108 protein-coding genes and 7 pseudogenes are annotated in these 115,343 nt (G+C 33.0%); 48 read left to right on the plus strand and 67 right to left on the minus strand.

Translation table 11 applies throughout. The features are described from left to right. The 16 genes from PTA89_RS08870 (at position 1) to PTA89_RS08945 (ending at position 18,567) form a co-directional block, all read left to right on the plus strand. Positions 1 to 420, plus strand: a complete 420-nt coding sequence (locus PTA89_RS08870; protein ID WP_003699121.1) for a hypothetical protein — start codon at positions 1 to 3, stop codon at positions 418 to 420. Positions 421 to 430: 10 nt separating this feature from the next. Next, positions 431 to 2,251: an AAA family ATPase gene (locus PTA89_RS08875; RefSeq protein WP_407659829.1), complete on the plus strand. Its 1,821-nt coding sequence runs from the start codon at positions 431 to 433 to the stop codon at positions 2,249 to 2,251. Between the two features lie 12 nt (positions 2,252 to 2,263). Continuing rightward, positions 2,264 to 2,551 (plus strand): hypothetical protein, encoded by a 288-nt coding sequence (locus PTA89_RS08880; RefSeq protein WP_095761689.1) that lies wholly within the window; start codon positions 2,264 to 2,266, stop codon positions 2,549 to 2,551. 74 nt (positions 2,552 to 2,625) lie between these two features. Then, a complete protein-coding gene (locus PTA89_RS08885; protein WP_034982209.1) occupies positions 2,626 to 2,964 on the plus strand; it encodes a hypothetical protein in 339 nt (112 codons plus the stop codon). A gap of 131 nt (positions 2,965 to 3,095) precedes the next feature. Further along, on the plus strand, positions 3,096 to 5,501 hold the full coding sequence (locus tag PTA89_RS08890) for a hypothetical protein (RefSeq protein ID WP_095761690.1): 2,406 nt from the start codon (positions 3,096 to 3,098) through the stop codon (positions 5,499 to 5,501). A gap of 74 nt (positions 5,502 to 5,575) precedes the next feature. Then, positions 5,576 to 8,440, plus strand: a complete 2,865-nt coding sequence (locus PTA89_RS08895) for a VirD4-like conjugal transfer protein, CD1115 family (protein WP_095761691.1) — start codon at positions 5,576 to 5,578, stop codon at positions 8,438 to 8,440. Position 8,441: 1 nt separating this feature from the next. Next, on the plus strand, positions 8,442 to 11,228 hold the full coding sequence (locus PTA89_RS08900; RefSeq protein WP_324177489.1) for a pLS20_p028 family conjugation system transmembrane protein: 2,787 nt from the start codon (positions 8,442 to 8,444) through the stop codon (positions 11,226 to 11,228). A 114-nt stretch (positions 11,229 to 11,342) separates the two neighbouring features. Then, on the plus strand, positions 11,343 to 11,654 hold the full coding sequence (locus PTA89_RS08905; protein ID WP_003699111.1) for a DUF5592 family protein: 312 nt from the start codon (positions 11,343 to 11,345) through the stop codon (positions 11,652 to 11,654). 5 nt (positions 11,655 to 11,659) lie between these two features. Next, entirely contained in the window at positions 11,660 to 12,325 is a 666-nt protein-coding gene (locus PTA89_RS08910) for a hypothetical protein (RefSeq protein ID WP_095761693.1), read from the plus strand. 18 nt (positions 12,326 to 12,343) lie between these two features. After that, complete coding sequence (locus PTA89_RS08915; protein WP_081531004.1) at positions 12,344 to 14,272, plus strand: conjugal transfer protein; 1,929 nt, start codon at positions 12,344 to 12,346, stop codon at positions 14,270 to 14,272. Position 14,273: 1 nt separating this feature from the next. Continuing rightward, positions 14,274 to 14,471, plus strand: a complete 198-nt coding sequence (locus PTA89_RS08920) for a hypothetical protein (RefSeq protein ID WP_095761695.1) — start codon at positions 14,274 to 14,276, stop codon at positions 14,469 to 14,471. Between the two features lie 10 nt (positions 14,472 to 14,481). Further along, positions 14,482 to 15,762 carry a phage tail tip lysozyme gene (locus PTA89_RS08925; protein ID WP_095761696.1) on the plus strand — a complete coding sequence of 427 codons (1,281 nt, stop codon included), beginning with the start codon at positions 14,482 to 14,484 and terminating at the stop codon, positions 15,760 to 15,762. Positions 15,763 to 15,773: 11 nt separating this feature from the next. Continuing rightward, positions 15,774 to 16,328 (plus strand): hypothetical protein, encoded by a 555-nt coding sequence (locus PTA89_RS08930; protein ID WP_094372044.1) that lies wholly within the window; start codon positions 15,774 to 15,776, stop codon positions 16,326 to 16,328. 12 nt (positions 16,329 to 16,340) lie between these two features. Next, a complete protein-coding gene (locus tag PTA89_RS08935; protein ID WP_095761698.1) occupies positions 16,341 to 16,994 on the plus strand; it encodes a hypothetical protein in 654 nt (217 codons plus the stop codon). A gap of 109 nt (positions 16,995 to 17,103) precedes the next feature. After that, positions 17,104 to 17,385, plus strand: a complete 282-nt coding sequence (locus PTA89_RS08940) for a hypothetical protein (protein ID WP_049163791.1) — start codon at positions 17,104 to 17,106, stop codon at positions 17,383 to 17,385. Positions 17,386 to 17,451: 66 nt separating this feature from the next. Further along, complete coding sequence (locus PTA89_RS08945; RefSeq protein ID WP_324177490.1) at positions 17,452 to 18,567, plus strand: site-specific integrase; 1,116 nt, start codon at positions 17,452 to 17,454, stop codon at positions 18,565 to 18,567. 344 nt (positions 18,568 to 18,911) lie between these two features. Here the strand turns inward: PTA89_RS08945 and PTA89_RS08950 are convergent, their stop codons facing one another. The 8 genes from PTA89_RS08950 to PTA89_RS08985 form a co-directional block, all read right to left on the minus strand. Further along, positions 18,912 to 19,436: a hypothetical protein gene (locus PTA89_RS08950; protein WP_268857246.1), complete on the minus strand. Its 525-nt coding sequence runs from the start codon at positions 19,434 to 19,436 to the stop codon at positions 18,912 to 18,914. Positions 19,437 to 19,505: 69 nt separating this feature from the next. Beyond that, a complete protein-coding gene (rpe, locus tag PTA89_RS08955; protein WP_081537244.1) occupies positions 19,506 to 20,153 on the minus strand; it encodes a ribulose-phosphate 3-epimerase in 648 nt (215 codons plus the stop codon). Between the two features lie 16 nt (positions 20,154 to 20,169). Beyond that, the gene (gene rpiA / locus PTA89_RS08960) at positions 20,170 to 20,853 is read right to left on the minus strand and encodes a ribose-5-phosphate isomerase RpiA (protein ID WP_324177491.1); all 684 of its coding nucleotides are present in this window, start codon (positions 20,851 to 20,853) and stop codon (positions 20,170 to 20,172) included. Between the two features lie 711 nt (positions 20,854 to 21,564). Then, complete coding sequence (locus PTA89_RS08965; protein ID WP_324177492.1) at positions 21,565 to 22,134, minus strand: DUF805 domain-containing protein; 570 nt, start codon at positions 22,132 to 22,134, stop codon at positions 21,565 to 21,567. Positions 22,135 to 22,205: 71 nt separating this feature from the next. Continuing rightward, entirely contained in the window at positions 22,206 to 22,928 is a 723-nt protein-coding gene (locus PTA89_RS08970) for a DUF805 domain-containing protein (RefSeq protein ID WP_324177493.1), read from the minus strand. 73 nt (positions 22,929 to 23,001) lie between these two features. Continuing rightward, entirely contained in the window at positions 23,002 to 23,580 is a 579-nt protein-coding gene (locus tag PTA89_RS08975) for a DUF805 domain-containing protein (protein ID WP_324177494.1), read from the minus strand. 71 nt (positions 23,581 to 23,651) lie between these two features. Continuing rightward, complete coding sequence (locus tag PTA89_RS08980; RefSeq protein ID WP_324177495.1) at positions 23,652 to 24,359, minus strand: zinc ribbon domain-containing protein; 708 nt, start codon at positions 24,357 to 24,359, stop codon at positions 23,652 to 23,654. Between the two features lie 209 nt (positions 24,360 to 24,568). Beyond that, positions 24,569 to 25,450, minus strand: coding sequence for a hypothetical protein (locus tag PTA89_RS08985; RefSeq protein ID WP_324177496.1), 882 nt, complete (start codon positions 25,448 to 25,450; stop codon positions 24,569 to 24,571). Between the two features lie 348 nt (positions 25,451 to 25,798). Between PTA89_RS08985 and PTA89_RS08990 the strand changes: the two genes are divergently transcribed. From PTA89_RS08990 to PTA89_RS09010, 5 genes are all read left to right on the plus strand, one after another. Then, positions 25,799 to 26,674, plus strand: coding sequence for an ABC transporter ATP-binding protein (locus PTA89_RS08990; RefSeq protein ID WP_324177497.1), 876 nt, complete (start codon positions 25,799 to 25,801; stop codon positions 26,672 to 26,674). A 2-nt stretch (positions 26,675 to 26,676) separates the two neighbouring features. Beyond that, positions 26,677 to 27,417: an ABC transporter permease gene (locus PTA89_RS08995; RefSeq protein ID WP_003710906.1), complete on the plus strand. Its 741-nt coding sequence runs from the start codon at positions 26,677 to 26,679 to the stop codon at positions 27,415 to 27,417. Between the two features lie 8 nt (positions 27,418 to 27,425). Next, positions 27,426 to 28,535 carry a sensor histidine kinase gene (locus PTA89_RS09000; RefSeq protein WP_324177498.1) on the plus strand — a complete coding sequence of 370 codons (1,110 nt, stop codon included), beginning with the start codon at positions 27,426 to 27,428 and terminating at the stop codon, positions 28,533 to 28,535. A gap of 2 nt (positions 28,536 to 28,537) precedes the next feature. Beyond that, positions 28,538 to 29,143, plus strand: a complete 606-nt coding sequence (locus tag PTA89_RS09005; RefSeq protein WP_324177499.1) for a response regulator transcription factor — start codon at positions 28,538 to 28,540, stop codon at positions 29,141 to 29,143. Positions 29,144 to 29,215: 72 nt separating this feature from the next. Further along, positions 29,216 to 30,013, plus strand: coding sequence for a tyrosine-protein phosphatase (locus PTA89_RS09010; protein ID WP_324177500.1), 798 nt, complete (start codon positions 29,216 to 29,218; stop codon positions 30,011 to 30,013). 121 nt (positions 30,014 to 30,134) lie between these two features. Here PTA89_RS09010 and bsh read toward each other — a convergent pair whose 3' ends face one another. The 7 genes from bsh to PTA89_RS09045 all read right to left on the minus strand — a co-directional run bounded on the left by bsh (position 30,135) and on the right by PTA89_RS09045 (position 33,395). Beyond that, positions 30,135 to 31,109 (minus strand): choloylglycine hydrolase, encoded by a 975-nt coding sequence (bsh, locus tag PTA89_RS09015; RefSeq protein WP_032494136.1) that lies wholly within the window; start codon positions 31,107 to 31,109, stop codon positions 30,135 to 30,137. A 91-nt stretch (positions 31,110 to 31,200) separates the two neighbouring features. Next, on the minus strand, positions 31,201 to 31,425 hold the full coding sequence (locus PTA89_RS09020; RefSeq protein ID WP_098034758.1) for a hypothetical protein: 225 nt from the start codon (positions 31,423 to 31,425) through the stop codon (positions 31,201 to 31,203). 45 nt (positions 31,426 to 31,470) lie between these two features. After that, positions 31,471 to 31,710 carry a hypothetical protein gene (locus tag PTA89_RS09025; RefSeq protein WP_003699090.1) on the minus strand — a complete coding sequence of 80 codons (240 nt, stop codon included), beginning with the start codon at positions 31,708 to 31,710 and terminating at the stop codon, positions 31,471 to 31,473. Positions 31,711 to 31,924: 214 nt separating this feature from the next. Further along, positions 31,925 to 32,110, minus strand: coding sequence for a YjcQ family protein (locus PTA89_RS09030; RefSeq protein ID WP_308738492.1), 186 nt, complete (start codon positions 32,108 to 32,110; stop codon positions 31,925 to 31,927). Continuing rightward, positions 32,094 to 32,240 carry a YjcQ family protein gene (locus tag PTA89_RS09035; protein WP_283604636.1) on the minus strand — a complete coding sequence of 49 codons (147 nt, stop codon included), beginning with the start codon at positions 32,238 to 32,240 and terminating at the stop codon, positions 32,094 to 32,096. Before PTA89_RS09035 ends, PTA89_RS09030 begins: the two co-directional genes overlap by 17 nt. Positions 32,241 to 32,272: 32 nt before the next feature. Beyond that, complete coding sequence (locus tag PTA89_RS09040) at positions 32,273 to 32,500, minus strand: hypothetical protein (protein WP_301207647.1); 228 nt, start codon at positions 32,498 to 32,500, stop codon at positions 32,273 to 32,275. After that, positions 32,493 to 33,395 (minus strand): hypothetical protein, encoded by a 903-nt coding sequence (locus PTA89_RS09045; protein WP_324177501.1) that lies wholly within the window; start codon positions 33,393 to 33,395, stop codon positions 32,493 to 32,495. The genes PTA89_RS09040 and PTA89_RS09045 overlap by 8 nt, the downstream gene beginning before the upstream one ends. Positions 33,396 to 33,887: 492 nt before the next feature. Here PTA89_RS09045 and xerS point away from each other — a divergent pair, with 492 nt between their 5' ends. Then, positions 33,888 to 34,985: a tyrosine recombinase XerS gene (gene xerS / locus PTA89_RS09050; RefSeq protein ID WP_003703247.1), complete on the plus strand. Its 1,098-nt coding sequence runs from the start codon at positions 33,888 to 33,890 to the stop codon at positions 34,983 to 34,985. 47 nt (positions 34,986 to 35,032) lie between these two features. On the opposite strand, the gene aroD is transcribed toward xerS, so the two are convergent. Genes aroD through PTA89_RS09075 form a run of 5 tightly spaced genes read right to left on the minus strand, consistent with a single transcriptional unit; the run spans position 35,033 to position 40,126 of the window. Further along, entirely contained in the window at positions 35,033 to 35,791 is a 759-nt protein-coding gene (gene aroD, locus PTA89_RS09055; protein ID WP_324177502.1) for a type I 3-dehydroquinate dehydratase, read from the minus strand. Positions 35,792 to 35,803: 12 nt separating this feature from the next. Further along, the gene (locus PTA89_RS09060) at positions 35,804 to 36,679 is read right to left on the minus strand and encodes a shikimate dehydrogenase (RefSeq protein WP_034982230.1); all 876 of its coding nucleotides are present in this window, start codon (positions 36,677 to 36,679) and stop codon (positions 35,804 to 35,806) included. Between the two features lie 20 nt (positions 36,680 to 36,699). Further along, complete coding sequence (locus PTA89_RS09065) at positions 36,700 to 38,415, minus strand: FAD-dependent oxidoreductase (RefSeq protein ID WP_034982231.1); 1,716 nt, start codon at positions 38,413 to 38,415, stop codon at positions 36,700 to 36,702. Positions 38,416 to 38,433: 18 nt separating this feature from the next. After that, a complete protein-coding gene (locus PTA89_RS09070; RefSeq protein WP_003699078.1) occupies positions 38,434 to 39,261 on the minus strand; it encodes an SDR family NAD(P)-dependent oxidoreductase in 828 nt (275 codons plus the stop codon). A gap of 28 nt (positions 39,262 to 39,289) precedes the next feature. Next, the gene (locus PTA89_RS09075) at positions 39,290 to 40,126 is read right to left on the minus strand and encodes a sugar phosphate isomerase/epimerase family protein (RefSeq protein ID WP_087367326.1); all 837 of its coding nucleotides are present in this window, start codon (positions 40,124 to 40,126) and stop codon (positions 39,290 to 39,292) included. A gap of 158 nt (positions 40,127 to 40,284) precedes the next feature. On the opposite strand from PTA89_RS09075, the gene PTA89_RS09080 reads away from it, so the two are divergent. Next, on the plus strand, positions 40,285 to 41,181 hold the full coding sequence (locus PTA89_RS09080) for a LysR family transcriptional regulator (RefSeq protein ID WP_069469604.1): 897 nt from the start codon (positions 40,285 to 40,287) through the stop codon (positions 41,179 to 41,181). A 49-nt stretch (positions 41,182 to 41,230) separates the two neighbouring features. Here PTA89_RS09080 and PTA89_RS09085 read toward each other — a convergent pair whose 3' ends face one another. Then, positions 41,231 to 42,451, minus strand: coding sequence for an MFS transporter (locus tag PTA89_RS09085; RefSeq protein ID WP_324177503.1), 1,221 nt, complete (start codon positions 42,449 to 42,451; stop codon positions 41,231 to 41,233). A gap of 313 nt (positions 42,452 to 42,764) precedes the next feature. Here PTA89_RS09085 and PTA89_RS09090 point away from each other — a divergent pair, with 313 nt between their 5' ends. Then, complete coding sequence (locus PTA89_RS09090; protein WP_044005709.1) at positions 42,765 to 43,964, plus strand: MFS transporter; 1,200 nt, start codon at positions 42,765 to 42,767, stop codon at positions 43,962 to 43,964. A gap of 438 nt (positions 43,965 to 44,402) precedes the next feature. Here PTA89_RS09090 and PTA89_RS09095 read toward each other — a convergent pair whose 3' ends face one another. The 5 genes and pseudogenes from PTA89_RS09095 to PTA89_RS09110 all read right to left on the minus strand — a co-directional run. Further along, positions 44,403 to 45,308 (minus strand): IS3 family transposase, encoded by a 906-nt coding sequence (locus PTA89_RS09095; RefSeq protein WP_456152079.1) that lies wholly within the window; start codon positions 45,306 to 45,308, stop codon positions 44,403 to 44,405. Beyond that, positions 45,305 to 45,436 (minus strand): hypothetical protein, encoded by a 132-nt coding sequence (locus PTA89_RS09100; RefSeq protein WP_264674037.1) that lies wholly within the window; start codon positions 45,434 to 45,436, stop codon positions 45,305 to 45,307. Before PTA89_RS09100 ends, PTA89_RS09095 begins: the two co-directional genes overlap by 4 nt. After that, positions 45,423 to 45,581, minus strand: a complete 159-nt coding sequence (locus PTA89_RS09105) for a transposase (RefSeq protein ID WP_204771110.1) — start codon at positions 45,579 to 45,581, stop codon at positions 45,423 to 45,425. The genes PTA89_RS09100 and PTA89_RS09105 overlap by 14 nt, the downstream gene beginning before the upstream one ends. Before the next feature lie 83 nt (positions 45,582 to 45,664). Next, positions 45,665 to 45,733: pseudogene (locus PTA89_RS10275) on the minus strand (DDE-type integrase/transposase/recombinase); the annotation flags it as partial. Next, positions 45,720 to 46,409 (minus strand): annotated as a pseudogene (locus tag PTA89_RS09110) (IS30 family transposase); the annotation flags it as partial. The pseudogenes PTA89_RS10275 and PTA89_RS09110, both read right to left, overlap by 14 nt. 68 nt (positions 46,410 to 46,477) lie before the next feature. Between PTA89_RS09110 and PTA89_RS09115 the strand changes: the two are divergent. The 5 genes and pseudogenes from PTA89_RS09115 to PTA89_RS09135 all read left to right on the plus strand — a co-directional run. Further along, positions 46,478 to 47,277, plus strand: a pseudogene (locus PTA89_RS09115) (IS5 family transposase). Between the two features lie 278 nt (positions 47,278 to 47,555). Further along, positions 47,556 to 48,473, plus strand: coding sequence for an ABC transporter ATP-binding protein (locus PTA89_RS09120; RefSeq protein ID WP_075140364.1), 918 nt, complete (start codon positions 47,556 to 47,558; stop codon positions 48,471 to 48,473). After that, positions 48,460 to 50,076, plus strand: coding sequence for an ABC transporter permease (locus tag PTA89_RS09125; RefSeq protein WP_013085964.1), 1,617 nt, complete (start codon positions 48,460 to 48,462; stop codon positions 50,074 to 50,076). The genes PTA89_RS09120 and PTA89_RS09125 overlap by 14 nt, the downstream gene beginning before the upstream one ends. After that, positions 50,073 to 50,711 carry a TetR/AcrR family transcriptional regulator gene (locus PTA89_RS09130; protein ID WP_003708736.1) on the plus strand — a complete coding sequence of 213 codons (639 nt, stop codon included), beginning with the start codon at positions 50,073 to 50,075 and terminating at the stop codon, positions 50,709 to 50,711. The genes PTA89_RS09125 and PTA89_RS09130 overlap by 4 nt, the downstream gene beginning before the upstream one ends. A 118-nt stretch (positions 50,712 to 50,829) precedes the next feature. Continuing rightward, positions 50,830 to 51,099 (plus strand): annotated as a pseudogene (locus PTA89_RS09135) (recombinase family protein); the annotation flags it as partial. 93 nt (positions 51,100 to 51,192) lie between these two features. Here the strand turns inward: PTA89_RS09135 and PTA89_RS09140 are convergent. The 9 genes and pseudogenes from PTA89_RS09140 to PTA89_RS09180 form a co-directional block, all read right to left on the minus strand. Continuing rightward, positions 51,193 to 53,097, minus strand: coding sequence for a heavy metal translocating P-type ATPase (locus tag PTA89_RS09140; RefSeq protein ID WP_324177505.1), 1,905 nt, complete (start codon positions 53,095 to 53,097; stop codon positions 51,193 to 51,195). A 318-nt stretch (positions 53,098 to 53,415) separates the two neighbouring features. Further along, the gene (locus tag PTA89_RS09145) at positions 53,416 to 53,649 is read right to left on the minus strand and encodes a heavy-metal-associated domain-containing protein (RefSeq protein WP_003710871.1); all 234 of its coding nucleotides are present in this window, start codon (positions 53,647 to 53,649) and stop codon (positions 53,416 to 53,418) included. A 215-nt stretch (positions 53,650 to 53,864) separates the two neighbouring features. Then, entirely contained in the window at positions 53,865 to 54,569 is a 705-nt protein-coding gene (locus tag PTA89_RS09150; protein WP_003706984.1) for a Crp/Fnr family transcriptional regulator, read from the minus strand. A 144-nt stretch (positions 54,570 to 54,713) separates the two neighbouring features. Beyond that, on the minus strand, positions 54,714 to 55,286 hold the full coding sequence (locus PTA89_RS09155; RefSeq protein WP_003706982.1) for a Dps family protein: 573 nt from the start codon (positions 55,284 to 55,286) through the stop codon (positions 54,714 to 54,716). Between the two features lie 99 nt (positions 55,287 to 55,385). Next, positions 55,386 to 55,594, minus strand: a pseudogene (locus PTA89_RS09160) (IS6 family transposase); the annotation flags it as partial. A gap of 202 nt (positions 55,595 to 55,796) precedes the next feature. Beyond that, positions 55,797 to 56,528: an FAD-dependent oxidoreductase gene (locus tag PTA89_RS09165; RefSeq protein ID WP_049165320.1), complete on the minus strand. Its 732-nt coding sequence runs from the start codon at positions 56,526 to 56,528 to the stop codon at positions 55,797 to 55,799. A gap of 298 nt (positions 56,529 to 56,826) precedes the next feature. Then, positions 56,827 to 57,639: an SPFH domain-containing protein gene (locus tag PTA89_RS09170; RefSeq protein WP_003706971.1), complete on the minus strand. Its 813-nt coding sequence runs from the start codon at positions 57,637 to 57,639 to the stop codon at positions 56,827 to 56,829. A gap of 15 nt (positions 57,640 to 57,654) precedes the next feature. Next, the gene (locus tag PTA89_RS09175) at positions 57,655 to 58,014 is read right to left on the minus strand and encodes a hypothetical protein (RefSeq protein ID WP_003703258.1); all 360 of its coding nucleotides are present in this window, start codon (positions 58,012 to 58,014) and stop codon (positions 57,655 to 57,657) included. A 128-nt stretch (positions 58,015 to 58,142) separates the two neighbouring features. Then, entirely contained in the window at positions 58,143 to 62,777 is a 4,635-nt protein-coding gene (locus PTA89_RS09180) for a S8 family serine peptidase (protein ID WP_324177506.1), read from the minus strand. A gap of 272 nt (positions 62,778 to 63,049) precedes the next feature. Here PTA89_RS09180 and PTA89_RS09185 point away from each other — a divergent pair, with 272 nt between their 5' ends. Then, the gene (locus PTA89_RS09185; RefSeq protein ID WP_003699254.1) at positions 63,050 to 63,325 is read left to right on the plus strand and encodes an HU family DNA-binding protein; all 276 of its coding nucleotides are present in this window, start codon (positions 63,050 to 63,052) and stop codon (positions 63,323 to 63,325) included. Positions 63,326 to 63,391: 66 nt separating this feature from the next. Here PTA89_RS09185 and PTA89_RS09190 read toward each other — a convergent pair whose 3' ends face one another. From PTA89_RS09190 to PTA89_RS09200, 3 genes are all read right to left on the minus strand, one after another. After that, positions 63,392 to 64,345 (minus strand): hypothetical protein, encoded by a 954-nt coding sequence (locus tag PTA89_RS09190; RefSeq protein ID WP_324177507.1) that lies wholly within the window; start codon positions 64,343 to 64,345, stop codon positions 63,392 to 63,394. Between the two features lie 72 nt (positions 64,346 to 64,417). Then, entirely contained in the window at positions 64,418 to 64,852 is a 435-nt protein-coding gene (locus tag PTA89_RS09195) for an N-acetyltransferase (protein ID WP_160994007.1), read from the minus strand. 187 nt (positions 64,853 to 65,039) lie between these two features. Continuing rightward, positions 65,040 to 65,882 (minus strand): DegV family protein, encoded by an 843-nt coding sequence (locus PTA89_RS09200; RefSeq protein ID WP_324177508.1) that lies wholly within the window; start codon positions 65,880 to 65,882, stop codon positions 65,040 to 65,042. Positions 65,883 to 66,030: 148 nt separating this feature from the next. Here PTA89_RS09200 and PTA89_RS09205 point away from each other — a divergent pair, with 148 nt between their 5' ends. The 4 genes from PTA89_RS09205 to PTA89_RS09220 all read left to right on the plus strand — a co-directional run bounded on the left by PTA89_RS09205 (position 66,031) and on the right by PTA89_RS09220 (position 70,313). Next, entirely contained in the window at positions 66,031 to 66,540 is a 510-nt protein-coding gene (locus PTA89_RS09205; protein WP_003699259.1) for a DUF1836 domain-containing protein, read from the plus strand. A gap of 63 nt (positions 66,541 to 66,603) precedes the next feature. Beyond that, positions 66,604 to 67,371: an epoxyqueuosine reductase QueH gene (locus PTA89_RS09210; RefSeq protein WP_250201207.1), complete on the plus strand. Its 768-nt coding sequence runs from the start codon at positions 66,604 to 66,606 to the stop codon at positions 67,369 to 67,371. A gap of 404 nt (positions 67,372 to 67,775) precedes the next feature. Further along, the gene (gene ald / locus PTA89_RS09215; protein ID WP_324177509.1) at positions 67,776 to 68,879 is read left to right on the plus strand and encodes an alanine dehydrogenase; all 1,104 of its coding nucleotides are present in this window, start codon (positions 67,776 to 67,778) and stop codon (positions 68,877 to 68,879) included. 39 nt (positions 68,880 to 68,918) lie between these two features. Next, positions 68,919 to 70,313 carry an APC family permease gene (locus tag PTA89_RS09220; protein ID WP_324177510.1) on the plus strand — a complete coding sequence of 465 codons (1,395 nt, stop codon included), beginning with the start codon at positions 68,919 to 68,921 and terminating at the stop codon, positions 70,311 to 70,313. A gap of 257 nt (positions 70,314 to 70,570) precedes the next feature. Here the strand turns inward: PTA89_RS09220 and PTA89_RS09225 are convergent, their stop codons facing one another. The 6 genes from PTA89_RS09225 to PTA89_RS09250 all read right to left on the minus strand — a co-directional run bounded on the left by PTA89_RS09225 (position 70,571) and on the right by PTA89_RS09250 (position 75,712). Beyond that, positions 70,571 to 70,969, minus strand: coding sequence for a hypothetical protein (locus PTA89_RS09225; RefSeq protein ID WP_242439820.1), 399 nt, complete (start codon positions 70,967 to 70,969; stop codon positions 70,571 to 70,573). Between the two features lie 205 nt (positions 70,970 to 71,174). Further along, on the minus strand, positions 71,175 to 71,483 hold the full coding sequence (locus tag PTA89_RS09230; RefSeq protein WP_081541166.1) for a nucleotide pyrophosphohydrolase: 309 nt from the start codon (positions 71,481 to 71,483) through the stop codon (positions 71,175 to 71,177). Between the two features lie 5 nt (positions 71,484 to 71,488). Continuing rightward, positions 71,489 to 73,228, minus strand: coding sequence for a DUF2075 domain-containing protein (locus PTA89_RS09235; RefSeq protein ID WP_324177511.1), 1,740 nt, complete (start codon positions 73,226 to 73,228; stop codon positions 71,489 to 71,491). Between the two features lie 257 nt (positions 73,229 to 73,485). Continuing rightward, positions 73,486 to 73,740, minus strand: a complete 255-nt coding sequence (locus tag PTA89_RS09240; protein WP_081541164.1) for a hypothetical protein — start codon at positions 73,738 to 73,740, stop codon at positions 73,486 to 73,488. 21 nt (positions 73,741 to 73,761) lie between these two features. After that, positions 73,762 to 75,153 carry an N-6 DNA methylase gene (locus tag PTA89_RS09245; protein WP_324177512.1) on the minus strand — a complete coding sequence of 464 codons (1,392 nt, stop codon included), beginning with the start codon at positions 75,151 to 75,153 and terminating at the stop codon, positions 73,762 to 73,764. A gap of 1 nt (position 75,154) precedes the next feature. After that, on the minus strand, positions 75,155 to 75,712 hold the full coding sequence (locus tag PTA89_RS09250; protein WP_193524629.1) for a restriction endonuclease subunit S: 558 nt from the start codon (positions 75,710 to 75,712) through the stop codon (positions 75,155 to 75,157). 213 nt (positions 75,713 to 75,925) lie between these two features. Between PTA89_RS09250 and PTA89_RS09255 the strand changes: the two are divergent. Continuing rightward, a pseudogene (locus PTA89_RS09255) lies at positions 75,926 to 76,852 on the plus strand (tyrosine-type recombinase/integrase); the annotation flags it as partial. Between the two features lie 164 nt (positions 76,853 to 77,016). On the opposite strand, the gene PTA89_RS09260 reads toward PTA89_RS09255, so the two are convergent. Beyond that, on the minus strand, positions 77,017 to 77,226 hold the full coding sequence (locus tag PTA89_RS09260) for a hypothetical protein (RefSeq protein ID WP_180858683.1): 210 nt from the start codon (positions 77,224 to 77,226) through the stop codon (positions 77,017 to 77,019). A gap of 154 nt (positions 77,227 to 77,380) precedes the next feature. Between PTA89_RS09260 and PTA89_RS09265 the strand changes: the two genes are divergently transcribed. After that, complete coding sequence (locus tag PTA89_RS09265) at positions 77,381 to 79,096, plus strand: hypothetical protein (RefSeq protein WP_324177513.1); 1,716 nt, start codon at positions 77,381 to 77,383, stop codon at positions 79,094 to 79,096. Between the two features lie 305 nt (positions 79,097 to 79,401). Here PTA89_RS09265 and rhaD read toward each other — a convergent pair whose 3' ends face one another. From rhaD to PTA89_RS09280, 3 genes are all read right to left on the minus strand, one after another. Beyond that, positions 79,402 to 80,217, minus strand: coding sequence for a rhamnulose-1-phosphate aldolase (rhaD, locus tag PTA89_RS09270; protein ID WP_003710833.1), 816 nt, complete (start codon positions 80,215 to 80,217; stop codon positions 79,402 to 79,404). 87 nt (positions 80,218 to 80,304) lie between these two features. After that, complete coding sequence (locus PTA89_RS09275; RefSeq protein ID WP_003708669.1) at positions 80,305 to 81,462, minus strand: L-rhamnose isomerase; 1,158 nt, start codon at positions 81,460 to 81,462, stop codon at positions 80,305 to 80,307. 19 nt (positions 81,463 to 81,481) lie between these two features. Beyond that, positions 81,482 to 82,759 carry an MFS transporter gene (locus PTA89_RS09280; protein WP_324177514.1) on the minus strand — a complete coding sequence of 426 codons (1,278 nt, stop codon included), beginning with the start codon at positions 82,757 to 82,759 and terminating at the stop codon, positions 81,482 to 81,484. A gap of 267 nt (positions 82,760 to 83,026) precedes the next feature. Between PTA89_RS09280 and PTA89_RS09285 the strand changes: the two genes are divergently transcribed. The 3 genes from PTA89_RS09285 (at position 83,027) to PTA89_RS09295 (ending at position 85,926) form a co-directional block, all read left to right on the plus strand. Next, positions 83,027 to 84,046, plus strand: coding sequence for an AraC family transcriptional regulator (locus PTA89_RS09285; RefSeq protein WP_003708666.1), 1,020 nt, complete (start codon positions 83,027 to 83,029; stop codon positions 84,044 to 84,046). Positions 84,047 to 84,048: 2 nt separating this feature from the next. Beyond that, positions 84,049 to 84,642 (plus strand): hypothetical protein, encoded by a 594-nt coding sequence (locus tag PTA89_RS09290; protein WP_324177515.1) that lies wholly within the window; start codon positions 84,049 to 84,051, stop codon positions 84,640 to 84,642. A gap of 66 nt (positions 84,643 to 84,708) precedes the next feature. Further along, positions 84,709 to 85,926 (plus strand): transposase, encoded by a 1,218-nt coding sequence (locus PTA89_RS09295; protein ID WP_324177516.1) that lies wholly within the window; start codon positions 84,709 to 84,711, stop codon positions 85,924 to 85,926. 354 nt (positions 85,927 to 86,280) lie between these two features. On the opposite strand, the gene PTA89_RS09300 is transcribed toward PTA89_RS09295, so the two are convergent. Continuing rightward, entirely contained in the window at positions 86,281 to 87,402 is a 1,122-nt protein-coding gene (locus PTA89_RS09300) for an NAD(P)-dependent alcohol dehydrogenase (RefSeq protein ID WP_095758342.1), read from the minus strand. A 361-nt stretch (positions 87,403 to 87,763) separates the two neighbouring features. On the opposite strand from PTA89_RS09300, the gene PTA89_RS09305 reads away from it, so the two are divergent. Both PTA89_RS09305 and PTA89_RS09310 read left to right on the plus strand, forming a co-directional pair. Beyond that, on the plus strand, positions 87,764 to 88,387 hold the full coding sequence (locus PTA89_RS09305; RefSeq protein ID WP_087310575.1) for a MarC family protein: 624 nt from the start codon (positions 87,764 to 87,766) through the stop codon (positions 88,385 to 88,387). A 211-nt stretch (positions 88,388 to 88,598) separates the two neighbouring features. Further along, positions 88,599 to 89,447 (plus strand): aldo/keto reductase, encoded by an 849-nt coding sequence (locus PTA89_RS09310; protein WP_324177517.1) that lies wholly within the window; start codon positions 88,599 to 88,601, stop codon positions 89,445 to 89,447. A 606-nt stretch (positions 89,448 to 90,053) separates the two neighbouring features. On the opposite strand, the gene PTA89_RS09315 is transcribed toward PTA89_RS09310, so the two are convergent. From PTA89_RS09315 to PTA89_RS09370, 12 genes are all read right to left on the minus strand, one after another. After that, positions 90,054 to 90,395, minus strand: a complete 342-nt coding sequence (locus tag PTA89_RS09315) for a PTS lactose/cellobiose transporter subunit IIA (RefSeq protein ID WP_407659830.1) — start codon at positions 90,393 to 90,395, stop codon at positions 90,054 to 90,056. An 80-nt stretch (positions 90,396 to 90,475) separates the two neighbouring features. Continuing rightward, positions 90,476 to 90,868 (minus strand): tautomerase family protein, encoded by a 393-nt coding sequence (locus tag PTA89_RS09320; RefSeq protein ID WP_087367506.1) that lies wholly within the window; start codon positions 90,866 to 90,868, stop codon positions 90,476 to 90,478. Between the two features lie 23 nt (positions 90,869 to 90,891). After that, the gene (locus PTA89_RS09325) at positions 90,892 to 92,064 is read right to left on the minus strand and encodes a cation:proton antiporter (RefSeq protein WP_324177518.1); all 1,173 of its coding nucleotides are present in this window, start codon (positions 92,062 to 92,064) and stop codon (positions 90,892 to 90,894) included. 20 nt (positions 92,065 to 92,084) lie between these two features. Further along, positions 92,085 to 92,393 (minus strand): PTS sugar transporter subunit IIB, encoded by a 309-nt coding sequence (locus PTA89_RS09330; RefSeq protein WP_087367501.1) that lies wholly within the window; start codon positions 92,391 to 92,393, stop codon positions 92,085 to 92,087. A 12-nt stretch (positions 92,394 to 92,405) separates the two neighbouring features. Beyond that, positions 92,406 to 94,004: a solute:sodium symporter family transporter gene (locus PTA89_RS09335; RefSeq protein WP_087367498.1), complete on the minus strand. Its 1,599-nt coding sequence runs from the start codon at positions 94,002 to 94,004 to the stop codon at positions 92,406 to 92,408. A gap of 18 nt (positions 94,005 to 94,022) precedes the next feature. Further along, the gene (gene iolE / locus PTA89_RS09340; RefSeq protein ID WP_324177519.1) at positions 94,023 to 94,913 is read right to left on the minus strand and encodes a myo-inosose-2 dehydratase; all 891 of its coding nucleotides are present in this window, start codon (positions 94,911 to 94,913) and stop codon (positions 94,023 to 94,025) included. A 9-nt stretch (positions 94,914 to 94,922) separates the two neighbouring features. Then, positions 94,923 to 95,960, minus strand: a complete 1,038-nt coding sequence (gene iolG / locus PTA89_RS09345; RefSeq protein WP_087367493.1) for an inositol 2-dehydrogenase — start codon at positions 95,958 to 95,960, stop codon at positions 94,923 to 94,925. A gap of 25 nt (positions 95,961 to 95,985) precedes the next feature. Further along, complete coding sequence (locus PTA89_RS09350) at positions 95,986 to 96,990, minus strand: Gfo/Idh/MocA family protein (RefSeq protein ID WP_324177520.1); 1,005 nt, start codon at positions 96,988 to 96,990, stop codon at positions 95,986 to 95,988. 25 nt (positions 96,991 to 97,015) lie between these two features. After that, positions 97,016 to 98,929: a 3D-(3,5/4)-trihydroxycyclohexane-1,2-dione acylhydrolase (decyclizing) gene (gene iolD, locus PTA89_RS09355; protein ID WP_087367487.1), complete on the minus strand. Its 1,914-nt coding sequence runs from the start codon at positions 98,927 to 98,929 to the stop codon at positions 97,016 to 97,018. Positions 98,930 to 98,943: 14 nt separating this feature from the next. Then, on the minus strand, positions 98,944 to 99,894 hold the full coding sequence (gene iolC / locus PTA89_RS09360; protein ID WP_087367483.1) for a 5-dehydro-2-deoxygluconokinase: 951 nt from the start codon (positions 99,892 to 99,894) through the stop codon (positions 98,944 to 98,946). Positions 99,895 to 99,898: 4 nt separating this feature from the next. Next, positions 99,899 to 100,720 carry a 5-deoxy-glucuronate isomerase gene (gene iolB, locus PTA89_RS09365; protein WP_087367481.1) on the minus strand — a complete coding sequence of 274 codons (822 nt, stop codon included), beginning with the start codon at positions 100,718 to 100,720 and terminating at the stop codon, positions 99,899 to 99,901. 15 nt (positions 100,721 to 100,735) lie between these two features. Beyond that, a complete protein-coding gene (locus PTA89_RS09370) occupies positions 100,736 to 102,187 on the minus strand; it encodes a CoA-acylating methylmalonate-semialdehyde dehydrogenase (protein ID WP_407659831.1) in 1,452 nt (483 codons plus the stop codon). Positions 102,188 to 102,395: 208 nt separating this feature from the next. Between PTA89_RS09370 and PTA89_RS09375 the strand changes: the two genes are divergently transcribed. Together PTA89_RS09375 and PTA89_RS09380 are read left to right on the plus strand one after the other, a co-directional pair. Further along, positions 102,396 to 103,148 (plus strand): DeoR/GlpR family DNA-binding transcription regulator, encoded by a 753-nt coding sequence (locus tag PTA89_RS09375; RefSeq protein ID WP_087367478.1) that lies wholly within the window; start codon positions 102,396 to 102,398, stop codon positions 103,146 to 103,148. Between the two features lie 460 nt (positions 103,149 to 103,608). After that, positions 103,609 to 104,459 (plus strand): annotated as a pseudogene (locus PTA89_RS09380) (aldo/keto reductase). Between the two features lie 212 nt (positions 104,460 to 104,671). On the opposite strand, the gene PTA89_RS09385 reads toward PTA89_RS09380, so the two are convergent. Next, positions 104,672 to 104,797: a hypothetical protein gene (locus PTA89_RS09385; RefSeq protein WP_003708652.1), complete on the minus strand. Its 126-nt coding sequence runs from the start codon at positions 104,795 to 104,797 to the stop codon at positions 104,672 to 104,674. A gap of 363 nt (positions 104,798 to 105,160) precedes the next feature. Between PTA89_RS09385 and PTA89_RS09390 the strand changes: the two genes are divergently transcribed. Beyond that, complete coding sequence (locus PTA89_RS09390) at positions 105,161 to 107,695, plus strand: M1 family metallopeptidase (protein ID WP_324177521.1); 2,535 nt, start codon at positions 105,161 to 105,163, stop codon at positions 107,693 to 107,695. A gap of 120 nt (positions 107,696 to 107,815) precedes the next feature. On the opposite strand, the gene PTA89_RS09395 is transcribed toward PTA89_RS09390, so the two are convergent. The 3 genes from PTA89_RS09395 to PTA89_RS09405 all read right to left on the minus strand — a co-directional run bounded on the left by PTA89_RS09395 (position 107,816) and on the right by PTA89_RS09405 (position 109,630). Next, positions 107,816 to 108,157 (minus strand): hypothetical protein, encoded by a 342-nt coding sequence (locus PTA89_RS09395; protein WP_164920260.1) that lies wholly within the window; start codon positions 108,155 to 108,157, stop codon positions 107,816 to 107,818. A gap of 325 nt (positions 108,158 to 108,482) precedes the next feature. Continuing rightward, entirely contained in the window at positions 108,483 to 108,818 is a 336-nt protein-coding gene (locus PTA89_RS09400) for a DUF5388 domain-containing protein (protein ID WP_003699335.1), read from the minus strand. Further along, positions 108,818 to 109,630 carry a ParA family protein gene (locus tag PTA89_RS09405; protein ID WP_003699336.1) on the minus strand — a complete coding sequence of 271 codons (813 nt, stop codon included), beginning with the start codon at positions 109,628 to 109,630 and terminating at the stop codon, positions 108,818 to 108,820. The genes PTA89_RS09400 and PTA89_RS09405 overlap by 1 nt, the downstream gene beginning before the upstream one ends. A 331-nt stretch (positions 109,631 to 109,961) precedes the next feature. On the opposite strand from PTA89_RS09405, the gene PTA89_RS09410 reads away from it, so the two are divergent. From PTA89_RS09410 to PTA89_RS09425, 4 genes are all read left to right on the plus strand, one after another. Continuing rightward, entirely contained in the window at positions 109,962 to 110,336 is a 375-nt protein-coding gene (locus tag PTA89_RS09410; RefSeq protein ID WP_003706880.1) for a CAT RNA binding domain-containing protein, read from the plus strand. 45 nt (positions 110,337 to 110,381) lie between these two features. Further along, on the plus strand, positions 110,382 to 110,987 hold the full coding sequence (locus tag PTA89_RS09415; protein ID WP_034990560.1) for an IS607 family transposase: 606 nt from the start codon (positions 110,382 to 110,384) through the stop codon (positions 110,985 to 110,987). Continuing rightward, positions 110,980 to 112,236, plus strand: coding sequence for an RNA-guided endonuclease InsQ/TnpB family protein (locus tag PTA89_RS09420; protein WP_324177522.1), 1,257 nt, complete (start codon positions 110,980 to 110,982; stop codon positions 112,234 to 112,236). Before PTA89_RS09415 ends, PTA89_RS09420 begins: the two co-directional genes overlap by 8 nt. A 198-nt stretch (positions 112,237 to 112,434) precedes the next feature. Continuing rightward, complete coding sequence (locus PTA89_RS09425; protein ID WP_301207678.1) at positions 112,435 to 112,587, plus strand: family 1 glycosylhydrolase; 153 nt, start codon at positions 112,435 to 112,437, stop codon at positions 112,585 to 112,587. 50 nt (positions 112,588 to 112,637) lie between these two features. Here the strand turns inward: PTA89_RS09425 and PTA89_RS09430 are convergent, their stop codons facing one another. Beyond that, positions 112,638 to 113,630: a replication initiator protein A gene (locus PTA89_RS09430; RefSeq protein WP_301207562.1), complete on the minus strand. Its 993-nt coding sequence runs from the start codon at positions 113,628 to 113,630 to the stop codon at positions 112,638 to 112,640. A 285-nt stretch (positions 113,631 to 113,915) separates the two neighbouring features. Beyond that, on the minus strand, positions 113,916 to 114,680 hold the full coding sequence (locus tag PTA89_RS09435; protein WP_087449101.1) for a replication initiation protein: 765 nt from the start codon (positions 114,678 to 114,680) through the stop codon (positions 113,916 to 113,918). Positions 114,681 to 115,343: the final 663 nt, after the last annotated feature.

Genomic DNA, 115,343 nt, shown 5'->3' on the forward strand with positions numbered 1-115,343 from the left:
ATGGAAGAAGTGTTAAAAAGGGATAATTACTATTATGGAATAAAGTTATCAGAGTTGTCCCTACAAAATGCTGCTAAATGGCGGAAACAGGAGTTACTAAATTTAACTAAATTATCAATGATTCAGATTGATAACTTTTCTATGTATGATCCAAACTCTGATTTAATTAAAATTCGACTTTTTTCATTAAAAAAAATTTTAGAGAATGAAGGTCTTGATACTAAGTTTTGGTTTGTATCAAAAGAATTGAAAAGAACCATCAATTATTCTGATGTTTGGGAAATATCAAATCCTTTTATTTCAAGGACATTTTTAGTGAACTTTAAAAATAACAAAATAACAAATTTTAGCTACCGTTTAGAAGGGAAACAAATTAAAACAGAAAGTCTATTTGAAGCAATTAAACTAGATCAAGGGTGAGGTGAGTTATTTGACAAGGAAGATACAAACTCCGTCATTATCTAAATATACAATAAATTTAACTGCAAATGCTCGCAATAATCCTGATGACTATAAAGTGATTGGTCGTGATAAAGAGATTGCTCAAGTTATTTTTAATTTGTCTAGAAAAACAAAGAATAACCCTATTTTGTTAGGTGAAGCTGGTGTTGGTAAAACAGCTATCGTTGATGGATTAGCTAGATTGATTGCCTTAAATCAAGTCGGAGATAAACTAAAGAATAAACAAATCAGAGTTCTACAAATTGCAGCATTGGGTCAACAAGATGTTGTTAGAAAAATGCTGAATATTATTAAAGAATGTAAACAAACTAAGGGTAGAAACATTTTATTTATTGATGAAATTCATACTATTATGGGTGCAGACACTAGTAATGGTGCTATGGATTTAGGTGATGTTTTAAAACCAGCAATGGCTAGAGGTGAAATTCAATTAATTGGTGCAACTACCTTTGATGAATATGACAAATTTATTGAGAAAGATCCAGCCTTAGAGCGACGCTTTCAACAAATTGTAGTGAATGAACCTTCTAGAGACGATGCAGTTAAAGTTTTATTTGGAATAAGAGACAATTATGAAAAGTTTCATCATTTAGTATATACAGATGAAGCAGTTGAAGCTTGTGTTGATCTATCACTTAGATATATAGGTGATAGGCAATTACCAGATAAAGCAATTGATTTATTGGATCAAGCAGGATCTATAGCAGCTACTAAAGGACAAGAGATCATAGATGTAAAAGATATAGCTTTGGTTCTTCAGGATATGAAAGGTATCCCAGTAACTAACATTTTAAAGAATGATAGTAGTCGATTAAAAAATTTGGATAAAAAACTTGCGAAAGTCGTTAAAGGCCAAGCTGAAGCAATAAAAACTGTAACTGATGCTGTAACAATCGCTAAAGCTGGCTTGCAAGATCCCACTAAACCAATTAGTTCATTTTTATTTTTAGGTACAACTGGTGTAGGGAAAACTGCTTTAACCTTAGCTATGACAGAAGTTATGTTTGATTCTACTGATAATCTTATAAGAATAGATATGTCAGAATTCTCTGAGAGAGAGTCTTTAGATAAATTTCAAGATTTATTAACAGTGCAAGTTAAACGAAAACCATATTGTATAATTTTGCTTGATGAAATTGAAAAAGCTTGTACAGCTGTTCATGACAGATTGTTGCAAGTATTAGATGCTGGTATCTTACGGGACAAAAGAGGTCGCTCGACTAGTTTTAAGAATACAATTATCATTATGACTACTAACCTAGGTGCAGAACTAATAGTAGATAACCAAATTTATGAAGCAAATACAGCCGAAAAATTTCTGAATTTAACACCTAATGAAATTGCCAGAAAGCAAGATGCTTTTAAAAAGGAAGTTAATATGGAACTAACCAATATTTTTAGGCCAGAATTCGTTAACAGAATTGAACATAAAGTTATCTTCAATATGCTAACTAGAGATATTATTAAGCAAATTGCATATAATAATTTAGCTACTTTGTCAGAAAGAATGGCAGTACATGGATTTAAGTTGGTTTATGAAGATGATCTAATTGACTACTTAGCAGATATAGGTACTGATGTTTTAAATGGTGCTAGACCTTTGGCTCGATGCATTGAAGAAGAAGTTTCAGCTCCTGTTGCTATGTATATTATGAGATTATCTGATGACCCTGCTAATAATATCCATACCTTAAAAGCTACTGTTGTAGGTGAGAAATTAGGTGGTCAGTTACAATCTCACTTAAAAGGATCTAGAAAAGTAAAATTTACAGGAATTATTGATGACTAGAAGGTGAAAATAGTGGTTAATAGTATAAAAACTAAAAAAATTCTAACAGCAGAAGAGAAAGTTGCTGCACTTAAAGCTAAATTGGCTGCAGAGGAGAAGAAATTACAGAAAATTCGTAAACAAGAAAAAGACAATTTTATCAAAAAAGTAGGTCAGAAGATAGTTGATGAATTTAATATAACTGATGAAGAGGAACTAGAGACGTTCGTTGAACTTGCCCAATCTTTAAATGTAGAAAAAACTATCATACCTATTGATAAAGATAACGAAGTTGAATCTGCAAATTATGGCGAAAGTTAATTTTATTTGAAATCTCCTTGATAATTCAAACAGTGTTAAAGCACTAATTGAATTTTCTAAGGAGGTTTTTTACTATGCTAAGTATGGTAAGTGCAGCTGCTAGTAATGCAAAATTTCTAGCATTGAAGGGAATTGCAGGTGCTAATTTGTATATGCTAGATGCTAATGTAGGTCAAAATACCGCAAACACAATCAAAAGTGTTGCTAACAACTTACAAATTGCAGCACTAGTAGGTTTCGGTGCCTCAATTATGTGGGGCGCAGGTCTATTTGGTCTCGGTGGTGAAGAAGGGGCAAGATCTGCTAAGAAAAGATGGACACGTGCAGCAATTGGTATTGTTGTCTGTGTAGCCGCTTGGTTCTTATTGTCATGGCTTAAGGGATATGCTACAACAAACTTCCCAGATCAATAATAGTTAAAAAAATATCTCACACAAAATGTGGGATATTTTTTTGCTTTTTATTACTTATTGGCGAAAGTTGTGTAAAAAACTATTAAGTTTAATCTTCTAGGTATAAAACGTAATCAAAGGAGTGCAGTGATATGAGAATTTTTGATCGCTTCAAGAAAAATAAAGCAGAAAGACTAGAAGATAATTTTCAAGTCAGATATATTTTTTCACCTGATTTTGCTTTAGAAAATAATAAAGAAATAGAAAAATTATATACCAAAGTAGTAACCGCTCAAGATCAGAGAGGAGAGCTGACTTTAGCGGATACTGCTCCATTTGCAACATTTGCTATGATTGAAGAACTTTTCAATGAACTTCGTACATATATTACTGAAACAGGAACATCTATTCAATTTGAAGATTTTGCAATATGGGCATATGACAAAAATAAGAAATATAAGTTAGGTAAATCAGGTGATGATGGTAATCCGTTTGAATTCCTAACTTTATCAGATTTTGAATTGGATTATGAATATCAAAATCTATCTAAAGTTATTTTTGAATCAATCTTCAACGATCCTGAAAATGAAGATTTTGATTATGACGAAAAACTTAAGATTTGTAATGAAATTAAAGAGACATATATGCTGTCTACCAAGAAAACAGAGCGGGAGATTGCAAGGCTCCCTAGCATGGATGAGGCTGAGAAAGGAACTGTTATCTTAAATGTTCCAATGTTCAGCATGCAACAATCTGTTAAAGAGCAAGTTCCACAATATGATCCACTAACACATACATTTTCGCAAACTCAAACTCCACAAGTTGAAAAGGCAGTAGAAACAGTATCAAAAAAAGATAATTTAGAACAACAAGACCAAAATGTAACGAAAAAAGAAACTACTAATGTAAACAAAAAGGAAAATATCACTCCACCTAGAAATATGAATAATGCTAGAAACAGTAACAATAAACTAGGGAAAAGAACACAGCATCAACAGGTACAACAAAGAGCAGATTCTGAAGAACTCTATGCTAGGAAACAAGGTAGTATCGCTATCCCACAATTTGAGATTCAAAATGTTGATACTGTAGAAGTTGGTCAGAAAGGCTATGTTGAATACAAAGAAAATGAGTTTAAGAAGAATCTGAATCAGAGACTCAAAACTATTGGCAACAGAATTAACAATGAGAATGCTAAGACTATTTTAGAGAGGAGAAATTCCTATCAAAATTTAACAAAAAAAGCTGCTAATAAATATATATCAGAACATAAATCAATTCTTGATACTTTGGAACAAAAAGTTAGAGAAGAAATGTTGGCCAAGAGTAATTCTGAGATTGAAACTATGAAAGCTAGACTTCTTGAAAAACAAGAGACAGATCTAGCTATTGCTGAACAAAATTATAATCAAAAAGTTGCAGCAATTAAAGCAGATTATCAAGACAAAATCAAGGCTCAAAGTGCAGAGATAAGATCAACCTATGAAGATAAAGCATATCAAAAATACAATATAGAATACAAGCAAAAGAAGAATGAATTAAATAGAGCTTCTCAGAGAATTTGGCAAGAAAATTCCAAAAAATTTGATATTAAATTAAGAGAAGACATTGCTCAGTTGAAGATGGATTCGGCAGATACTTTAAGCAAACTTTTTAAGTCTTATCAAGATGAATTAGAAGAATATCATAATCGAATTTTAACAGAAAATCTGAACGCAAAGAAAATCATGATTGCTGAACAACAAGCAGATAATGAGAGCAAGAAAGTTGCAGCTCCTTATGATGAAATTCAACAAAAAAATAAAGCTCTAGCTACTTTAAATGCTGATTATCAAGCTGTTTTGGCCGAAAGAGATTCTTTGTTAAAGAGCAATCAAGATTTAAAGACTGATAATGAAACTCTCAGACGCAGAAATGATCAACTCGCAGATGCACAAAGCAAGCAAGTAGATCTAGTATCTAAAAAAGTAGATAGCATGGATGCAAAACAGCCTGACTACTTCCAACAATGGATGCAGATACAGATGGCTCAACAAGTACAAGCTCAATCTTCTAAAAAAGATGAAAAGAAAGAAGTTGTTGAGAATAAAGACGAAAATATTAGTTTAAAGAATAGTGTAAAATCGGCTCGTAGATTAGCTGCAAGTGCTTTTGTTTTATTAATTTTACTCGGAAGTGGTGCAGGTTATTTTACCTACCATACTGTTCAAACGAATAATGCTAAGTTAGCCTCTCTTGACAGTCAATTAAGTGCAGCAAAAAAAGTATCTAATAAGAAGAGTAATGTTTTAACTCAAGATCAAGTCAATAAAAAAGCAATTCAAGCTCTACATGATAATGATTTGACTACATTAAATAAATATTCGTCCGAAACATTCTATAGCTTGGACAAAGCAATTATTGAAGGAAAGAAAGATGAAGTTGTAAAAGTTATCAAATCAATGGATGAAAATAATTTAAACCTTCAGGATAGATATCGTGCATCTTTAACAGAGAGTCTTCTAAGACAAGCTAATCAAACAAGCTTAGCAGATAAAGTACAAGAGCAGAATAGATAGTTAAAAAGTTAAACCTAGTACAAATTTGTACTACGTTTAACTTTTTACATAATTAATTAGAAGGAGTTGATTAGATGAGATTTGGAAAAAATTATGATAAAGAGCGAGCAAATAAAGTAGATAATCGGACTCATATCATTGGTAATCCTGTTACTTTATTCTTACTTTGGTTAATCTGGTCATATTTTGTCTCTTGGATTTCGGCCTACTTTACAATAGGTTTTTCCACATTATTAGCTTGGTTAAACTCACCAAATAGTCAGCAGGCACTACACGATGGACAACTGATAAACTTTGATCCAGTAACAGAGGTTTGGAAAAATACGACCAACTTTGGAAATTATCAATTGGCTATAGCTACCAATAAACTATTATTTTTTGGACTAACGATAATATTCTCACTAGTGATGATACCAATTTTTGGGAAACTCTACTATAAACATCGTAGCACCAACTTTAATCAGTATGGCAATGATAGATTTGCTACAGTTGCTGAAGTTTTACGACAATATCCTCAAATTCCTGATAAAGGTTATGAATTCTCAGGAACAGGTGGGATTCCAGTTATGCATATAAAACCAACTAATCCTACTTTTATCAGAATACATCCAATTTTATTTTTTAAATATTGGTTACTTCCTATAATCCCATGGACTATAGCCAAGATTCCTCTATTTTCAATCAATCAAAAAGATTGGTTACAAACATTTGAACCAGCGAAGGGATTTTATAGCATTGATTCAACCAAAACTTCATCTATGATTGTTGGTATCTCCCGTTCTGGTAAAGGTGAGACGTTAGTTATGCCGTTAATAGATATTCTAAGTCGTGCTAAGAATAAAGTTTCAATGGTAGTAAATGACTTAAAGGGTGAGCTTAATCGTATGTCTTACTATACATTAAAAGAACGGGGATATGATGTAAAGGTTATAAATCTTGATGAGTTAAACTTTTCTGATTCATATAATCCATTAGAGATAATTATTAAATATGCTAGAGAAGGGTATTACGACAAGGCACAAAAGGCAGCTAATGTATTTTCAAGTTCAATTTATACAGATCCTAATGCCAAGGACAAATTTTGGCAAAATAGTTCGATTAACCTTTTAAATGCTTTGATTTTAGCAGTCTTAGATTACGCTGATAGAAACAATAGATGGGATCAAGTAACAATGGATAATGTGCTGCATATGATGACCGATCTAGGTGGCAAGGAAGTTATAGTTGATCAAGATAATAATATCGTTTCTAATCCTCAGCGTGGACAGCAAGTATCAATGAAAAGTAAATTGACAGTTTATTTTTCAAAATTACGAGATTTAAATGACGTTGAGTATAGTGAGTTTAGGCAAATGGCACTAGATTCCTTTGCTCAATCTAAATTTGCTGGTGAAGAAACATCTGGTAACATTTACTCCTCTGCTATGGAAGGAATCAAATTGTATCAGCAATCAGATATTGCAAAAATGACATCGTTAAATTCAGTAAATCTGGAGAGTATAGGCTTTCCTAGAGTCTTTAAAGCCAAATTTTCTAATAAATTTAAATTCTCAACAGCAATTATCAGCTTTAGTAATGATAAATCCGTTATAGAAGATAAGACAGTTATCGTTGATGAATTAGGCAATATAAGTTGTCCGATAAAAAGTAAATTACCTGATAGTTTTGAGATTAAAATAAGTTTTGCTTTTCGTAAAAACAAAGCAGAGCTAAAAGATAAATATGTAGTGATGAAAGCTAAGAAAATTTATAAAAAGAAAACAATTGGCAAAGGATCATATGTATTAGATCCTTATACTAAAAAACCTATCTTAAAAACTGTAAGATTAAAAGTTATTAAACTAGCCTTGGGTAAAGAAGGCAAGGAAAAGTCTAAAGTATTAGAAAGCAGCCTAGCGTATTCAGAGAAACCTGTAGCATTGTTTTTTGTCACACCTCCAAATAATCCTGCGTATAATCAATTGGCCACATTTGCGATTGATCAAGTCTTCAACGTAAATTACGAACTAGCTTCATCAAATGAAGGGGAAACAGTTATTCCTATTCACTATATTCTAGATGAATTTGGTAATTTAAATACTATTCCTAATTTAGATACAAAAGTAACAATGGGTTTAGGATCCAGGATTCATTTCCATTTTGTTGTTCAGAACCTAGAGCAGTTAGAACTCCATTATAGCAAACAACAAGCGGCTACTATTCAAAGTAACTGTGCTAATCTACTTTATATCTTAACTAATTCGGAAACAACAGCTAAATTCATTTCAGGTCAAATTGGTAAAAGAACTGTTGAAGTCAACACTAAAAATGGCAAAGCCTTGAATCCACATGCGGTTAATTATTCTGGTAGTTTAGTTGGTCAAGATTTGTTATCTCCTACCGAACTAACACGTCTCATGGGTGGTGAGATGGTTGTTTTAAGATCTGTTTATAGACAGGATACTAAAGGTAGATCAGTATCTGCTTATCCTATTTTTGATCACGCTGCAACTAAGATGCCTTATCGTTATACATTCTTGAATCAAGAATTCAATAGTTCAACTAAGCTCTCTGATGTAGCTATCAAATCAAGACATAGGAGTCTAGATTTAAAAGCACAAAGGATAAACTATGATACTGCTTATACAGAAATTATCAAAATGATAGGTAAAAATCTAAGATCTAAATCAGCAACTGGTCAGACAGTTATTCAAGAAATTTTAAATAATCAGATATTTAGTGATACTGAATTAGAAAATCAAGTTCTAATATCAAAAATCACAAACTATCTGTATTCATTAGCTAGTAGAATCGCACCTCAAAAAATAGAATCTTTTAAAGATGCTGATTTTTGGAAAAAGAATAATAGCTGGAATGCTATTCAAGGTATCTTAGAAGATACTGTTGCATTTGAAAACTTTAAAAATTTTGTAATTAATACTAAAAAGGAGGTTAGATAAAATGTTGTTATCAAATTTGTTTCTTCTAGCAGTTGATGTACCAACCCTAGATCATTCTTTATCAGATGTTGCTGGGAAAGATAATTTTGCCCCTGGAGATTATACAGATGTCGTCCATTTTTATCATCAGTGGGCTACTCATTTACACGGCAACTTAGGCATATGGCATTCAGTTTATGGGACTTTTGCTAACCCTATGATTAAGCTATTCTATGCAATAGTTTCTGGTTTGGATAAAGTCTTTAATTCTGTTTTTTCTATCCTAGGATGGGACGGAACGTTGAGTGCGAAAGGTTCTCCTTTACACGCATTATATATGGTTATATCAACAATTGGATGGGCATTGTTAGGTGCTTCAATTATTATTCTAGCCCTGCAATCGTTAACTCATACGGTGAGATGGGGGAAGGTTCTACCTAACATCTTTATGGTTTCTCTAACCTTGACTGTATTACCGTTGCTCATGAGAACAGTTAATGGTCAATCTAGAACAGTTGGTAATATTGTTGTGACAGCTAAAAATGATATTAATAAAGCAGCTGGTAACGATAATGGAGCAAGTGCTGCAGATTTAGCAATTCAACCAATTAAGAATAATGTGATTGATATGGCCAGAATTGCGAATAAAGGTTGGAAGTACGATCCTAACAATATTAATCCATCTTCTACAAATTCGATTAGAACGAAGACAGATGTAAATAATTTAGATCTAGGTGCTAGTATGGATCCTAAATCTTTAAAACAATTCAAAGGTTTTGATAAGAAGATTGCTGGAAAGGGCGATAATAAGGTATCTGAACCATTTAAATATCATTTAATTACTAATAAAGGTGCAGATGCCAGTCAAGAAACATCTTATTCTCTTGTAAAAAATGAAAATGGGACAGGTATGGGAAATCTGAATGACTATTCATATACACGATATGATGTTGAATGGTTACCTTTAACTGCACAGTCTATAATTCTAGGTATCATTTATGTCGTAGCAGCTTTTAGAGTTGTTAAAGATATCTTTGAGTTAACATTGATGAACTTAATAGCACCACTGTTAGCATATAAATCGACTCGGTCTACAAAAACACTAAGAGACTTAATTAGCAGCATTATTGGACTATATTTATCTATAGACATAATGTTTCTAGTAATTAAAGTCTTCATGATCTTTTTAGGTAGTTTTCCTGATAAGTTAAGTGGTCTTGGTCTTAACTTCTTCCAAAAAGGCATGGTTATAGCTATCATCTATGCAGCTGCAGGTTACGCTATGTTTGCTGGTGTTTCTTATTTTGAGAGAGTTACTGGTGTTTCACAAGGATTCTCTGCTTCTACAGGACAGATCATGGCAGCTGGGGCAGCAGGTGTTGCAGCAGGTGCTGCTGGTGTTAAATTAGCTAAAGCAGCAGGTTCAACAATGTTAAATGGGGTTACTAGATTAGGAAATTCTAGCGTTTTTTCTGGAATTAGTAATAGTAACAAAGATTCGGCACATGCACCAAGTAGCAACAATTTAAGTAACGATAATAAGAATGAAAGTAATCCAGTAAATAGTTCAGACGTTGATTTAAACAATGATCATCACAATAATTCTGACAATAAAAATGATTTAAATCATCAAGATGGCTCTAAAGATACCACTCAAAATTCTGAAAATAACAGTGATAATCATAATAATTCTGATAGTCAAAATGTAGAAGAAAATAGTGGTAATTCTAATCTTGATGAAAATAATGCTGCAACGTCTGAACAAGACAGTTCTACTCGTTTAGGAGATGAAAATACAGATGCTACTAATGATGAAGATCAAGATATTGCTAATGAATTAGATGAGACTAACCCTGCTAGCATAGATTATGGTATGGATCAAAATCCAGATCAGGATATTGTAAATGGAGATCAAAATGGTAATTATGAATCGAATAATTCAGGGTATAACGATGAGAATCAGGATATTGATAATGTAGATGGTTCTGATAATCAATTAAATCAAGATCTAGGTGACGATTATGCTAATATCTCAAATAATGAAAACCAAGACATTGATAATCAACTATCTCAAGATGATCCTAGTGGCGTGGATTATGGTGCAGATCAGAATCTAAATCAGGACGAAAGCCCTGCTAACTATACTGATAGTTACCAAGATAGTAATCCAGAAACAAACCAAGATGCAGATAATGCTAATGGATATAATGATCCAATAACACAAAATCCTGATGATGGTTATACTGATATCTATAATGGATACACTGACTATCCTTATGATAATCAAGGAGGATATGATCCAAACCAGATTAGTGATACAGTTGATGGTTATGAAGATCCTATGAATCAAGGTTTAGATGATGGTTATACCGATATCTATAACGGCTATACTGATTATAATAATCAGTCAGGATATGATCCAAATCAGGTTAGTGATACAGTTGATAGTTATGAAAATCCAATGAATCAAGATTTAAGTAATGGTCATACAGATTTTCCTGATAATCAAGTAGAAAGTAGCTCAAATCAAATAGATGGAACACAAGTAGATAATACTGCTGATAATTATCCACCTGCAATTCCAGATAGTCCTCAACCTAATTTTGATTTCAGTAAAGATGTTAAGAATCCAGTTGATCCAAGTAGTAATACAAGTAATATTGTTAATAATTCAGTTGATAAAACTAATCAAAGCTTTACAGATAAGATGGGGGATATCAGTAAGAATTATCTAAGAAATCGCAATTTCAATCTAAGTCCTAAAGGTAATGTTCATGGTGTAGATTCCGAGAAATTTGAAGATGAATAAGTTAATAAAAGTTCAAGTTCATGTAACTTGGACTTTTTTTATTGGCGAAAATTGTTTTTTATTACAAATCTAGCATAATTCTTACATACAAATAGCTAGAAGGGATTGATAAACTTGAAAGAATTTGTAATCGTTCCAGACATTAAAGCTGAAATTAAGTTCTTTTGGAACATATTTCTAAAAGATGTAGCAGTTTTAGGATTAGTAATTTTTGCGACGATGCTTCTGTCACAACTCTTTCCAGAAGAGCAAAGTAAGCAACAATATATTTTTATGGCATTAGGTTTTGTTTTAGCAATCTATCTAGACTTACGTCCTAGAACTAATCCTGGAAAACGAAATTACGAAGTCATTTGGATGCTATTACTTAATCGACAACCAAAATTATTTAAATCATATGGATACTATGAATTTGATAGGAAGTGATTATTGTGGCAATTAAGGTAAAGAAAGATATATCAAGCTCACCTCAACCTAAAAGAAGGTTGTTTTTTAGGAAAAAAGAAAAAGATTTATCAAAAAGGGAGCAAGTATTTACTTCTGCACCCATTATAGATCTGATTGGGTATAAAGGTTTTACTCAAAATAGTGATCATTTTTTAATACTAAAAGATAGTGACGACGGATATGCAGAATTTCTAACAATTCGTGGACAAGGACTGGGAACCTTGTCTTTTAATCAACAGAAAGCAGTAATAGAAGGATACCATCAATTTCTATCAATGTATTTAGAGGATTTTCAAATCATGATTAGTCCATTTCCAACAAATACCTCTGTACAGCGTGTAAATGTTTTGCACAGATATAACAAGGTCACTTCACTGATTTCAAATGAATCCAAGCCACGAAGAAAACACCAACTTTTAATGCAACAACGTTATATCAAGGATCAATTATCTACCTTAAAAAGAGTGGAGAAAGAATTATTCAATCAAGATTTCATTTTAATTTTATTTGCTAAAAATCAAAGAGAATTAAGAATCAATCGAGATAATGCGATTAATTGGGGTGGAAATTCTGTAATTTTAGAAAAAATGGATTTAGAAAAGAAAAAATTAGTTCTATACAGAATGAATAATCTAAACACTAGAATTTAAAGATTAGGAGGCCGTTACATGAAGAAAAAAGAGTTATTAGAGCTTGAATCTGCTGGTTATCAACTTGAAATGATATCTAAAACTCAACCACAAGGTAATGTTAAACAGCATAGCCAGTATTTGCAATTTGGAGATGGCTATGTTGCTTGTTTACGTGTATATCATTATCCACCACATGGACTACCGATGTTTTGGGGAATCACATTAACAAATACGGATTCAACTATGACTATGCTGTCAATTGGTACTGAAGATAAAGATAAAATTAAAGACCAATTATCACGATCAGCAGGTGAAAAACACTCTCAAATTTCTGGTAAAGCTAAAGCTGCTGATAATGTTGAGTCGGCTAACACGTATAACGATCAAATGAATTTACTTAAAGATATTATTCAACGTAATGAGATTATTAAGAAAGTTTATTTTAGAATTTTCATTTATGCTCAAACAAAGGAAGAATTGGAAAAAAAGATTAAGCTTTTTGTGAGAAAAAATGGCCAATTTCGTATGGCTAGATATGCTGATGAGCAATTGTTGGATTTTGAAACAAATCTTGTGCCAACAAGCAATCAAGAAAACATGATTAATAGACCAAGTTCAACACCTATGTCTGCTTACTCTTTGAGTGGATCGTATCCTTTTAATCACGTCAAACTAGAGGATCCTCGTGGTTCGTATTATGGTTATACCTCCACACAAGGAGAAATGATCTGGGATCCGTTTCATCGTGATGAAAAACGAACAAGATCGTTCTTTTTTGTTACTGGAAATGCTGGTATGGGTAAATCTACTTTACTTAAAAAGATTAATGACGATGTTTTTGCTAGAGGCGCAATTATACGTAATTTTGACATCTCCAATGAATACAAAGAACAAACTAGATCTCAAGGTGGAGTCGTTATTAGACTTGATAAACCTGACTATCTAATAAACCCTTTTGAAGTTTTTGCAACAGTTATTGATGATCAAGGTCAAGTTGATGAGATATCAAGCTTTGGCCAACATAAAGAGAAACTCAAGAACTTCTTTAAATTTTTGAATCCAGATGTAAATTCTGATGATTTAACCATGTTTGATACTTGGCTAACTGACTTTTATATTACTCAGAATTTATGGATTAAAAACCCACAATCATATTCTGAACCACTTAAGATTACAGGATTACCACATGATATGTATCCAACTTTACGTGAGTTTGTAGTCTACGCAAATGAACGAAAACGTCAAGCCGAAAGAGATCCTAGAATTAAGCTAACAGACGTAGATACTACTTCCATGAATCGTATAACTTCAACGTTTATGAATGCAGAAGCTGCACAAGGAGATATGCTTGATGGAATTACTCGTTTTCCTGATCTGTCAGGCGAACAAGTAGTAACATTTGATATTCAAGGTTTACACGCTCAAGGTGAAGCAATATTCAATGCACAGTTATATTCTGTATTAACTCTGTTATCTGCCGACATTATCAAGAACGGACAAAAATTAAGAAAACAACTAGCTGATGGTATTTTAGATGAAAACTTAATCAGTTGGTATTACCTAAATATTGATGAAGTTGAGAATATTATTAATCCTAAGTTTTCCTTTGGTGTTGAGTTCCTAGCATCAATGATGGAACAGATGCGTAAGAACTTTTGTGCAATTACTATGGCAGCTCCAACAATTAAGGATTTAATCATGGCTGGATCTACACACGATCCATATATTCTAGCTGTTCAAAAGATCTTCTCACTATTTCAAATCCGATTCTTCTTCCAAATATCTGACGACGATATCCCTAGATTAGCTACAGCACTAGGTGGATCCACAACGGCTGACGAGTTACAGTCTCTAACTAAACTACAAAGAGGACACTGTTTGATGAATATCAATGGTGATAGAAATATTCAATTTAAAGTGGACTTAACTGCTGACGAAGAACGTCGTTATGGTGGAGGTATGTAAGATGGCTTTAAAGAGAAAAGTTAGTAAAAGAATATACAACTACAGAGGTATTAAAAACGTACGTAATCAAGTTAATCAAAGAAAAAAAGATTTGATTAAAGGTAAAGAGATACCTAATTATGATATGGCTAAGTTAAAATTTATGCTGGTCTTTCTAGTTATCATAAGCATACTATTGCTTTTTCTAAGAGTATTGTGAGGTGAATTAGATGAAAAAATGGATCAAAACTCACAGTAAATTACTTGTATTATGTAGCATTGGTGGCCTAGGTGGTTTTTTAATAATCTTAGTTGCTATCTTCACGGTATTATTCTTTAGTAATAATCGTTGTAGCGATAATGCTGGTACATCAGATACAGACATTTCATCAGGTTTTACAGGATCTTGGACAACACAAGGTACTGAAGCATATAAAAACGCTAAAGCAACTTTTGATTTCTGGGTAAGCAAGGGCATGTCTGGTGCGCAAGCCGCTGGTATTGTTGGGAATATTGGTGGAGCAGAGGATACAGGCTTTGTCTTAGATCAAAAAGAAATTGGTGGTGGCTCTGGTGGTGGATTATACCAATTTACACCATATACAAAATACTTAAATGATAAGAAGTCGGATAAATCTTGGTCTGTAGTTAATCAAGGTGAAGTAGTTATGTCTCTAGAACCACAAACTGTAAGTAGTTTCTTTTCAAAAACAAAAAATAGTTCCCCTGGTGACGCAGCAACTGATTGGATGAATTTGTATGAAAGACCTTCAGAGAAAGCAAGAGCAGCAACTAATAATATGAGACGATCTGCTGCAGAAAAAGCATATGAACTTTTTGGTGGAGCCAATATTTCTGCGAAAGATTCATTGCTTGGTGATGTTACAGAAACTTCAGATGTAGGTGTTACTTCAGATCTGCAAAATGATTCTAAAACTTGTTCCGTCTCTTCTGATTCCGCTAGTGATGGAACTGGTGAGGTTCCTAAAGGTGTTAGGGATAAAATATATGCTGCTAATGAGATTCCTGATAGCCTAAAACCATATCTTCTACCGATTAATGTATCAGATGCACGTGGTGTTTCAGGAAAAGGATGGTCACACCCTGGAGGTCAATGTGTTGACTATGTTGTATCAGAAGCAACAGTATTATGGAACAATACGCAATCTTGGTCTTTAGGTAATGGGGTTGATCAAGTTAATTCAGCAATAAAATTTGGTTATGCGGTTAAAGATGATAAGCCACATAAAGGAGATTTAGTTTCATGCGACGGTACAGACCCTAGTATCGGACATACATGGATGGTAGGTCATGTATTTGCAGATGGTTCGGTATTACTTCAGGAACAGAACTATCCTGGAAAATCAGGAGATGATATGGGAGCGCCTTTAACTTGGGATGTAGCTGTATTACCACCTTATAAAGATGGTGCTTGGGCTAACTTACCAAATTATGGAGCAACCTTAAACCATCCAGTATTTGCCAAACCAGCACACGGCATGAAAAAATAGGAGGTTGTGCTATGAATAAGTATGCAGGTTTATTTTTATGGAGTCTAGTTACAGTATTAGCATTAATTGTAATTGCATTTAAGCCTGACAATTCAGAGGTAATGGATCTAAAAAATCAAATTGTAAAAATAAATAGTGAGATTGAATATAAAAAGGATCAAACTGAATTAGAATCACCGTTAAAGAATAACTTTAACCTAGAGAAATCTAAGCAAGAAACAACTAATAAGTTGACCTTTGCTTTTACTCAGCTATTAGGTGGAATTCATGATAATTCAAGTTATGAAAAACAAAAGAAAGAGTTACAAAAAATCTTAGGTACAGATTTAGAAAACGTAGTATATATGCACGGATACAACACTGAATCTAAAAAATGGGTAGTTAATAAGAATGATAGTACAATTGTAGGATTTGATGATATTACTAACAAGTCTGATAGTGTTCTTTATGTAACGACCACATACGAACAAGGTACTACAAATCAAAAGATAAAATACATGTATAAAATACATTATGACTTGGAAAACTATAAAGTTTTATCATACAAAGAACTTAGTCTTAATTAGGAGGTTTTTAGCATGAATAGTCGATTAAGTATCATTAGTTCACTTATTTGTATTATCATATTATCGTGCTTGTTAGTAATCTTCAAAGTCGATCAATCTAAGATTAATGGGCAGGCAAATGAGCTAACTTTAGAATTAAATAAAAAGAAAAAAGAACTCCAACAAGTAAAAGAGACTCAGCAAAGAAAGTTTTTAAAACAAGCTAGAAAAAGTAATAACGTTAATGAAAGAATGAGCGCTGAGCAAATTCTAGCCAGTCAAGAATTATCTACTCAAGCAAATAAATTTTTTGGAATTGTAACTACGTTTGATTCACAAAAAGATTGGCTAAATCGAGAAAAGAAAGTACAAAGCCTTGTTACACCAAATGTATTGTTAAATAAATCTATCTTTAACAACGGTTTAGATAATACTGGGAGAAGTATTATTGAAACCACTAAGAGTCATGCTAGTTTTAAAACAGCAACTACACAGTCTGCAATGGTTAAGGATAATCAAATAGAAGGAATTGTTCATGTTGTTTATGAAGCATGGCAGGATAATCATACTTCAGGTATACGTACTGAAGTTTACCAAGTTAAATATTCTTTATTAGAACATAAATTTACAGACGTACAAGATTTAGGTATGGAAAATCAAGAAGCCGATATTTCATATCAAAAATAATTAGCAAATACCTCAAAATCTAAACTCTAAATTTTGGGGTATTTATTTTGGCGAAAGTTCTAATTTAAATCAAATTCTTTTATTCTTAAGGAAATTGGAGGTGATATATATGGCATTAGAGATGGAGCTTTCACCAGTTACTGAAGAAGCGTTTAAAAAGTATTTTCGAGAGTTGTTGTTAGAACAAGTTAACGAGATACGACAAGATGAAATGAAGAGTCGTCCCTACTTAAATAAAAAAGATATGGCTGCTTGGCTAGGTGTTTCTAAAAACACTTTAGACAAATTTATCAAGGCTGGTTTAAAAGTATCAGATATAAATGGTTCTCAATTAATAGGAAAGCAAACCGCCTTAGAGTTTCTAAAAGATCATGAAACTTACATGCTTTAGGCTTTATAGAATTGAAATTTTTTATTATTATAAGAAGGAAAGGTTCCTTCTTATAGGAGGAATTACATGAGTGATATAAAAGCATACACCAACAAAAAAGGTGAGAAATTATATAAATTCAGAATTTATGTTGGATTGGTCGATGGTAAAAGTAAATACGTTAATCGAGCAGGATTTAGAACCAAAACTGAAGCAAAAAAAGCTTACCAAGAAGTGAAATTCTCTGCATATCAAGGTGAATATAGACAAGAAAGTAATCTAGATGTAAATCTAAGAACTTTTGGAGACTTATATGATTTTTGGCTTAAGCAGTATAAAAATACTGTTCGAGGATCAAGTTATTATGTTATCAAGAAAGGATTAGACAAGAATGTTTATCCATATTTAAAAAATAAACAACTAAAAAGTATTACTCTAATAGATTGTCAAAATTTGATTAATAGATTATTAAAAACTAATCCTGGAAACTACGTCATATTGTCAGTATATACAAAAAAAATCCTACAGTATGCTGTTACTTTAAAATTAATATCTGAAAATCCAATGAATAATGTTATTAAGCCTCGAAAAAAAAAGACATATGGAAGTGACAATTATTATAGCAAAGAAGAGTTGAAAACTTTTTTAGCTTACAGTAAAAAAGAAGAGTTTCATGTTTATGTTCTATTCAGATTACTAGCTTATTCAGGCATGAGAATTGGTGAATTATTAGCATTGAAAGTAGCTGACATAGATTTTAATACTTCACAAATATCTATTTCTAAGACTATATCTAGTGATGCTGATAGTAGATTTGAATTACACAAACCTAAAACTACCACAGGAAATAGAATCATAAGTGTAGATCCCGATACAATCAATCTAGTATCAACTTTAACTAAAGATAAAAAAAAGGATGATTTTATTTTTAGGTTCTATGGTTGCTCCAAACCTTATTCTCCTAGAACAGTTGCATTATGGAAAAATAAAATTATAAAAAAAGCTAACCTTAGAGAAATATCATTGCATGGGTTTCGACATACTTATACTAGTTTATTATTTGAATCTGGTGTAAACATCAAAGAAATTCAAAGACAACTGGGACATTCTAAAGTTGAAATGACCTTAAATGTTTATACACATCTGAGCAGAAATAATAATAATGATATTGGATCTAGATTCAATGGTTATCTCAATAATTAAAACAAAAAACAATATTATAATATTGTGACTCAGAACTTTTATAAGAACTCGAAAAAAAATATAAGGATCTGAAATATAATGAAATCCTATAAAGCCTATTATTTTGCATATATAAATAGATAAAAATAAAAAGTTATTTTAACTTTCTGAAAAAATATGATTTTTGATAAACATCAAAATTAATCAATAAAGCTATAATGAGATTATATTACACTGTTTGGTTTTCTCTTTATCCATCTTTATGAAAAACTTACATTTTTTAGAAAGATGAATTAAGGATTAATCATGACAAAAAAGCCCCCTAATCTTTATAGTAAATTGGAGACTTTAAAGTGTATCTATTATTAAACAGTGTTAGAAGATCTTTGATCTAAGAATTTTTTATACTTTTCAACATACCATGGGTAATATGAACGATTATTTTCTTGATAAAATTTTTTATTCTCTAGCATAATGTATCCCAACAACTCATTTTTACCTTTTGTAGTGTTGGGTATAGGCAAAGCATCTTTAACGCTTTTATAGGAAACCAATTTAACTTTTGTTGGGCGTTCTAATTTATAATCTATTTTATGTCCTAATTTCTCGTAGCTAGCAACTCTTGCATTAAAACTAATAACATCCCCAACAACTAATTTTCCTAGCTCAGCAAAGCCTTTTGTGTAGTTGAACCACAGATGATCTGTAACTAGATTGTTATTTATCTTAACATTTTTGAACATAATTGTTGGAGCTAATTTATCTCTATCTAATCCACGCCTATATGTAACTTTGTAACCACACCTTGCATATTCAGCTGTAAAATTGTACCGTTTTTGACTTCCTAATTGAAGTAATTTTTCCCGAACATTCGAATCATGTATAGTCATTTTCCCCCACGCTTTCATCAATATATAAAAATAGAAGATACCACTAATCACAGTAGTATCTTCTATATATTAATTACGTAATTTATTTATTCTTTCAGCATGAGTTTCATTACCAGAATTAAAAACATATGACCCGGCAACTGCAACTGTTGCGCCAGCTTCTCGACATAGTTTAACAGTTTCTTCGTTAATTCCACCATCAACTTCTATATCAAAGTTAAGATTTCGTTCTTCTTTTATTTGATGTAGTTGGCGAATCTTTTCTAATGTTTCTGGTATGAATTTTTGTCCACCAAATCCAGGATCAACTGTCATAACAAGTACTTGATCAACAATTGATAGAACACTTTCAATTGCACTAACTGGTGTTCCTGGATTAATTACTACTTCAGCTTTAGCATTGTTTTTCTTGATTAAATCTAATGCACGATGAATGTGTGGTGTAGCTTCATAATGAACACCTACAATGTCTGCACCGGCTTTTATGAAGTCTTCTACCCAATTTTCAGGGTTATTCACCATCAAATGAACGTCAAAAACCATTTTGCTTTGTGATCTTAATGCTTTAACTACATTAGCACCAAAAGATAGATTAGGAACAAAATTTCCATCCATAATATCAATATGGAGATATTCAGCACCGGCATCTTCTACTTTTTGTACATCAGCACCTAGATTTAACATATCAGCGCTAAGAATAGAAGGAGCTATTTTCATATAAATTCACCTCGAATTATCTGGCTTCAAGAACCTCAGGGCCATCTTGACGCCCAACAATAACAGTATTTACGATGTCTAAGAATAATCCGTGTTCGACAACTCCTACTTGATTAATTAGGTAATCTCCAAGTTCTTTAGGATTTTCAATTTTACCTAAGTGAAGATCGATAATATAGTTATCAGAGTCTGTATGAAGTAAGCCGCCATCTTCATTTTTTCTAAATTCTGGATTTAATCCTTTTTCTTCAAAACGTTTAAAGACAGTACCACTACCATAAGGGATAACTTCAACTGGTAATGGAAATTGTCCTAGATCATCGACCATTTTACTTTCATCAACAATCCACATATTCTTATTAGATTTAGTTGCAACAATCTTTTCATATAGTAAAGCTGCACCGCCACCTTTAATTCCTTGGAAGTCAGAAGAAATTTCGTCAGCACCATCGATTGTTAAATCAATATGATCAACTTCATCAATATCTTTGATAACAATGCCCAAAGACTTAGCTTGTTCAGCTGTTCTAATAGAAGTTGTAACACCAACAATGTCTAGACCTTCTTCGTTTACACGTTTTCCAAGTGCATCAACCATGTATTTAACAGTTGAACCTGTTCCTAGACCGACAATCATGCCATCTTTAATCCATTCAACTGCCTTTGTACCTACTAATTGCTTTAATTCATCTTGGTTCATTAATTATACCCCTTTCAAACATCGCATACCTAAATTATACAACAATTAGTATAGTTCCGGCACCATGAATAGTAAGTATTTTCAAAATTATTCTAATTATTTACTTAATAGTATTAATTCCATGCATCTTAATAGTTCTTATGGCAATTATCACCAAAAGTAATGACTTTTAATTCTATTAACTACTAACCTTAACTGATTTTGTTTATGCGGCGTTTATTTAATGTTTAAACTTTTTCGTTTTATAGCACTTAAAAGAATATTAATTCATAGCAGCAACAAACAAATCAAGTACTTCATCGCGATGTATCTTCTCTAATTGTCTTAATACAACAGCTATATCACTAAATACATCTTTATCAACTCAAAATTAATTTTGATAGGGTCTTTAGCAACGTTTCTAAATTCCCTCATATCATTCTTGATATTGTTTAGTTGGTTAGATATACCCTTTGTATTTATCTTCGGGGTAATCTTAAAATTACCATTCAAAGCAGACCTTAACTTGCTCTTAAAGTGATTTACATCTGGGGCTACTCTTACTGTGCCTAGATTTAAATTCTTTAAGCTCGTTTCGTAAAAGTCTAACTTGACTTTTATGTCTAAGTTTTGACTAGCCAATCATTTTAATACCACCTTATTATTTTATTTGTAAGCACTTACATATTGGTGCTGTGTAAAAGCCCATATTATTGGGCTTAGTTTTTAGGATTATACCCAGATTCTATTAAGTAAAAAAGCCACTAAACAAATACACACAATAAAGGCCACCGTATAATAAATCCCCTTATTGTCCATATTATTTATAGGGTCGTCCACAACCTTCTTTTTATCTTCATCGTTTTCTTGCAACAACATAATCAATAATATTACTTGCCCAACAAGTGGTATAAGATTAAGCAATACATATGCACCACTTTTATTTATATCATGCAATCTCCTTACAGAAGCCGATAGTGTTGCAATAAGGAAGAATAGGTCGTAAAAATACCATAACAACATGGCTTCTGTACCATATGACACCGACATAATCACTATGTTAATAAGTGCCATAACAAATACAGCGACCCAGAAGTTATGCCTATTCATCTTGCCTTCAAAATTAATGATATTAGTCCAAAAATCAATTAAGGGATTAACTTCTTCTGCTACAGCTCCATCAGTAGTAACAGTAGTACCATCTACGATAGGTTTTGTCTTTTCTACATATATTTCATTACCGCACTTAAAGCAAAATTTAGCGTCTTCTGGGTTCTTTGCTCCACACTTAGTACAAAACATATATTGTTCTCCTTTAAAATAATTCATATACATATTGGTGTTATGTAAAAGCCCATGTTTTGGGCTTATAATTAATAATCGTAATCACTATCGTAAGAGTTGTTTTCCAAGTCGTTAATACTCTTATCTAAATCATCACGATATTCTTGCAATTCTTGCTGCTCTTGGTAATATTCATATGCTGTAGTTACTATGTAAACTCCACCTAACAATAAAAGTAATGTTGACGCTGCAAACAATCCACTCCACCATGCTTCGCTGTAACTCTTCGCTTTTCCTTTTTGTAACAACATAATCAATAATATCACCTGTCCAACAAGTGGAATAAGATTAAGCAATACATATGCACCACTTTTATTTATATCGTGTAATCTTCTCACAGAAGCAGATAGTGTTGCAATAAGGAAGAATAGGTCGTAAAAATACCATAACAACATAGAATTAATATATCCGCAAATAGCTAATAATATTATATTTACCGCAGCCATTACTATCGTAGCAGACCAAAAATCATATCTGCTCATTTTACCGTTGAAGTTAATTATATCACCCCAAAAACTAGATAATGGGTTTGTTTTATTATCTGACACTTCATTAAACGTATTTATATCTTTTTCCTCTTCCGATTCGTCTTCTATTGTGTATTCGTTCCCAAAAATAGTAGTGTAAGTTTCCTTTTTATCGTCAGCGGGCATATCCGAAGGTGACTCTGGGTTAAGGTACATTTCATTACCACATTTATAACAGAAAGTTGCGTCTTCTGGGTTCTTTGCTCCACACTTAGTACAAAACATATATTGTTCTCCTTTAAAATAATTCATATACATATTGGTGTTATGTAAAAGCCCATGTTTTGGGCTTAGCTAATCAATCATTTAACATTTCTTTTTGTTTCTCAATCCATTGATTATTTTCTTCAACACGAGGTAGGCAAAGTAGAACTAGTAGAATGATTTGCCCTACTACTGGAATTAATCCTATTAGTATATATGCACCACTCTTATTGGTATCATGTAATCTTCTGATAGTTGCGTCAATCATTAATATTCCATATAGAATGTAAAATGTGTAAACCATTCCGACCCATTGAAGACCGTAACATATTAACAATAATATTATGATAGGTACAATCAATACCACCTGTGATAGCCAGAAATCATTTCTTGAAATGACCTCTCTACGCTCTTTCCCTACTATAAAGAGTTCAAAAACAGCTTTTAAAACTGGTGATAATTCTCTTTCTTCTGGTGTGGTTAATTCATTTTCTAGTTCTTTTTCAATATTTTTGCTAACACCTACTTTTTTATTATCACTACTAAAATCTACAGAAGGGGATTCGGGGGAGTTGTCGGAGAGCCTTTCGATTGTTTTATATATTTCATTCCCACATTTATAACAAAATTTAGCGTCTTCTGGATTCTTTGTTCCACATTTCGTACAAAACATATGTTGTTCTCCTTTAAAATAATTCATATACATATTGGTGCTATGTAAAAGCCCATGTTTTGGGCTTATAGTTAATCTACTCTTGTTGCTGTAACAGTTGTCACAGTATTCTTATGCTTACTTTTTGAAGTATACCCATTTCGTGTCACTTTGTATTTCTTAAAACGTGTTGCTTCAAAACCTTTTATCCACTTCTTACTCTTTTTATCGTATATTTTTGACATATCTAGCTTGTTTATGGTTACGAAGATTTCTGGGTCGTCAATATCGTCATAGTCACCATCGTTATCGTAATCCATTCTATAAATATCTCCATATTTATTATATTTATTACTATTAATGTTATATATATCACTTAAAGACATTGCTTTATTTAATATACTTACTTCTTTACCTTTTTCATCTAAAACTGTAAATTCATATAATTTGTTTTTGTATATTACGTAAGAACTATATTCTTTGGATACCGTAGTTGTTCCTTTTTTCTTATCTACGCTCTTTATTGTCACTTCGTACACATGTCCGTCAACAGCTTTGGCAAAAGCATTTCTGTTATACCACTTATATCCACCGAAACCTAACAACAACACTGTAACAGCAATAATTCCGTATAACCATTTTTTATTTTTCAAAAGAGATATTTTATTTTGTACATTATCATGGAATGACTTTGGTTTTTCTGTCATTTCCTTATCTTTAACCGCTCTTATTTCATTTCCACACTTATAACAGAATTTGTCATCTTTGCTATTCTTTGCTCCACACTTAGTACAAAACATACCTATCTCCCCTTGTATATGTATTATATGCACCGTTTATTCGGTGTATACTTATTAATCTAATCATTATATAAAACACCTAAATTATTATATAAATCACCTAATAATGCTATCAAAAATTTCATTGTATATCAATACAATATTTATTTCATCGCGATGCATTAAACAACATAAAAAGCCCCTTAGCAATGTAAAGGGCTTGTATATATTTATTTGTTTTGTTGTAGTTCTTTAATTAGCTTTTTCATATCGTTGTAATGTTCGTTTATTGGTTTATACTTTGTTAGCTCTCGCATAACGCTGTAAGTGCTACTAAAAAATAGGGTTAAGTCATTGTATTCAGTATATAACATTAATTCCCTATAACTTAGGTCATTAAGTTTTAATCTTTCAATATTTGCATTTAATAGGCTGTCAGACTTATAACCATGTAAACCGTACGCCGTCTTATACAACCCCTTTTCATTCGTCTTTACAATATGTACAACGTATTGACCGTAAGCGTTGTTGGTCATATTGTTTAACATGTCTTTTAGTGCGCCCTTTTCATCGTCAAACAATAGTTTGTAATAGTCTAGTTTCTTTTGCATGCGTTGGGGTACGTCTTTAATTGTAAGTCTATCCAATTCTTGCTCAAGGTCTATTAATTCCTTGTAATAGATGTAATCGTGGTCGTCTTGCTTTGGTTCTTGTTTTTTGTAATTGTAGCCCCATAATACATTTTCAATATAGATAATACAATCATTACCATCGTTATATATTTCCTTTAACAAGTTATAAAGGGTGTTGATATATTCATTATATAGCCCCTGTACTTCCCTTGTTTGTTCTTGGTCTACACTTAGTAGCGTAAACATACTAACATAGGCGCTATATTCGTTTAAGGTATTCATAACTTCCCTAATCGTATCATATACATCAATACGCCCTTGAAAGTCTTTACCACGTTTAGATAATTCCTTAATAGTATCTTTAATAAAGTAGCTTTCATCGGCATTAAGCTGCTTGACTGTTTCCACGCCGCCCCACTCGTCTAAGTTATCGCCGCCTTGAATTGCGTTGTTAAAGTCTTGTATAAATTTCTTTTTCATATTGTATTAGCTCTCTTTTCTATTTATATTTTGTAATTGAGCTAATACCTTAAGCAGCAGCAAAAGCGATGAAATACAAGCTCTTGATTTAGGTTCTTAAAAAGGGTCTGAGTTAGGGTCTGTGTTTTTTATATAATCACAAGTTATTTATAATAATTACTTTCTTTTAATGTTTATAAAAACATCACTGTAATCACCATTATTCTAATTATTTACTTAATAGTATTAATCCCATGCATCTTAATAGTTCTTATGACAATTGTCATGAAGAGTAATGACTTTCAATTCTACTAACCTTAACTGATTTTGTTTATATTGAAGATGTAATACAGGGAAGGATGATAAATTATGACCACCGCACTTGAAGTAAAAAATATCAATAAAAAATATAAAAATAAAGTTGTTTTAAATGATATTAATTTTTCAATTCAATCTGGAGAAATTGTTGCCTTAATCGGTAAAAATGGTGCTGGAAAATCTACTTTGATCAATATTATTACGAAGTTAATTCAACAAGATAGTGGGCAAAGTAAGATTTTTGAGAAAGAAAAATTTGATAGAAATTTAATTGGAGTAATGATGCAAGAAAATATCTCTTTAGATCGAATAACAGTGAAAGAAATAATTAAATTAACTAGAACATATTATCGTAATCCTATGTCTTATCAAGCGATATTAGCTTTATCAGAGTTACAAAATTATACAAACCACCCTATGGATAAATTATCTGGAGGTCAAAAAAGAAAGCTACAGTTCGCTCTTACTTTAGCCGGAAATCCAGATCTAATTTTCTTAGACGAACCTACTGTAGGAATGGATGCGGAAAGTCGCACTAAATTTTGGGAGCGTATCGATGAGTTAAAGAAACAAGGGAAAACATTTTTAATTACTAGTCATTATCTAGAAGAATTAGAAAAAGTTGCTAATAGATTTATTTTTCTGCATAATCAAAAAATTATTTTTGATGGTAGTTTAAATGAAATGGGAAAACAGTTAAAAATGGTTCAAGTAACCTTCAATAGTGAGTTGATAGAAGATATTTTTAATAAATTACCAGCTGTACTTAGAGTAAGTGAATTGAACCACCATTATACACTTATTACAAGTGATGTTAATAGCTTAATAACTCAGTTAGTCCCCTATTTATCAGCAATTGATAATTTAGAAATTAGACAACAAAATTTAGACACATTAATGGACTCTTTAATTAGAAACGAGGAATAATCATGACCAATTTTTTATATCAACTTGAAATTGATTTTAAACGCATAATCCTAAGAAACCCAGCATTCTTCATGTTTGATTTAGCAATGCCCTTGACTTTCTATTTACTTTTTACAAAAGCCTTACCGCAATATAGTAATACAATGCAATGGAAGGTAGATTATTTAGTAAGTATGGCGATTTACGGAATTCTACTTGGATCTATTATGACAGTTGCACATACACTAAGTTCCGATATAGACCGTAAATTTACACTATTTATAGATTTAAGTCCTTTTCCTAAATTAATGTATTATATTGAAATGATCATTATTTTTGAAGTATTGAACTTACTTTGTCTTGTAGGAATTGGTTTAGCCGGTATTTTAGTTAATAATCTCACACTACCGACAAAGGTCTGGATACTTTTATTAGTTCTAATTCCTATTATGAGCTTGCCTCTCGTTTTATTAGGCATTTTGATTTCATCATTTAAAGATAGTAATGTTATCAATGCTTTAGCCAACATTTTAGTTTTTCCTATGGCAATTTGTAGTGGCTTATGGTGGCCGCTTAGTGTACTCCCACAATGGTTACAAAAAATTGGTAAAGTAACACCAACATACTACATTTCGAATTTATCTAATAACATTTTACATGGAAATAGCATCAACTATAATTCGCTTGTAGGTTTAATAATTTGGTTTGTTGTGTTAGTCTTAGCTCTAGGAATTAGTTATATATTTACTTCAAAAAAGGATTGAAAAAACTGATGAAGAAGTTTTTAAAAAAGCACGTATTATTTCCAAGTTACGTAGGACTAGCCCCTTATTTCTGGTTACTATGGTTATTTCCAGCAGTAAGTGTATTACTTACATTGCCCACTATTATGCGTAATATAACGTTAATTTTACTAATTATTTTTGTCAAAGTTTATAGAGATTGTTTTTTAGCCAGAGATAAAGGAGTAGTTATTAATATTTTTTGTCAATTAATTTTGGCAGCTACATTCTCTTTCTTTGCAAGATATCCATTTTTATATATTTATACGGGCTTTATTATTGGAACTTTTAGTATTAATATGAAAAACGCAAAATTAGTGATTGTTCCTTATTATGTTTTATCTACGATAAGTTTATATCTAGCTTATCCATTACCCAGTATGGCAGTGGGAGATGTACCAGCAGCTATTATCAATTATTTATTCATTTTTGGAACAATTCCAGCTTCAAATTCTTTATCAAAGAGCTATCGTTTAGGAAAACAAAATAATCGTTTAGAATTAATAGCTAGGCACAGTGAACGTGATAGAATAGCTCAACAATTACATGATAATTTGGGACAATCCTTTTCTATGCTTGCCCTAAAAGCTGAATTAGCTGAGAAATTACTGGAGAAAGATCCAGTATTGGCTAAACAACAATTAAAAGACATTGCAGCGGCTTCTCGTCAAAATTTAGACTTGGTTAGAGAAATTGTAGCAGATATGAAACATTCTACAATACTACAAACTTTGGATATACAACAATCTAATCTAGATAAATCTGGTATAATGCTACATACAAAAAACGAAGAGATTACAGTAGATTGGAATAAGGATATTCAAAATACAATAAGTCAAATTATTACTGAGTTGGTTACTAATGCTATTCGTTACAGTCATGGGAATCTCTTTAGTGTTACTTTTAGTCAGAAGAAAAATCAATATTTAATAACTGTGCATGATAATGGGATTGGTTTTGATAAAAATATATCTTATAAAAATTCATTTGGTTTATCTGGGATAAAAAAGAGAATTGATTATCTAGATGGTAATGTTAGTTTTGATAATGATAATGGTGCTAAAATAGATATAAGTATTCCTATTGTAAAGGATGATTGAGAATGGTCAGTATATTTTTGGCTGAAGATCAGCAAATGTTAAATAGTGCTTTGGCGATGTTACTTGATTTAGAAGATGATTTTTCAGTAGTTGGAACTGAAACAGATGGTCAGGTAGCATTGGAAAAAGTTATTACGCTAAAGCCAGATGTTGCTATTCTGGATATTGAAATGCCAGGACTTTCTGGGCTAGAAATTGCCAAGCAACTTCGCCTAATGAAATTGGATATAAAAATCATAATTTTAACTACATTTGCACGTAGCAAATATTTCAAAGACGCCCTTGCTGCAAGGGTTAATGGGTATTTATTAAAAGATAGCCCAAGTGATTCTTTGGTTAATGCAATAAAGACAATAATGAATGGTGATACAGTATTTGATCCTAAACTTGTTACTAGTATTTTGAATACTGTTGATAATCCCCTAACAGATCGCGAGCAAGAAATTCTGGCAGCTTTAAAAACTTGTGCTTCAACTAAAGAATTGGCACAAAAATTTTTCTTGTCTGAAGGTACTATTAGAAATTATATCTCCTCTATTCTCAGTAAGACAGGAACACGTTCGCGTTTAGAAGCTGTAAATTTAGCTGAAAAACGAAACTGGATCTAATAACTTATGTTTGGTAATAGGCTTATTTTTTGTTAAAATCATATTTAAAGCCACACTCCATGGAGGGATTATATGGAACAAAAACCACTATTACTAGATATAAAACATGGATTTAATTTTCGTGATTTAGGTAGTTATAAAACATTAGATGGACATAAGATTAAAAAGCATAAAATTCTGCGTTCTGCTAATTTGGCATATTTGTCTGAACGAGACGTTAACTATTTAGATGACTATGGTCTTAGATACGACGTAGATTTCCGTTCAATATCTGAAAAGGAAGTTGAACCTGATCGAATTAGCAATAATGTTCATTATCATTTTAATCCAGTTTTTTCAGAGGATGAGACTCGTAGTACTAAGAAAGATCAAGAGACTAGATATAAGACCTACAGCAAGATTAAAAATGCTGGTTTTGAGGATATGTTGAAAGCCTATAAAGATATTGTACTTACAGATGGAGCTAAAAAAGCATATCGCCAATTCTTCGATCTATTGTTAGCTAATGATAAAGAAAATGAAGCCCTATTGTTTCATTGTACAGCTGGTAAAGATAGAACTGGTATGGGAGCTGTTTATTTGTTAACTGCACTAGGTGTAGATAGTAAAATAATTCATCAAGATTACTTAGCATCTAACATTTATACAGAAACTGTTCGAGCAAAGAAAATAGCTGATGTAAGTGGAATGGGTCCAGTAATGTCTGCGAATATTAAGGCTCTATTTGAAGTTAATGAAGCTTATTTAAATCATGCTTTGCAGTTGATGAAAGATAACTTTGGTGGGATAAATAATTATTTGCATACAGAATTGAAGTTGAATGAACAAGAAGTTTCAGATTTAAGAAAGATATATTTGACAGACAAGTAAAGACTTAATGGCTGAATTAAATTCAGCTTTTTTTGTTTTAAAACATTTATAGTTGCAATGTAATTTTATATTTGTCACAATAAATAAAACTGGTACCTTACTATGATACCAGTTATTTTGCTTAATTCAACTTATTTATTATTTGTTTTCTTTCAAATGGATATACGACTAACTTATTACCATTCTTATCTTTATTTAAAGTAACAGACACTATTTGTCTATTTTCATAGGTTGTATAATATAACGTTTTGTTGTCCAAATCATAGCAATTCGAATATACAGTATATTCTTCTTTTCCTGATTCTGTCTTATTAACGCCCTTTATCTGTTCTACTGTCCCTAGTATATGGAAAAACTGAGTAATATCTTCTTCTACGGTCGTCCCTTTACTTGAATTTAACTTGCTAAAAGCAGCTCTCACAAAACGAGATTCGGGAGATACATCGCCTGGTAAGCCAATACCACCAAAACCGGTACCGTCTACCTTTAAATCCACGCTATCTGAGAATGTATTTTGTGGTGTACTGATAGATAAGTTGCGATATTTATTCAGATTGTACATCTGATAATTAAATTCCGGATTATTAGTCAATACTCCAATTGGATTATCATAAATATGTACGCCAGATTTAGTTACTTCTACTACAATGGATTTTTCTCTATCTGCAATTAACCAATGTAACCCTGCTAAAGGTAATTGTTCGCTAAAACTAAGATTAATGAGATTTATTCTTTCAACTAAATTTCTTGCTTCATTAACATCACTACACTGTCCCAGAATCCATGGAATAAACTCGAACGGCGTAATATTATCTTTATCATTCTCTAAAGCATCGCTATAATATGCATTTCCAGGAAAATTCAATCCTGCCATTCCTAGTCCATCCTCATTAATAGCATCAAAATACAGTGGATAATCATTAGCGACAATTCCAACACCTATTAATGATTTATGATTCTTTATAGCTTTTTCCTTTCTAAATTTAAACTCATATTCAGCCGGAGTAATGATTACCTCCTCACTATATGAAAAATCTAAATCTAAGTTTCTTCCAAAATAATTACTATTACCATTTAAAGTAATTGCTGTACACATTTTTATCACTTCCTATAAGAGTATCAATGTCCTTTTTAAACTAATAATGCTAGTAGTTTTTAATTGTAAAAAGCAGTTTAACAGCTATTATCTATTCTTCATCTACTAAATTCACAATATCACCTTCAAACTTTCCATGGACTAATAATCTAGTAATGCCTCTAAGTAAGGCGCGGCCATCAACAACAAGACTATCCACTTCAAATACTGTGCCGTTTTTATCAACTATCTTTCGTCCTGCCTCAATATCTGTTCTCTGTATAGAAATACACGAAATATTTTCACTTTCTAAGTAAAAAATATCTATAGCTTTCATTAGTATCTCTCCAATCTCTTGAGACTACTTAAATCTAGATCAATATTATTCCGTATGCTTATATAACTCTATTCTATTCATATCTTTTAAATAAATGGCATCTCCATAATCTAAACTACCAGTTGTATTATATATAATAGCATCTCCAACATCATTGTCTTCAAGAAAATCTATATCCAGGAGAAAAACTTTTACTATCTTTCCATTCTTTAACCACACATTAACCCATTTACATTGGAATTTATCCAAAATATCATACAAATTAGATTTAATGCTGATTTTCATTTTATAACTAACATCTCCCTTTACTTTGTTGGGACAAATATTATAACTATCTTTTGCCCTTATCTAGATATACCAAATTATATAACTTCATTCACATCTATTATACTACTTTTCAATTTATGCAATCGATCTCTAGCGTAATAGAGACTTTCCTCTTTGCTAAATATAAGTCTGTATTTTTTATTGTATACAAAAAAAGCACCCATTACGAGTGCTACATCAACGGCAACCAATCTTTAGTTTCTTTAAGCGTATTGTATGCCTTTCTTATCAAAGAATTTTCTTCTAAGTACTGAATGATATACCAACTTCTAGGATGGTTAATTTGACTCATCTCTGGTGGTATTACATCTAGAAACTCAATGCCTTTAATATAACCATCATCATAGTGTTTGATAATACTGTCTGTCTGAAATACCTAATCTATTAGCATTAAGTGATTCAATGTTTGGCTCCAAACCATTCTCGTAACAATCGTTCAAGTACTTTAGAATTTTAGTTGCTACTTTTGCATAACTAATATTCATCAATAAAATGCTCTCCTATTGTCTTATCTCCTATTTTAAAGGATACTATTTTCAGGATTTGTATATGGAATATATATCTCATAACTCAAATCATATGGATAAAGTACCCATCCTTCCTTATCTTCATAGCTCTTATTATTAAAGGCTGGACCCAAATAGCATGTTTTACCACCAATAACGGTCTCTAATTCATCATTTATAGACAATTCAAACTTAAGCCAATCTAGTCTTTCTTTTATAACATCACTCTTTACTCTAATCATCTTTCCAGCCTCCTTTTTTAAGAATTGTAAATTCTGATTTAGTTGGTTTTCTCCAACTCTTTCTTTCCTTCAACTTTCCATCATTATCAAAGATTCTATAAGTTTTTATTTCACCTTCAGTATATGTATACTGAATATCCTCCTCAGTATTTTCTTCTTTATCATCACGTTTACCAATACCAGATACAATCCCTGCAGCTAATGCTTTCTTCAAGCTATCTGCTTTTTCATCAGCTTCTACTTCAGTAGGAATTCTACGACAACGGCAATTAGGATGTGAACTTCCTGGAATTCTTGGACTAGCTTCATCATCAACTTTGTATGGTCTCAAAGCTCCAATGACTAAGCATTTCTTACAAGCTCCAGGTTCTGTTACCCAATCAAAATACTTTATTTTGTTTTCTTTGAAGAAGATGTCTGTTAATTCATCTTCACGAGCTGCAGCTTCTGTTCTTGCTAACCTTTTAGCTGATACAGTAGCATCTATCAAAGCTTTAGGTATGTTATCATTTCTCATGCTTTTAGCATTTCCTGGAAATAACTTCTCAGCTATATCTTGAGCTCTCATACCTTGCCTAAGCATAGAATTTAAATTTCTATCAATTCGATTTAGTATTTGATCATGATCTAACCATAAACGTTCTGTCCATAAAACAAAATTATTATCTTGATTAGAGAATACATAATTATCTTTAGATATTGGATTAATCTTGCTTTTTTTAGGAGATTGCAAATTTTTCTTTTGATAATAATATTCTTCATCAACAGCAGTTTTATTATTTTTTCTAATCACTTTTGCAACTTTATGAGTCATTCTAATTAAAGCTATGCCTAAAGTAGCTGTAATTAACTTTCCTAGCGACATTTGACTAATTGCAAGGTAATAGTCCAACATTAAAAGCACCCAATTTCTTGGATGCAAAAATGAATATAACGAAAGTGGACAGGATTTGAACCTGCAACTGTCCGACTATCCTACATGCTTTTCCTTATAAGAACGACAAGTTAATTCCACTAGATAAACCTGCCTCTACAGGAGCGGGATCTTGAATACCATGCTAGTGGGCATATAGTACCAAGCTAATACGCAAATCTTATCAAGTACTGGGTCATTTTTCTTGGTAAGTAGCCGTTGTTTCCCCCTTTAAAACTACTTCACTCTCATTATTTATTTTTCCATATTTTTTTCGCATATCCAATATGAAATCTTTGCATTTTTCTTTTCCAAACTAAAGAACAATCCAACTAACTTAGTTTATTTCATACCATTTACCACTTAACATATATATTTACATTATGAATTAACACAAAGTATAAGTTATATTTAACACGAAACTTAAATTTCATGGTATAATACTATTATCAAATGAATGTTCGGAGGATAACTATGCAAAAAGAAGTTGCAAATAAAAAAATCGATGAGTTGCTACATGAGCTCCCTTATTATATGAATGATTTTGTTATTGTAAAAACCGCTGATGAATATTCTCCTAATACTATTCTTGAATACTTGAAGAATTTCCATCAATTTTTGATTTGGTTGATTGAAAATCATTATGTTAACGAAAATAAAACTAGTGATATCGCCCCAGAATCGCTTGATAAGCTTACAGTTCGTACTGCTACTGAATACAAATCTTATCTTTTACGCCGAAAAAAGCAAAATAAAAAAGCTCTTGATAAAAATGGTCATAAAGAAGAATCTACTGAGACTCTATCTAAAGTAACCATTCAACGTAATATCACTGCTTTAAAAGTGATCTTTAAGTTCTTAAGCAGAAGTGCTAATAACTCTCAAGAAAAACCTTTTTTAACACACGACGTTATGCAAAGTATTGATAATGTGGCTGATAAGCAAACTCTACAAGCTAGAGCTGATGCTTTAGAAGAAAAGTTATTTTTGGATGATGAAACTGATGAATATCTACAATATATCAAAGAAGTTTATCCTCAGTCATTATCTACTCAAGCTAAGAAATTCTACAATCGCGATGTTGAAAGAGATTTAGCTATCAACGCTTTAATGTTGGGATCTGGTCTCCGCTTATCTGAAGTTGTCAATATCAATATTGAAGATTTAGATTTCGAAAATAATCGAGTTGCTGTACTTAGAAAAGGAAATAAAAAAGACTCTGTTAGGATTGCCGCTTTTGCAATGGAATATTTAGCTAATTATCGTGATATTCGTGCTAGCCGTTATCGTGCAGACAAATATGAAAAAGCATTCTTCTTAGCTATTAGTCGTGGTGGTTCCAAACGCATTACTGGCTCTGCTATTGAAAAAATGGTTTCCAAATACTCTAAAGGGTTTAAAGTTAGAGTTACTCCTCATAAGTTGAGACACACTTTGGCTACTAGATTGTATAAACAGACTAATAATCTTGTCTTAACTGCACAACAATTGGGACATAGCTCAACTGCTACAACTACTCTTTATACTCATATTGATAATGATGAAACTACGGATGCGTTAAATTCTTTATAATACACAAAAAAGAAGTTGAACCAAAAGTTGATTCAACTTCTTTTTGTTTATTCAATCTTTAATGTATCTAAAATTCCTTTTAAATTAGTACTTTCAATTTGTCCTGGTGCAGAAGCATCGCCTACTGTACCAAATGTTAAGCAAGAACCAAAGACTTCACCACTTATTCTGGTTACCTTACCTAAATCTCCCATCGCCATTGTAATTAATGGACAATTTAATTTGTACTTCATATTGTCTGTGGCTAGCAATAGATTTAAAACATCACGTGCACTATTAGGCATTACTGCAATTTTAGCAATATCAGCACCAAAAATCTTCATCAAAGTTAGGCGTCTTTCTAATTCAGAAGTTGCAGGAGTTTTATCGAAGTCATGATTACTCATGATAATATAGATATTATTTTCATGAGCTTCAGCAATAATTTCCTTTAGCTTACTTGTTTTTCTGAACAATTCTAAGTCCAACAAATCTGTTGCATTTTCTTTAATCAATACGCGACAAATATCAAAATATTCTTCTTCTGATAATTTTTTAACTCCACCTTCGAAATGTGTTCTAAATGTAGTTAATAAAGGCATTTCACTCATAACTTGGCGTAGTTTTTTGGCTGTTTCAACCAACTTTTCAGCATTTTCAACTTGATCAAAGAAATCTATTCTCCATTCAATTAAATCAGCGTTATTGCTAGACATAATTGTTTCAGCTTGTTTTATGATATCATCACTTGATTTTCCGGTAATTGGAACAGCTATTTTAGGACGACCCGTACCGAATTCAACATTTCTTACTTTGACTATCCTCATCAAATTCACCGCCTAGTTATCTTCACTAAATAATAGTTCTCTGATGTAGTCTACAGGCATATCTTCACCTGTCCATAACTTGAATGCTTCTGCACCTTGTTCTAACATCATACCTAAGCCATTAAGAACGTGATCTACGCCAGCTTCTTTAGCAACTTTCATTAATTTTGTTTCTCTTGGTGCATAAACTGTATCGAAAACAATCATATCTTTGTGGAACCAACTAGGATCTTCAACTAATGTCATGTCTTCTAATGGTTTCATACCTACACCTGTAGCATCGCAATAGATGTAACTTGAAGCAATTTCCTTCTTAAAGTCTTCTTTATCTTCTAGATGATGTAGTGTTGCTTTACAATCTGTTTCACGATTGATGATTTCAACGTTCTTTTCAGCTTGTGCCCATTGAGCATCATCTAAATTGAAGATAGAAATTTCCTTTACTCCATCAAGTGCTGCTTGAATTGCGATTGGAGTACCAGCACCACCAGCACCTGCTAATGTCATCTTCTTACCACGAATGTCTAAGCCTTCATCAGCTAAAGACTTCATGAAACCTGTTCCGTCAGTTGTATATCCAGTTAATACACCATTATCGTTTACAACTGTATTTACAGCACCAGCCATTTTAGCTGCTGGATCTAATTTATCCAAATAAGGAATAATCTTTTGCTTATTTGGCATAGATACGTTAGATCCACGCATATCTAAAGTTCTAATTGCATCTACAGCTTTTTCTAGTTTATCATTATCAATTTCAAATGCTAAATATGCATAGTTTAAACCTAATTTAGCAAAAGCATTGTTATGCATTGTTGGTGACATAGAATGTCTAATAGGATATGCCATCAAACCAATTAATAAAGTATGTCCATCGATACGTTCCATTTTAATTATCCCCTTTAAAGTTAATTTTCACTTATTTCAGCTGCTTCTTTTCCTGCTACAAATCCGGAAGAAATGCCCCATGAGTTCATCATACTTGGCATAGAATCGTGTCCATTTGCTCCACCGATTACTTCACCTGCAGCAACTACATTAGCCAATTTATTACCATTTTCAAATTGTAGATGTAGATCTGCATCTGTTACAAATCCACCTAATGTGGTTGCAAAACGATCACGTTGTTCAATGATGTAAAATTCATCGCCTTCATATTCATGTAAGAATTTACTATCTCGGCCAAATTCTTCATCTTTTCCATGTTTAGCATAGTCATTGTATTTTTGAACAGTTTCACTTAAACCAGCTACATCAATACCTGCTTTTTGTGCAACTTCTTGTAAACTACCCTTCACAAGAATTGGATTACTCTTTCCGTCTTTTGCAAAGTAATCAGCGATTTCACTTTCACTAAAGTCATGTAAGACTAACAACTTGTAGAATTCATCCCATGTTCGCTTATCCATTACTAAGAATGCCACTCTGTCTTTTTGTTTTAAGACTGCATCTCTCAATTCAGCATATACATCAGATTCATTAACGATTCGTTTACCATCTGTATTAACATAAATTGCTCCCATATCAGTAGCAAGTTTAGATGCATATGTTGTTAACTTAGCAATTCCTGGTTCAGTTTCTACCCCATGAGGATATACTTTATACCAGCCTAAGTTTCTTGTCTTCAATTGTAATGGAGCTAAGAATTGATAAGCATCGCCAGTTGATGTCATTGGTCCATAATAGTATAAACCTTGACTTTCTGGTCCACGCATCTTTGTATTAGCACCATAACCACCGGAAGCTAGAACTACTGCCGAAGCGAAAATCTTGGTTGTTTTATGCTTTCCTTCAGTCACAATACCAGTAATTTTATCACCGTCAGTTATAACTTCTTCTACTCGACTATCAAGTAAGATTTGGCCACCTTTTTCTTCAAAAGCTTTAGCAACTTTAGTGATAAATTCATAACTACTTGATGTTGGTAATTCAACTTGACGTTCAACTGAATGTTCTGGTGTTTGAGTTTGAGCTTTTCGATATTCTAAACCAGCAAATTCAGAAATAAAATCAATTGCATCACCAATGTTATTTGCCATTAAATTAGTTAACTCAGGAACATTAGTGTCTTTTGATTCACGTCTAACATCATCTGCTAATTTTTCTGGTGTATCATTATCTGCTTCATCACCAAAAATATTCTTAGCAACTTTAGAGCCTGTTGCAGTTACATTAGAACCATTTAGGATTGTAGCTCCACCTAGGTAACCATTTTTTTCTACTAAAATTACTTTCTTTCCTAGTTTTAAGGCACGACATCCAGCAACTAAGCCAGCTTCTCCACCACCGATAACAACAACATCTGTATGCAATTCTTCGGTTACATGAGGAATATCTTTTTTCTTAGAATCAATCTTTACTTCTGCTTCTTCCACCGCATCTTTAGCTGATTTCAAAATTGCATCACTCATGACAGTAGCGCCACTAATTGCATCAATATCAAAACTTTGATTATCAAGAATATCATCTCTTAATTTTGAGAAAACTTGATTAAAGATACCTTTTGTTTCAGAATGTTTCTTTACATCAACATTTACAATTTCTTGATTTTCAACTCCAATTTCCAAATCAATTGGTCCGTTATGCCCTTGAGCTTGAGCAGTAATTACTTTCTTTTCAGTCATATTTTTCACTCCACTAAATTACTTCTTGTGGTGGTCAATTGCATATTGACGACGTCCACCTGGCTTTGGAATCATATCTTGCATCATAATACCGATACCACCATCAACATTGATCTCATCACCATTTGTATAATCTGAACGATCACTTGCTAAGAATAGTACAGTATTAGAAATATCCTTCAATTCACCAATACGCTTGCTTGCTACTAAACGACTACGTCCATCTTCAACTTCCTTATCTTTGTAGAAGTCTTTTGATAATGGAGTTTTAACTAAGCAAGGAAGTACACAGTTACTACGTACACCAAATTGTCCCCATTCAGCTGCTATTTGTTTGGAAATCATGTTTACAGCAGCTTTTGTTGTACTATATGCACCAGAATATGTTTCTGGGAAATGAGAAGCAACTGTTGAAATATGAACCATTGTACCTTTCTTTTGTTTAATCATTTGACGACCAAATCGTTGAGAAGTTAAGAAATAACCATTAATATTAATATTAATTTGTTGTTTCCATTCATCAAATGTTAAATCTTCCAATGGTGAGAAACGAAGAATTGCTGCTGTGTTAACTAATACGTCAACACGACCAAATTTATCAACTACCTTCTTTACAGCTTCATCTACATCATGTTCATCTGTAGAATTACATACAACTGCAAGTGTTTCTACTTTAAATTCATCAGCTAATTCTTTACTTAATTTTTCAACACGTTCTTCAGCGATATCCATCAATACTAATTTAGCGCCTTGTTCAGCAAAGTCATGAGAAAACTTTGTTCCCATACCACCAGCAGCACCTGTAATTACAACAACTTTATCTCTTAATCCTAACCATTCAGTCATAAATATTAACCTCTTTTCTTCAATTCAATTAGTCTAAAATTTCTGGCCAAGCCTCTTTCAAAACTTTTTCTGTATTCTTATAAGTATAATTAGCTACCCAATCAATACCTTTGGACATATAGTTATCAGAAATAACTTCAACCCCAACAACTTTTGGATCGATACCAGCTTCCTTGATCATCTTTAAGAATGCTACTGTGTCAGCTTGCCCCACACCTGGAGCTAAACGATCATGCATTGATTCGTCTCTCAAGATTGAATCTGCATATGGTCTTTCATAAGCATCATCAATTTGGATAGAAATAACTTTCTTAGCTTGTTCTTTTGTCAACAAATCATAAGGTTGGTTAGCACGAACCCAGTGCCATGTATCTAATAGCATCATTGCGTTATCACAATCAGCTTTTTGCAATACTTTCCATGTCTTATCTAAGTTTGGTAAACCACTATATGGCATTGGTTCAAGGGCAATAATTAAATCTCCAGCTCTATCACATAATTCTCTAAGTTTTTGTGCGGTATAGTCTACAGGATAATCTTCCATTAAACCTGTATTAATATGCTTTACACCAAATAGTTCACACATATGGAAGCACATTTGTTCCTTATACTTTTGTTCGTATGAGCGGGGTTCTTCACACCATTGAACAATGTATTCTACTTCTGTACAAGTGATATTGTATTTATTCAAAATATCTATAATATCTTTATCTGTAAGCCCTTCATTTAAAGCATCTACATATGTTTCAGCTCTTAAACCGATGCCATCATAGCCAGCTTCAGCAGCAGCTTTACAGCGTTGTTCAAATGTACACTTATCTCCCAATGTCCAAGAACTTATAGTAATAGGATTTTTCTTACTCATAATAAAACCCTCCTCAGAGTTTGTGATTTATTTAATTAATTTTTACACTTTTAATATATATCAATAATTTCTATACGTCTAATTGATATTTTTTCTATAATTGATATAATATTTCTATACGTTGCAATCGTTATCAAAAATTGAAAAGAGGGCCTTTTATGAATTTACAACAATTACAATATCTTCATGTCTTAGCTCAGACTGAGAATTATACACAGGCTGCTGAAATGTTACATATTACACAACCTTCTTTAAGTTACGCGATTAGTTCCTTAGAGAGTCAAGTTAATATCAAATTATTCGAAAAATCCGGTCGAAACATTAAGTTAACTCGTAGTGGGAAAATCTTTGTTGAAGAAAGCTTAGCTGCTATTGAATCACTCAATCGTGCTATTGAAAGAGCTAAGAAATCCGAAAATAACAAAGAAGTTATTAAAATTTCAATGCTACGTTCTATTAGTTCTCACTGGTTACCAGCTACTATTCGAAAATTTTTAGATGATATTCCTGAAGAAAAACAACCTTCCTTCGAATTTGAAAGTGGTATCGGTTTTTCACACTCAATCTTAGACGAATTAAGAGAAGAAAAAGTAGACGTTGCATTCTGTTCAAAGATTGATAACTTGGATGATGTTGATTATTTCCCTGTATATGAACAAAAATTAAAATTCATAACTCCACTTAACCATCCTCTAGCTAATAAAACCAAAATTAATTTGAAAGACACTTTAGACTTTAAATATATTACTTATTCTTCTAATACTGGTTTACGTGCGGAAACTGAACAACTATTTTCAATTTGCGGTGGCACCCCTGATAGTGTCTTCGAAGTTGACGAAGATGAAACTGTAGCTGGTATGGTTGCGGCTAACTTTGGTGTAGGAATTGTCCCAGAAATGCCAATTCTTAGAACATTAGATGTTAAACAAATCCCAATTGAGTTTCCTAAGTGGCATCGTTTCATCTACATGGCCACTCTTAAGCGTCATTACCAATCTCCAGCTGCTTTAGATTTCATCAATTTTATTAAGCAAAATTCCGATGCTGGAAAATAATAAGAATCACTAGAATTGAATTTCAATTATTCATTCTAGTGATTCTTTTTTAGATGAATTTATACTTGAAGCAACGTACTGCTAAAATTATCATTACGATTATTCCTAATACTGAGACAGCTACATCTAAAACAAATACATGAACTAAACTGGCTGCTGTATCATCTAGGATAAAGGTAGACACAATCGGACCCACAAAATATGTTAAAGCAGCCGCAAAACTATAGTATCCTGTAACTCTCCCTTTTTCTTGTGGAAAATAACGAGATAAAATTGTTAGACCAACTTGCCAAATGCCACCTGCTGCAAAGAAACCAATTGCGATACTTGTCAAACGTGCAATTGTTGGCGTTGGATGAACAACCATCATAGCTAACATCGCTGCAGCAACAATTGAATATGCCAACAATACTTTAAATGGATGCACTTTTCTAACTACAGTCGATGTGATAAATACCGAAATTAGAGAAGAAATAGCATACCATGAAATCAACGTTTTAGAAAAAACAGGTGTTGATCCAATAACTTTTTCTGCAAATACTGGTGCATATTGTGAGTACATATAGAATATAAATGATAAAGTAAATCCTAATATTACCATTCCTACCCCATCAATCAAAACAGAAGGCTTGTTTGTAGAAGTTTCCAAGATTTCTTTTTGTTCACTAACTGTTTCTTTAACTATTGTCTCATTTTTACCAAAATTAGTTACACTCACTTTTAATAGAAGTAATCCTAGCATCACTGCCATAGCTGGAATAATGATGTATGCACTGTGTACTGCTGCAATTACTAACGGTAAGATCGTTTGCGATAATGACATTGAAGCTTTTACTAGGGCATTCATACTAGCAGGTTTCTCTGGAAATTTTTCCGTTAATAAAGGATAGCTACCAGAATCATTAAATGAATTGGCATTGCCTAAAAATAAACTACAAATTGAAGCCATCCAAATATTTCTACTTACTAATAAACCTATCAAAAATATGATGTTGGAAATTGTTCCGATAATTATAGTATTTTTTCTACCAAATTTATCCGAAAACCAACCCGCTAATAAAACAGTAATCAAATGTCCTAAACCTAGCATCGAAATAACAATTGAAATTCCTTTTAGATCTGTATGCCATAATTCCATGAACCAACTATGGAATTGAGAAACCAGAATGATTGATGATCCCCAGACGAAATAATTAAAGTATACATAGAAGGCTAATACTGATCTTTTAGCTTTAGGTTGATTTTTCTTACACACAATAGGGAATTCCATTCCGTTCCCCTCCTAACTTGTTATCTTTTTCACATTTATTATACGTTAATTTTATCTATTATTTTTTTAAAATTCCAATAGACTTTATTTATTTTATTTTTCAATTTTATCTATATGTATAATTATTTTATATTTTATATGCTATAAAATTAATATTGTTTACGGTTACTAAAACATTTATAAATAATTAGATCCTATAGAATATTTATATGATTAACTTAAAATATATCAATTAGACAATACAGGATAGATGACTTATATTAAAAATGTAAATAGATTGATAAAAAAATCACAATTAGGTGGGTGGAAAGTTATGAAAAAACAAAATTATGCTGGAGTCGCTGCCAGTGTTTATATCAACTTTGCTTTAGTTGGTATGGCAACAATCATCATTTCACAATACAGTTCTTATTTCCAAAAGGCGTGGAATACTGATGTTAAAGGTATCTCAACTGTACTTTCAGTTGTTGGTATCGGCCGTATCTTAACAATCTTATTTGCCGGTGTTATTTCAGATAAAATTGGTCGTAAAAAAACCATGATTATCGCAATCACTTCCGATATTATTTTCTTATTAGGTGCTGCATTTGCTCATAATCTCTTTATGGCTTGTGTTGCTGCTTTATTCTTTGGTGTTACTAACTCCTTTGGTGATTCAGCTTGTTACCCAGCCCTAACAGATGCTTTCCCAGAAAAATCAGCTACAATGAACTCATTAGTTAAAGCTGCTATGTCATTATGTCAATTCTTGTTCCCATTCTGGGTAGCTTCTGTTTCAAATGCTAGGTTAACTGCAATTATTTTAGCTGTCGCATTATTCTTAGATATTTTACTTGTTATGTGGACACCATTTGCTCCTCATGATGAAAGTAAAAAGACTGAACCAAAGGCTGAAGTTAAGCAAGAAACAACAACTGTTTCATCAGCTAACCAACCAAAAATGGCAATTGATGGTTCCCTAATCATCGCTCTAGGTTTTACAATTTGTTTCACTTTCTACGTATTCTCACAATATATTCCAAACTTTGGAATCAACGTATTAGGTGTTGCACCTGCAACTGCTAAAACTCTATTATCTTGGTACGCAATGTCATCTATGATTTCTGTTTTTGTGACTGCTATTGTTGTTACAAAAGTTAAGCGTTTAACTTTAATCTTACTTTACTCAACATTATCAGCACTTGGCTTATTATTGATGGTACTTTCACCATCTCTAATGACTGCACGTATCGGTAGTATCGCAGTTGGTTTCTTCGGTGCTGGTGGTATCTGGCAAGTTGGTCTATCTGTATTAACAAGTTACTTCCCTACTGGTCATGGTAAGTTGACAAGTTACTATAGTTTCATGGCTTCCTTGACATACTTCTTAGGACCTTTGTTATCCAGTTTCGTAATTAGTGACACTGCAGCAAGTGTACTAAGTGTATTCTGGATTACAGCAGTCGATACTATCATCACTGTTGTTGTAACACTTCTACTTATTCAACGTAGTCGTAAATTTGATGTTGAATAATTGAATTATTAGTACAAAAATACCACTAAATCATAGTTATCAAAACTATTGATCTAGTGGTATTTTTTAGCCTTTTTTATTACAAATGGATGTAAGTCCTAGAGGATGGGACAAAATACCTATCTTCCTGAAAAACAATAAGTGATTTTCAATATTCGAAAATTGCTTATTGTTTTTTTATTTTATCGAAGGTAAGTTAAGCGTGAAGTAGCCATTATATAATTTTTCCAAATTTTGCATTATCAATTCCATACCTATTTCGCCATGGTACTATGTCAAGAAAATGGATAAGTTAAATAGAACAAAGATAATTTTCCTTGTAAAAATTTTATTAGAATCATTATTTCTATCAAGGGCAAGCCCATACGGGAAACCCTTGACAAAAATAATGATTCTAATCCTTTGTTGGCAAGGAAAATAATCTTAAATCATCATCTTTTAAGCTGCTTTATTTACTTTTTGTACTTTATCAAAGTATGTCTGTTCAAATTCTAATGGTGATATGTAGCCACAATGGCTATGAATTCTCACTGTATTATAAAAACCATCTATATATGAAAATACTAATCGTCTAGCTTCATTATATGAACTGATATTATATTCATTTAAGCATTCACGCTTAATTATAGCGTGAAAAGACTCAATACAAGCATTATCCCACAGATAAGCTTTCTTTGAATAACTTCTTGTTATTCCAGCTGTTATTTCGCAATACTCTTTAGAGGTGAATTGACTACCTCTATCACTATGAATAATTTTTGGATTACTCTTACGAGTAGCTTTCACTTTATTTATAAGAGATATTATATTTGTGGTCCCCAATGTAGTTGATAAATCCCAAGAAATTATACGCCGTGAAAACAAATCCATGATACTAGTTAGATATACAAATCCTTCTTTAGTTAGAATATAAGTTGTATCAATGCACCAAATCGTATCAGGTACTTCAGGATTAAATTGTTCATCTAGGATATTTTTCAATTTATTATTAAGGTTGGAATCTCTAGTAGTTACAGTAAAGGGTTTACAGTACTTTGTACGTATTTTTAGTTCTTTCATATATTTTCCAACAGTACGTTCAGAAATTTGTATGCCCATTTTTCTTAGTTTAGCTGTAATTTTGGGTGCACCATAAAGGTGCTGACTTTCTTCCCATATTTCCATGATAAGATCCTTGATTTTTAGCTGACGTTCTTTTGATTTACTCAATCCTTTAGACTTATGTCTATAATATCCTGATTTTGATAATCCTATACGTTTAAGCATTCCAGCTACAGTAGGCTTTTGTTTAGAATTTTCACTTACTTCTTTTATATTCTTATAAATTTCTTCCGTTGTTACTATCCCAGAATGCTTATTGCTTTTTTTAGTACTTCAATCGCTCCTTCTGCGTCTCTTAATTGTCTTTTTAATCTTACAATCTCTTTATCTTTATCGCTAGAATAATTTCCACTTTCTCTACACTGATCCATCTTTTTTTGATAATTTAATCCATTTTCTTAATGCACTGACGCTTACTCCTAGTTTTTTAGCAGTGGTATTAATAGAAAGTCCACTATCATAATAATAGTTTACGGCATCTGTTTTAAATTCATCAGTATATGTTTTCTTGGGCATGTAATGTCCTCCTCAATAAAATTATTTAATTATTATACATGATTCTATCACATTTAACTTGTCCCAATTTTATTCTACCTTCAAATATCCAAGGTTAAACCATCTGCATCGATGGCTCGATACAAATAATGCCATTTTCCTTTGAACTGCAGCCTTACAGGTTTCAGCCTGATAGTTGGGGATTCTGATCACGACTTCGTAGCGCGTCATTCGTTCAGTTAGGGTGAGCAGTGCCGGTTGATCGCTGGTTCGCTTGCCTTTGACTAAATCACCTTCCCAATGACCAAATTCAGAACGATCATTAGCCGCTACTGGTCGCTGTTCAATTGAAGTCCCCAAGATCTTTTTATTTTGGCGTACACGACCCGTACGGTGCTTTTGGTGACGTTTGACCTGTTGTGGTAAATCGATATTGGCGACAGCTAGTAACCCGCGATCAATGTAACGATAAACAGTGGGTGTTGCGGGGCAATATTCAGCTGGATGGTGACGTTTATAAGCACCGACAAAGCTATCTACACTGTGCACTCGGAACTTAGCCTTAAGCGCAGTGGTCAATTGGTTAAAGAATGCCGGACTATATTCGAGTAGACTTTTGCGATGGCAATTTAAACGGCGTTGTTCGTATTGAATTTGACCGCTATCGGCAAAATAACGCTGGGTATAAACGCCATAACTGGACATTTGAGTCACGGTGCCGCGCTTGATTTCACGGCTGATCGTGCTGGGATCGCGGGCTAATCTTTTAGCAATCGCCCTGATCGAATAATGATCTTCATAAAGACTCTGGATTTGGCCACGCTCCTCACGTGATAGTTGCTTATAAGAAGCTGTTTAGTATCTTTGATTTTGACCCAATAATTTGATAAACTACTGTCAAAAAAGTTGGTGATCATATGCAACATTTTAGTCATCATTACCAAAGCGATATTTCTCGGCAACAATTCGATTTGATCCGTCAGGATCTGGAAGCTTCAAGAAAACGAACTCACCCAAAACACATTGATCCTTATGATATCTTCTGTGCCATGCTCTATGTCCTTAAAAATGGCTGTACTTGGCGTGATTTGCCGGCTGATTATCCAAAGTGGTCCACCGTTTACTACTATTGGATGAGTTGGTCAAAAGCCCCCACCCCTGATAAACCAGCTTTATTAACTCAGGTTTTAAAAAAATTGTCGCTGATCGACGATTAAGGCAAGGGCGGTCAGCCCGAACTTCGTTCGTCATTTTAGATGCCCAAAGCATTAAGAACACCGCTACCGCTGAAAATAAGGGTTACGATGGTGGCAAGAAAATTTCCGGCATTAAGCGCCATTTAGCCGTCGACATCAATGGATTCCCGCAAGCTATCCATATTACCCGGGCTAACATCACTGATCGTGACGGGGCGATTGCACTCGTCACCCTTAATTTAGAGCAGTTTAAATTGGTTCGAACCATGATGGTTGATAGTGGTTATACCGGCCAAAATTTTGCCAATGAGATTAGCAGTTTAACCTCAGCCAAGGTAATCGTCGTTAAATGAAATGAGTTACACCAATTTTCGGTTATCCCCCAACGGTGGCTCATTGAACGTTCATTTAGTTGGTTGGGAAATTATCATCGTTTATGGCGTAACTGTGAGCGTAAGCTCAACACTAGTCTCATGATGGTTTCGTTAGCTTTTATCAGGTTACTTCTCAAAAGATACTAAACAGTTTCTAAGATTTTTTGATGGTATCTTTAGATTGGGTCATGAAGTCCGTCCTAACTTATTGGTTTTGTCACTTATAAGTTTAAGGCTTCATGGCCTTTTTGGTCTAGTTATTTAGGTGTTGCACTTACATTGTAAATCCGGCGTCACAAAAAAATTGACTGACGAGTCAATAATTTGTTGACTCGTCAGTCAATCGCGACTATACTGGAAAAGGTTGATCAGATACCGACATATTAAAACGTGTTTCAAGTTTGACCTTAAGGAGGATGACAAAAATGACAACAGCTATTATCGAACTTGACCATCTTCAAAAAAACTTTGGCAAGTTTGCCGCATTAAAAGATGTCAGTTTCACGTTGGCACCCGGTCAGGTTCTGGGTTTTCTAGGACCTAATGGGGCCGGCAAATCCACGACCATTCGAGCTATTTTAGGCTTATTAAAAAAGAGTGGCGGCTCAGTGACCGTCTTCGGCAAAGATGCCTGGCGGGATGATGCGGCGATTCATCCACGCATCGCCTATGTTCCTGGGGACGTTTATTTATGGCCAAATCTTTCTGGCGGCGAAATTATCGACCTATTGCTACGTTTAAATGGCCGCCAGCATAATCAAAAGACCGATGAACTAATCAAGGCCTTTGAATTTGATCCGAAGAAAAAAGCTCGTACCTATTCAAAAGGCAATCGTCAAAAAGTAGCGTTAATTGCTGCGTTGTCGCAAGATGCCGATTTGTATATTTTTGATGAACCCACTTCTGGGCTTGATCCATTAAATGAACAGACTTTCCAGCAAGAAGTTTTAAAACTGAAAAGAGCCGGTAAAAGTGTGCTGCTATCAAGCCACATTTTGTCCGAAGTCGAGCGAATGTGTGATTCAATTGTTATCATCCGTGATGGTAGTGTGATTGAGAGCGGCAATCTTGATCAATTACGGCATCTATCGCGGATCAAAATTGAAGTCACCACCGCTACCCCAATGACTGCTTTGGCAAAGCAAGCTGGCGTTCACGACCTCACTTATCGCGATTCCGAGCACACCAAGGCGGTTTTCACCGCTGATCGAGACGCGCTTGGCACCATCATGACCACACTGGCCGCCAACACCGTGGTCGACATGCAATCAACGCCGCCAACGCTGGAAGATTTATTCCTGCGTTATTATGGAAAGCAAGGTGAGACTCATGCGGCACAGTAATCGGAACGCAGGTTATCTGCTTCGGGCAAACCTCAAACAAAATCTAAAATTTTCACTCATCTGGCTTGTCATTTTGATCATGATGATTGCCAGTGGTGCTGGCAAATTGGAAGCAGCCTTTGCAGGCGGGGCCTCGGGCTCTAAAGAGATTGTCAAAATGCTGCAAGCGCCGGGCATGGCGGCAATGTTTGGCGCGATGCCAAAGGTGGACACGTATAACACAGCGATTGTGTTTGCTGGTGTGATGGTCGTCTTCATGATTATTTTGCAGGCCTTATGGGTTATGCCGCTGATGATTCGCAACACCCGCGGTCAAGAAGAAAGTGGCTTGCTCGAAATGGTTCGCGCTCGCAATGTTGGGCGAACGGCTGCCATCACCGCCGCTTCGCTTGAGCTTCTCATCGACAGTGCCATAATGGGTATCCTCTATTTTGTCTCGTTGGCCGCTGTCAACATGGGTGGTACTGACTTGTACGGTGACTTCCTGTTTTCACTGGGGATGGTGATCGCCAACTTGCTATTCGGAGCCATTGCGTTGCTATTCGCGCAACTAACCAATAACACACGTACAGCCAATATGTTGAGCTACATGGTGCTGACTGCCGCTTATTTGGTTCGGCTGGTCACCGATATCCAGCATCAAAATCTGACGTGGTTATCACCAATTGGTTGGTTCGAAAAAGCAAACTTCTATACTGATAACAACGTCTGGGCTTTAGGTTTGGCCTTACTGGTCAGCATTCTGCTTGCGGCCAGCGCCACCATGATTGCCCGCAACCGCGATCTGGGCGCCGGGATTATTGCTGAACGCACCGGCCGAGCCAAAGCTGCCGGCTGGCTTCGCTCGATCCCTGCCTTACTGTGGCGAACTGAGCGCGGATTATTTGCTGGGTGGTTAATCGGCGCCGTGGTGTTTGGCGGCGTCATGGGTAGTGTGCTCGGCGGCGTTGGCGACATTCTTAAAACGAATCCGCTTTATCGTAAAATACTAGATGTTGGCCAAATCAACGCTGCCAATCAGACCATGGTCCTGTCATTCTTAGGCATGTATCTCGGCATTTTCGTCGCATTAGCCGTGACTGCTGGCGTCCAAGTGGCATTCCGACTCAAACGCGATGACAACCTTGGTTACTTGAGCGTCATTCATGCCGAAAAGCCAACGCGAACCACGATCAGTGTCAGCTACTATTGCTTTGGTCTGCTGGCAGGCGTGTTCGTCCTTTCTGCTGGGCTGCTGGCCTTGTTCTTCACTGGGAACACTGTTCTCAGTCACCCGTTGCCGCTCAAGTACCTCGGTCGCCTATTCGTGGCTAGCGTTCCGGCTGTGATATCGTTTATCGCCCTTGGCATCGCACTAGTCGGTCTGTGGCCACGCTTAAGCAGTCTATTCTGGCTGTATATGGGAGCCGGTCTGATCGTTCAAATTTTCCGGGGATTGTTTGATTTGCCAAAACACGCAGGCAACTTCACACCTTTTGGCTGGATTGCCAATGTACCGGTTGAAAACGTTGATCAAACATGGCTAATCGTGATGGTTGTTAGCGCTATAGTATTATTTATTCTTGGCATTGCTGGTTATCGCCGTCAGGATTTGAGCCTATGAAAAATGTTGTGACAGATCCTGAAAAGGTCACCCGAATCCTCAAAACAGCGACGGAAATTTTCGGCCAGCAAGGCTTCATCAAGAGCAAAACCGATCAGATTGCCAACCAAGCACAAGTATCTAAGGGCTTGCTCTTCCATTATTTTGGCAATAAACAAGCGCTGTATCTTGACGCTTTCAAATATGCCTATCATCGAATTTATGATCACATGGACCCTAAAAAGTGGCAGAATGCCCCTGGCTTGGCTGCCATGATGACCACTGCAGTTAAGTATGAGTTGAAACTACAATTCAAATTCCCAGCTGAATACCGCTTGATGATGCAAGCCTATGCTGATTTACCGCATTTTCCCGAACCGTTGCGACAACAAGTGCAGCAAGAAACAACTGCCATATCCGCTGAAACCGATCGCATTTTTCGCGAGAAAATTGAACAGCTGCCTCGTCGTGAGGGCCTGTCAGTCGATGACGTTTTCGGTGTCGTTTCTGCCTTAATCGCCCAACAAACGGCGGTCACCACCAGACTCATTGCCAGTGGCCATTATCGCAAGTTTGAAGATCTGCAGTCCGTGGTTGAGACGATGGCACGCCAGTTATTGATTGTCGAACACGGCTTTTTACCAGATGAAAGTTGACGTCAGCTGATAGATCAAAAAAGGTCATTAGGGTATACCCTAGTGGCCGTTTTTATTTTTGTGCTATACTAGGAAATACAGATGTTCATTAGAACTGTCCAAAAAAGGAGAGCTGAAAATGGCTAAAATCGGTTATGCGCGTGTGAGTTCCAAGGAGCAACATTTAGATCGACAGTTAGCGGCTTTAAAAGACGTTGATAAATTATTTACGGATAAATTAAGTGGGGCTAACACTAATCGGCCAGAACTGCAAAAAATGCTGGCCTATATTCGTGAGGGTGATATTGTAATGGTCACTGAATTAGATCGCTTAGGCAGAAACAACCATGATTTGACTAAGATCATGAACTCCATTCAAAATAAGGGTGCCACCCTAGATGTGTTAAGTTTCTGACCCCATTAAAGACTTTCCCCAATATGCAAAAAACTATTTTTTTGAATAAGGGACAATCAGTGCCTATGTTCATCCTCTAATTTATTCTTAAGATATTTTTACTTTCTCTGCAGGTGTTGATACTTCTTTTTGTTCTTTTCGACCTTTCAACTTATACTTCGTTAATCTCATACCATTGAAAATTACCACCAAGATACTACCTTCATGAACCAACATTCCGATAGACATATTCATCCATTCGCTGAAGAAGACGCTGGTCAACAAGACCAACACTACTCCAATTGAAATCACGATATTTTGTTTCATATTATTTACGGTGGCTTTTACTAATCCTAATGCGTGAGGCAAGTTGCTGAAGTTCGAGTTCATTAAAACGACATCGGATGTTTCAATCGCTACGTCCGTTCCGCTTCCCATTGCGATTCCAATGTCTGCTAAAGCTAAGGATGGACTATCGTTAACGCCATCTCCAACAAAGGCTACAATTTGACCACGTTGTTGTAGTTTTCCGATATAAGCCGCTTTGTCTTCCGGCAACATGTGGCCGTGAGCTTCGGTCAAACCAAGTTCGCCAGCGACCACATCAACGGTTCCTTGGTTATCTCCTGAAAGAACGACTAGATTTTTCACGCCCAAGTCTTTTAATTCCTGCAAATTAGCTTTCACACCCGGACGGACTTGATCGCGAATGCCCATCAGTACTTTTAATTCACCGTCGACCGCGGTCAAAACGAGAGAGTTCCCTTGTTGTTCAAACCGTTTGACATCTTTTTGCACTTTTTTACTGAGAGTGACATTTTCTTTTTCCATCAAGGCCACATTCCCAACAGCCACTCTATGTCCAGCTACGCTTGAAACGATTCCGCCGCCTTTCACGACTTCAGTTCCTTCAACAGGATAAAAATTTGTTTCTCCAATTTGGTTTAAGACCGCTTTTGCTAATGGATGATCTGATTCCCGTTCCACACTGGCCAGATAGCCAAGCGTTTCAGCAGAATCTTTTTCATACAGTTCAGTCGCTGCAACGGTTGGGTTTCCGACAGTTAAAGTACCTGTCTTATCAAATACAATTGTATCCACATTGCTGAAGTCTTGAATGACTTCACTCCCTTTTAAAAGAACACCGTTACGAGCACCATTCCCGATACCGGCAACGTTTGAGACAGGCACTCCGATAACTAATGCGCCTGGGCAACCTAGAACCAAGATGGTGATTGCTAACTCAATATTTTGACTGAACGCCCATACAACAATTGCCAGAACCAAGACAGCTGGTGTGTAGTATTTAGAAAAGCGATCAATGAACCGTTCTGCTTCGGATTTAGAATCTTGTGCTTCTTCCACGAGTTCAATAATTTTTCCAAATGTAGTGTCCTCACCAACTCGGTCAGCTCTGATTTGAATCGTTCCGTTTTCTAAAATGGTTCCTGCAAAAACTTCTGCATCAGGTAGCTTGTTGACCGGAACAGCTTCCCCTGTAATGCTAGCTTCATTGATATGCCCTTCGCCCGTAAGGACTGTGCCATCCACTGGAACTTTCGCACCCGTTTTAACAAGCAAGATATCCCCTTCATCTACATCATCCACTTCTACTTCTTCAAATTTGCCATTATCCATTTGTTTCAAGGCGCTTTCGGGTGCCATTTCAGTCAATTCTTTGATAGCAGATCGCGTTTGGTTCAATGTTCGTTGTTCCAAGTAGTGTCCGAATAAGAATAAGAACGTGACAATAGCCGATTCTTCATAATTTTGAATAAAAAGCGCACCAATCGCTGCAATACTGACTAAGACATCAATACTGATGACTTTGACTTTCATTGCTTGAAACGCTTGAATGGCAATTGGCGTAATCCCAAAGACAGAGGCGATGATCAAAGACCACTCTGAAAGTCCTACGTTTTCTAAAACAAAGTGACTGAAGAAACCGAGTGCGATTAACAATCCACTGATGACGGTGATAACATTTTTCTTGCTTAATATATATCGTTGCATACTTTTTCCCTCCAAATTTAATTTCTCTTTTATTGATAAATACAGTATAAGATAATTACCTAAGTAATTAATTGACTGATATCAAGTTTTGAAAAAACACGTGTCCCTTCTCACTATTTTTTGATCTAACAGCCTCAATGACACTTATTCCTCTTTACAGTTATAACGATACCCTCTTTTTATCGAATAAAAATTTACGGCTATCAAGTTTAGAAAGTTATCTTTTATCGTTTCTAAGCACCTCGAATCGGATTGCAACAAAAAAGCAATCCCGGAAAAATAGCTTTTCTTCCAGAATTGCCTAGTTCATTTAATCTGTTAAGCGGCCTTGACTTTTACTTTGAGGACCTGATAGCCTACGTTTTCAATAGCTTTTTGAATCTCTTCAATCGAAGTGACAGCTGAATCAAAATTGATTTTGACTTTGCTAGAGTTGAATAATACTTTAATGCTGTCTTTATCAATACCGTTAACTGATTTCAAGGCACCTTCAATTTTTTGCATACAACTTGGACAAGACAACGTTTCTAATTGTAATATAGCTTTTTCCATAATTCCTATCTCCTTTATGTGTTTTTATTTTATCCGCAGCAGATTGCAGATTAATGAACACTTCCTTTTCCTCTTTACAACTGTAGTATAGCTCACTTTTAGCAGACGAAAATTGACGCATATCAAGTTTTGCACTTCTTTTGGTTCTGTTGCAAAGTTTTAAATCTACTATGAAGAGCGACAGAACACCAACGTGTAGAAAAAAGTGTGTCCGATTATTCGCTGTAAAGCAATAAATCATCTAAATCCAGAATCTTGATCCTTTTCCCAGACAGCTGTTGAATCAATCCCTCGTCCTCCAATTCTCCAAATTTACGACTGATGGTCTCAGGTGTCGTTCCTAAATAGGAAGCAATGTCCTTTTTTCCCATCGGCAGGGTGATGGTGGGAGAGTTGCCCATTTCAGGTTCCACATTTTCTGCCAAAAACAAAACTAAACGGGTAATGACACTCTCCAAGGCTACTTGTGTCGTTTGACGTTCTGAACTTTCTAACCGTTTAGACATTTCCGCCAATAGTTTTAAAGAAATAGCTGGGTATTGTTCCAAAAAATCTTGGACATCTTTTCGCTGAATCATACAGACAACGGTATCTCGGATTGCTTCGGCATATTCCTCGTGTACTGCATCCGGGTTGAACAAGGTCCATTCTCCGGTGAAATCACCAGGGTTCAAGATCCGCACTAGCTGCTCTTTGCCAGAGTCTGCCAATCGATAAATACGGATTTTCCCACGATTGATAATATATAAAGTATCCTCTTTTTCTTGTGAACGAAACAGAAACTCTCCTTTTTGATACTGTTTCGTGTGGGCTTTTTCAGCAATGTAATTCATCGCGCTATCCTCTAAGTGATTGAATATTGGAACCAAGCGGATACAGGCTGCGTGGTCGCCAATTTCATGATGGGTATGTTTAGTCAATTCATTCTCCCCCTTTATTTATTTTGTTTATATTCGCTGCTTTTATTATATAAGTCTCTTACTACAAAAAAATTGATGCACATCAAGAAAATGGAAAAAGGACTGGAAAGAATTCCAATCCCTAAATCAGCTTCTACTTTTACCTTAATCTTCATCCTCATCAAGAGCGTCATCATCTTCTAATGCTTCTTTACCAATAAACGCTTGCAGCATCCAAATGTTCTTGTCTAAGTCATTTTTAAAAGCAATCAATGTATCTTCTAAAGCATCGTCACCCTCGTCTTGAGCTAAACGAATCGCACGAATAGTTAGGTCACGAGTGCTTCTGAAGTCCTCGATAATATTTTCAACCATGTCTTCTGCTTTAAAGTATTTATTAACTGCATCTTCCGAAAGTATCGAATATTTTTCAAATTCAACCGTCGTCGAAGCAGGTTTATGCCCAGAAGTAATTAGACGCTCCGCAAGTTTGTCGAACCATTTTTCATTTTCGTTATACAACTCTTCAAATTTTTCATGCAACGTAAAGAAATTGGCTCCTTTTACATACCAGTGATATTGGTGCAGTTTCACATGTAATGTATGCATGTTGCCTAAAAGATGATCTGCAATGGCCGCTGCATTAATTTTCGTATGATGAACATGTTCCTTGTGTTCTTGTTCTTCTTGCAATCTTTCTTGGGGTGTTCTTTCTTGAGTAGCTTTATTTTCAGTCATGATTTATTCCTCCTATAATTTTGGTTTGTTTAAAATAGCTTTCTCTTTACTGAATTTAGTATAGGATAGATTTCCGTTAAAAAAATTGACGCTCATCAAATAAAAGGATTTTTTATTTTTCTTTTTCCAAATTTGATAGAGTAGTTTGCCATATTCTTGCACCCAACGATAAATCGTCGTATGAGAAACGTTAATGCCTCGATCATATAAGATTGAACTTCACGATAGCTAAGGTTATAACGAAGATAGTAGCCCACGGCTACAATAATCACATCCTGCTGAAATTGTTTTCCTTTAAAATGATTCATCGTCATTCCTCCTGCTATCTTTTTCTATTATTCTACCTTATTTGATAGTAGATTCAAAACTTTGCAACAGAACCTTTCATCGTAATTTTGGTTGTTGCTATTTTTCCATTATTATTTAAATTACCAATTTCTAAAAAAATATAGAAAAAATCTCTAAGTATACACATTGTATATTTAGAGATTTTTGCGTATCTATATAATTTTAGTATCCGTATAAGATATCGTGCTTAATGTTTTCAGCATCAATTCCTTTATCTTGTAACGATTGACTTACAGCTTCTACAATCTTTTCTGAAGAAGATACATAATATAACGCATCATTAGCTAGTTCGCTTGTCAACTTTGTTAATTCTCTATCTACATCATTTTCATCGCGAACAAAAATAAATTCTGCATTTGGTAATGATTTCTTAAATTCAGCAAAATCTTCCTTGTAGAAATAATAATCCAAAGATGAATATACAAATTTAATCGTACGTTCACTCTTATCTTTAGCTAGTTTTTCAAGTAATGCTCTAATAGGTGTAACACCTACCCCACCAGCAAAAAATACTAAAGCTTGATTTCCGTCTTCAGGAAGTGTAAATTGGCCCAATGGACCCTTAACTTCTACTTCTTCACCTGGTTGTACAGTTAAAAGATTTTGTTTAAAGTTACTGATTTCTTTACCTGTTCTTGTACCTAGCAAGATTACATCATCTTCAGGTAAGGAAGCAAATGATAATGCACGTAACTTTTTCTTTTCTGTAATTTCTTTAGTAGGTAAGCCTAGTCTCATGTATTGACCTGCCACCCAATTCATATCATTAGGTTTTTTAATCTTTATTTCATAGTAGTCTTTTTCCAAATTTTCGATTGAAATTAATTCTGTCTTGTAGCTTGGTAATTCCTCTGCCATGATATCATCTTCTTTCCATAGAGTTATGTACAACATTATTTTATTTAACTTTTAACATTTTATCAAATATATTGCCTTAAGATTAATAATTTTCTAGTCTTTTTAAACAAATCATATCAAATGATACTAATTAGAAAGACACTTCACTCAACCTAATAGAGTCAACCAGTCTACAAACTTTTAGAATTAATCCAAAAGCTCTCGTGGACAACTTTACAACTCGTTTGGCAGTTGTGTTTTATTTCGAAAATTGTTCGTAAGCCTCCTAAATTAGAAATTTAAGTTTAGCTTAACTGGAACTAATCCAATCTCATCTATACCATGGTGAATTATACTATTTTTTCATTTCTAACATTTTTTCAATCACAGGAATATTACCTAAATCAGAAATTTCTTCTTTTGACATAACTACTAAATTAGTATCTGATTGAGCTAGCTTAGTAAATGCTACAATACTCTGATCTTTAAAGTAATTATCTGATACTGACTCCAGTGCCTCCTGAATTTTTTTAATTCGGTAACTTTCAGCATCTGCACGTTTTTTTGTAGCTTCTGCTTCAGCTTGAGCAGTCTCAACTAATGCTTGATTCTTTGCATCTGTTGTTAATTTAATGTTTCTAGCCTCACCCTCAGCTTTCGCAATTACTGCTACTCTTTCCCTATCAGCTGTCAATTGTTTATCCATTGCTTTTTGTATTTCAACAGAAGGAGTCAATTCATCAATATTAACACGATCCACATTAATACCATAGATATTAGTCAAATCACCAATTGCACTAGCTAATTCAGCATTAATCTTTGAAGTAGATCCTAACGCTGCATTCAAATCCATTCGACCAATGATATCACGTAAATGCCCTCTAACTAATTGTGCCATTGACTCAACTGAATCAGTATTTTCATAAGTATACTTTTTTGCATCTGTCACATGATAATTTAAAGTTACACTAGCTTCAATCTCCGCATTATCTTGAGTTATTACTGAATATTTTTCTAGTCTTAATGGATGCATTGCTAATTCTACTGATTGAATTCGTTGAATAAAAGGAATATAAAAGTGTAACCCAGCTTCAACACTTCGGCTATATTTTCCTAACGTTTCTACTAATCCTTGACAATTTTGTCGAACAATTTTTATTCCTAACATGATATTACCTCTTTCCTATGTTGTAAGCGGTCTTAAAGTTATTATATTGCCTACTGCTTCAATTACGATGTAGTCAATATTTTCATTTACTGATTGATTTCCTTCAATCAAATACCGATAATAAATACCTTTAATACTAACTAATCCATTGATTTGATCAATTTCTTTACCAGCTACTTTGTGACCTAAAAAATTTCTTTGCTCAAGTGAACCCTGTTCTACTTGCTTAGGTGGATCTTTTAAAGTTACCGATACAATTTCTTGCAAAGTTGCATTGACACTTTTATTTTCAAGCTGTGCTCTTTTTTCTAATTTTTGTTTCAAATCTTTTGATAACCTAAACAAAAATGAAGTCATTTTCTCATCTTGTGTCATTCTGCCACCTTCTTTCTTGATATCATTATGATATCACTTTTTATATCAATTAACTATTATTTCAACTCAAACCAAAAAAGTGCCATTGAGATTCACTCATATCTCAAATGACACTTTGTTATTACTTATTAATCTTTTTTAACACGTCTTAAGCCTAATGCACCTAAGAATCCTGCGATTGAGGCTAAGACTGCACCTAGAACAGAAGTAGATTTACTGTTATTTTCACCAGTTTGTGGTAATACTTTTACTGGTTCTGCAGCTTTTTTGCCCACTTTAGCTACAGATTTATTTGAAACAGTCTTAGTTACTACTGTTTGTTCTACTTTATTATTTGTAACAGTCTTAGTTACTACTGTTTGTTCTACTTTATTATTTGTAACTTCATTAACTTGTACTTTATTATTGTCTTGTTCTTTATCTGCAAGAACATTTAGTAACAATACCACATTACCATATTCATTAACTACTCGATAATTCTTAGCAGCTTCAACTCCAGCAGTAGCATTTACCCAGTTACCAGTATTATCTTTTACTTGTAGTGTATTGTTATTGTAATCTACTAGAACTTTGGTTGCACCATCTTTATCAGTTGTTACAGTCTTAACTGTATCACTAGCTGGTTGATAGTGAACATAGAACTTCCTAGTTACAGTATTACCTGTCAAGTCAACTACACTCAATGTATATACATGTGTTGTTTCGCCAGTTGCATCAGCTAAGTTAAATGTCTTACTAAACTTGTATGCTGGATATGGATTAGTCACTGTACTTCCATCTTGATGAGCTTCAGCAACAAAGTTCACACCAGAATTGTGGAATTCACGATAATCATTATCTCCATTGAAGAAGAAACAATATCCGTCCAAATTATCAGTAGCTTCTCCAGATACACTAAAGTCTTTATTATTAGTGTAGACTTGGTAATCACCATTACTATCCAGTTGTAAATTAGCCACATTATTTAAGCTAAGTGTTGGAAGAACTGTATCTAAGATTAACTCCATTGTACCTCTAGTTGTTGAACCATCATCTTTTGTATAGATGTAAGCAACAGGTCTTTGTGAAGTTGGTGCTGTATGGAATTGGAAACTAAATGTTCCATCACTATTTAAGTTAACCTTATTTACAGGATCATCTTCATTGTAACTATCTCCCAATACCACCAATGATTTAACATTTGGATCAACCTTACCTGTTAAAGTAAATACTTGTGTTGATGGATTATATACACCATCTTTAACAGCTTGCGCTCCTACCCAGTTGTAATCATTATCTTTCAAGTAGTCAAAGTGGATATCTGGGTTAGCATCTGCACGTGTTGTTAGGTCCTTTAGACTGTGTCCTGGCAAATCTCCTGGATTACCAATTGTAGCAGAATCAGCTTTTTCTTGAACAACATTTGTTCCTAATTGGTCAGCACTTGTAAAGGCTGGTGCTGGCGTAGGATTCTCTGTATCTGTATCAACACCCAAATAAACACCATTTGCAGAAGTTCTTTGAACATCATTAAATGTTGGTCCTACAACTTCTGTCCATCCTAATAATACAGTTCTACCACTATTATTAGTTACTTTTACGTGGAAAGTTGCTAATCCATCTTTTACATCTGCTTTATATACTGCACCTGTGAAGTAGTCGCGTGCATAAGCTTCAACATTATCCCCCTTAGTAACCGCTGCTTGTACGACTACATCATCCTTGTTGTTGCTTACGACTGTATCTAAAACAATACCAAAGTTTTCCTTAACAGTATTATTTACTTGCCATACAAAAACAGCCTTTGGAGTTGCTGTATTCAATTTATATACTACATTCTTACCAGCTGCATCTGATGTGAAGACAACCGCAGTATCACTTGTACTTACAGGAACCACAAAATTACCACTGTTATCAACTTGAACTAATGCACCATTGTAATAGAAATCAGATGTTGCATTCCCACGTAAGTTATAAGTTGAAGTTGCTGCTTGATAATCTGGGGAACTTTGATCGAGTTCTAATCCATTAGTTGCATTCCAAACAGATACTTTAGTTGTTGCATCATTATTTCCATTTACCAGTAAGGTTACTGTTGAAGTATTATCAGCTACATCGCTAACTGCAACTGATAAAGCATTCTTAGCTGCAGTAAGTGCTGCTAAAGTATCACTACCTAATACGGCTTTAAATGTTCCTGATGTTTTAGCTGCATCTAAGAACTTCGAATTCTTGCCATCATTTAACTTATAGCCAAATGTCTTATCATTAACTTTAACTACTGCATAAGAATAATCTGTAAAGCCAGATCCTGTATCTTTATAATCAAAGCTTAAAGTATGTGTTGCAGCATCATACTTAACATTTGATAATACTGGAGCTGTTGTGTCGATAACTACTGGATAATCAGCTGTTTGAACCTTATTTACACCATCATTATACAAAGTAGCAACATAACGATATGTATATTCACCATCTGCTGCATTTACCATTTCACCGGCCTTATCATCGTATACTTTTCCATCCCAAGCCAAAGTATTTGGATTATTACGCATTGAAACTGATAAAGTTACGTCTTTATTAACTCCACTTTCATAGTAAGACTTATCCAGACCTTGTTCATCTGCAACTACACGAACAACTTTTCCACTCTTATCTAATACTTCAACTTTAAGATCCTTTAGATTTTGTTTAACAAAGGCATATGGTTTTAATAAGTCACTCTTACCGTCAGCATTTGGTGAGAATGCAACTTTTCCATCTTGGTATAATTTAGCAACTTGTTGCCAATTATAATTACCTTCAAGATTTACTAAAGCCTTTAAGGAATCTTCATCAGCTACCCCTCTTGGATAGTTATCTTCATTAACAAAGTAGTTACCACCATAGACTGTGCCTTCTTGATTAGCAGCTTTGTCAAATACATCTTCACTTGTCATATCACCATAATATGCGAGATATGGAACTACTAATTGATTTTGACCATCATTTCCTACAAATCTCAACCAACCTTCAACTAATTGATTTTCTTTCAAACCTGTTAAAGATAATGTGAAATTATAAGTTGCGCTTTGTCCAGCTTTAACGGTTACTGTCTTATTTCCATAGACATGTGCTCCTGCCAGATAAACATCGTGGAAAGTTCCTGTATCGGCATCGCGCACTTCAGTTAATCCACCACCAAAATCATCAAAAGTATATGTTTGATCTTTATCGGATAAGTTCTTAAACGTTAGTGCGAATTGAGTTGAATCTCCAACTTTTCTCAAAGATACAGAACTTGTGCCGTCTGCTGCCACAACATATACTGGAGATTCTGTTGCAGCACCTGCATCAATTTCACCAGCACCTTGACGTCTAGGAGAAACTGGAGTGTCATATCCTTGTTGCGTCATTGGTTTAGCTGTATTCATGATTAAAGCTTTAGTAGCTTGAACTAAATCTGCTCCATTTAAGTTAGTAGTAGCTTTTAATCTTTGCATTACTAAAGCTGCAACCCCAGCGTTAAATGGACCAGCCATAGAAGTTCCACTCATAGTATTGTAACGATTATCGTTCCCTGTTGAAGTTACACTAACCCCAGGAGCTGATACATCTGGTTTCAAAGTGAAATCTTGTAAAGGACCCCAAGAAGAGAAGTCTGCCATGTCATCACCAGCACCTACAACCGAGTTTTCAGCTGCAACTGTCATTGCATTGCGCGATGCACCTGGATTAGCTACCGTACTACTAGAGAATGGTTCAAAGTTTCCATCTGCTCCACCTGGTTTATAAGGAACTTCTTCACCAGTAACACTTGCCGAATTACCATTGTTAGAAGCTGAAATGGAGACGAACACACCATGTTGAGTTGCATATTCAACCGCTTTCTGCTCTACATCATTCAAATTAGCAGCTGCGACGCCTTGACCTAAGGACATTTGAATTACATTAGCACCTAATTTAACTGCGTCATAAATTGCTTGAGCAATATCATCAGTATTTTCATCAGCAAATTGATCATTAAATACTCGCATCATCATTAACTGTGTTTCAGGTGCTACCCCTACTGCATAGCGTTCATTGCCATTTGGTTGGCCGTCAGCACCAATGATACCAGCAACGTGTTGACCGTGTTCTGATGCATCTGGGCCATCATCTTTAACCCAGTTGTTGTCACGACTCGCATAATTATATACGAATGGGAATTTCTCTGAAGCATATTTCCCGTAGCCTAGCTCGCTAATCTTCTTGTCAGCATCTTCCTTAGAAATTGCTGGAGATTCAGGAGCTTTAGAGAAATCTTTATGGTTTGTATCAGCACCAGAATCAATAACAGCAACCACCATACCTTGTCCTTTATAGCCATTATCCCATGCAGTTTGAACATTTCCTTTGACATGGTCTTTATAGGTTGTTGGTGGTACTGTCTGATCAGCAGTATCAGCAGTAGTTTTTGCCTGTTGAGCTGTTGTAGCTTGATTTTGACTAGCTACTGAATCAACATTGCTCGTTGCTGCTTCTTTTACGGTATCAGTTTGAACATTAGAAACATTGTTAGAACTATTACTATTGGTTGTAACAGTTGTTTGAGCTGTCGCATTATTCTGCACACTCGAACTTGATGCCTGAGTAGCTTCTGTTTTTACACTTTCACTACCAGTAACGGTATCGGCTTGAGCGTTAGAAACTGGACTTGTCACTAAAAATGTAACTCCAGAAATAGTAATAATCGCTGACACCACCCACTTAGATTTAGCTTTATAAAGCTTGTAGCGGCGTTTTTCACCTAGCAACTTTTCCATGCACTTCATCTCCTTCTTCTAAAAGTTATTTTTTATATTAACATATTTTTAATTAATAAACAATTATTCTTTAATCATTTGTTCATATTAATATGATAGAAAGCCCTATATAAAAGTTAATTGATAAAATTTACTTAATTTTTACTTTTTAATTTCTAGATTCTTATAATTTTTTTATAAAGCCCTTGCAAAAACACATTTGAATATAGTACAATTGCAGAAGATTAAGGTTTTATAGCCCTAATACCTATATTTATTGGGAGTGATTATTAATGAACAAGAACGAATTAGTAGAAGCTATCGCAGAAAAGATGGGTACAACTAAGAAAGAAGCAGAAGCAGCTGTTTCAGCATTCACAGAAACAGTTAAAGAAGCTTTAGTAGATGGTAAGAAAGTACAAATCATCGGCTTTGGTAACTTCGAAGTACGTGAACGTGCAGCTCGCAAGGGTCGTAACCCACAAACAGGTAAGGAAATCGAAATTCCAGCATCTAAAGTTCCTGCATTCAAACCAGGTAAAGGCTTGAAAGATGCTGTTAACAAATAATTATTAACAGATAATTAAAAGACCCTAGCTTGCAATTGAGTTAGGGTCTTCTTGTGTCTCTTTCTCTTATCCTTTGTACCAAACTTCAAGTAAATCTTTAGAAGTAAATTCTAAATGAGTATGGTTTCCTTGTAACAACAAATCTTCAACTAATTTTTTATCGAAACTGATATAACCTTCCCATTGGCCTTTATCAGTTATTTCAATATAAATTTCCAATAATTTCTTATCAAAATCAGCATGATTCAATAACCAGCTTAATGCACGACGTTTTCGATAACGTTCTTTAGCATTAATTAAGCGATGTTCATAACTTTCATAAGCATCTTTAACTTTTAGATATCCCAAACTATTGTTATCATCCAGAATTTTCTTTGTCTCTCTGTCAATTATTACGTATTTTCTGTTTTCACTATCTGATAATTCTTCTGATCTTATGGCAGCATACTTTTCTAGTTTATCATCTAAAACATCTTCCACTTTTATATCTTGATAATCATCTATTGTTGGTACTTCTTCTACAAGAGTATCTAATTCATCTGCATTTTCTTCTCGCCATAACTCATATTGATCCAAATACCATTGTTCATTCTCACTATATTCTTGTTTTTTATTAGATAGTATATATCCTACCAATTGATTTTCGTTTTCAGGAATAGCTTGATATTGATATGTTTTATCCAGTCTTTGAAATTTCTTTGGCCATGTAATTAAAGATGCAATATCTCCATTATTTTTGTTTCCTAAAACGTTAATGTCTGGTCTTGCTTCAAAATTTAATTGCGTACCTGATGTTAGCCTTCCAAGTTTAGCCAGACTTTTCCCATATCCCAACCAATAATATTTAGCGATTAATTCTCCAGTATCCGCTAAACATACATTCTTTAACAATACAGTTGGATATATATTTTTTAAGCTACTTGATTTTCTTTCACGAACAGTTACATCTGCTTTAATAAAAGTTGCAGTAAAATTATATTGAGTTAAATTCTTTAATTTTTTCATATTTACTGTACTCATAATTTATCCCCCATTTTTCAGTGCTAATAATAATATACGCAATTCAAAAATTTTCTCGCTAAAATTTAGAATTTATTCGACTTTATTTTTATTCCAAATCATCGTAAATTCAATTTCCCCTGTATGTTCATCATTCTGCTTAGAAACAATAGTAAACCCATTTTCACGATAAAATCTTAATGCATGTTCATTCTTTTGATACACATTTAATGACAATGTACTGTGCAATTGTTTTACATATTCCAAAAGTTGCCTACCAATACCTTGAGAACGATACGCTTTATCAACAAAAATCCCTGCAATATATTCATCCATCAGTCCAATAAATCCCTTTATTTCTCCATTTAAATCATAAACAAAAATATCAGCTTTCAATAATTGTTTTTCCACTTCTTCAAAATTAGCTTTCCAATACTCTTTAGCAATGAAAGAATGGGCATCTTCATTTCCCGCAAGCCATAACTGCATAACTATCTGAGTGTCTGATATCTGAAATTCTCTTATCATTTTATTCTCTCCTATAAATAGCTTTCTTACTCATTTATTGTATCCAAAACTAAACGATAAAATTAATGTAGCATTACTCTTACGTATCCTTTTTTATAATATTATAGAAAAGCTTTATTTTACAGAATTTTCCAAATAAAAATCCCCACCCAAAAGGATGAGGAATTCTTATTAATAAATTTTATTTTTAACCATCATTCACAGTACAGCCGACCATTAGGCCACCTTTTTCTGCATAAAAGCTACATAGTGCTGTACAAATTCCAATTTCTATCTGACAATCAGGATACTTTGCTTGAATTAAGCCCTTCAAAGCTAATGCACCTTTTTCATTGTTTGCGTGATCAATTACCACTTTTTTACTATTAAAATTATGCTTAACTAATGTATCTACCAAAGATTGATATGCACGTTTAGCTCCACGTGCTTTTCCTAATTGTTCAATCTTTCCTTCTTCGTTCGCCCAACCTAGCACATTAATTTTTAAGACTCCTGCAAGTTTCGCAACAGTTTTATTTATTCGACCATTATTTGCTAAATTCGTTAATGACTGTAATCTAAAGAAGATTTTTAAATGGTCAATATAAGCTTGAACTTGTGTTACTACTTCAGAAAAGTCTCCCCCTTCATTTAGTAATTCACTAGCTTTAACAGCTGCCATACGTTCTGCTGGACCTGCTGCTTTTGTATCAAAGACGTGTATTTTTCTATTTGGATCTTCCTCTAGAATCATTTTTTTAGCTGTTTGTGCAGTATTATACGAACCCGAAAGTGCACTTGAAATTGTAAAAATATATACTTCATCAGCATCCCCTATTGCTGCTAAATAACTTTCAACACTAGGACAAGAAGATTTTATTTCTGTTGAACTGTTTTCGATAAACTTATCGAATTCAACTTGATCAAAATCAGTACCATCTAAAAATACTTTCTCCCCACAAATTAAAGTTAAACCTACACTTTGATGTTCAATACCATTTAATGCAGTTACATTTAAATTTGCTGCTGAATCTGTAATTATTTTCTTCATAATTCCAACCATTCCTTATTTATAGAATTTTCATTAAGCTTATAAAATATAAAAAACATTGTCAACGGTTTTTAAAAAACTTATAATAAGTTTTACATTGATAAAATGTTACTTTACCTATATACTTAGGCTAGCGAGGTATCAATTTATGAATAGAGAATTTAAAATAAGCCAAAGTATCCAAAATTTTAAACTACCACGATATGACGATTTACCTGAAGTTGAATTGTATTTAGACCAAACTACTGCATACATCAGCGAAAGGCTTGAAATTTTGGGCGATGTAAAGCTAACTAGTTCGATGATTAGTAATTATGTTAAACATAAGATAATTCGCCGACCTGTTAAAAAGCGTTATGCAGCTGATCAAATTGCTGAATTATTTTTTATTGCTGTTGCTAAAAATGTAATGCAACTTAGCGATTTAAAAGCAGCAATCGAACTACAAAGACGAACATATTCAACTAAAGTTGCCTATAATTATTTTGTAGAAGAATTAGAAAATATTCTTCCGTATGTCTTTGGTTTGAAAACTGACTTAGATGAAATAGGCAATGAGCATACCGAATATCAGCGTATGCTACACAATATTATTATGGCTGTTAGTTATAAAGCTTACATTGATAAATATTATGCTAATTTACGTCAAGAAAATTAGTTCAATCTGCGATTTTAATGGTATTATAGTATTTGAGTTCGTTATAGAATCGAGATGAGTCAATTGATAGATGTAGAAGAAATTCTTGCTAAAATGAATAAAAATCAAAAGATCAATTACGATAAGGTCATGCAAAAAATGGTTAAGAAATGGGAAGAAGCTGACACTCGCCCACGTATTCTTTTACACAGTTGTTGTGCACCATGTAGTACATACACGCTTGAGTACTTAACAAAATTTGCTGATGTTACTGTTTACTATGCTAATTCAAATATTCATCCACGTGCTGAATATCAACGTAGAAAATATGTCCAACAAAAATTTATTCATGATTTTAATGAAAATACTGGCAATGATGTAAAATTTATTTCGGCCCCTTATAAACCACAAGAATATTTCGAAAAAGTTCGTGGACTTGAAAAAGAAGTCGAAGGTGGTGCACGTTGTCGTGTTTGTTATGATTATCGACTAGATAAAGTAGCACAAAAAGCTGTAGAATTAGGTTTTGATTACTTTGGAAGTGCACTAACAATTAGTCCACATAAAAATTCTCAGGTTATTAATCAAGTCGGCCTAGAAGTACAGAGTTTATATACTACCCACTACCTTCCTAGTGATTTCAAAAAAAATGGTGGTTATCAACGTTCAGTTGAAATGTGTCATGAATACGATGTTTATCGCCAATGCTACTGTGGTTGTGTCTTTGCTGCTAAAGCTCAGGGTGTTAATTTAAGTAAAATTAGACGTGAAGCACTAGAATTTTTAGAAGGTAAAGATGCAGATAAGGAATTTCCTGAAATAACTTTTAAAATTAATGGTGAAACTATTTAATTATTAAAAAGGACTGAAATTATTAAATTCAGTCCTTTTTTATTTTTCCCAATTTTAATAACCTAATATAAATTTTCCATAAATTACTTGATATATCTACTCTCACATCAACCAGTCTAATCATTTATTAATTATATATTTAATGTATAATTAATCATTTCTAACAATCGTTCTAATGTTGTTTTATAAATAACAAGGTAAGAGCAACTTTGTGAAAAAACTCCCAAAACCCGCTAATTAAAGGGGAATTAAATTTCACAAACTTTAGGTTTAGGGGTTGATATTTATCTTTTTAAGTGTTATTCTTACATTAGGTTGAAAGCGCTATCAACGAAATATGAGAAATTATTTGAATTTTTATTCATTATTTGGAATATTCATTATTTGGAAAGGAGTATCCTATTATGTTAATCGGTGTACCTAAAGAAATCAAAAAACAAGAAGAACGTGTTGGTGCTACTCCAAGTGCTGTAGCAAGCTTAGTTCATGCAGGCCATTCAGTAATTGTTGAAAAAAGAGCTGGCGTTGGCTCTGGTTTCCCAGATGAAGAATATATCGCTGCTGGTGCAACAATGGGTTCAGCAGAAGAAGCATGGGATACAGAAATGGTCATCAAAGTTAAAGAACCTTTGGAAAGTGAATACCAATACTTCAAACCAGGTCAAATCATCTATACTTATCTTCATCTGGCCGCAGATAAACCATTAACAGAAGCCTTAATTGAAAAGAAGGTTACAGGGGTAGCATACGAAACAATGGTTGGTAGAGGTGGCGGTTTACCACTTCTCTTCCCTATGAGTGAAATTGCTGGTCGTATGTCAATTCAAGTTGGATCTCATTTCTTAGAACAAGTACATGGCGGTAAAGGTATTCTATTAAGTGGTGTTTCCGGTGTACATCGCGGTAAAGTTACTATAATCGGTGGTGGTACTGTAGGTTTCAACGCTGCTAAAATTGCCGTTGGTATGGGAGCACAAGTTACAATTCTTGATATTAACGCTCAACGCTTGGCTGAAATTGACAATATCTTTGATGGAAAGATTCAAACTTTAATGTCAAATACTGCTAACATCAAGAAAGCTGTTGAAGAAGCTGATTTAGTAATCGGTGCGGTTCTAATTCCTGGCGCTAAAGCACCAAAATTAGTTACAGAAGAAATGATTAAGAATATGAAACCAGGTTCTGTTATCGTTGATATTCCTATCGACCAAGGTGGTATCTTCGAAACAACAGTGAGAGCAACTACTCATGAAGATCCAATCTATGTAACACATGACGTTATTCATTATACAGTTGCTAATATGCCTGGTGCTGTTCCAAAGACAGCTACAGAAGCACTTTCTAGTGCAACAGTACGCTATGCTATTGAAATTGCTAATAAAGGTATTGATAAAGCTGCTGCTGACGATAACACAATATTTACAGGAATTAATACACATCAAGGTAACCTTACTTCTAAAGCTGTTGCAGATAGTTTAGACCTTCCATTCACACCTTATAAAGGTTAACATTTGCTCCTTTAGCTTGGAAAGGAGGCGACCTAATCTATGAAAAATAAAATTGACGTTAATAAAGTATTAAAAAACGCCAGCATTAAGTCGGAAGACGAACGTTCTTTAGGTCTTTTTGATCTTTCCATTCTGGGAATCGGTGCGATGATTGGAACTGGAATTTTGGTTTTGACTGGTATTGTAGCCGCTACTACTGCTGGTCCGGCAGTTATCTTTTCTTTCTTAGTAGCTGCTATTGCTAGTGGTTTGATTGGGCTATGTTATTCTGAACTTTCAACTTCAATCCCTAACTCTGGAAGTGCCTACATTTATGCCTGGGTTACCATCGGGCAAGTTATGGCTTTCTTTGCTGGCTGGACACTATTAGGAGTTTATATTACTACAACAGCTACAGTTGCAAATGGATGGACAGGTTATGTCCACTCATTCTTAGCAGAATTTGGTGTACATCTACCTAAAGCTTTTCTAGCTGCACCATCAGCAGGCGGTATTATGAACTTACCAGCGATTATCATGATTCTATTCATTACCCTAGTGTTAACAAAAGGAACTAGTGAAAGTAAGCTACTTAATAACATTTTAGTTATTATTAAACTAACTGTAATTTTCCTATTCATTATTGTTAATGTTAAACACATACGTCCAACTCACTGGCATCCTTTCTTCCCATATGGTGGTAGTGGTATCATGGTTGGAGCATCAACTGTTTTCTTCACCTTTCTTGGTTTTGATGCTCTCGCTACTTCTGCAGAAGATGCTAAAAATGTTCAACATAATTTGCCTCGTGCTATTATCATTTCACTTGTAGTTTCAACTGCTTTGTACGTAGCAGTTAGTCTAGTAATGACCGGGGTTGTTCCTTACAAGGAACTCAATGTTGCTGAAGCCATGGCTTTTGTACTTTTAGAAAAGGGACATACTTTAACTGCCCAAATTGTTTCTGCCGGTGCTATTTTAGGCATCATGGCCGTAGTACTTGCCTTTGTTTATGCAGGAGCTAATATTACAATGTCCATGAGTCGTGGTGGTTTCTTACCTAAGCAGCTAGCTCACTTAAATTCTAAGAGTCATAGTCCTAACCGTGCGCTATGGTTAAATGGACTTTTAGCAGCTATTCTTGCTGGATTTATGGATATGAGAAACTTAGCTTTAATTGCTAATGTCGGTTCTCTGGCAGTCTTCAGTCTAATCTCTTTAATCGTAATTTTATTACGTAAACAGCAGCCAGATTTACCACGACCATTTAAGGTTCCGTTTGGAAATATCCTACCAATCCTATCAATCGTTGTGTGTATTGTTTTAATGATAAACATCACCCTACCAGCTTGGATTAGTTACTTTATCTGGCTCGGAATAGGTTTACTCTTCTATCTTGGTTATTCCGTTCGTCATGTTGACGTTAATCAAGAACATGCCGGAGAAGCTGAATAGATTAATATAAAAAAAATCCGTTCAATGAATTTTTGTTCATTGGACGGATTTTGTTTTGTTATCCAAGATAATTTTATAAAGACATTTGAACCAAACTAAAGAATAATAAGGCTAGGCCAAATAATCCTAAAATAACATAAAAAATACAACCTACACATCCTGCTAGATCTTCCATGTCAATCCCTCCTGTTGTCTAATAGTTTTTGAAGCCTTAGTCATGTACTACATGAAGTTAGTTAGTTTCTTCCTTCAAATGATTACCTATTCATTCCGTCGCGATACCCTTCTTTATATCCACGAAGATAATATCTAGTATGTTGTGCACTTTCATCGCTAGATAATGTTTGATGCTCAGTCGTCCCCTCTTCTTTATCTTGCTGACTAGCTTCAAAACCTGCATTATAGCCCCTAGTATATTCTTCATTGTGACGATATCTAGCATGATGGTTGATTAACATCGCCCAGATCCAAGGATTTGTAATAATACTTTGACGATAATAGTCATTGCGATATTTTTTCTTGGAAATCTGATTATTCAAAATATCATTTGTCTGCGATCCAGTAAATGTTGCAATCGACCCTGTATTAGAGTAGCTGCTACTACGATAGCTCGACATATTATCATGATGACTATAGCTGCTATGATCTGAGCTCATCTTGTGGCTATAAGAATACTCCGACTTGCGTATTCGGTATCTCGGCACTCTTCTCACACGTGGTGTATGATAGCGATAAGTGCGAAACCTTGCTGCACTGACAGTAGTAGCTCCACAGGAAAGAATTGTTATTAATGCTAATAATGATATGGTTAGTTTTTTCATCAATCTACTTTTCAAATTTTGTAATAACGTTAATATGAATCTATTCATCTTGCTTCCAATGTCTCTTTTTATTAATTTCTACTTTCTTTTGAATCTCTTCATATGGATTCATCTCCAATTTATCTACCATATAAAATAAATAAATTAATGTATCTGCAATTTCTTCTTTCAATTTTATCTTATCTTCTTCGGATAAAGAACCTTGTTCGTTTTTCCATTGAAAAATTTCTAATATCTCACTAGCCTCCAAATTAACAGATATTGCTAAATCTTTAAGATTATGATATTTTCCCCATCCTCTAGCGTCACGAAATTTATCTATCATTTCAATAACTTCTGTATATTCCATTAAAATTAATTTCTCCTCTTAAATGCATTTTTTAAAGCCTTCTGTAGTTCATCATCGACAGCATGAATATATAATCCATGTACGCCTCTTGTTAACAAAACATTAAGTTCATTTTTTAGTAATTTTTCACCAAATTTTTTCTTTTCTCCACTATGCATAGTCCTGTTGTTAATAGCTTTTTTATTTGAACTAGCAGATGGATCAAAAATTACTCTTCCATCTCGATACTTTACAGATGGACCTATTTCAACGCCAACATAATTTAAATCCATACCTTGAACTGTATAAGTGGAACCTATCTCATCTATAGTATGTGGTTGTTCAGGCCAAGATAACTCATTATAATTTACACTGCTAGAATTCCTTTGATCTCTAGAAGGTTTTAATTGCAGATTCCACGGCATATGCCATGTACCTTCAGATACTTCCCAGTAACCATGTTCTTTTTTTGTACTAGAATAATCCCAATCAAAAGTAGCTACCATTCTACTTAAGCCATTCTCTCTGTCGTTAGTATTTTTTTCAACAATAGCTTTTCCCATTTCTTGAGGTGTATCAAATAACTGAAGGTCATAGATTTCATCCCTTGGAACAGTATTAATCTCCCCTTTATCTATAAAGTCTCTAATCCATCGTATGGTCTTTTCGGATGCTCTAATTCTCATTTGCTCATTAAGGAAAATAGATTTTGTATCAAATTTTTCTAATTTTATTCTATCGTCATCTTCTACAATTTGTGTTGTCTGTAAAACTTGTTTTTCATCATAAACTGCTAACGTTACTCTTGCACGCTTAATAATATCTATTAATTCATTAGTACCATGACCATAATATGCTTGACTTCTTTGGGTTAATAGTAAATGAGCCTCATCTACAAATGCCACATCTATAGGTTCATCAATATTAGTTTGATTCAAAAAGGTAGTTACTTTCAAAACTTTCGCATTATCAGTTAAATCTAATTTTTTTGCTATTTGCCGATATATTTTCTCCTGTTGTAAGTGATTAACCATTAATACAATTGTAATATTTCGCTTCTTAGCAAGTTCATAAAAAATATTACTCATCAACACTGTCTTCCCAGCACCTGCGTTACCTATCACTTTGATTAGTTGATTATTCTTTTTTTTATCCAAAGCTTCATCTATACTTAAAAGTATTTTATCCTTAGCATGTAATTGATTTTTTGTTAATTTATTAAAAGGAGATGCTTTAAATAAAGCAGAATCTTCAATTAATTTTTGCGATGGAAATAGCATTTCATCTTTCTTATGCAATTGTTTCCAAATCTTATTAAAAATTTCCTTCATTTCATCAGAAGTATAATATATATTTTGTGAATTTTCTCTTCTGTTGTTTAATTTCCCTACTTTTTCTACACTAGACATATATTGCATTAGTCTATTTTCTATATCCAAAGTTAGTGACTTATTAAAATGCTCATGACCTATTATGTACATTTCAGCATCTTTTAATTTTTTTAATTGATCCCAATCTTCTCTAATTTCAGGATCTATATCAATATGTTCAAGCGTTCTTCTTTTTATATTATTAGTTTCACCAACATAAACTGTATAATAGTTATTTTTCTTAGAAGTTATTACATAAACAGTTGGATAATCAATAAGATACTTCTGATTTTCTTCTTTTACTGTGACATCATTTTTTATTTTGTAATCTAAATTTTGGGCATCTTCTCGAGAATATTTCATTTTATATACAACTGGTTTAGAAACTTTTTTCATTTTTATCCCTTCAATTCATAATTATTCATAAAAGTACTTATCATAGTAAGTGATATTATTATACCATCTATATAATAAAAAAATTCCTGCATAGTATACTTGCTATGAAATACAATAAAAATCAGACTAAAAAGTTCATATCTTTCCATTTTAGACACAGGACCAATTTTCTAATTTCTTCTATATCTAAATTGGCAAATTCAAGAATTTACTTACTAATATTTTTGAGATCTATTTTAGTTCTTGATTTTTCTAAACTAAGCATTTTTATCTGCTTTATTTTCTAAATTATCTATCTTCTTATTTAGTCGCTTGATGTCGTACTTGATATCTGTTAATCTAAGATAACCAATAAAGGCAATTGTTAATATTGTTTCTAAAAGTGCACGTACATCTAGTACACTCTTATCTCCTGTCATCATGAACTTAATTTGGTTAAACACAAATAAAACTAACATTAAAGTAACTACAACATCTAATACACCGTTCAATATTTTCAATGCTTTTTTCATTTCCTAACTACCTCTCTATTCTTAATCATCAATCTCCACCAAACCTAAATCTCCCATCAAATTCTTCAATGCAGCATCAGTTTGACTTAGTTTTTCATCTAACTTTTCAAGATTCTTTATTTCTTCTTGATAATCCAATTTCTCTTTAAATTTATACTGATTTACATAACGTGCTACTGATAAATTAAAATCATTTTTCTCAATTTCTTCATAGCTAGCCATATGAGAGAATCTCTGTACTTCTTTCTTTTCATTGAAAGTATCTACAATTTTATCGACATTGGCTTCTGTTAGAATATTTTCCAAGCCTTTCTTCTCATACTCTTGGCTTGCATTAATAAAGAAGACATCTTTATCTTCTGATGATTTTCTAAATACTAGCAAACAAGTAGCGATTGTTGTCGAAAGTTTCGTATTCCCTGGCAACTGGATTACCGCCCTAATATTTCCATCTTCTAAAAGTTTACGTCTAATATTGTATTCTTTGGCTCCTCTAAATAGCGTACCTTGAACAACTGACACAACCATCATGCCATTGTCTGATAATTTATCTATTCCATCTAAAATGAATCCCCAATCAGCTTTGTTAGGCATCTCACCATAATCTCGGTAACGTCTATCTTGACTTAAATTTCTATCAACATTCCATTTCATATTTATAGGTGGATCAGACACTACTATATCAACCTTGCCAAATTCCCAGTTATTAGCCAATGTATTTTCATTCTTAAATTCAAATTTATCATCATCTACATCATTAACTATTGCGTTCATAATGGCTGTCTTTATCGCTTGAGTACTGATATCTTGACCATAATATCTATTCTCTTTGAGTGCATCTTGATTTATGCCTAATAATAAACTCGCAGTTCCTAAAGCTGGGTCATAAATTGATACTCCTTCTTTTTTACTTCCAACTAACTTAGTAATCAACTTACGGATATTTTTCGAAGTATAATCGTAATTATCTTTAGCACCACTGCTTCGTTTAATTATCTCTAAATTTTCTTCAAAACTTACTTCATTACGTGAATCTATCTTTTCAAAAGCAGTTTCGCTCGGTAAACTTGAAGTACTTCCCCTAACATCTTGGAAGATATTTTTTAATTTTGGATTTTTTTCTTCTATATTATATAGGGATTTTACGAGTTCAACATATTCAAATTTATTGGCCTTATACATTTGGTAATGATGATAATATGTATCTTGTGGCGCTATTACGAATTGAGCATCCTGAACAGTCTCCCTACTTTCTTCATATTTTTTCTGTACTTCTAAAATGCTGCCATTTTTATCAAATTTTCGTAAAACTTTTTGTGAAATTGATTGATAAAATGCCATTAACACATAAAAGTCATGAATAGTGATATAGCTATCTTTAGCTGCTAATCTTTCTTCTAAAACCTTATCCATATTAAACCGCCTCTCTGTTGTTTAAATCTTTTTCCCCTAACATTTGTAAGTACAGATCTCTTTCTAACTCCGCTTTCTCCATAGCTAATGTATACTTTTTCATAATCTCTTTGTAAGCTTCCCCCATCTTCTTTTGGTCAGCTATTTCCGGCAGATTAATCTCTAAGTCTTCAAGATTAGCTTTAGTTAATTTTCTAATAACAGATCCATCCATAATGGCTGCTTCTTGGTACCTAATGTATTCGGACTTATTTAATAGATAGCATAAATACCAAGGGTATAATGTATTCTCATCAAGGATATTTAAACGAAGAAAAATTTGATTAAGCATCTTACCGGCATTTCTAGAATGAACAACACTTGCTAGATTACTTACAGTATTAATCACAACATCTCCCCTTGCTGTAATACTTTTACCACTAGCCTTATCGTGTTGATAATCCTCACCATGACCTAAGTCGTAGTTAACATCTTCTATGGTATATAGCGTATAATTTTGATCCTTTACGCGAACTGAATTAATTCCACTTTCGATTTTTACCAATTCATTCAATTTCATACTATTTTCAACTCCTTATCTATTTTAAATTTTCTAGTAATTTAACTATATTACCTAACACATTTTATTATATCTTAGTTTTCTAAAATTTCAACAACTTTTTTGTAATTTAATTATATTACTCAGGAAATATACTAGAGATACTTAATATTCAATCAAAAATAAACTACTGATATATTTAATTCAGCTAAATAATTAAAGAGGTGATGGCTAGTTCCAAGAAAAAGTACAAAATTATTCCATAAATACTATAAAGAATGGATTGAACTATATAAGAAAGGTGCCGTACGTCATGCGACATTGATAAAATATAAACTTGCTCATAAACACGTTAAAGAACTTTGTCCTGACTTACATTTACATCAAATTGATCGTAAAAACTATCAATTACTTTTAAATAAATTTGCCGAAAATCACGAACGTGAAACAACGCTCGATTTCCATCATCATCTAAAACCATGTCTTGTAGACGCATATGAAGATGGGATAATTAGAGTTAATCCTACAAGAAAGGCTATTATTAAAGGAAATCAAAAAAGAAAGAAAAAGAAGAAATTTTTAAATATGGATGAACTACAGGCTTTATTATCTGAATTGAACTTATCTTCCGAAGTAAATTGGGATTGGTTTATCTATCTAATTAGCAAAACTGGTCTGAGATTTGCCGAAGCGTTGGCCCTAACACCTGCTGACTTTGACTATGAAAATCAACAAATAAACATTAATAAATCTTGGAACTACAAGTTCAAAGATTATGGCTTTCAACCCACCAAAAATAAAAGCTCTAATCGGAAAATTTTCGTTGATGATAGTACTTTAAAAGCTTTCAAAAAATTGATAAAAGAAAAAGACCCCGATCAACCTATTTTCGTTAATCAGGATCAAAAAATTTTCAACTCTACCGTCAACAGCAGACTGGCAACCTTATGTCGGCATGCCAACATTCCTACAATTTCCATACATGGATTACAACACACACATGCATCGCTACTATTATTCCAAGGTGTATCAGTTTTGAGTGTATCGCGAAGATTGGGACATGCTAATATTACGACTACCCAGGAAACATATCTACATATTATTAAAGAACTTGAAACTAAAGATAATCGGAAAATTTTGAAACATTTAAAAGAGTTGTAGGATTGAGATGTAGTTAAGATTTATCTTTAACATTTTAAATTATTATGCTATAATCAAGTTATTAAAGGTTTTACTTACCTTTTATTTTTTTTTTTTACTAAAAATTCTTTTTAAAGAAATGGAGGGCTATTTTCGCCTTCCATTTTTTTGTATTTAGCTATAGACTATTCATCTCTCTTTAAAAGTCTCATGTATGGAACTTCCGGATTTTGACTATCATCTGAAATAACTTCTGGATCGACAGGTCTTTCTATTGAAGACATGACTTCTCCCAAAAGATCTAGTTCTTCATCGCTTAAATCGTCTAACGCATCATTTTTATCCCAAATTTTATCTGCTATTTTCTTATTCTCATTTGTGGTGATTATATTCATTGTTTCCACAAACTTTCTTTGCTACCTAATGTAATTATAAACTATTTATGATATTTCAACATATAATGTTTGCGTTTTTGATCATTTAACAATATAGATACTGACAGTATGATATAATTAATTAACTAATTTTTATTAAAGGGGTTGTCAAATCATGTTAGTTATGACCTTAATGTACAGTCTCTTAGCTATCATAATTTTTGTATGTAAGTCGATATTTTTAAGAAATAAAAAGCAAACATTAATATCATTAAGTATTTTATTACTAGAAATATTATTAATTTTTATTTTTGTATATTTCTTACTCCCGTCGAGAAACTTACTCTCATTGTTACTAGGAAATGCCATTTTCGGTGGAATTTTCTTAATTTTAAATCTATTTATTGGAAATTTTGATGATGATATTCGCCGAGGAAAATTATGGGTTAATAAATCTTTTTCAATTGGATTATCAGTAGTTATGGTTATACTTTTGATAGCAGTTGGCGGTGAATTACATTCAATACTATCAGTTAAGCCAACTTATAATTCAATTTCGGTAAAAAAAGTCAGTTCCAAACAAGCTCCAACATTTAAACGCGGTGAAACTCCTGTAGCCTTAGCACCTAAAACCGTTTTAAATCGAGTAAGAAAAGCTGTTTCTGATTTACCAAATAGTCAATACTACAAAATTGCCGGAACTGTACAAGCACAATATATTCATGGTAAAGCAGTCTATATTGTCCCCGTTGAATACCAAGGATTCTTTGCGATGATGAAGGCAAAAAATATTCCTGGATATTTTATGATTGATGCAACGAGTCAAAATGCGACACCAAAATTTATCAAAAAACCGTACAAATATACTACAAGTGCCTATTTCAAAAGAGATGCCGAAAGACAACTATATCGAAATAATCCACAATGGTTGAAATTAGGTGATGGCGGCGCACAGCTAGAAATTGACAATAATGGAAATCCTTATTGGGTAGAAACAGTATATAAATCTGAATTCCTAAGTCACAGAATTAACTACAAAAAACTAAGAGTCATTGTTATGAACGCTGTTACAGGAAAAACTAAAACATACAAATTATCTAATTTACCAAAATTTGTTGATGAAGGTATCACTTCAGATGTTGCAGCAGAAATGAACAGTAATTATGGTAGTTACAAGCACGGATTTTGGAATCGTTTCTTAGGTAAAACAGATATGGAAGAACCAACTAATAATGGCCCAGAAGACGGCGTAACTTCAATATTCAACGAAAATGGAACCATTAGCTATTTCACAGACTTTACTAACCCTAATACTAAATCCGATTCTGCTTTAGGTTACTCCATGATTAATGCTCGTACAGGTGAATTAACTTATTACAAAGCTAATGGAATCATGGATAGTTCTGGTGCTAAGAGTAATGCTAACCAAAATTACAAAGCTCAACAATGGACAGCTAACATGCCTATCCTATATAACGTTGATGGACGACCAACATGGATCATGACTATTTTAGATAAAACACACGCAATCAGAGGATATTATTATCTCGATGCCGAAGACCAATCTATTTACGGAATAGGCTCCTCCCCAATTAGTGCCCTAGATAATTTTAGACAAGCATTAGTAAACAGTGGAGCTAAAGCATCAAATACACCTAATAGTAATCTAAAACAGATTACAGGAACAGTAGATAGAGTAGCAATAGTATCTAATAAAAACAAAGTAATGTTCACTCTTAAAGATAGTCAAATTGTTTACACCATCGATACTGATGATTTTGCCAAAGCTAACTTGCTTAGAAGTGGTGACAATGTTGGTTTTAAAGCCAACATTGTTAATGGACAAAGTATTGGGAACGTAACAAAATTTACCAACCATAACTTAAAGTAATTATAAATACTACATTTAGCCTCAATTCATTTTGAGGCTTTTTTGTACTTATAAAGACATTTATTTCTTTAGTTATAACTTTTTATAATTAGTTTGAGGTGATTTTCGTGAAACAAATTAAAGTTAGAAATATTGGTAACAGTGTTGGTATTATTCTACCTAAAGAATTTTGATCAGCAGAATTTTCCAATCTAAGCAAATGAAATTAGAATTTTAGCAAGCCTGTCAATTTTGACGGATTAAATATATCCAAAAAATAAGGTATGTCCTAGCTTTTCTAGAATCATACCTTACTTTCTATATCCTTATTTCAAAAACTTGCTATTAGCTGTTACACCAAATGCTTGTGCTAATTCTTTAAGTTCTTCATCTGTGATATCTTGTAAAATATTACCGCCCTGAGCCTGGATTGTTGTAAAGATTAATGCAGCTTTTTCAACTGTTTCAATCAATCCAAATGTTTCATCAGGATCTGAACCAACAGCGAAAATACCATGGTGTGGCCACATAACTACTTTAAATTCACTCATCTTGGCTGCAGTTGCTTCACCAATTTCATTTGTTCCTGGCGTCATATATGGAATAATACCTATGCCTTCAGGGAAAACTACTAATGATTCAGCTTGCATCTTCCATAAAATTCTTGAAAGACGTTTTTCATCTAAAGTTTGTGTAAATGACATCGCAATAAAATTAGTAGGATGGCAATGCATTACTACACGTTGATTTTCGTCTGTTTTTAAACGTTCAATATGTGACATCAAATGAGTAGGAAATTCACTTGTTGGTTTAGCACCATCTTCATATCCCCAATGTAAATCAGCATGTTTACCATCTTCAGTAATTTTAACTAATCCTACATCTTCTGTTGGTCTTGAAATTACATTTCTAAAATATCTGCCAGTTCCTGTAACTAAGAAATATTGACCTGCGACAGCTTTAGCATCAAAACCTAAATCAAAAGTTCGTTTTACTTCTTTAACATCGTCAAAATCTTTCAATTCATCTTCAGTAATACGAATACTGATATTACCACCGTTACGTTCATCCCAACTATTATCGTATGATTGTTTAGTTACATTACAAATATCTCTCATAAATTTAGAATTAATAAATTTCATTACATACTCTCTTCTTTCCACTAAAATTAAGTCAGCCTATCCTGTACAAAATAATATTTTGTGACTGACTTAATCCTAATTTATTTTCTAGTTACGTTTAAATTGAACATCTTTTTCATAACGACGAATCTCATCCATCCAGTCTAAACCTACTGGAACATTATTACGTTGACAGAATTCATCCCAAACTGCACCAAATGGGAAGGACTTCAATTCTTCAGTAACTGCTAGACGTTTAGTAAAGTCGTATTCATTTTCAGCTTTTTTCAAGTCGTCAATTGGAGCTAACATTGCTTGTAATAATGCCTTCTGTGTAGAACGTGCACCAATTACCCACGCAGCAACACGATTAATTGTAGCGTCAAAGAAGTCTAGTCCAATATTTGTCTTAGATAGCAAATCATCGCGAACTAGTGAACGAGCAATTCTTACTAATGCATCATCAAAGATTACTACATGATCACTATCCCAACGTACTGGACGAGAAACATGTAACATTAAGCCTTTACCAAATGGCATAAATGCTGAGAATTTATCTGAAACATCTTCTGTTGGGTGCCAGTGACCTGCATCAATTGTCCATAATTTATCACGTGTAATAGCGTAGTTGTTATAGAATAAATGAGAACCTACAGTATATGATTCAATACCTGTACCAAACAATTTACCTTCAAAGGCTTCAATTGTATTCTTTTCATCATATTTTTCTTTGATAATTTCATCCAACGATTCAATCAAACGTTTACGTGGAGAAAGTTTATCAATTGGATTATCTTTAAAGCCATCTGGAATCCAAAAGTTATTAACTGATTGTTGACCTAATTCTTCACCAAAGTAGTTAGAAATTGCTCTTGATTGCTTACCTACTTTAATCCAAAAATCTCTAATTTCTTTTTCTGGACTTGCCAAAGTAAAGTTATGTTTTACTTTAGGATGTGAGAAGAAAGTACCGTTCATATCAAGACCAACGCCTTCTTCTTTAGCCCAATCAACCCAATATTTGAAGTCTTCTGGTCCAACTTCATCGAAATCTTTCTTTCTGTCTGTTACCGCATACAAAGTATGTAATTGAATTTTATGTTTACCTGAAATCAAGGACAATCCTTCATGTAAATCTTGTGTCAATTCATCAGGAGTTCTTGCAATTCCCGGATAGTTACCAGATACTCCAATCCCACCTGTCAATTCTTGATCTGGATTTAAGAAGCCATGAATATCATTGCCTTGCCAACTGTGAATTGACAATTTTACTTTACTTAATTGTTCAATAGCTTTTTTCTGTATCTACACCGATTTCTGCATAACGTTCTTTTGTAATTTCATCCAAAAATTTTCCTCTTGTCTTAGGTGTCCACAATGTACCGATTACTAAAGAAACTACTAATAAACCAATCATGAAAGTTCCAGCTGCTTTGAAGCCCATGTTTTGTAAAATAAGTGGGAAGAAAATGGACCAGATACCTGCACTACCACGAACAACGAAGAACATAACACCTTGAGATCCTACACGATACTTAGTTGGGAATAATTCTGTTGCCCATAATGCGTACCAAGCTTGCGCACCAATACCTGCAGAGATACCCCAGATCACAACGAATGCGATTAAAGCTGTCCAACTCATACCAACATAAGTTAGAATTAACCATGAAATTACTGCCATTGCAGCACCTACAAAGTAAAATCCTCTATGGCTAACCTTATCCCCATACATAGCAAATCCAAAATATCCTGCTAAAGCTGTAAAGATCCAAAGAACTGCTTGTAGTAAGTTAGCTTGAAGATTTGATAAATCACCAACAGTTTCATAAACAAATAGCATGAAGAATCCCATTGCTCCAGCTACTAAGTTCCAGAACATATATACACCAATCAAGAATAATACCGATTTAACACTTACTGCGTTTGAGAATAAGTCTTTATATGGATGAGGTCTTTCGTCTGTTTCCTTTTCTTTTTGCTTTTGTTCTACCCATTCTTGAGATTCATCTAATCCTCTTTGCAATAACCAAGCTATAAATGCAATTAAAGTTAATAATGCAAATAAAATTCTATTTCCTAATAAACCTAGTGGAGCAAGTAACGTTCCGGCAACAAAGATAATAACTGGGCTCATTGACCATGAGAACTGAGAAATACCAATATTCTTAGCACGATTTCCTTCGTCTGATGTTTCTGAAATATATGTCCATGAAGCTAGAACCCCTGCACCAACTGCGATACTTGTGATTATAAAACCAGCTAAAAGCATTGGGAAATTCATTGAAAATACAACAATTAAAGTTCCTAGCATATATACCAGCATGTCATATGTGTAAATTACTTTTCTACCATACTTATCTGAAAGATGACCACCTATTAAAGCCCCTATCGCTGATCCAAAAGCATTAGCACTCAAAGCTCCTAAAAGTCCAACTTGAAAATTATCTAGTTTTAATGCAGAAGTCCATAAAGTTAAACCACTAGCACCCGCTACAATACAGCTTGAATCTAAAAAGTTAGTTAATGATACTGCCCAAGTAGCAAATTTTTTGTTACCAGCCATGTTTTTTCACTCCTAAATAATAAATTTAAGATAGCGCTCTCTTGTTTACATTTACAATATTAACCGTTTTTAAAACTAAATAGAATGCCATTAACACTCTAAAATGGTATCATTTTTTAATATTGAGTTTTACTTACTTTTTGTTGTTATTGATTAAATAAAGCTACTATATTAAAATAATCTTGGACCATAAGAAGTTATATTAGTATCATTTTCTACTATTTTATATAATAAAATTTAACATATTTATATTTAGGAGTTGATCCTGTGATTGATAGAAAGATATTAAATTCATTATTCGAATATACAGAGATTGAAAAAGAACAAAAGGCTACTCATACTTTTATTGAAGATTTGCCTATTTCAGCCATCGATATTGATAAAAGCCACCATAATGCAGCTCCAACACTTAATCAAAGTTTATTTAAGCATAATGCTGTATATATTAGTAAACATAATCGTTTTGCTGATTATCCACGACATACCCATGAATTTCTAGAAATTAACTATATGGTTACTGGATCCTGCAAGCAGATTGTTAATGGTGAGGTTGTTACTCTCAATGCCGGCGATATTCTTTTGATGGATATTGGTTGCCCTCATTCTGTTCATGAACTATCAGAAGATGACATTTTGATAAATCTACTCTTCAGAGATAAGGATATTTCTCTTGATTTTCTAGGTAGTATGCATAGTGAAAACAGTTCTGTTTTTGAATTCTTTTTAAATGTTTCTCTAAAAAACGAGAATAAGAGAAAATACTTTATTTTTCCACATAACAGAGACATTACTAAAACGATGGATCAAATTATTGATGAGTATTATTTACAAAGGCCTTACGCCTACCCTATTATCAACTCTTATCTTAAGATTCTTTTATCAAAAATCATGAGATACTATCCTTTACCAACAAACCAAATTAAGGATTATCGTCAAAAAATAATACTAAATATTATTGAAGATATTTCTAAAAATTATATTGATATCACCTTACCTGATCTTGCTAAAAAATATGGTTATAGCGAAAATTATTTAAGCTCTCTGATAAAAGAGGTCACAGGTAAAAATTTTGTTCAACTACGAACACAGCATCGCTTAAAAGAAGCAAGATATTTACTAAAATCAACTGATTTTCCAATTTCGGAAATCAGTCAATTAGTAGGGATCAATAATAAAAATTCCTTTTATAAGAAATTCAAAGAAGAGTATGGTTGCTTACCTTCTGAAATCAGAGATTCTTCTAAGAGAAAAAATGACCTTCAATCATCACTGAAAGGACTTATCTAATCATGTATATAGATTTTAGAAAACGTTTTATGTTTTTAGTTCTTTCATTACTTATTAATGCTACTGGTCATGCTTTGACTATCTCTACTAATCTTGGGAGTGCCGTTTGGACCGCATCAGCGGTTAATATCAATAATTGTTTTTCTATTAATAGTTTGAGTTTGGTAATTTTCTTAGAAGGTTTGGCTATTAACTGCCTAGTTTCTTTGATAGATAAAAAGCGAAAGATTTCTAAATTTTTATTAGATTTATTATTTATTACACCATTTAGCATTTTAGTTCAATATTTTACTAATTATTTAGAAGGATTAAATTTACAACACCAATTACTTTTAATTCGCATTGTTTTAGATATTCTAGGAATTGTATTTATATCATTAGGAACGTCATTATATCAGCGTGCTAACATAGTTTTGCATTCTAATGATGATTTCATGCAAACTATTAGATTTATGTTCTTGCATGGCGATGCTACTAAAGCACAGATAATACATTTCCTAGTTTCACTGATATTTGGGCGAGAAACCAGTGGTTTTAACCACTGGAGGAATAGCCCGCGACTTGTTAAAGTCGACTCTCGCCGCCTCCTTTCTTAATTTTTTATTATATTTTTCTCAGTTTTTATATGCTATACTATAACTGTGAAAGGTGGTGAGAAAAATATGGAACAAACAGTTAATATTAAAGTTAAATTGAATATTTTAGAACCAAATGTTGGTATGAAATTTTCTAAAACAATGGAACAGTATCGCTTAGCTTGCAATTATGTTTCTGAATATTTATTTAATAATAATTTTCCATTGAATAAAAATGAAGTTCAAAAAGTAATCTATAACACTATTAGAGAAAAATTTAATCTTAAGTCACAAATGACCATTTCTTGTATTAGAAGTGTTATTGCACGCTATAAGACCGGCAAAACTCAAATGGCACGTAGACCTTATAAATATCAAGACCAAAATACTGGTGAGTGGTACCGTGAAGTACGTGATCTAACTTGGTTACATAAACCAATTTCTTTTAATCGCCCACAAGTAGACCTTCAACGTAATCGTGACTGGTCTTATTTAAGTAGTGGTCAATTATCTATTAACACCCTTGATGGTCGTGTCAAAGTTGATCCTATTTGTCGTGGATTCAATCAGTACCTTGACGGTACTTGGAAATTTGGCTTAGCTAAATTACTTAAATCTAGTGGCAAGTGGTATTTACATATTTCAGCCACTAAAGAAGTCACTGATTTTGATAAACAAGCCGTAAAACATGTTGTCGGAATTGACCGTGGTTTACGCTTTTTAGTTACTAGTTATGATGAACAAGGCAAAACTGCCTTTTTTGACGGTCAAGCGATTATGCGTAAACGTGCTAAATATCAAAAACTCCGAGCTATCTTACAAGCTAAGAGAACTAAGTCAGCTAAAAGACGTTTAAAGAAATTATCTGGACGAGAGAACCGTTGGATAAGTGATGTTAACCATTGCTTATCTAAGACACTTGTTCAAAAATATGGTGCTAATACCTTGTTTGTCTTAGAAAACCTTAATGGTGTTTCTTTTGAGCGTACTGATTTACCTAAAGCTTTACGTAATCAAAATAAATCATGGGCTTTTTATCAATTAGAACAATTTCTAACTTATAAAGCACACCTAAACAATAGTGAAGTTGTTGAAGTTTCTGCCAAATATACATCTCAACGTTGTCCTAAATGCGGAGTTATCAAAAAAGATAATCGCAATCATGAAAAACATGAATATCACTGTAATAATTGTGGTTATCGTTCTAACGATGACCGTATCGGTGCTATGAATATCCAATTACTTGGAACTCAGTATATTAGTGGACAAGAACAACCTAAATTTGAATTAGCAACTAATGCGTAAACGTGTTAGTTAAGTGGGGGCTGTCAACCACCCAAATGTAGCCACGTATAGTGTGGGAGCAACGAAGTTGCGCTATTACCACTGACCGTAAGGTCGTGAGCTACAAGCCCCATGTCTTTAGACTGGGGCAGTTGACATGCAATTTGGGCTGTAGGAATTGGAACTATTATCTCATTTTTCTTCCAGGGATCTATGATTAAGTGGTTTGACATACATGCATTTAAGCACCTTAAACATTATGATATCTAAAAAGCCTGATCTCGGTAAATTCCGAAATCAGGTTTATTTTTATGCTATATATAAAAAAGTTCAGATTATTAGGAATAATTCTTAATAGTCTGAACTTTATTTATTCTATTCACCTGGTTGATATTCTTTATCGATAATTAATACTGGCTTAATTGTCTTACCAGAAACAGAATCTTGATTTGCTTGATTGATATCTTCAAAATCATAGAATTTTTCAGTCTTGTCGAAATCAAACCATCCTAGTTTGTAGAATTCAATTAAACGAGGAATATCAATTTGAGGGATGGAGTCACCCATGTTTACACCAACAATCTTCTTGTCGTCTACACATAAATCATTCCAAGTAGAGATTTCAATTAAGTGTGGTGTTACTGCAATTGCTGCACATGTACCACCTTGTGCTAAAGCGTCAACTCCATTCTTAATAACTGCTGGCAAACCTGTTGTATCTATAGTCCAATCTACACCATATCCATTGGTTAATTCTTTAATCTTAGCAACTGCATCTTCTTCCTTGCTGTTAATAGTATGAGTTGCTCCTAACTCTTTAGCAAGTTCCAATCTTTCAGGTACAATATCCACTGCGATAACTTTGATACATCCAGAAATACGACCTGCCATCATAGCAGCTAAACCTACAGCACCTGTACCAAATACTGCAATTGTGTCACCTGGTTTTGGTTTCAAAGTATTTAATACTGTTCCAGAGCCTGTAACATAGCCACATCCTAATGGTCCAAGTTTACGTAAGTCTAGATTTTTATCAACCTTTACAGCGTTGCGTTGATCTACCACTGTAGTTGTTGTGAATGATGACTGATTAAACATATCAGAAATATGCTTACCATTTTCTTGAAAATGATCATCACCATCTGCACGAGTTCCTGACAAATTATATTTAGCATAACTTCTACATTGAGTTGGTACACCTTTCAAACAGTTATCACATGTTCCATCTGAGTAGAAGGAAAGAATTACATGGTCACCTGGTTTAAAGTTTTTAACTTCACTACCAACTTTTTCAACAATTCCTGAACCTTCATGACCTAGAATAACTGGATAACCTAGCGAGGCATCGCCCTTACGGATGGCTTCATCGGAATGACAGATACCTGATGCTACCATGTGAATTTGTAAGTCTGTTGGTCCTACTTCATGAAGATCAATATTATCTTTAATTTCAAATGGTGCTCCCACTTCTTCTACTACTGCTGCTTTTATTTTCATAATTAATTACCACCTTTGATATCGTTTACGATTATATTTTATTAATTTGTGAATTCTTTTTCAATATCAAAAATAGTTAATTTGAGTGTCATTTTTTAATGTTATCTTAGCTTAGTTACCTCATTAAAGTTTAAAATGACTTCATTATAATTTTTCGTTAATACATTTATGTATATAAATGTACAAAAAATAAATTTCTTACATATACTTTATATATTTATCTATACAATGTTTAAGAACAGATATTATACCAATATTTTTTGGCCATCTATAAGATATAACCTATGTTAAAAATAACAAATTAGTAAAGATAGAGTTTATCATGATATAATATTAGTAAAAATATTTAGGATGTGATTTTATGAAATTGATTAATGAATTTACCGTTACTTTTATGGCTTTTTTTGCAATTATGAATCCCATTGCTAATTTACCTGTCTTTATTAGTTTAACAAGTGGTCAAAATCTAAAAACAGTTAAGAATATAGCCTTCCATGCACTAACAATTGCCGTAATTATCGTTTCTATTTTTGCATTAGGCGGGAAAACTATACTTAATATTTTTGGAATTAATTTAGCCGCCTTACGAATTGTTGGTGGATTCTTAGTGGGGCTAATTGGCTATCACATGTTACAAGGTAATACTTCTTCTTTACAACACAATGTTTCATCAAAAGAACCAAAAATTGACAATAATATCAATATTGCAGTGTCACCATTAGCTATGCCTATTTTAGCCGGCCCTGGAACAATTGCAACAACTATGAATTTAGCAGTATCTATCAATCCTTTAATTATTATAATTTCTTTTATAACATTATCAATAATCACTTATTTCTTATTTACTTACAGCGAGCTAGTTGTGGCTAAACTAGGACAAAATTTAATGAATGTTATTACTAGAATGATGGGTTTAATTTTAGCAACGATTGGCGTTCATATGGCTATTCTAGGATTACAATCAGCTTTTCCTATTTTTAAATAAAAGTTTTAATTAGTTCAACTTTAAAATTTATAATATACTCCCTTAGAAAATAATTTCTATGAAGTGTCTTACAATTGTTAGACAAAGTTTAACGATTGTAAGGCACTTCACAGTCAGGATGTTTTTCTTTTTCTCTCAAGGCATATCATTTGCTACTTACTAATAGTAAGGTATATAATAAAAGCGATTACTTATTTATGGAGGTATTAAAATGGCATTAACAGACACCTATAAATTAAATAATGGTGTAGAGATTCCTGTTGTCGGTTTCGGTACATGGCAAACTCCAGATGGCAAGGTTGCTCGTGAATCTGTAAAAACTGCACTTGAAGTTGGTTATCGTCATATTGACACAGCGGCAGCTTATGGCAATGAAGTTAGTGTAGGCCAAGGTATCAAAGAAAGCGGTATTAACCGTCATGATATTTTCTTGACAACTAAACTTTGGAACGATTCTCATGGTTATAAAGCTACTAAAAAAGCTATTGATTTAAGTTTACAAAAACTAGATACTGATTATTTAGATCTATACTTAATTCACTGGCCAAGTCCGGCAGCTGTTCGTGAGCATTGGGCCGAACTAAATGCTGAAAGCTGGCAAGCTATGGAAGAAGCCGTTAAAGCTGGTAAAATTCGTGCAATTGGTGTTTCCAATTTCCGTAGACACCACCTAGAGGAATTATTGAAGACTGCTAATATCGTTCCTGCAGTTAACCAAAACTACTTAAATCCTAGTGATCTTCAACCAGATGTACTAGCTGCTAATAAGGAACACGATATTTTAAATGAAGCTTATAGTCCTTTAGGTACTGGTGATTTGTTGCGTAATGAATTAGTTGCTGAAGTTGCTGCAGCTCACAATCATAGCGTACCTCAAGTTCTACTTCGCTGGTCATTGCAACATGGTTTCCTTCCACTTCCCAAATCTGTTCATGCTGAATATATTAAATCTAATACTGATATTTTTGATTTTGAATTGACTGATGATGAAATGAAGAAATTAGATGGATTACGTGGAGTTACTCGTCTAGCAACTGATCCAGATACACATGCTAAATAACTGCCATAGAATTTTAAAAATATTCATTAAAAGATCGATCTTTAATTGAATTTAAATAATAGTATGCTTCCTTTAGAGTAGGAACTGCCAGTATCTTACTCTGAAGGAAGTTTTTGTATTGTCAAGAAGTACAATTTTTATATGGAAATAATATATTAAAGAAGAAAAAATTTTAAATGGAAACCTCAAAGCAGATAATATTAACTAAAAATGGGAAATAGACATTACTTATTTTATGGAGAAAATTCATGAATATAACGCCTGTCTGAACGCTATAAAAGATCTTTATAACGGAAAACTTATAAATTGTGTGATAATATGAAAGTAATCAAGGTAGCTATTGAGGCTAATCCAGAAATAACTTCGATTTTACACAGTAATTGTACTTTCATAACCTATGGTAGAGATTGCTGACTATATTAATTATTCCATCAATGATTGTTATTAATAGAATCTAAAAGCCTGACTCCAGTAGAATACTGAAATCAGGCATATAAAATTATATACATTTAATTGTCTAATTGATAGGTCACTCCATAGCATTTTAAATACACAATCTCTGACGATTTTTAAGTTTTGAGACTTTTCCAACGTCTTGAGTATATTTTAAAATTTATTCAATTTATTATAAATATCTATAAAATCAGTCGCTAAATCACAATAAGTTATTGCTGTCATTAGATGATCTTGAGAATGCACTGTCAATAAAGTTACTACATCATAATTTTCTTGTGCTTCCTGCATCAGCATTTCAGTTTGTGCATTGTGTGCATCTGTTAATACATCTCGAGCCTTTTTTAAAGTAGCTTGTGCAGTATCTTGATTACCTATCTTTGCTTCTTTGATTGCTTTAACTGCAAGCGCCTTGGCATTCCCGGCATCTACAATTATACTCATAACTAATTGTAAATTTTTTTCTTTATCTTTAGTTACTGTTTCTTCCATCATAGTTTACCCCTCTACACAAACCATTACTATAATTAATACCATCTAAAAAACAAATCAATTCTATTTATTATTTAACCTACTCATTTTAATTCACCTGTAATAAATTGTGCTTCGCCATTTGCAAAAGACCAGTCTTCATCACCATTTTCAAAAAATGAAAACATAATATCTGTTCTATTAATATTTAACTCTTTATTTAAATCTTCAACTACTTTTTTATAAAAGTCTAATTTCATTTCTTTTTTACGTTTTCTACTAAAAATCTGTATCGAAATTATATTTTTAGTTCTCTCAAATCCTAACCCTGTATCTTCAAAAATAATTTCATCCGATTTATGCCGAGTTATAATTTGATATCTATCTCTCGAAGGAACTTTAAAGCATTCAACTGCATTATAGTGGATAATATCTAATATTTTTTTTATATTCTTACTTGGAAAGTCCTCATAAACATCTATTCTAAATAACGGCATCCTAGTTCCTCCCTACATCTAAATTAGTCATTTTCGTAAATTATATCTGTATTTGTTCGCTGAATATAAATTTTTAAAATCACTGGAGCTATCAATGTTGTTATTACTGTTACAACTATCATAGCTGTATAATGGCTTGCATCAATAACACCAGCATTTAAGGCTACATTTGCTACTACTAATGCCATCTCACCACGAGAAACCATTCCCGCTCCTACAATATTTGCTTCATTCCAAGTCAGACCAAACAACTTTGCTCCGAAACCACATCCAATTTGTTTTCCCAAAATTGCTATAATTATTAGTAATACTATAAATAATATGTCATTCTGCATTCCTTTAAAACTTATACTTAACCCAATGCTTACAAAAAATACCGGAATAAACACAGCATAGCCTATTGGTTCTATCTTCAAGGATAATTTCTCTTTGAATTTTGTTTCTGAAATTGCTAGTCCTGCAAAGTATGCTCCTAAAACATCACTCATATCCATTAAAACAGCTATAGCTGCAAAACCAAAACATAGTATTAAAGCTGCTGTAGTTTCATTTTCACTAGCACTTAGTTTACTAAATATTTCTAAAAATCTAGGGACAAACCATTTTCCTAACACGAATGCGATTACAAAAAATAACACTTTTGGACCAATTAAACCTATTAAATCTAATCCAGTAGTTCCTCTACTACCTATGAAACTAATACTTAATCCTAACAAAATAACACATAATATGTCATCAGCTACTGCAGCTCCTAATATCATAGCTCCTTCTTTACTATCCATTCTGCCCATTTCCCTTAAGACTTGAACAGTAATGCTTACAGATGTTGCACTCAATACTAATCCTATAAATAGTGACGTCTCCCAAGAGAAACCAAAAAATAAAGAACATAATAAAGCTGCACTACCTGTAGGAACGATTACTCCTAATACTGCAACTATTAACGAAGGTTTCCAATACTTCATTAACATTTCTAAATTTCCTTCCAAACCAGCAATAAACATTAAAATAATTACTCCTAGTTCAGAAAAATAATGAATAAATGTTGTCGGAGATAATAAATGTAAAACTGCTGGTCCAGCAACAATCCCTACTAAAAGTTCACCAATAACACTAGGAAACTTCAAGATGTTTGATAAATGTGATCCTATTTTTGTCAATAATAAGACAATAAATAATTGTATAAGGTATGACATTAATATCACCACCTGTCATCCTATTCTATTGATGATAGAATACTAGGGATATTCATATACTTGAAATCTTCTTCTGAAATAAATACTATTTTAGATTTATATTTTATTTTAGTTATTAATTCTCGTATTTCTTCTTCATGTCTTATCACTTGTGGTGTTAATAATAAAACATCATAATTATCCTGAGCTAATTTTTTATTAATTCTAACCACTGGAACATAATCTATATTGTATTTTAGATTATCGTCCTTGATTTCTTCTAACATTTTTGATACTAACAAAGACGCACTAATTCCAGCTTCACATACTATTAGAACATTTTTAGGCATCTATCTTCCCTCCTATGAATGTGCAAAACCAAGTGGTGAAAATGCTAAATAAGTTATAATCACAAGAACTACCAATACTATTGAAACAATCTTAGCATGTTTCCAAGGTTGAATATCAACTTTTGTATTGAATGACTCTAATACGAAATCTCCATCTGGACGCCATTTTGACACAACAAACATAATTAATAAATCTAAGAAAAATAGAATACTTAATACATATAAGAAATGAATATCTTTCAAAAATACTTTAGAAAGTGAATATAGCACAATATGAACTACTATAGTAACTTTTGCAGATAAAGCTGTTGCGCGTTTGGAATAAAACGCTAACAAAATAATGACCAAGAGTGGCATATTGTATAGCCCATTAAATTCTTGAACAAATTGATATAATCCAGCTGGTGCAAAAGAAATAAGTGGTGCTACTAACACTGAAATTATTCCTACAGTTACCGTAGTAATTTTACCTGCTCTAGCTATTCTACTATCATCGGCTTGTTTGTTAATAATAGGCTTGTAAAAATCTAATGAGAATAATGTAGCCGTTGCATTTAAAGCTCCTGCAAATGAAGATAAGATTGCACCAAATATGACTGCGGCAAATACTCCATACAATACTTGTGGTAATACTTCTACAACTAATGCTGGGTAAGCATTATCTGGATTTTTCAATAGTGTATCACCTAATAAATTTCTAGCTACAATTCCAGGGAAAACGAGGAATAGCGCACCAAAAACTTTAAATGTTCCAACTAAGAATGCACCTTTTTGTGCTTCAGCTAGGTTTTTACCAGATAAGGCTTTTTGTACGATCATTTGATTAGTACACCAAAAATATAAATTATTAAATAGCATTCCTGTAAATAGAGTTGGCCATGGAATAACTGCTGAATCAATTGATCCAACTGAGTTTAATAGCCATGGAGTATGATCAACAATTGAATTTAATCCCCCAATAAAACTTCCATGTCCTATTTTTAAGATTCCTAAAATTGGTATTAATAATCCACAAATAAGTAAACCAACACCATAAACAGTATCACTATTAGCACTTAATGAGAGACCTCCCATTAGTAAATATAGAATACCAATAATACCAATAATAAACGCTACCAAAATAATAGCTACAATTGGTCTAACACCTAATAACTCATCTACTCGAAAAATCTTGTTAAACACTAATGATCCAGAATATAAAACCACAGGTAAGAATGAAGTCATGTAAGTGATAATAAATAGTATTGATATAATCCTTTTAGTGGTAGTATCATATCGTATTTCTATAAAATCAGATACTGTATTTATACCATATTTAAAATACTTCGGAAGAAAAATCATCGCTAAGGCAACAATAGCGATAGCCGCTGTTACTTCCCAAGCCATTACTTCCATACCAGCATGGTAACTTTGTCCGTTTTGACCCACAATTTGCTCTGTGGATAAATTAGTCATAATAATAGTTCCTGCAATTGGAAATGCAGTTAAACTACGACCTCCCATAAAAAATCCTTCAGAGCCTGTTGTATCGACACTACGCGAACGCTTATAGGCAAATAGCCAAACACAAGCAACAATTACTATAAAACTCACTAAAGAAAAAGCATTCATCTAGATACTCCTTTCATTTCATAAACCTGTTGTGTCGTGAATATATTTTCGTGTCTTTAAAGCATATTCATATGGGTTAGCTTTTGCAGGATCTTGTTCAGCTTCTACGACTATCCATCCCTTATATCCACTATCTTTTATTTCTTTCCATATTGGAGAAAAATCTATCATCCCATCACCTGGAACTGTAAATACACCTTTCTTTACCCCATTCAAAAAACTATCACTATTTTCTTTTACTTCTTCTGCTACTTGTTCTCTAATATCTTTAAAGTGAATGTGTTTTATTCTTCCTTTATATTTTTTATATATATTAATAGGATCTTCTCCTGAAAATACCAAATGTCCAGTATCAAATAATAGTGATACTTTTAAAGGGTCTGTATTATCCATTAATCGTTCTATTTCTTTGGTAGTTTGTACCCCAGTTCCCATATGATGGTGATATACAATTTCCATATCTTTTTCGTGAGCCAAATCACCTAATTTTTCCAAACCATCAGTCAATAAATCCCATTCCTCTTCTGTGAATTCGGGCTTATCATTAAAAACTGATTTATCTAGCATTCCTTGAATACTATGTCCTTGTTCTGCAACTACTATTACTTTAGCACCCATAGCATGTAAAAAATCTCTATGCTTAATAAATGCGCTTTCAGTTTCCTCAAAAGGCTTTGTTGTTAAATATGCACTAAACCATGCACTAGCTACTTTTAGATTACGCAAATCTAAGTAATGCTTTAATATATCAGGATCTTTAGGATATTTATTACCAATTTCAGTCCCCTTAAACCCCGCAAGTGCCATCTCGCTAATACACTGTTCAAATGTATTTTCTTTTCCCAAATCTGGTAAATCATCGTTAGTCCACGCAATTGGAGCAATTGCTAATTGTATCTTATTCTCCATCAAATACACCTACTTACTATCATTATTATTCACTTCTACTAACTCGTCTTTTTCAAAAGATTCTTGACATGCTAATGCAACTTTTGTAGATTGCAAACCATCAAATGCTGTAATCTCGGGTTGACGATTTTCTAAAATACAATTAATAAATTCTTTTGCTTCATCAACAAAAGCTTGTCTAAATCTTTCTGGGAAGTTTTGCGAGCAAGGTCTAATAACTCCATCGTCATTCATAACTGTTACTAGATTCTTCTCTGGTATTTGAGCTACTCGTAACATTCCCTTAGTTCCAATAATTTCTGTTTCAACATGATAGCCATGTCTTGCATTTCTTCCAGCTACCAGTATAGCCATAGAATTGTCTGACAAGCGTAAGAGAGCTGCCCCAGTTTCTAACTCCCCAACTTCATCAAGTTGAGGATAGGCTGTATTCTTACCAATAGCCCATACTTTACTTATTTCTTTACCAGAGAGCCAGCGAATCAAATCAATGTCATGGATAGACATATCTAAAAATAAGCCCCCACTATTGTTATTCATCGCAAATTTAACAAAACTTTCTAAACCATCACTTGGATCTATTCCATAGCAACGAATCAATGTTATTTCGCCTAATGCTCCTTTATTTACCATTTCTTTAGCATAGCGATATGATTCATCAAATCTTCTCATAAACCCTAACATAAATATTTGATCAGGATGTTCTTGAATAATTTTTTGAGTTTCTTTTATTTCTTCTACATCTAAGCCTAATGGTTTTTCAGAAAATACATGTTTACCATTTTCCATCGCTAATTTTATTTGTTGACAGTGAAAACCTGATGGTGAAACTATAAACACTGCATCAATATTTGGATCTTTCACCATATCTTCGTAACTATCATATGTTAGTGTTACATTTAATTTTTCCTTAGCAAATTTTCTTTCTTTTTCAACTAAACTACATGCTGCATATAATTCACAATTAGGAACTAAATTAGCCAAGTTTTTAGCATGTACTTTACCCAAACGGCCCAAACCAACAATTCCTACTTTAACATTTTCCATAAGGTTTCCCCCCTCCTTATGTTTCCTAACAATATAGTGCTGGACGTTCATCTAATTTAATGTTAACTTTTTTTCCAGTTTCCCTAGCTTCGTGACATGCTGCCATAGTAATAGATGCCACATATCCATCCCATGCAGTTGGTCCAGTTAACTCTCCACTAATTACACTATTAATCCAAAGTTGAAATTCATAGTCATATGCATCCATAAAGCGTGTCTGCCAATCAGGTGAAATTCTAGTATAATTCTTTTCCTCGGCCTTAACTTTAGTAAATGCTGGATCTGTTAAACCAAATTCTGCTGTTTCACAGACAACATCACATTTAATATCATAACCAAATTTGCAATTTACAAATACTTCTAAATCAATTGTTACTCCTGATTTTGTTTCAAAAATAATAAATTGAGGATCTTTTAGGTTTTCGTGAGTATTGGATGTTTGCTTAGGTAACAACATTTGCACCGATGCATAATCTTCATCCAATAACCAACGAAGTACATCAATTTCATGAATTGCAGTTTGACTAACTGCCATAGGAGTTGTGTAATTTTCGTTAGCACTTGGATTTCTATGAGCACAGTGAAGCATTAAAGGTTCTCCATATTTTTTGGATGTAATCATATTTTTTAGTTCTATGTATCCTTTATCATATCTTCTCATGAAGCCAACTTGAACCAGCTTTTTACCATATTCAATTTCTGCATCTACAATTCTTCTACAACCTTCACTCTCTGTTGCCAAAGGTTTTTCACAAAATACATACTTACCATGCTTAATTGTCTCTAAAACATAGTGTTCATGTGTTGGATCCCATGAAGTAACTACTACAGCATCTACTTTATCTGAAGCAATAAGTTCTTCACCTGTTTCAAAAAATATTGCCCCAATATCTTTTGCAATTTTTTTAGCTACTTCTGCATTAATATCTGTAACCGCAACCACTTGTGCTCCTTGAACCTTATTATTAATTCTTTTTATATGTTCTCTTCCGATTGCACCTGTACCAATAATACCAACATTGATTAACATGTTTTTTCCTCCATTCTTATAATGATCAATATTCTTTAGCACTACTTAATTTTTTCTTTAAAGATTTGTACGCTGCATTTACTTTAGGATTTGAAGAGACTTCAGAAACTCCTACATGCCACCAACTTTCATAACCATCACTCATTGTCTTAGGTAAAACCTTAATCTCAATTAAAGTAGAAATTTCTTGTTTTTTGGCATCTTCTAAAGCAGCTATGAGTTCTTCCTTATTAGTTACTTTATAAGTTTTAGCACCATATCCTGCTACAACTTGACTGTAATTAATATTCATTACATTATTGTTAGAATCTCTGAATTCACAATGATAACTATTAGACCCATTACTCATCTGCAAATTATTAATACATCCGAATCCAGAATTATCAAACAGCAATACATTAATTTTTTTACCATATTGTAACGATGTAACCAGTTCAGAGTGTCCCATTAAGAAACTACCATCACCTAACAAAGCATATACTTCTCGATCTGGATTAGCTATTTTCGCACCTAAAGCTCCATTTACCTCATATCCCATGCAGGAATAACCATATTCTAAATGATATGTATTAGGTACATTAGTTTCCCACAATCTTTGCATATCTCCAGGTAAAGATCCTGCTGCAGCTAATGCAATACTATCCTTATCTACATTCTCATTGATTGTTATAAAGGCCTCAGTTTGAGTAAATTTTGTCCCTAAACTTTCTATATATTCTTCAAAAATTTCTTGTGTAAAATGATCTTTAATTTCTGGAACAAAATTTTCGGTTGTATATTTTGTATTAGCCAATCGTTTACGTTCAACTTGCCACTCTTCTTTCAAATTTATAAAAGAATCTTCGTATTCAGTTGTATACCCTTTCAATTTTTCTAACAAAATTGCTAAAGTAACCTTAGCATCGGCTATTACTTGGAAAGCATCGAACTTGTATGCTTGCATTCTATTTACATTTATATTTAAAAATTTACTTTTTTCATAATCAAAAGCTGTCTTGGATGATGTAGTAAAATCCGTATATCTTGTTCCTATACCTATAATTAAATCTGAATCTCTTACTACTTTGTTAGCAACTTCTGTACCTAAAACACCAGTACCTCCAAGATTATTTTTAAAAGATGATTCAACTGTTGATTTGCCTGCATGTGTCTCAACCAAAGGAATATTACATTGCATGGATAATTCGATTAATTCTTCTCTTGCTTGCGAATATTTTGCTCCACCACCAACAATAATAACCGGTTTTTTACTACTTTTAATTAATTCTACTGCACCTTCATATTCTCTAGTGGTAGGTACTCTTCTATCTAAATAATGCACTCTTTTTTCAAAAAAAGCTTTATCAAAGTCATATGCTTCTCCTTCTGTATCCTGTGATATACAAATTGTTGCAGGACCTGCAGTAGCAGGATTAGTCATTACTTCAAAGGCTCTTAATAAGCTACTCATTAGTTGTTCAGGTCTTTGCACTCTATCCCAATACTTAGAAACAGCTTTAAATGCATCATTAGTAGTGGTTGCAGCACTAGTTTCATGCTCTAATTGTTGTAATACTGGATCAGGTTGTCTAGTGGCAAAAGTGTCAGCCGGTAATATTAGTACTGGAATATTATTAGCAAAGGCTGTACCTGCTGCTGTAATCATATTAGCCGAACCAGGACCAGCTGAAGCTGTAACAGCAAATATCTGTTGGCGTAGCTTTTCTTTGCTGAAAGCTGTAGCTGCATGCGTCATTCCTTGTTCATTCTTACCAGTAAATACTTTTAAATGTCCAGGATTTTCTTGCAAAGCTTGACCTAAACCCAAGACATTTCCATGACCAAATACACTAAATACTCCTGCTACAAATGGTGTTTCTTTACCATCTACAGAAATATATTGCTGATTTAAAAATTTTACTAAAGCTTGAGCTGTGGTTAATCTTATTTTTTCTCCCATAATATTACCTCGCATTATCGATATACTATACTTTCTATCTCCTCAACATTTGGCATTGCTTCCGAAGAACTATGTTTACTTACTACAATTGCAGCTGCAGCGCTTCCATATTTTAAAGCGATTTCAATATCTTTTCCAATTCTTATAGCATGTAGAAATGCGGAAGCATATGAATCTCCTGCACCAAAAGTTTTCAATACTTTTGTCTTATACGCATTTGCTTGATAGATAGCTCCATCCTTGGTATACGCAAATGATCCATCAACTCCATGTTTTATTACTAATAATTCTGGTTTATATTGGAATAAATAATTAACTGTTTCTTCATTGGTTTGTTTTTCACCAAACATTACGTCATATTCTTTACGGGTTCCAATTACAATGTCTGATTTTTGAGCTACAAGCTTATAGTAAATACTAATTTCTTCTGGGTATTTCCAAGTATATGGTCTATAATCCAATTCGAAAGCTATTTTAATGTTATTTTCTTCTGCTAATGCAATAGCTTTTAGCGTAGCTTCTCTCGATGGACTTTTTGCCAATGCAGTTCCCGAAATTAATAGCATTTCTGTCTTCTTAATATATTCTTCTGAAACTTCACTAGGATCTAAATATAGATCTGCCACCTCATCACGATACATTAAGATGCTACATTCTTCAGGACTCTTTATTTCTGTAAAAGCAAGGCCAACTTTATGCCCTTCCTTGTCAAGGATTAATTGACTAGTGTCAATTCCAGTATCTTCAAAAAATTGCTTAATGAATCTACCATGCTGATCATTTGGGATTTTTCCAATAAAACCTACTTTAGCACCTAATTTAGCACTACCAATAGCAATATTAGCTGGAGATCCACCAACATATTTTTTAAAAGTCATTGTTTCTTCCATAGGACGGTTATACTCTACCGCATTTAAATCTATACATGCTCTTCCAAATGTGATTAAATCAAATTCTTTTACCATCTTTTTAATCCTTTCTCTTTAAAATCCATTCATGCTTTGGATCATTATAAAATTTCCATTTTCTAATTGGTCCTGCCATAATATTTAAATAATATGAGTCATATCCATCTGGTACTCCAACCGGATGATAACCTTTAGGTACTACAACTACATCTCCATTTTCAACTGTCATTGTTTCATCTAATGAGAGATCATCTGTATATACTCTCTGAAATACAAACCCTTGACTAGGATTCATCTCATGATAATACGTTTCTTCTAATAATGATTCCTCTGGCAAATTATTTTGATCGTGTTTATGTGGCGGATAGCTTGACCAATTCCCACTATCTGTATATACTTCGACTACCAATAAATTTTCCGGAATCATAACATCATCTGGTAAGATATTATGAACTAAACGTTTATTATTTTTAATACCTCTATTTTCAATAGAATTATCACTAGCTGCAATTAATCTAGTTTCTCTCTTTTCTTTAGCTGGAGAATAACAAATAATAATTTTTGACTTAGTTTCTGCAACTATTTTGAACTTTTCATTAATCGATATATATACACTATCAGTAGGTATCTTTTCAAAAACATTCTCTCTAGTTCCTAAATGTTTAAACTCTTTTTCCCCAGCAACAACTGTAGCTTTCCCTGTCAATATAACGATACAAACTTCTTGATCAGCTGTATTTCCCTCAAAAAATTTATTACTCTCTATCTCTAAAACTTTAGTTTCAATATACTCCAAGCCTGTTTCAGATTTCTTTAAATTATGAAGTACTGTTACTCCTTCCGAGATTTTCCTACGATTTGTTGAATATTTTAAATCGACCATCTTCCTTATTCCTTTCTAAATATTATTGGGTGCATAACGTGCCGTTACAACTTTCTTGTGAGTATAGAAGTCAACGCTATCTTTACCATTGCAGTGTAGTGTACCGTAAAATGATGATTTCCATCCAGAAAATGGGAAGAAGGCCATTGGTGCTGGAACCCCTAAGTTTATCCCTAACATACCAGCATCTATATTTTCTCTAAAATAGCGAATTGCTGATGCATTATTAGTAAATAGACATGCTCCATTAGCAAATTTAGATTTATTAGCTAATTCAACACCTTCTTGGAGATTTTTAATTCTGATAACTGACACAACAGGAGCAAAAATTTCATCTTTCCAAATAGTCATATCTGTTGTTACTCCATCAAAAATTGTAGGTCCAATGAAATAACCATCTTCTGGAATATTTTCACGGCCATCTGTTATAAGTCTTGCTCCCTCTTCTATACCTTTTTTAATATAAGATAATGTTCGTTCTTGATTTTCTTTTCTAATTACAGGTCCTAGGAAAACTCCATCTTCTAATCCATTGCCGATTTTAATATTTTTTGAAGCTGCTTTTAGTTTTTCAATAAATTCATCAGCAATTTCTTCTTCAACAGCAACAACTGATGCTGCCATACAACGTTCTCCTGCCGATCCAAAAGCACCAGAAATTACATTTTTCACTGTTTCATCTAAGTTAGCATCTTTTAGAATAATTGTATGATTTTTAGCTCCTGTTAATGCTTGAACACGTTTTAAGTTCTTACTTCCTTCTGTATATACATAGCGTCCAACTGGTTCAGACCCTACAAAAGAAACCGCTTTAATTGTTGGGTTTTGTAAAATTCCATTAACAACATCATGAGCCCCATAAACAACATTTAATACTCCAGATGGTAACCCTGCTTCTGTGAATAAATCTACTAATTTTTCTGTTAACATAGGTGTTCTTTCAGAAGGTTTCAAAATAAAACTATTTCCACATGCAATAGCCATTGGAAACATCCAACATGGTACCATCATTGGAAAATTGAATGGTGTAATACCACCTACAACACCTATTGGATAACGATAATTTACAGCTTCAATATTAGTAGCAATTGTAGATAATGAATCTCCCATCATCAATGTAGGTGCTCCTGCTGCAAATTCTACATTTTCAATACCTCTTTGAACTTCACCGTGGGATTCTGTAAGGTTTTTACCATTTTCAATAGTTAAAATTTTCGCTAATTCATCTTTATGTTCAATTAATAATTGTTGAAATTTAAATAATATTCGTGCTCGTCTAGGAACTGCGACATTTTTCCATTTTTCAAAAGCATCTTGAGCAATTTTTGCAGCTTCATCTAATTCTTCCCTAGTTGATAAAGGAACTTCACATAAAACTTCCCCTGTGGCAGGATTATAAACCTTTTCAAATTCAGTTGTTGAGCTTTCTACCCATTTGCCGTCAATAAAATTTTTTAATCTTCGCATAATAAGCACCTCTTTTATATATTTTTTGGTTATGTTTTGGTTAACTTTCACCATTTAACAACTATATTTAACCATAAATTAACAAAAAATACAACAAAAATAATCATTTTTTTGTAACATTTACCCAAAAACATCGTTGATAATGTTCAAAATTTAATACTATTATGATATAATTAATTTAGAATAAATATAAAATTAGGAGGATGTTATGAAAGAACAAAGATTACAAAAAATCGAAAGTTACATTTATCAACATGGTAGTGTGTCACTTGAAGAACTTTGTGATATTTTTAATGTCTCTAAAAATACTATCCGCCGTGATATAAAAAAACTAGTTGAACATGGTACTATTAAAAAAGTCTATGGTGGCGTTGTTGCTACTGAAAATTCGTTACTTTCATTTGAGAATAGAAAATTTTATAACCAAGATAAAAAGATACAAATAGGCTCCAAAGCAGCAGGTTTGATTAATGAAAATGATATAGTCTTTATAGATTCTGGTACTACAACTTGCCAAATGTTACCTTATGTTGATAATGAACTATCATTCACACTTTTAACAAATAGCTTAGATGTTATTAATGCAGCTTCTACGATGCCAAATGTTCGTTTAATTATAATTGGTAATACATTTAAAAGAAAAACTCGTTCTTTTATAGGAATTGATAATGAGACACTTATTCAACATTATAATATTAATAAAGCTTTTATGGCCGCAACTGGAATTTCTCTAACAAATGGCTTAACTAATTCAGATATCATGGAATATCGTATAAAAAAATTAATATCTGATAAATCTAAAGAATTAATTTTATTGGCAGATGATAGTAAATTTGATCATTCTACTCTATTAACTTACTCACCACTCAAAGATGTAAATACTCTCATCACTAATAAAAATGTACCTCAGGATTATATTGATTTTTTCAAAGAAAATAACATTACTTTAGTGTATGTGTAAATATAGAATTTATTTATTGACCATTAAAAATATTACTAATAATATGTTATATCTATTTAATTTTCTATTCTTACAAAAATTAGATTTAAAAAATGTGAGCATTAATTTTAAAACTTTAAAACTAATGCTCACATTTTTAGTGGTATAATTTCTTTAAATTGATACCTAATTGTATCATTATCACTCATTAAACCAGCATTTTCATGGAAAAGTGTTAGTTATATGTTTTATGCCTTAGTAGTAATGAGTATCATCTCTGGTATTTTAGGTGCAATTATTTTATAATCTCTTCCTATTATGTGTAGGAAATAACATAGTTAAAAATGATTAAAAATAAACATCTCGGTTGTAGAATACTACAGTCAAGATGTTTTTCTTTTTCTCCAAGCCATATCATTTGCTACTTACTATTAGTAAGATTTATAATAAATATGAATTAATTATTTGTGGAGGTATTACAATGGCATTAACAGACACATATAAATTAAATAATGGTGTAGAGATTCCTGTTGTCGGTTTCGGTACATGGCAAACTCCAGATGGCGAGGTTGCTCGTGAATCTGTAAAAACTGCACTTGAAGTTGGTTATCGTCATATTGACACAGCGGCAGCTTATGGCAATGAAGTTAGTGTAGGTCAAGGTATCAAAGAAAGTGGTGTTAACCGTCATGATATTTTCTTGACAACTAAACTTTGGAACGATTCTCATGGTTATGAAGCTACCAAAAAAGCCATCGATTTAAGTTTACAAAAGCTAGATACTGATTATTTAGATCTATACTTAATTCATTGGCCAAACCCAGTAGCAGTACGCGAGCATTGGGCTGAATTAAATGCTGAAAGTTGGCAAGCTATGGAAGAAGCCGTTAAAGCTGGTAAAATTCGTGCAATTGGTATTTCTAATTTCCGCAAGCATCATTTAGATGAATTATTGAAGACTGCTAATATCGTTCCTGCAGTTAACCAAAACTACTTAAATCCTAGTGATCTTCAACCAGATGTACTATCTGCTAATAAGGAACACGATATATTCTAAATGAAGCTTATAGTCCTTTAGGTACTGGTGATTTATTACGTAATGAATTGGTTGCTGAAATTGCTGCAGCTCACAATCATAGCGTACCTCAAGTTCTGCTTCGCTGGTCATTGCAACATGGTTTCCTTCCTCTTCCAAAATCTGTTCATGCTGAATATATTAAATCTAATACTGATATTTTTGATTTTGAATTGACTGATGATGAAATGAAGAAATTGGATGGATTACGTGGAGTTACTCATTTAGCAACTGATCCAGATACTGCAACATTCTAATAATTAACTTATGCCGATTAGTTCATATAGTTCTAATCGGTATTTTTTATCAAAAAAAGTTTGAGACTTTTACATCTCAAACTTTCGTATGAATAAATTATATAATTCTTGATTAGTTTCACCAGCATCTCGACGGTCAACATAAAATTCAATGTCACGCTCTTGTATCATTGTGTAAACCTTATCTTTAACACCTTTTCTCTTTTTTAACCTTATTCTTCTTCCAAGTTGTGCTTATCACCAGTTAATTTATCTAAACGTTTTTGAAGTTTTTCAACTGTGTTAGCAACTTTACCGGTATTGTCTTCGTTTTCTACTTCTTGATTTTCATTATCCATCACAAAAACTCCTTTTTTCTTGCAGTTAGAGCCTTGAAAGAGTACTCAGTTGTTCTTTAACGCCTGCAAGCAGGAAAAAGGCAGAAAAAAAGAGCTTCATCTAAAGCTCTTCTAACAATTCAATCTTACAACTTAATTTAAACAAAATTTTTAAAATTTACAAATCACTATATTGCTGACTTTTGTGTTAATATATATGTATAGTGTTAAATTCATAATATTTATATATTAATTTTATATATTATGTTAAATGTATAATTTATTCACATTATATATAATTATATATTTTTAATTGTATTAATAGATTTTTCTCATTTAAAAGCGTATTATTAACTTATCTAATAAATGAAAGGTGGTCAAATAATGGGACAAGTATCACATTTATATGATTTATTCCAACCAAAACATTATCAAATTTATTTAGATATTAATCGTGAAAAGAAAACATTCACTGGAGTTACAAAAATTTCTGGTAATGCTTCTCAAAAAGAAATTGCTTTACATCAAAAATTCCTCAATATTCTTGATGTAAAGGTTAATGGTAATTCTACCGATTTTAAATTCGATGATAGTTCTGAAACTGTCTCTTTTAATGTTCCTAATACTGGAGATCTTGATTTAGAAGTGTCATATTCCGCTAAGCTTACTGATTCTATGATGGGGATCTATCCTTCTTACTATGAAGTTGATGGTGTGAAGAAACAACTTATCGGTACGCAATTTGAAACTACATTTGCGCGTCAAGCATTTCCTTCTATTGATGAACCAGTTGCTAAAGCTACTTTCGATCTTGCTATAAAGTTTGACGAGCATGAAGGTGAAACTGTCCTTAGCAACATGCCAGAAGTTAAGACAGAAAATGGTGTGCATTACTTTGACACTACTGTGAGAATGTCAACTTACCTTGTAGCCTTTGCCTTTGGTGAACTACAAAGTAAACTTACTGAAACTAAATCCGGTGTTAAAATCGGTGTATTTTCAACTAAAGCTCATGCCGAAAAAGAACTAGATTTTGCTTTAGATATTGCTAAACGTTCAATTGAATTTTACGAAGATTATTATCAAACTCCATATCCACTCCCTCACTCCTGGCAACTAGCCTTACCTGACTTTTCAGCCGGAGCCATGGAAAATTGGGGCTTGGTAACTTATCGTGAAGCTTATCTATTATTAAATCCTGATAACACATCTTTAGATACAAAGCGTATTGTTGCAACTGTTATTGCTCATGAACTTGCTCATCAATGGTTCGGTGACTTAGTAACTATGAAATGGTGGGATGATTTATGGTTAAATGAAAGTTTCGCCAATATGATGGAATATGTTGCTATCGATGCACTACAACCTGACTGGAATATCTGGGAATTATTCCAAACATCTGAAGCACCTCAAGCTTTACAACGCGATGCAACTGATGGTGTTCAATCTGTTCATGTTGAAGTTAAGGATCCCGCTGAAATCGATTCTTTATTTGATCCGGCTATTGTTTATGCAAAAGGTTCACGTTTATTAGTAATGGTTCGTGCTTTAATTGGCGATGATGCTCTACGTTCTGGACTAAAAGCTTACTTCAAGTCACACAAATACAATAATGCAGTTGGTTCTGACTTATGGAAAGCACTTGGTGAAGCTTCAAATCTTGATATTGGCTCTATTATGAACTCATGGTTAGAACAACCTGGTTATCCAGTTCTTAATGTCAATGTTAAAAATGGTCATTTAGTAATTGAACAAAATCAGTTCTTTATTGGTGAAGGTAAAGATGTAGATCGTTTATGGCAAGTTCCTCTACATGCAGACTTTGCTCAAGCTCCTAAGCTACTTACGCAAAAGGAATTAGACTTAGGTGACTATCAAGAATTGAGAAAAGCAGCCGATAAACCTCTACGTTTCAATGTAGGAAATACTTCTCATGTTGTAGTTAATTACGCTCCTGAACTATTAGAAGATATTTTAGTTAACTCACAAAATCTAACACATATTGATAAATTACAATTGTTGCAAGATTTACGTCTCCTTGCTGATAGTGGTTTAGCTTCTTATTCTAAGGTTATTCCATTATTAAAAGAATTTTCAAATAGTGATTCAGCTATTGTTAATGAGACTTTATATAGCATTGTTAATAATTTGAAATTCTTTGTTACTCCAGATTCCACTGATGAAACAAATTTAAAGAAATTTGTTAATACTTTAAGTACTGACCAAGTTCAACGTTTATCTTGGTTACCAAAGGATACTGATAGCAATGACGATCAACTAGTTCGTCCACTTGTTTTAAGTGCAGCTTTATATGCTGAAAATCCTTCTGCAGAATCTGAAGCACATGAAATCTTTACTCAAAATCAAGATAAGTTACTAAGTTTGTCTTCTGACATTCGTGCTCTTGTATTACAAAATGAAGTTAAAAATTACAACTCTTCTCAATTATTTGAATCCTTACTAGAAGATTATCGTAAAACTAGTGATAGTTCATATAAGCAAGACATCTTGTTCGCATTAACTTCAACAAAAGATGCTGACCAAATTCAACAAATTGTATCTTATTTCGAAGATGCGGATACTATCAAACCTCAAGATTTGCGCACTTGGTACTTCAGGACTCTTTCAAACAATCTAGGCGAACAAGCAGCTTGGAATTGGATTCGTAACGAATGGCAATGGCTTGAAGATACAGTTGGTGGTGATATGGAATTTACATCTTATATCACAGTTACTGCACGTGCATTGCATACAGAACAACGATTAGCTGAATTTAAAGAGTTCTTTGAACCTAAGCTTAATACTCCAGGGTTAACACGCGAAATTGTCATGGATACTAAAGTTATCGAAAGTCGTGTTGCTATGATTGAACGTGAAAGAGATCATGTAAATGCTGCTATTTCGGATATTCTTAATTAAATATTTATATTAAAAAAGAGCTGGGAAAATGATTTTCCTAGCCTTTTTCTTACTCTCGCTTTGTGTTAATGTTAATATATAATATTTATAACATTATACATTAACATTTAACATATGTATTTAACTTTTATATTTAACATATATTCCTATTACAATAAAAATTGGTCCGAAAAAAATAAATAGTATGCTCATAATCACACTTTTAGCTATACTATATAGCCATTCTGACATATTATCATGCGACATTGTATCTACACTCGTATATTCATACGGATTCGTGTAGACTCCATTTGAAGTCCATTTTCTATCTTTATGATTTTGCGCAAGATCCTGATGATGTAAATCTAACGCTTTTTGCTTATAAGAAACTACTGGTTCACCATCGGATATAAACCAACTTTGATGTTTCAATCTAAAGAATGGGAGAATAGCTGTGGTAATAAAAAAATACATATGTTGCATTTCAAATGTATACCTCGTCGGGTGAAAAGTAATGTCCCCTTTATAAATAAATATTAGAGTTAGACAAATTATACCCACTAGCAAATACCTTATTAACTTTAATATCAACCATACATTTTTCACCGTTACTTTCCCTCCATTCAAGATTATCTTTTAACACCACATGTTAATAATTTTCTTTATTATACACTTTATATAAATGTTGTCAACATAATATTATCCTATTAACATTATATAAATATATTATTTATTATATATAATCTATTTACATTTAACACTATACACAAAAATAGAGGATAATATCAAACTATCCTCTGTTTCGCCATTATTTTTTACTTAGTGATGTAAGATAATCTTTTTGTTCCAAAATATTCAAGATACGATTAAATCTTTGCCTGTCACTATCGCTTAACTTTTCAATTCTTTCACTCAATAGATTCCCTACAACTTCTTTTTGGGTTGATCCAATCCCTATATTATTTAAAGCTGTTATTTGATTTCTAATATGATTATCTACACGAACATTAGCAGGAAAGGTTACTGTATTTTCATCAGTAACTACATCACCACGTTCAACCTGATTTTCAACTTTTACTGGTCCACTATGAACTAATTTGTTTTGTCCACTTTTTTTAGAATGATTAAGTAATCCACCAGCCATTATTCTTCACCTAACCTTTCTAAAATTTCATTAGCAACTCCCTTGAAAGCTGCATGTGTTTTCTTATCCCATGAATCACTTGGATTATCAGTAATCCCCGTCATATCCATTCTCTTAACACGTTCCATTTGCATAATTTTTGCATTAAAGATATTTTCATCACCAAATTCTTCTGAAGCTGCGTCCAAAATTTCTTTATCTACGCTAGCACTTCTTTTTGATAAGAAAGGCAAAATTCCTAAGATATCAACTTTAGAATCATATGCATCAACAATACTATTTTGTAAATACTCAATCAAAACTTCTGCACCTTGCAACGAACGTTCTTGAGTTTGAAGAACTACAATAATTTGATCACATGCATAGAAAGCTGTATCGTTTGGTAATGAAATTGTTGGTGGAACATCTATGAAGATAAAGTCGTATTTATCACGTAATGAATCAACTTTCTTTTTGAAGAAACCAATACGTTCTTTTTCATCCATAAAGTTTCTTTCCAAAAAACGACTATACATACTAAAGTCAACAGCGTTTGGAATAAGGTATAAATTGTCTTCAATTTCAATCGTTATTGAATCTAAACTTTCTTCTCTATTCAAAGCGGTCATTAATGATGATTCAATAGTTGCAACTTTATCTTTATTTTGATACTTAGTTTTTAAAAATAGGGCAGTAATATTAGCCTGAGGGTCAAAGTCTATAACTAGACACTTTTTACCCATTTTTGCTAAGTTGTAACTTACTAATGCAGTAGCGCTAGTTTTTCCAACGCCACCTTTAAAATTTAAAAATGATAATACTGTGGCAGTCATTTTTTAACCTACCTTTCTACATTTACACATTTATACATTATCTATAGTTAGTTTACCACAATCTCCTACAATGTGTTAATTCTTTTTGTTTAATTATAACATTGTGTTAATACATTAAATATTAACATAATGTTAGTTAATTATATTAATATTTAATGTGTTTATATTATATATAATATATTTAATAAATGTTATATGTTATAAAAGAAAACGGTCGCTAAAATTATTATCTTATGTTATATTCTTCTTGCATAAGTTTGGCTAGTTATTGCGCTCGGGTAAGCTAAACCAATATACATCTTTTTTATTGTAGTCTCTACAAAGATGTATATTGGTTTTTTTAGTACTATTCAGAAAGGAGGTTATTATAAAAATTTTTAAAGTTATTAATAATAATATTGTCATTACTCTCGATCAAAATAATCAAGAAATCATTTTGATGGATAGAGAATTAGGTTTCAAACAACGACCTGGAAATAATATCGATGAAAATTTAATTGAAAAACGTTTTTCTCTTAGTTCATCAGATAATGAGGAATCTTCAGTCTCTCAATTATTATCCAATATTTCTTTAGAAGATATTAGAGTTGCCACCCAGATTTTAAATTATGCCGAAGATATTTTTAATACCAAAGTTAGTGACTCAAAAGTTATTGCTCTTAGTGACCATATCCATAGTGCATTAGAACGATATAACTTATTTTAATTATTTATTTTATATCAAACTATGTTATCTGATATAATCTATGGTATGAAAGCAAATGAAGTAATGAAATTATTGCAAATTAGTCGTTCCACTTTACTAAGATGGCGAAAAGATGGAATTTTAAAAGCTACTAAATTGCCTTCTGGGCAATATGATTGGGACGCTAATTCTGTTTTTAAGATATTAAATAAAGGTGAAGTTCGTGGTGTTTATTTGTATGCTAGAGTGTCTACACCTAAACAAAAACAAGACCTTGAAAACCAAATTGAAAACCTGCAAAGTTTTGCGATGAAAAATGGTTATCAAGTTAAAGGTCTATACAAAGATATAGCTAGTGGAATTTCTTTTGAAAGAAGAAAGGAGTTTTTTGAATTATTAGACCTTGTAATTAGTGGTAAAGTATCAAAGGTTATTATCACCTACAAGGATAGATTAAGTCGTGTTGGTTTCGATCTGTTTAAATACTTATTTTCCAAGTATCATACCGAGATAATTGTGATGTCAGAATTAACCGATAAAAAGACAGACCAACAAGAAATATTTGAAGAAATCATTAGCTTGTTGCACGCATTTTCAATGAGAATGTACTCGAGTAGAAGAAAGAAAATTAAAGAAGCTTTGGAAGATAAGGAGGTGAACAAGGATGGTTAAAAAGCAAAAATCAAAGAAGAAAGTCATAAAAACTTTTAAAGAAGTAAGAGCAGAGAAAACGGAAGTTCAATACGAGTATTTGGTGGAAAAGCATATTATTAAATCTAATGATGCACGTTATGCTATTTTAGATAAATACGCTCATCTATCCAATAATGTCTACAACCAAGCTCTATATCGTTTTAGACAGGCTTTCTTTAAGGGTAAGTGGCTGAGTTACGAAAAACTAGACAAATCATTTAAACAATCTTTTAATCAAAAGGACTGTATGCTGTATCGCTCTATGAAAAGTGTACATTTAGCTCAACAAATTTTAAAGTTAGTCAATCAAAATATGACTTCTTGGAATAAAGCTCGTAAAGCATATTTAAAGGCACCGCAAAAGTTCACTGGCAAGCCTAAAATACCCAAATATAAACCCAAAGGCGGTAAAAATATTGTTATCGTAGATAACCAAACTGCTAAATTAAGAGCTAATGGAATTGTAGAAATACCAGTGATAGATAGCTTGAAAATTAAGTTACAACACAAAGAAACTAATAAAATTCAACAAGTTAGAGTCATTCCTAAAAATAATACTTTTGTAATTGAAATAGTTTATAAAACTAACAAGGTTATTGACTACAAAGAAGATAATGGACGTCCTTTAAAGTCAGTCAATCAATACTATAACAAGCAAAAAGCTAGATTAACTAGAATTTATGACTTGTCAAAACAAAATTGTAATACTAAACGTTTAAATAAACTTGATTTTTATCGTAATCAAAAAATGTTAAAATTCGCTCATGAAGCAAGTAAACGCATTGTTGAGATAGCGTTAAGCCATGAGTTAAACACGATTGTTATTGGTAAAAATAAAGGACAAAAACGTTCTAGTAATATGGGAAAACGAATAAATCAAAACTTTATTGGCATTCCACATCAAAAAATGATTGAGATGATTGTATATAAAGCTAATTTAGCAGGGATAGTCGTAATTCAAGCTAATGAGGATTATACAAGTCAAACCTCATTTTTAGACAATGAAGTGCCAATTAACCAAAATGGCGATAAAGCTCGTAAACGTAAAGGGTTAAGTCCTGTCAAAAGACGCATTAAACGTGGTTTATTTAAATCAAATAAGGGTATCTTAATTAACGCTGATGTTAATGGAGCGTTACAGATATTAAGAAAAGTAGTACCGAATGCTTTTGCTGACGGTATAGATGGAATCGGATTAGTTCCAGTTAAGCTAAACTTAAATTTCTAATTTAGGAAGCTTACGAACAATTTTTGAAACAAAACACGACTGCCAAACGAGTTGTAAAGTTGTCCACGAGAGCTTTTGGATTAATTCTAAAAGTTTGTAGACTGGTTGACTCTATTAGGTTGAGTGAAGTGTCTTTTTAATTAGTATCATTTGATATGATTTATTTAAAAAGACTAGAAAATTATTAATCTAGATCTAATCAGTGCTAGTTCCGGCGAAATTTCCAAACGCTATGGCTTAATTTATGTTAATTTAGCTGAAGATGGTTCAGGTGATTATCAGCATTTTGCTAAAGATTCAGCTAAATGGTACGCTAAAGTTATTAATTCTAATGGGCAAAATCTGGATTAATTTAATCTAAAAACTACTTGTAAGAATCTGTATTATCACAGGTTCTTTTTTTAGAAACTCAACAGTAGATTTAATTCTATTTTATCATCTTCAGTTAATTCGTAATTGTCCATCAAATATTGTTTTACTGCATTTGCCATAAAATTTCTTAAGTAAACATAGATGAACTTGGCTTCATTCTGTACTTTTTCTTTGCCTTTATAGACGATTTCTGCAATCTGAAGTAAAGCAGATTCTAGTCCTCGTTTTAATAAATCATTGGATTCAAAACGAATTGCTTCTTGGCTTGCAGGATTATATAACCATTTATCATTAGATAATAATTTCTTCGTTACTTGACTTTTAGCTTTAAAAATAGTGTCACTAAACCATTTCAATTTTGTATATGAATTATTTGCTAATACTTTCAATCTAGAAACCACAGGAAGACTTAAAGATACTTTTAGTCTTGTAATAATTGAATCTAAAGATAACTCATTTAATATATCTTTTTCGGATTTTTTAGGTGTGACTAGAGTGTTACTCTGATTTTGTGGTACTGATTCATTTGATTCTCTTGATAATAATAATTTAGTTTGATTATTGTTAGATTGATTTATAGGCAATTTTTGCGACTTCGTACTAGCAGAATTTGCAGGAACGGATTTAATAGGCTTTTCAAAGTCAAAATTAGCCCAAGGCAAAACAAGATCTGTTTCAGCTGGAGTTGTTTCTGGTGTATTTACATAGATTTTAAAATTCTTAAGACCATGACGAATAACACTTATTAGACCACAGTCAATAAGTTGAGAGCGTAAAGTAGAGATTTTTCTTACAGACATACGAAGGATTTTTGCAGCTTCGTCATTAGAAAAATAGATAAAAATGCCTTCTGAATCTGTAAAAGTATCATTACCAGTTTGAGAATGAAAAGTAGATACTTCTTTTCTTTGAGAATATAGTGAATATAAAACCATAGCATCACAACTTAATTTTTGATACTTAGGATTATTGAATAAATCAGTGTTTATTGGTAAAAATGCACGAGATGTAAGACTTTTCATTGTGTAAACTTCCTTCCATAAAAAATATTTGAAGTACACACAAGACTAAAAATGATGAAAAAAAGACATAATAATGCTATAATTAAAAACATAGATAGCGAAAAATGAGTCCAAAAAACTCAAGTTAATTTTGGTGGTGCTTAATTAACTTTTATAAAGAGCTATCGTAAGTTTGATATTAATTATTTGTTCTTAGTCTTGGTGGTACTTGACTGAGATTTTACTGTATGCTGGTCACATACAGTTTTTAGGCTCCTTACTTTGGTCGGTAGGGGGCTTTTTTATTTAGTCATCTAATAATGAAATTTGACGTGGTTCGTCAAGATTTCTTAAAATACGTTTTCCAATATTAAAACGGTAAGCTATGATTCGATGAGCTTTACCTTTTTCATCTTGTACAGGTGTAATTTCAAAAATAGTAAAATACTCCTGTAGGATTTTACTAACTTTTGTTAAAATTAATCTATTGATATCCGTTGGTCGATAAGATTTAGGAATAGAGAAAAGTTCTTTAAAATCCTTTAATACAACATCAAAGACTTTATTTTCGTGTTCTCTAGCTAAACGAAAAGCTGTTTTCGCATATTTAGATTTGATAGAAGTAAATTCTTCAATGTCAAAGTTAGTTACGAATCCTTTGGCTAAATCATTAACGATATAGCGAAAATCTTCGTTAACAGCAACAGTTAGAGTTTGTTGATCCCCATCTATTTGAAAAGTTGGGAATAGGGTAAACTTAATGATTTGTTGTTGATTATGGATTCGAACATTTAAAGAGGCTAGTTTTGTTGTCATATTATCAAGAGACTTGATTAATTCTTTGTTTGAAGTCTTCTGAAAACTTGCTAATTCACGAATTTGAGTAAAAGATAATTTGGTCTTTCTTTCACTAGTTTCTTTAACCTGACTTAGGATAGCGAAGAAAATATTCTGTTCACTTTCATTCATAAAACCAATAGGAATACGATTTAATTCATTATCATAACGAACTTCCTTGGTATTAGGGAAGGCTGTTACAATTTCTTGTTGGACAACAGGTTCTTTAGACATACAAACACCTCACAATACACAAGATGTAACTAAGAATTATCATAGAAACATCTATAAATTATCATTATGTTTATTATAATCATATAGAATTAATAATTACAATATAATTGAATGAATTTATAGACCATTTTTACACAGCGAAAAAATAGATATACATTACAGACTATTTTTACACCTCGACATAAACAAATCCCGGTCTTATGCACTTTTTACATAGATAAAGCTTGTAATTATGCGAATTACAAGAAATATAATAACAGTGAGAAAAGAGTACTTTAGTATATAATCGATAATTTTATTAAAATTGAAGAATCTTGATATGTCAAGGCTTACACGCGCAATTTAAGGCATTTTTTGCAACAATATAATGTTCGAAGTGTAAGAATAGTCTACAAATTTTTGGAAGTGTAAAAATAGTCTTTTAAAATAAAAGAAAAAGGGGAATAAGATATTTTTCCACTCCGAAATTGCCATATTGACCACTTCGAAGTGTAAGAATAGTCTAAATAGAGATAAAAAAAGAAGTTAGAATGTAAGGAAATACAAGAAAAAGGGACAGAATCTATTCGGAGTGTAAAAATAGTCTTTTTTATACAGACTATTTTTACACCTCGAGCACAATTAAATTTTCGAAGTGTAAAAATAGTATCAAAACACATAACA

The organism is Ligilactobacillus salivarius (assembly GCF_035231985.1).
GTDB lineage: Bacteria > Bacillota > Bacilli > Lactobacillales > Lactobacillaceae > Ligilactobacillus > Ligilactobacillus salivarius.

Bases quoted from the DNA above. Each gene is read 5' to 3' on its own strand.
- PTA89_RS09390 (WP_324177521.1), top strand. From the start codon at position 105,161: ATGGGACAAGTATCACATTTATATGATTTATTCCAACCAAAACATTAT.
- PTA89_RS09240 (WP_081541164.1), bottom strand. From the start codon at position 73,740: ATGAAAAAAGCATTGAAAATATTGAACGGTGTATTAGATGTTGTAGTT.
- PTA89_RS09420 (WP_324177522.1), top strand. From the start codon at position 110,980: ATGGTTAAAAAGCAAAAATCAAAGAAGAAAGTCATAAAAACTTTTAAA.
- PTA89_RS09005 (WP_324177499.1), top strand. From the start codon at position 28,538: ATGGTCAGTATATTTTTGGCTGAAGATCAGCAAATGTTAAATAGTGCT.
- PTA89_RS09130 (WP_003708736.1), top strand. From the start codon at position 50,073: ATGAAAAATGTTGTGACAGATCCTGAAAAGGTCACCCGAATCCTCAAA.
- PTA89_RS09260 (WP_180858683.1), bottom strand. From the start codon at position 77,226: ATGAATATAATCACCACAAATGAGAATAAGAAAATAGCAGATAAAATT.
- PTA89_RS09125 (WP_013085964.1), top strand. From the start codon at position 48,460: ATGCGGCACAGTAATCGGAACGCAGGTTATCTGCTTCGGGCAAACCTC.
- PTA89_RS09265 (WP_324177513.1), top strand. From the start codon at position 77,381: ATGTTAGTTATGACCTTAATGTACAGTCTCTTAGCTATCATAATTTTT.
- PTA89_RS09040 (WP_301207647.1), bottom strand. From the start codon at position 32,500: ATGATTAGAGTAAAGAGTGATGTTATAAAAGAAAGACTAGATTGGCTT.
- iolD (WP_087367487.1), bottom strand. From the start codon at position 98,929: ATGGGAGAAAAAATAAGATTAACCACAGCTCAAGCTTTAGTAAAATTT.
- PTA89_RS09305 (WP_087310575.1), top strand. From the start codon at position 87,764: ATGAAATTGATTAATGAATTTACCGTTACTTTTATGGCTTTTTTTGCA.
- iolB (WP_087367481.1), bottom strand. From the start codon at position 100,720: ATGGTCGATTTAAAATATTCAACAAATCGTAGGAAAATCTCGGAAGGA.
- PTA89_RS09105 (WP_204771110.1), bottom strand. From the start codon at position 45,581: ATGCCCAAGAAAACATATACTGATGAATTTAAAACAGATGCCGTAAAC.
- PTA89_RS08950 (WP_268857246.1), bottom strand. From the start codon at position 19,436: ATGACTATACATGATTCGAATGTTCGGGAAAAATTACTTCAATTAGGA.
- PTA89_RS09325 (WP_324177518.1), bottom strand. From the start codon at position 92,064: ATGTCATACCTTATACAATTATTTATTGTCTTATTATTGACAAAAATA.
- rpiA (WP_324177491.1), bottom strand. From the start codon at position 20,853: ATGAACCAAGATGAATTAAAGCAATTAGTAGGTACAAAGGCAGTTGAA.
- PTA89_RS09350 (WP_324177520.1), bottom strand. From the start codon at position 96,990: ATGTTAATCAATGTTGGTATTATTGGTACAGGTGCAATCGGAAGAGAA.
- PTA89_RS09300 (WP_095758342.1), bottom strand. From the start codon at position 87,402: ATGAAAATAAAAGCAGCAGTAGTAGAAGAAGTGGGAGCACCATTTGAA.
- PTA89_RS08870 (WP_003699121.1), top strand. From the start codon at position 1: ATGGAAGAAGTGTTAAAAAGGGATAATTACTATTATGGAATAAAGTTA.
- PTA89_RS08935 (WP_095761698.1), top strand. From the start codon at position 16,341: ATGAATAGTCGATTAAGTATCATTAGTTCACTTATTTGTATTATCATA.
- PTA89_RS08990 (WP_324177497.1), top strand. From the start codon at position 25,799: ATGACCACCGCACTTGAAGTAAAAAATATCAATAAAAAATATAAAAAT.
- PTA89_RS08885 (WP_034982209.1), top strand. From the start codon at position 2,626: ATGCTAAGTATGGTAAGTGCAGCTGCTAGTAATGCAAAATTTCTAGCA.
- PTA89_RS09065 (WP_034982231.1), bottom strand. From the start codon at position 38,415: ATGACTGAAAAGAAAGTAATTACTGCTCAAGCTCAAGGGCATAACGGA.
- PTA89_RS09310 (WP_324177517.1), top strand. From the start codon at position 88,599: ATGGCATTAACAGACACCTATAAATTAAATAATGGTGTAGAGATTCCT.
- PTA89_RS09090 (WP_044005709.1), top strand. From the start codon at position 42,765: ATGAAAAAACAAAATTATGCTGGAGTCGCTGCCAGTGTTTATATCAAC.
- PTA89_RS09010 (WP_324177500.1), top strand. From the start codon at position 29,216: ATGGAACAAAAACCACTATTACTAGATATAAAACATGGATTTAATTTT.
- PTA89_RS08975 (WP_324177494.1), bottom strand. From the start codon at position 23,580: ATGTTTTGTACGAAATGTGGAACAAAGAATCCAGAAGACGCTAAATTT.
- PTA89_RS08915 (WP_081531004.1), top strand. From the start codon at position 12,344: ATGAAGAAAAAAGAGTTATTAGAGCTTGAATCTGCTGGTTATCAACTT.
- PTA89_RS09045 (WP_324177501.1), bottom strand. From the start codon at position 33,395: ATGTTGGACTATTACCTTGCAATTAGTCAAATGTCGCTAGGAAAGTTA.
- PTA89_RS09280 (WP_324177514.1), bottom strand. From the start codon at position 82,759: ATGGCTGGTAACAAAAAATTTGCTACTTGGGCAGTATCATTAACTAAC.
- PTA89_RS09320 (WP_087367506.1), bottom strand. From the start codon at position 90,868: ATGCCGTTATTTAGAATAGATGTTTATGAGGACTTTCCAAGTAAGAAT.
- PTA89_RS09195 (WP_160994007.1), bottom strand. From the start codon at position 64,852: ATGATAAGAGAATTTCAGATATCAGACACTCAGATAGTTATGCAGTTA.
- xerS (WP_003703247.1), top strand. From the start codon at position 33,888: ATGCAAAAAGAAGTTGCAAATAAAAAAATCGATGAGTTGCTACATGAG.
- PTA89_RS08980 (WP_324177495.1), bottom strand. From the start codon at position 24,359: ATGTTTTGTACTAAGTGTGGAGCAAAGAATAGCAAAGATGACAAATTC.
- rhaD (WP_003710833.1), bottom strand. From the start codon at position 80,217: ATGAAATTTATTAATTCTAAATTTATGAGAGATATTTGTAATGTAACT.
- PTA89_RS08895 (WP_095761691.1), top strand. From the start codon at position 5,576: ATGAGATTTGGAAAAAATTATGATAAAGAGCGAGCAAATAAAGTAGAT.
- PTA89_RS09330 (WP_087367501.1), bottom strand. From the start codon at position 92,393: ATGCCTAAAAATGTTCTAATAGTATGTGAAGCTGGAATTAGTGCGTCT.
- ald (WP_324177509.1), top strand. From the start codon at position 67,776: ATGTTAATCGGTGTACCTAAAGAAATCAAAAAACAAGAAGAACGTGTT.
- PTA89_RS09165 (WP_049165320.1), bottom strand. From the start codon at position 56,528: ATGTTGTACATAACTCTATGGAAAGAAGATGATATCATGGCAGAGGAA.
- PTA89_RS09060 (WP_034982230.1), bottom strand. From the start codon at position 36,679: ATGGAACGTATCGATGGACATACTTTATTAATTGGTTTGATGGCATAT.
- PTA89_RS09245 (WP_324177512.1), bottom strand. From the start codon at position 75,153: ATGGATAAGGTTTTAGAAGAAAGATTAGCAGCTAAAGATAGCTATATC.
- PTA89_RS09375 (WP_087367478.1), top strand. From the start codon at position 102,396: ATGAAAGAACAAAGATTACAAAAAATCGAAAGTTACATTTATCAACAT.
- PTA89_RS09250 (WP_193524629.1), bottom strand. From the start codon at position 75,712: ATGAAATTGAATGAATTGGTAAAAATCGAAAGTGGAATTAATTCAGTT.
- PTA89_RS09170 (WP_003706971.1), bottom strand. From the start codon at position 57,639: ATGTTAGGAATAAAAATTGTTCGACAAAATTGTCAAGGATTAGTAGAA.
- PTA89_RS08930 (WP_094372044.1), top strand. From the start codon at position 15,774: ATGAATAAGTATGCAGGTTTATTTTTATGGAGTCTAGTTACAGTATTA.
- iolG (WP_087367493.1), bottom strand. From the start codon at position 95,960: ATGGAAAATGTTAAAGTAGGAATTGTTGGTTTGGGCCGTTTGGGTAAA.
- PTA89_RS09070 (WP_003699078.1), bottom strand. From the start codon at position 39,261: ATGACTGAATGGTTAGGATTAAGAGATAAAGTTGTTGTAATTACAGGT.
- aroD (WP_324177502.1), bottom strand. From the start codon at position 35,791: ATGAGGATAGTCAAAGTAAGAAATGTTGAATTCGGTACGGGTCGTCCT.
- PTA89_RS08940 (WP_049163791.1), top strand. From the start codon at position 17,104: ATGGCATTAGAGATGGAGCTTTCACCAGTTACTGAAGAAGCGTTTAAA.
- PTA89_RS08965 (WP_324177492.1), bottom strand. From the start codon at position 22,134: ATGTTTTGTACTAAGTGTGGAGCAAAGAACCCAGAAGACGCTAAATTT.
- PTA89_RS09140 (WP_324177505.1), bottom strand. From the start codon at position 53,097: ATGCAACGATATATATTAAGCAAGAAAAATGTTATCACCGTCATCAGT.
- PTA89_RS09235 (WP_324177511.1), bottom strand. From the start codon at position 73,228: ATGAAAAAAGTTTCTAAACCAGTTGTATATAAAATGAAATATTCTCGA.
- PTA89_RS09315 (WP_407659830.1), bottom strand. From the start codon at position 90,395: ATGATGGAAGAAACAGTAACTAAAGATAAAGAAAAAAATTTACAATTA.
- PTA89_RS09370 (WP_407659831.1), bottom strand. From the start codon at position 102,187: ATGCGAAGATTAAAAAATTTTATTGACGGCAAATGGGTAGAAAGCTCA.
- PTA89_RS09395 (WP_164920260.1), bottom strand. From the start codon at position 108,157: ATGCAACATATGTATTTTTTTATTACCACAGCTATTCTCCCATTCTTT.
- PTA89_RS09435 (WP_087449101.1), bottom strand. From the start codon at position 114,680: ATGTCTAAAGAACCTGTTGTCCAACAAGAAATTGTAACAGCCTTCCCT.
- PTA89_RS08985 (WP_324177496.1), bottom strand. From the start codon at position 25,450: ATGAAAAAGAAATTTATACAAGACTTTAACAACGCAATTCAAGGCGGC.
- PTA89_RS09190 (WP_324177507.1), bottom strand. From the start codon at position 64,345: ATGAGTACAGTAAATATGAAAAAATTAAAGAATTTAACTCAATATAAT.
- PTA89_RS09335 (WP_087367498.1), bottom strand. From the start codon at position 94,004: ATGAATGCTTTTTCTTTAGTGAGTTTTATAGTAATTGTTGCTTGTGTT.
- rpe (WP_081537244.1), bottom strand. From the start codon at position 20,153: ATGAAAATAGCTCCTTCTATTCTTAGCGCTGATATGTTAAATCTAGGT.
- iolE (WP_324177519.1), bottom strand. From the start codon at position 94,913: ATGGAGAATAAGATACAATTAGCAATTGCTCCAATTGCGTGGACTAAC.
- PTA89_RS09230 (WP_081541166.1), bottom strand. From the start codon at position 71,483: ATGGAATATACAGAAGTTATTGAAATGATAGATAAATTTCGTGACGCT.
- PTA89_RS09220 (WP_324177510.1), top strand. From the start codon at position 68,919: ATGAAAAATAAAATTGACGTTAATAAAGTATTAAAAAACGCCAGCATT.
- PTA89_RS09225 (WP_242439820.1), bottom strand. From the start codon at position 70,969: ATGAGCTCAGATCATAGCAGCTATAGTCATCATGATAATATGTCGAGC.
- PTA89_RS09290 (WP_324177515.1), top strand. From the start codon at position 84,049: ATGTATATAGATTTTAGAAAACGTTTTATGTTTTTAGTTCTTTCATTA.
- PTA89_RS08925 (WP_095761696.1), top strand. From the start codon at position 14,482: ATGAAAAAATGGATCAAAACTCACAGTAAATTACTTGTATTATGTAGC.
- PTA89_RS09205 (WP_003699259.1), top strand. From the start codon at position 66,031: ATGAATAGAGAATTTAAAATAAGCCAAAGTATCCAAAATTTTAAACTA.
- PTA89_RS09085 (WP_324177503.1), bottom strand. From the start codon at position 42,451: ATGGAATTCCCTATTGTGTGTAAGAAAAATCAACCTAAAGCTAAAAGA.
- PTA89_RS09415 (WP_034990560.1), top strand. From the start codon at position 110,382: ATGAAAGCAAATGAAGTAATGAAATTATTGCAAATTAGTCGTTCCACT.
- PTA89_RS09000 (WP_324177498.1), top strand. From the start codon at position 27,426: ATGAAGAAGTTTTTAAAAAAGCACGTATTATTTCCAAGTTACGTAGGA.
- PTA89_RS09400 (WP_003699335.1), bottom strand. From the start codon at position 108,818: ATGGCTGGTGGATTACTTAATCATTCTAAAAAAAGTGGACAAAACAAA.
- PTA89_RS09180 (WP_324177506.1), bottom strand. From the start codon at position 62,777: ATGGAAAAGTTGCTAGGTGAAAAACGCCGCTACAAGCTTTATAAAGCT.
- PTA89_RS08920 (WP_095761695.1), top strand. From the start codon at position 14,274: ATGGCTTTAAAGAGAAAAGTTAGTAAAAGAATATACAACTACAGAGGT.
- PTA89_RS09145 (WP_003710871.1), bottom strand. From the start codon at position 53,649: ATGGAAAAAGCTATATTACAATTAGAAACGTTGTCTTGTCCAAGTTGT.
- PTA89_RS09080 (WP_069469604.1), top strand. From the start codon at position 40,285: ATGAATTTACAACAATTACAATATCTTCATGTCTTAGCTCAGACTGAG.
- PTA89_RS09075 (WP_087367326.1), bottom strand. From the start codon at position 40,126: ATGAGTAAGAAAAATCCTATTACTATAAGTTCTTGGACATTGGGAGAT.
- iolC (WP_087367483.1), bottom strand. From the start codon at position 99,894: ATGGTAAAAGAATTTGATTTAATCACATTTGGAAGAGCATGTATAGAT.
- PTA89_RS09175 (WP_003703258.1), bottom strand. From the start codon at position 58,014: ATGACACAAGATGAGAAAATGACTTCATTTTTGTTTAGGTTATCAAAA.
- PTA89_RS08995 (WP_003710906.1), top strand. From the start codon at position 26,677: ATGACCAATTTTTTATATCAACTTGAAATTGATTTTAAACGCATAATC.
- PTA89_RS08890 (WP_095761690.1), top strand. From the start codon at position 3,096: ATGAGAATTTTTGATCGCTTCAAGAAAAATAAAGCAGAAAGACTAGAA.
- PTA89_RS09120 (WP_075140364.1), top strand. From the start codon at position 47,556: ATGACAACAGCTATTATCGAACTTGACCATCTTCAAAAAAACTTTGGC.
- PTA89_RS09295 (WP_324177516.1), top strand. From the start codon at position 84,709: ATGGAACAAACAGTTAATATTAAAGTTAAATTGAATATTTTAGAACCA.
- PTA89_RS09025 (WP_003699090.1), bottom strand. From the start codon at position 31,710: ATGAAAATCAGCATTAAATCTAATTTGTATGATATTTTGGATAAATTC.
- PTA89_RS08970 (WP_324177493.1), bottom strand. From the start codon at position 22,928: ATGTTTTGTACTAAGTGTGGAGCAAAGAACCCAGAAGACGCAACTTTC.
- PTA89_RS08900 (WP_324177489.1), top strand. From the start codon at position 8,442: ATGTTGTTATCAAATTTGTTTCTTCTAGCAGTTGATGTACCAACCCTA.
- bsh (WP_032494136.1), bottom strand. From the start codon at position 31,109: ATGTGTACAGCAATTACTTTAAATGGTAATAGTAATTATTTTGGAAGA.
- PTA89_RS09100 (WP_264674037.1), bottom strand. From the start codon at position 45,436: ATGGATCAGTGTAGAGAAAGTGGAAATTATTCTAGCGATAAAGATAAA.
- PTA89_RS09200 (WP_324177508.1), bottom strand. From the start codon at position 65,882: ATGAAGAAAATAATTACAGATTCAGCAGCAAATTTAAATGTAACTGCA.
- PTA89_RS09430 (WP_301207562.1), bottom strand. From the start codon at position 113,630: ATGAAAAGTCTTACATCTCGTGCATTTTTACCAATAAACACTGATTTA.
- PTA89_RS09405 (WP_003699336.1), bottom strand. From the start codon at position 109,630: ATGACTGCCACAGTATTATCATTTTTAAATTTTAAAGGTGGCGTTGGA.
- PTA89_RS09020 (WP_098034758.1), bottom strand. From the start codon at position 31,425: ATGAAAGCTATAGATATTTTTTACTTAGAAAGTGAAAATATTTCGTGT.
- PTA89_RS08945 (WP_324177490.1), top strand. From the start codon at position 17,452: ATGAGTGATATAAAAGCATACACCAACAAAAAAGGTGAGAAATTATAT.
- PTA89_RS09155 (WP_003706982.1), bottom strand. From the start codon at position 55,286: ATGACTGAAAATAAAGCTACTCAAGAAAGAACACCCCAAGAAAGATTG.
- PTA89_RS09385 (WP_003708652.1), bottom strand. From the start codon at position 104,797: ATGGATAATGAAAATCAAGAAGTAGAAAACGAAGACAATACCGGTAAA.
- PTA89_RS09185 (WP_003699254.1), top strand. From the start codon at position 63,050: ATGAACAAGAACGAATTAGTAGAAGCTATCGCAGAAAAGATGGGTACA.